We start from the raw sequence: 115343 nt of genomic DNA, 5'->3' as shown, positions 1-115343 counted from the left end.
CGTTTAGATGGATTGGTGTTCACTGGCGGCATTGGTGAAAATTCTGCCTATGTGCGTGAAAAAACGCTCGCTTACCTGCCTCATTTTGGCCTGCAATTCAGCAAGGAAAACAATGATACTTTGGCCCGTGGCACAGAGGGACGTATTGACGCAGGAACTGGCCCACAAATCTGGGTGATTCCAACTGATGAAGAGGGTCGTATCGCCAAAGAGACTCGTCAGGTACTTGCACAAATAGCTTAAACAATCATATTTAGATAATACCAAGGTCATTATGAACACAATTTTACTGATCCCTACAGGCGAGGGTGTTGGTTTAACCTCTGCCTGCTTAGGCATGATTTACGCACTGGACTGTAAAGGGATCAATGCAGGTTTCTTAAAACCATTTTCACAAATTTCAGATGCAACGGTTGACCGCACCACCACCCTGTATCGTCATCTATTCCAGCATCATTCAGTTGAGCCGATTACTTATGAAAGATTGACTCAACTGATTGCATTAGGTGAGACAGATGAATTGCTCGAAGAAGCAGTTGCGTTGCATCGCCAGATTGCGGTTGATCATGATGTAATTATTGTCGAGGGGCTGGTTCCGAATGGACAAGACCATTTTGCCAGTGAAATCAATGCAGCGCTTGCGCAGGCGCTGGATGCCCAGGTAGTTTTGGTTAGTACCGCTGATCTTGCTGATCCACGCAAGACAGCGGAAAGAGTTGATGCCCATCTACGCCAGTTTGGCGGCGCAGCCTCGACGCGGACCACAGGGGTCCTGTTCATGCGAACCAAGGGACTTCCTGACGGCACGGCTGAAATTCCTGTCACACTTGACCCAAGCCTGCGTCTGGATCAGCAAATTACCGAATTTTCATTAGAGCTGCAACGTTATAACCGCTTTATGGGAACAGATGAGTTGCCCATTATCGGTCTGGTTCCATTCAGCAATATCCTCAGTGTGCCACGTAGTTTGGACATTGCAGCAATTGTTGAGGGAACATGGCTGCATCAGGGCGAAGCAAAACAGCGCCGTATTTTACATACCAGCCTGATTGCCTCAAATATTGAATCTGAACTGCACAAGTTTATTGCGGGTGAGCTGATCATCAGTGCCTCACAGCGTACCGATACCCTGCTTGCAGCCAGTCTCGCCAGTAGCAATGGTACGCCATTGGCAGGATTGGTTTTAACTGAACAGGCCCCGCCCTCAGACAATGTTTTAGAATTTTGCCAAAGTGCAATTAAGCAAGGTTTGCCAATTCTGCATACTTCACTTGATACACTGGAAACAGCACAACGCTTAAATCGTTTTGGCAATGAAATTCCAATTGATGATACTGAACGCGCTGAGCAGGTTACCCGTTTTGTTTCAAGCCATATTGACAATAACTGGCTGGATCAACATACCCAGAACAACCTGCATCCCCGCCTTTCTCCATCAGCTTTCCGCTATGAGCTGGTACAGAAGTCAATTGCAGCGAAAAAACGTATCGTGCTTCCAGAGGGTGATGAACCGCGTACCGTACAGGCTGCTGTGATTTGCCAGACCCGTGGTATTGCCCAATGTATCCTGTTGGCAAAACCAGAGTCTGTTGCCGAGGTTGCCAAGGCACGTGGGATTCAACTGCCTGCTGATCTACAGATCATTGACCCAGACAGCATCCGTGATCAATACATTGAGCCAATGGTTGAGTTACGCAGAGGCAAGCTGGATGCGTTGCAGGCCAAAGCACAATTACAGGATACGGTCGTACTGGGCACCATGATGCTAGCACTGAATCAAGTGGATGGTCTGGTTTCAGGGGCGATTCATACCACAGCCAATACTGTAAGACCTGCATTTCAACTCATTAAGACCGCACCGAATTACTCACTGGTCTCATCAATTTTCTTTATGCTGTTGCCTGATGAAGTGTATGTCTATGGTGACTGTGCGATCAACCCTGATCCAAATGCGGAACAGCTTGCCGAAATTGCGATTCAATCCGCAGACTCAGCCAAAGCCTTTGGTCTTGACCCACGTATCGCCATGATTAGTTATTCAACAGGAACGTCTGGTACAGGTGCAGATGTTGAGAAAGTCGCTGAAGCGACCAAGATCGCACAGCAACGCCGACCAGACTTACTGATTGATGGTCCGTTGCAATATGACGCAGCTTCGGTTGAAAGTGTTGGCCGTCAGAAAGCACCTGACTCGCAAGTTGCAGGTCGTGCCAATGTGTTTATTTTTCCTGACCTAAATACAGGGAACACCACCTATAAAGCAGTACAGCGTGCCGCCAATGTCGTCAGTGTTGGCCCAATGCTACAAGGTTTAAACAAGCCAGTGAATGACTTGTCTCGCGGTGCTTTGGTCGATGATATTGTGTTTACCATTGCATTGACGGCAATTCAGGCAAAGCAGCAAGATTAAGCAACTTACGATAGCCCTCTGCTTGAGCTGTAAAATGCACAAGCAGATAAGTTTTACCAGTTGAATCAAATCATTTTTATTTTAAATGAAGCACTCACAGTCTCATAAACCATGAGTCATCATAAGTTTTTTGTATAGACATTTGCCTTACTTTTGACTGGGCAAAAGTAACAAAACCCCTCTGTTAGACTGATGGTACATCCCTGTAAACCACAGTCTAACAAGGTGGCATCCATGCCACCTGTCACGAGAGCAAATGCTCATGAAGCAAAATAAGAAGAATCGAGACCTCTTGTATATCAAACTTCTTTAACATTAAGCTTTTTTCACTTAAACCGACTTAGAAGCTTGAACCATCTTAGAGTGTGGACCTTTGATAAAGAAAATCGCATTGCCACATAAAATCAAAATTACTCCGATCACCGCATTCATTTGCCAATGGTAATCCTCCCATATCGTTGAAATAAGCAAAGCCACCAAAGGAAATAGCAAAGTACTATAAGCTGCCTTACCAGCCCCAATTCGTCCAACCAGATAAAAATAAGCAGTAAACCCAATCACCGAACCAAAGATCGCTAGATAGAGTAAGGCACTGATTGCACTAAACTGCATACTTGGAAAAAAATCATCCTGCCTAAACCATGAAATCAAGGCCATTAAAAGCGAGCCATACAACATGCCATAGGCATTGGTGGTAAAAATATCCAACCCATGTTTTTGATGGCGCGTACTGATCATATTCCCTAAAGAAAAACCATAAGTGCCTAGGATACATAGTCCAATACCTATTAAGGTATTGCGATTTAAAGTGGTGCCCGCCACATCATGCCAGAACAAGGCAATAATCCCCAACACACCGAGTAAAGCAGCAGGATAGAACCGTGAAGAAACCTGCTGAGAGAAAAATAATCGGGCATTGATGGTATTAAAAATCACCGCCATGGAGAAAATCACGGCTTCCAAACCGCTACTGATATATTGCACCGCATAGTAGAAGCAGACGAAGTTAAAACCAAAAATGCAGCAGGCCTGCAACATACAAAACAGATGATCCTGAATCGCCAGTTTCCACAACTTTCGACTTAATACAACGAAAACAAATAACACTATTGCAGAAATAAAAAAACGCCAGAACACCGCAACACTGACCGAAATTCCACTTTGTTGTTGCAGACTAATCGCAATCCATGTTGTTCCCCAGATCACCACAACCAAAGCATATAACAGCGCATTCATCTCTTTTAAACCAAACTCAATGACCACAACTGCTATTTTGCGAGTTTTGGGTCCATGATTTCTTGCATAATCTTGCGATGCCTGTCATCAACTTGCGATTTTTATTCATGCTTTTGCTAGATGACAAGGCGATATGAAAGTCCTACACTAAATACTCTATTTGGCACTGCATATAGAAGATGAAATATCAGATTCTCGATCAATTACAGCAATATAAAGCGCAATTGCTCGACTCGGTAGAACTGGGTTCGGGTATGCAGCTCGCCATGTGGCAAAATAATCAAGATCGTGTCAGCGTGTGTAGCAATCATCACACTTTGAGTATGTATATTCAGGGCGGTTATGAAAGCTATCAAAAGACCGCTCAAGGCTGGCATAATGGGGGCGGGCCAGATCGCATGTGCCTGATGCCACAGGATTTTGAATCGACTTGGGATCTACGCGATCCACTTACCTTTGTACATCTTTACTATACTGAGCAACACCTACAACGGGTGGCAGAACAGGTCTGGGATCGCGAACCCAGCCAGATCATTTTAAATCCGCAAATTTTTGTGGCTGACCCACAAATTTCCATAATCTATCGTCATTTTTTACTGAATGGTGCATGGCAAGATCGTGAAAACCATTTACAGATGAGTACCGCAACAACGCTGTTACTCAATCATCTGATTAAAAATTATAGCCATGCACAGTGGCAAGTGCCCGAAGTTAAAGGTGGCCTCTCCCCATATGTGCTCAAACAACTAATAGAATGGATTGATCAACATCTACATTTGAGTTTGACCTTGTCTGATTTAGCGCAACAGACGCAACTCAGTGAATATCATTTTGCGCATATGTTCAAGCAATCCATGCACATGCCACCGCATCAATATGTCATGCAACGCCGTCTTGAGCGCGCCCATCAAGCACTGGAACAGACCACAGCTAATCTGACAGAGATCGCAGTACAATATGGATTTAGCTCAAGCAGCCATTTTAGCCATCGCTTTAAGAAACAGTTTGGCTATAGTCCATCTCAACTGAGAAAAAACTAAAATCCAAAGCGCACCTTTGGTTGATGCAATTTAGATCAAAGGCTTACTTTAGACCTTTAGCCAAATCTAAGCTAAAACTCCCACATTCATTCCTTTTTGTCATATAATTTAGCCCGCCAGCTAATCGCCCGCTCAAGAGAAATTTGATATGACAACGATCATCAAACAAGATGACTTGATTACATCAATCAAGGATGCCCTGCAGTTTATTTCTTACTATCACCCACAAGACTTCATCCAAGCGATGAGCCGTGCTTATGATCGTGAAGAAAACAAAGCTGCAAAAGATGCAATTGCACAAATCCTTATCAACTCACGTATGTGTGCTGAAGGTCATCGCCCAATCTGTCAGGATACAGGGATTGTCAACGTTTTCCTTGAAGTTGGCTTAGACGTTAAATTTGATTTAAGCATGAGTCTGGATGATGCAGTCAACGAAGGAGTACGCCAAGGTTACCTAGAGAACTCAAACGTACTCCGTGCTTCTGTGTTGGCCGATCCAGCTTTTGGTCGTAAAAATACTAAAGACAATACCCCTGCCGTGATTCACTACAAGCTCGTTCCAGGTAACAAGGTTGATATTACTGTTGCAGCAAAAGGTGGTGGTTCAGAAAATAAATCCAAGCTTGCAATGTTGAACCCATCTGACTCGATTGTGGACTGGGTACTTAAAACTGTTCCAACCATGGGTGCAGGTTGGTGTCCACCAGGTATGCTCGGTATTGGTATCGGTGGTACTGCTGAAAAAGCCATGATGCTTGCCAAAGAAGCACTCATGGAAGAAATCAACATGGACGAATTACTTCGTCGTGGCCCACAAAGCAAAATGGAAGAACTCCGTATCGAGATCTTCGAGAAAGTAAATGCGCTGGGTATTGGCGCACAAGGCCTTGGCGGTTTAACCACAGTGCTTGATATCAAGATCAAGGATTACCCATGTCATGCTGCGGGCAAACCAGTGGGAATGATTCCAAACTGTGCTGCAACTCGTCATGCACATTTCCAGTTAGATGGTACTGGTGTTGCGCATATTCAGGCACCTAAACTTGAAGACTATCCTGCCGTGACTTGGGATTCCTCTCAGTCTAAGCGTGTAAATCTGGATACCATTACTCAGGAAGAAATGAATTCCTGGAAACCAGGTGACACCTTACTTCTCAATGGCACCATTTATACAGGTCGTGATGCTGCACATAAACGCATGGTCGATATGTTAAATAATGGTGAAGAACTTCCTGTAGATCTAAAAGGTAAATTTATTTACTACGTTGGTCCAGTCGATCCAGTTGGCGATGAAGTGGTTGGTCCTGCTGGCCCAACAACTGCAACCCGTATGGACAAGTTTACCCGTCAGGTTCTGGAAGCTACAGGCTTATTTGGTATGATTGGTAAAGCGGATCGTGGCCCTGCTGCGGTTGAGGCAATCAAGAACAACAAGGCAACTTACCTGATGGCCGTTGGTGGTGCAGCTTACCTCGTATCTAAAGCAGTACGTGAAGCCGAAGTGGTTGCATTCGCAGACTTGGGTATGGAAGCGATCTACAAGTTTGTGGTTGAAGACATGCCTGTATCTGTTGCAGTTGATGTCAATGGCACCTCAATCCACGCCATTGCACCAAAAATCTGGCAAGCGAAGATTGGCAAGATTCCAGTGGTTGATGCCGCTGCATCATAATATTTATACAATTCAGGTAGCCGAATCATCGTATTCGGCTATTTTTTTGCCCAGTGCTTCTGTTAGATTATAAAAAACAAAACAACAATAAGGGCAAAGACATGAGTAGAAATATATCGAGGGTGCTGGTCGGTTTATGCCTGATCAGTGCCATACAAAGTGTCTTTGCCACACCAGCGCGAACCCAGTCTGTAAAAGAGCTGATCAAACTGAGTGAGTTTGAAAATATCCTATATACCTCTTTGGATGAAATGCAGCCGACATTGGATTCAGAAGCTGAAAACATCCTGCTAAGGGTATTAAACAAGGATAAATTAACCACCACACAGGAACAATTGGCTGTACTCGAACTCAGCCAATTGTTGAAAGACACCAGTTCAAAAGTGTTCGCCCGACCCGAAACCTTACAGGCCATAGAAAAAATTTATGCCGAGACATTAAGTGAGGAAGAGGTGCAGGCTTATTTAAAATTCCTAAAAACGCCTGAGGGTAGATCCATTAATCAAAAAACATTGAAAATCAGCACCAATGTTTTTCAGTATATGAGTCATTTGAGCCAGCAAAGCCTGAATGATCCAGAGCAAAGCTCACAGCTAAAGGAACAGTTCCTAACCATCATCAAACCACTGGTTCAACCTGATTAGTCCCTGTTCTGTGTCAGTTTACCAGGTTAAAGGATTCCAGATTTTAAATGGCTTGACCAAAAGCACTTCAGACTTTTCATCATATTTAACGGGCTTGAGCTCCTGAGGCTTGGAACGAACCTCTCCCGATTCATCCTGTGCAACGAAGTTATAGCTCGAAGATTTTAGGCGGGTAAACGCAATTTCCTGATGGGCAACCTTGTCAGGCATCACCATCCAGGGGCCCGTATGTTCACTACGGGAAATCTTGTTTTCCTCATCATATTTGATGAAATAGGTTTGCGCGGCATCCACCGTCAGGTCCAGATATTTTGGTTTCTGGAAATGTAATCCTGCCAAGGGACGGCTTGCACTTAAACGATAGGTTCCCGCAGGGAGTTCAACCCAGTAATAATGATTATGTAACAGGCTTGGAATACGATGACCATTGATAAACAGGTTGACCGCCGCAATTTCCTGACGGTTCCAGCGCGAATCTGGTCGATACAGATACACAATGGCCGCCTGTTCATTTTGCGGTTTAACTGGTGTGAAGTATTGACCCAACTTTTGATTGACCCAACCACCTACAGTGAAGCCACCCACATGGTATTGATCAAACAGGCCTGGTTCTTTTTCAGTATCCACTGGTGGTAGCGTTGCAGTCAGTGCTGCTGGTTTTTCCTCAACGGCTTTGTGGCTTTGACAGCCAGCCAATACCCCAGCACAACATAATGACAATATTAAATAACGCATGACATCCCTCAAGGCGTTTTCTTGGATTTATTGTTAACAGCGCAAAACTATGCGGATTTTCCAATTTTTAAGATTAACACCTCACCGACCAATTGCAAATAAAAAAAGCATGAAAAGCTAAACCTTTCATGCTTTTTTAGATGAGTGATAAACCGTTGCCGTTAGGCCGATTTGGAATCAATCACTTTCAAGTCTTTTTTTTCCACCAGTTCAGGCGTGGTCACCTGGGGCAGACGCTCAGCTTTATAGGTTGGTTTTGCGGTGCCATTAATCACCGCCTCATCCACAACCACTGTACCAACATCTGTACGGCTTGGTAAATCGTACATGGTTTCAAGCAAAACATTTTCCAGAATTGAACGTAGACCGCGTGCACCCGTATTGCGTTCCAGCGCTTTCTTCGCCACCGCACGCAATGCAGACTCATCAAACACCAAATCCACATCTTCCATTGTGAACAGGTATTGATATTGGCGTGTCAATGCATTCTTCGGTTCTGTCAGAATCTGCATCAGCGCTTCTTCATCCAGTTCCTCCAAAGTGGCAATCACAGGCAAACGACCAATGAACTCAGGAATCAAGCCAAACTTGACCAGATCAGTTGCCTCAACCTGACGGAACAACTCAGAGATTTTCTTACGATCATCCTTGTTCTTCACATCAGCGGTAAAGCCGATCCCGCCCTTTTCCTGACGCTGCTGGACAATTTTTTCCAGACCAGAGAATGCACCGCCACAAATAAACAGGATATTTGAGGTGTCAATCTGAATAAATTCCTGTTGAGGATGTTTACGTCCACCTTGAGGTGGAATTGAGGCAACAGTGCCCTCAATCATTTTCAACAGTGCCTGTTGCACACCCTCACCTGAAACATCACGGGTAATGGATGGATTCTCAGACTTACGGGTGATCTTGTCGATCTCATCAATATAGATAATGCCTTTCTGGGCTTTCTCTACATCATAGTCCGCTTTCTGCAATAGCTTCTGCACGATGTTTTCAACATCTTCACCCACATAACCTGCTTCCGTGAGTGTAGTCGCATCTGCCATGGCAAATGGAACATCCAGCAAGCGGGCAAGTGTTTGCGCCAGCAAGGTCTTACCTGATCCTGTTGGACCAATCAGTAGAATGTTACTTTTTGCGATTTCAACATCCTGATGTGTGTGGTGGAACTGCCCAACCTTCAACCGTTTGTAGTGGTTATACACAGCAACAGACAGGGTTTTTTTCGCAATATCCTGTCCAATGACATACTGGTCAAGGGCAGCACGTATTTCATGTGGCTTAGGCAATGCCTTGCTTGCCCAATCCCCCGCTTCAACCTGTTGGCTGGTTTGTACCAAGTCCAAGCAGACATCCACACACTCATTACAAATATATGCGTCCTCACCTGCAATCAATTTTCCAACTTCAGATTGCGTCTTACCACAAAATGAACAATGTTTTTGTCCTTGAGGATGTTCGGACATATTTACTCCACAACTTAAATCTTAAACCTAGTTTTTAAAAATCAAGGACGCTTGCTCAGCACCTGATCAACCAAACCATATTCTTTTGCTGCCTGTGCAGTCATAAAGTTGTCACGGTCTGTGTCGCGTGCGACAGTTTCATAGTTCTGACCACTATGCTCAGCCATCAAACGGTTTAAACGCTCTTTGATAAAGAGAATCTCACGTGCGTGAATTTCAATGTCAGAAGCCTGACCACGGAAACCACCCAAGGGCTGGTGAATCATGACACGGGCATTTTCAAGGCAATAACGCTTGCCCTTGGCACCCGCATTCAACAGGAATGCACCCATCGATGCCGCCTGCCCCATACAGTAGGTCACCACATCTGGCTTGATGAACTGCATGGTGTCATAAATCGCCATACCCGCAGTCACTGAACCGCCTGGTGAGTTAATATAAAGATGGATATCTTTCTCTGGATTTTCAGCTTCCAGAAACAACATCTGCGCAACGATTAAATTGGCCATGTTGTCTTCAACTTCACCTGTTAAAAAAATCACACGCTCACGTAACAGGCGTGAATAAATATCAAAAGAACGCTCACCACGAGAGGATTGTTCAACGACAACAGGAACTAAAGCATTTTCAATTGTTGGAACATACATAGGTTTATTTATTCCTAAATTATTCTGACTCGATCTATGCCAACAATATGAGGGATAATCGATGAAATTGCAAAAGGTTCAACCTGAAATATTCGATTATTTATGGCAAAACCGAGTCATTTTTCGACAAATTAACACTTTCATAACACGCATAAAAAAAGGCGCATCAAGCGCCTTTCTTCTAAACTTTTAAAAGATTAGCCACGGCGTGCCTGTTGCTCTTTTAACAAGTCTTCATAGCTTACATTTACATCACTTACTTTAGCAGAAGCCAGGATGTGGTCAACAACCTGATCTTCCAGCACAACAGCTTCAATTTGAGCGCGTTGCTGCTTGTCATTTTTGAAGTATTCAACCACTTCTGTTGGGTCTTCATAAGAAGAAGCCATATCATCGATATAAGCATCAACACGTGCCTGGTCAACTTCAAGTTTAGCGTCAGCCAATACTTTGCTCACCAACACACCAAGTTTCACTGATTTTTCAGCTTGCTCCTTGAACAATTCATCTGGAAGCATGCTGCTGTCAAATGCGCCTGCGCCCTGACCACCAAATTGTTGAGTGAACTGCTGGATCATTTGTTGACGTTGACGGTCAATTTCCTGGGCAACCATAGAAGCTGGAACTTCGATTTCGTTTGCAGCAACAAGGGCATCAAACGCAGCTTGTTTAACCTGGTTACGCAGACCGTTGCGAACTTCACGTTCCATGTTCTTACGAACATCAGCCTTTAACTTGTCCAAGCCTTCTTCTTCAGTCAAGCCAAAGATTTTTAGGAATTCAGCATCAATTTCTGGAAGTTTCTGTTTTTCAACAAGCTTCACAGTGATCTTGAACTGGGCAGCTTTACCCGCCAGATTTTCAGCCTGATAGTCTTCAGGGAAAGTCACATCAATCACTTTCTCTTCGCCTTTCTTCATGCCAACGATACCGTCTTCAAAGCCAGGGATCATACGACCTGAACCAAGAACCAGTTTAAAGTCTTCAGCAGAACCGCCCTCGAACTTCTCACCATCAACAGTACCTTCAAAGTCGAAAGTCACCTGCATGTCTTTCTTCGCCATACCCTTGGTTTCGGCCCAAGAAGCGCGTTGCTTTTGCAGGTTCTCAATCATGGTATCAACGTCTTTGTCGTTGATTTCTGAAGCCTTGCGTTCAACTTCCAAATCTGCAAAAGTCTTCACTTCCACTTCTGGATAAACTTCAACAGTTGCTTCATACACTAAAGCGTCATCTTTGTTTTCAACTTTCTCAATGTTCGGCATACCTACCGCATTGATTTTTTCTTGTTGAATCGCTTCGAACACAGTGTCGCGAATGATGTCATTCACCACTTCCTGATAAATGCCCGCACCATATTCACGGCGAACAACGTTTAAAGGCACCTTACCTGGACGGAAGCCGTTGATCTTCACAGTTTTGGCAGTGCGTTTTAAGCGAGCTTCAAATTGCTCGTTAACACGGCTCGTCGGTACAGAAACATTTAAACGACGGGCAACGCCCGAAACCGCTTCAGTCGTTACTTGCATGGCTTCCTCGATATTTAGTTAGTAGTAACAGTTTTTAAAAGTGCCACATTATATGACAACTTTGCAGATATACAAAACACATGATGAAAAAGCAACTCGCTTTCTTTGATTTTCGTCCATTTCAACACAAATTAATTCAAAAAATAGTTTTCTTAAAACAACCTTAAATAAATGTTAATTTTTGTTGTAAATGATAAAACATATCATTACCATTATGAGTGTCAGTTGTTTTAAATTTTTTTGTTTTGATTTTTCTCCACTTTTGGACTGTTTATCATGCGTAAATTCAATCTGCACCCTTTAACGGCAGCCTTTATTGGTCTCGCCTCCAGTTCACTTTATGCAGCCGAAACGGAAGCTACCCATCAACTTTCCACCATTGTTGTGACAGCATCGGGTTTCGAGCAAAAAATTACAGACGCGCCAGCAAGTATTTCAGTCATCACCAAAGAAGAGCTGGAAAAAAAACCTTACATGACCCTACTGGACGCGGTTCGTGATCTTGAGGGGGTTGATATTGGTGAAACCCGTGACAAAACGGGACAAGGTACGATTTCCATGCGTGGAATGGGGGCCGACTACACCCTGATCCTGGTGGATGGTAAACGTCAGAACAATCACGGCGACATTTATCCAAACAACTTTGGCGGCAACCAGTTCAACCATATTCCACCACTGGATGCGATTGAACGTATTGAAGTGATTCGCGGTCCCGCATCAACACTTTATGGTGCAGACGCAATGGGTGGTGTGATCAACATCATCACCAAAAAAGTCACTGACAAATGGCAGGGATCGCTATCACACAGCCGCACTTATCAGACAGATGACAATTTCGGTGATGACATCACCACTGACTTTAATGTGATGGGACCTTTGATTGCCAATCAATTAGGTCTTACTTTGCGTGGTAGTTTTTATAACCGCATGGCATCGAATCCCACTTATACCCCTGTAACCTATCCGAATGGTGAAACACGTATCCGTGCACTTGGGTTCGGTAGTGGCGGTAAAACTGTCGATAATGAAAACTTATCACTGGGCGCAAAACTTTCATGGACACCAACAGACAACCAAAGCATCTCGTTTGAGATGGATACATCAAAGCAGGAATATGACAATGCGCCTCGCCTGAATGATTCAGGCACACAGGAATATCCTGTTGGTACAGTGGACAACATCGGCTCAGTCTGGTCAGCAGCTAACTTCTGTAAGGGTGCAACGGGCAATAACCAGAATGCCTGTACAGGTAATGGCGGAACTTGGGAGCGTCGTGCCAATCCACAGGTCGGTTATGCGGCAGACCAGAAGTTCACCCGTGACACCTGGTCCCTCACCCATGAGGGTGACTGGAACATCGGGAAGAGTTTTGTTTCCCTTGCTTATGTTGAGACCAATAATGATGGCCGTACCCTGCCATTTACCGTGGCTGAACGTACACAGCTATTGGCAATGATTGATGGAACGGGTGCTTATGCTGGAATGAGTGAGGCTGATCGCAAGAAACTGGCTGAGTCCACTTTCCTGCCCCGCAACAAGCGTGTGATGGAAAGTAACCAATATACCCTGGACGCCAAACTGGATATGCCATTTGACTTTTATGGTTCCCATAACACGATTGTGGGAACACAAATCGTTCGTGGTGAATTAAAAGATGGCGTGTTTGGTATGGAAAAAGGTACGCCAGGTGAAGTGCAGGAACACAATATGTGGTCATTGTTTGCCGAAGACACCTACCGCCTTATCGATCCCTTAGCCATCACCGCTGGCCTGCGTTACGACAATCATGAGATTTTTGGCAGCCAGGTCAGCCCTCGCCTCTATGGTGTGTATACCTTAAATGACCAACTCACCTTTAAGGGTGGAATCAGTACAGGCTATAAAACCCCAAAAACCTCTGACTTATATGATGGAATTAAAGGGTTTGGTGGTCAAGGAACTTCACCTATGTTCGGCAATCCAGACTTAAAGGCTGAAACCAGTCAGAGTTCTGAATTGGCGGTTTACTGGCAACATCCAGCAGGTCACAACCTGAATGCCACCATTTTCCACAATAAATTTGATGATAAAATTGCAGATCAGCCATGTGGAACAAATACAAACCTATCATGCGCACCATCAACTGAATATCGTGATTTAGGATATGACTCTGATTTTTCTGCAAATCCTACTCGTATAACCAACATTGATGAAGTGGTAATCCAGGGTCTTGAACTCGCGGGCCGCTATGAAATTCTGGACAACCTGTCTTTCCGTGCCAACTACACCTATACCGACAGTGAACAGAAAAGTGGTGCCAATAAGGGACGTCCTTTAGGCAACACTGCAAAACATATGGCAAACGCAACAATTGACTGGGCTGCCACCAATAATTTCAGCCTATTCCTAACCACAGAAGCCCGTTCTGACCGTTACCGCTCTTGGGATGCTGTCAACAACAAGCCTTTATATTTCAAAAACTATGAGGTTTTCCATTTAGGCGCATCATATAAAGCCAGTGATACAGTGACATTCAATGGTCGAGTCAACAACCTGTTTGACCGTGACTTTACCACTTATGACCTCAGCTTTACCGAATGTACCAGCGGCAGCACCTGTGTGGGTGGTTTCCAGCCAAGCTATCTAGATCATTACAACAACAAGGATAAGGCACGTAACTACTGGTTAAGTGTCAATGTGAAATTCTAAGTATCCTTAATTCACAAAGCGCTGCCTGAGGGTGGCGTTTTTTATTTATATGGGTTCAAATTGTTTTCCTCATGAGAAGTTTAACAATCTAGCCAGCATGCTACATCGGCATAGCCCAGCTAATTTAAAGGAACTTGATATCTTCAATATTTCTTTAAATTACTTACATAATTATTTGATTTTCATAATAATAAAGGATTTTTATTTTTACCTATCATTTTTTTCGTTTTTTTATAGAATTTGTATCGTTAATATCAATTTAATATAAAAAAATATACAAATCAATTTGTTAAATATATACCAACTTTTCTACGATAAATAAAAGCATTGATGGTGATAATAATTATCATTAGACTTCGCACAGATTGTTACATTGACTAACAATTTATCCACTTTTACTACAGTTTTGTAAAAGTTTTCTCAGGTTGAAAGTTCTGTCATTCGCCACTTCAATTTCAAGGGTTCTCTCAATGGCAAAGATCAAAAGTCGTAAACATCTTGGTACTACACAGTTAGTTGCACTTGCGGCAACCTTACCTTTGGCTGCACATGCCGCACCCGCAGAGGACAATGTTGCAAAACTTCCAACAATTGAAGTGAATGCAGAGAACAACTATAAGGCTGAATCCACTTCAACCAAAAGAACCGAATCACTTCTAAATACCGCAAAAACAACGCAAATCATTACTGCACAATCGTTGAAAGAACAAAACTTACTGTCTTTGCAGGATGCCTTGGCAACTACTCCTGGTATTAGCTTTGGTGCGGGTGAAGGTGGAGGCGGTTATGGAGATAAAATCAATCTACGTGGTTATGATGCCCAATCCAACATCACCATTGATGGTTTACGTGATGCTGCCGTTCAGACACGTTCAGATTTATTCAACTATGAAGCTGTGGAAATCACTAAAGGCGCCAACTCATCAGAAAGTGGTGTTGGACAGGTCAGTGGTGGTATCAACCTTGCTTCCAAGGCACCAAAAAATCGTGACTTTAATGAAGTGACCGTTGGTAAAGGCAGCGATGACTACACACGTATCACAGGAGACTTCAATAAAGTCCTTAGTGATGATGTTGCGGTACGTTTAAATGTGATGAACCATCAGGACACTTATGTTGGTCGTCCAGAAGAACGTAAACGCTGGGGATATGCCCCATCTATTACAGTAGGTATCAATGATACTACCCAGGCAACCTTATCTTACTTCCATCAGGAAGATGATAATGACCCACTATATGGCGTACCTTACTACAATGGTAAAGCCGTACCTGGTATCTCCACAGCAAACAACTATGGCTACCGTAATCTAGACAACCAAACGTCAGATACCGATATTACCACGTTAAAGGTAACTAGCGCTATTAGCGATATGTTTACCTTGAACTCAATCACCCGCTTTAGTGATATTACTCAGGACATGGTGGTTACCGCTCCACAGGGTACATATTGCCTGGCTAACGGTTTGTCACCAACTGGTTTTACTAATGACAACCAAACAGGTTATACAGATGCAAACTGTGGTAAAAAAGGCATTATTGGACAATACATTCCAAGCGGACCTCGTGGCTATCACCGTGAAACCAATACAAAACAGTTTTCCAATGATACCAACCTGATCAGCAAATTTAAGACGGGCATTCTTGAACATGCATTGGTAACGGGTGTGTCGTACAGCACTGAAGATTACGCTTTAAATGTTGGTGGCTATCTATATAACAGCAACGGCACGCCTTTAGCTAAGCCGAATATGGATGTTTATCATCCTGACAATTACTGGCATGGTGAAACCAACTACTTTGCCAACAGCACAGGTCTAGGCAAGCTTGATATTTATTCTGCTTATCTATTTGACACAATCAAGTTGGGTTCACAATTCCTTGTGAATGCTGGTGTACGCTTTGATCGTACCGAGGGTCAGTATGCAACCACATCAAGAGACAGCGTAACTGCTGATGATGTTAAAAAAGATCCTACTCTGGTTCAAGGTACACTGAAAAACACTTGGACAACCAACCCAGCTACCTCACAGGATAATAATCTCGTTTCATATAATCTGGGCCTTACTTATAAGCCTACGGAAAGTACAAGTTTATATGCAACGTATGCCAATGCCCAAAAACCAACGCAGAACTCTGCCAATGCTGGCTGTACAACAGGTACAACCTGTGACACCAAACCAGAAGAAGCTGTAAACTATGAGTTAGGTGCAAAATGGCAAATGAACCCGAACTTCCTGATCAACGCGGCTGTGTTCCGCAATGAGCAAAATAAAGTTCGTGTTGCAAGCGCAATTGCTGGCATGAATAATGTTCTTGATGGTAAAAACCATGTAGACGGCGTAGAAATCGGCGCGGCTGGCAACATCACACCACAATGGGGAATTTCTGCAAGCTTGGCTTATATGAAAGGTGAGTACGACCAGACCATTGCAAGCGCGGCAACGGCAACAGACTTTGCCAAAGGTGCAAAAATGACGAATGTGCCAGAATTATCTGGTGGCCTCTGGACAACTTATCAATTCAATGACCAGTGGCAGGTTGGTTATGGCTTGACATATCAGGGTAAAATGTATTTATCAAGTGTAACTGCAACAACCAACCTGATTCCTCAAGTACAATCAGAGGACTATCTGATCCATAATGCTTCTATAACCTATAGTTATAACAAAGACCTTAGCTTCCAGTTGATTGGTAAAAACTTAAGCGACAAGGAATACTATGCTCGTATCCGTAACAACGGTTGGGCTACTCCAGGTGAAGGTCGTCAAGGCGTATTCAATGTTAACTACAAATTCTAATTTGAGTTAAGCATTACCCAAAAACCCTAATTTCATATTAGGGTTTTTTTATTTGCCTTAAATCTACTGATTTTTATTATTTTAGGAACCCCAACCTCTCCTCATCATTGAATGACAATATCATTTTTAAAAAGCCAGAAACATGAGTAGAATGATTTTTATTCCCATCTAACTCACCTGATATAGAAAAGGTTATCACAATGTTACTACATGTCCCCAATGTTTTGAGTAAGGACCAAGTTCAATCTATTCGTCAGGCAATACAACAAGACAACCAATGGGTCTCTGGGAAAAAAACTGCGGGTAGTCAGGCCATTAAAATTAAAAATAATTTACAGATCGACATTGAAAGCGAGCTATATCAGCAACTCAGCCAATTCGTGATACAAAATATTAAGAAAAGCTTACTGGTTCAGTCGTTTGCCCTACCCAATGAAATACTTTTACCAATGTTTAACTGCTATCAGGATTCGGGGAACTATGGCAACCATGTCGACAACGCCATTCTTTATATGAATGAAAAAGGCAAAAATGTCAGAACCGATGTCTCAATGACAATCTTTTTATCAGAACCAGACGAATATGAAGGTGGTGAGCTGATTATTGAGGACACCTATGGTGCCCATGAAGTCAAGCTAGATGCAGGTGATGCGATTGTCTATCCTGCTACCAGTCTCCATCGGGTTGAACCCGTCACAAACGGCGCAAGAATTGCTGCTTTTACCTGGATTCAAAGTATGGTCAAAGATGACTGGCAACGAACTATGCTGTTTAATTTAGACATGACCATTTTAAAGCTCAGACAGCAGCTCGGAGATTCAGAGGAAGTTGTTGCGCTCACAAGTCATTACCACAATTTAGTAAGACAGTGGGGTGATTTGTAATGTCACAGCGTGTCCCTCTCCCACCTTTAAATGCGATTCCTGCACATCTTCAAACTGTGCTGGATTATCAGCAACAGGCGCCACAACACCTGACTGAAGAGGTCTGGTCATATCTGAATGGCGGTGCGATGCATGAAATCAGTGTGCAACAAAATATGCTGCAATTTCAGGATATTCAGTTAGTACCACGTCATTTAAATGATTTAACGCAAGGGCATACCCAGATCAATTTATTTGGCTGTGATTATCCACATCCCATTTTTCTTGCACCGATTGGTCATCAGGCTTTATTCCATCCACAGGCAGAAAAGGCTTCTGCCCTCGCGGCACAGGTCATGCACAGCAATATCGTGCTGAGCACCTTTAGCAATACCCATATGGGCGAGGCCAATCCTGAACATCCCTATAAATGGTTTCAACTGTATTGGCAGGGTTCACGGGAAAAATCCCTGCCCCTGATTCAACAGGCTGAACAGTATGGTTATCGTGCCCTGGTGATTACAGTTGATGCCCCGCATGTCGGAATACGCGATCGTGAACGGAAAATTGGCTTTCAGTTACCTGAAGACATGGTTCATCCACATACCCCAACCCACCTTGATTTTCCCAATGTATCCCCCTCTAAGCATCCGCTATTTCAGGGTCTAATGCAGGTTGCACCGAAATGGTCAGATATTGCATGGGTGATTGAAAATACGAAACTCCCTGTGATTCTTAAAGGCATTCTCCACCCAGCCGATCCACAAAAGGCACTGGATTATGGCGTTTCAGGCATTATTGTTTCCAATCATGGCGGACGCATTCTTGATACCAGCATTTCACCCCTGACTGCGTTACAGAAAATTCGGGCCGTTGTCCCAGCCAATTATCCAGTCTTACTGGATGGTGGGATTCGTCGTGGAACGGATATTTTTAAGGCGATTGCCTTGGGTGCAAATGCAGTGCTGGTGGGCCGCCCTTATATTTATGGCTTGGCAGTTGCGGGAGCTTTGGGTGCCGCCCATGTCATACGCATATTAAAGGAAGAGTTTGAAATCACCATGGTGCTGATGGGAACGGCAACCGTAAACGAGATCAACCAGGATTATATTTACCAAGATTGATTCATATTTCGGAAAATATTTTCCAATTTTTGCTATATGATGCAAAAAATAGGGAAATATTTTTTATCCATACACATTAAAATAGCAGCATAGACCTTTTGCTAAGGCTTGCATTTTCACCTAGACTGATTCTTGTCAGGTGATTAATATAGCTGCAAAACCGAATAACTCATTCTGTGAATGGTAGATGATGAAAACAAGTGATGACTTTATCCATCCGTCTTATTCAAAAAACCTCGCTGCCCTGCTGATGCTGCGCCTCGCGCGCGTATAAATTTTCTTGCCTGGTTTCAGGTACTTAAAACATATTCTCTTTAAATTAATTGTTATAGACACCATATATATTCGTAGCACGTTGCATTTATTTTGAAGCGGCAACACATGCTACAACAAGGAGTTATCTCATGATGTTGGCTGACCCAAGCAAAAAATACCGCCGTATGTATCAACGCGTGGATTTACCAGATCGTCAATGGCCGAACAATGAAATCAATCAGGCGCCAATCTGGATGAGTACCGATCTTCGTGATGGTAACCAGGCTATTTTTGAACCGATGAACATGGACCAGAAATTAAAAATGTTCCATATGTTGGTCAAAATTGGTTTTAAACATATTGAAATTGGTTTTCCATCGGCTTCACAAATTGATTTTGATTTTACTCAAAAATTAATTCAGGAGAATTTGATTCCTGATGATGTGTATATTGAAGTGTTGGTACAGGCCCGTGACCATTTGATCGAACGTACCTTTGAGTCTTTGGTTGGTGCAAAACGTGCGATTGTGCATATCTACAACTCAAACTCTCCGACTTTCCGTAAGAAAGTATTGAATGTCGATGCCAATGGTTCAAAACAGCTTGCCATCAATGCAGCCAACAAGGTCAAGGAATATGCGGCGCAATATCCTGCAACTGAATGGATATTCCAGTACAGCCCAGAATGTTTCTCTGCAACCGAATTGGAAGTTGCCAAAGATGTCTGTGATGCGGTTACTGAAATTTGGGAAGCGTCTCCAACCAACAAGGTGATCTTGAACTTGCCTGCCACGGTTGAGGTGTCTACACCAAATGTCTATGCCGACCAAATTGAGTGGATGCACCGCAACTTGGCGCGTCGTGATGGCGTGATCATTTCAGTTCACTGTCACAATGACCGTGGTTGTGGTATCGCTGCTTCTGAATTGGCAATCATGGCGGGTGCTGATCGTGTTGAAGGTTGCGTGTTTGGTAATGGTGAGCGTACGGGTAATGTTGACGTTGCCGCAATTGCCTTGAATATGTACACACAGGGTGTCGCACCAAACTTGGATTTCTCCAACATCAATGAAATCATTGCAACCGTTGAGGAATGTACGGGCTTGCCTGTGCACCCACGTCATCCATATGCAGGTGATTTAGTCTTTACCGCATTCTCTGGTTCACATCAGGATGCAATCAAGAAAGGCTTTGAGTTCCAGAAAAATGAAGAAATCTGGGATATGCCATACTTGCCAATCGACCCGAAAGACTTGGGCCGTGACTATGACGCAGTAATTCGTGTCAACAGTCAGTCTGGTAAGGGCGGTATTGCCTATTTGTTGGAGTCAAACTACAACGTGGCTTTACCGCGTCGTGTACAAATCGAGTTTAGCCAGATTGTACAGCAACATACTGATGAAAACGGTACAGAAATCAGCGCGCATCAAATTTGGGAATTATTCCAAAACACTTATGTTGATGTAAAAAATCGTCATTACCAAACCAAGCATTATCAATTGTCTGATATTAATGGTACGCAAATCATTGAACTGGACATTGAGATTGAGGGTGAAATCCAGCGCTTACGTGGTGAAGGCAATGGTCCAATCTCTGCCATGTTGAATGCATTACAGTTGCCAATTGATGTGGTGAACTATGAAGAGCGCAGCATCGGTTCGGGCGCAAATGCCAAGGCCCTTGCCTTGATTGAGCTTCAGGTCAAAGGCACAGGTAAGAGCGCATTTGGTGCAGGTGTACATGACAATATCGTCACCTCGTCCATTGAGGCAATTATTGCCTGTACCAACCGCTTGATTGAACAGGGTGTGTTGACGACGGAGCAAGTGGTTGCCGCAGCTGTTTAACGAAAACAATCATTTAAAAAGGATATCAGAGTTGGTATCCTTTTTATTATTGATAAAAGATTTATAGGACGAACGATTCCAGTGTCTTTTCCATCGGATTCTGTGGGCTTAGTCACTCCACAAAAATTTTCATTTGAAGCACCTTTAGAACTCGAGTGTGGGCGTATATTGCCCCGTTTTGATTTAATGGTTGAAACCTATGGAACACTCAATGCTGACAAATCCAATGCCATTCTCATTTGCCATGCATTGTCAGGACATCATCATGCCGCAGGTTATCATCACCAAGATGATAAAAAGGCGGGCTGGTGGGATGGTTGCATTGGGCCTGGAAAAGCCATTGATACCAACCATTTCTTTGTGGTGTCACTAAATAATATTGGCGGTTGTAACGGCTCTACAGGACCAACTTCTCCTAATCCTGAAAATGAAAACCGTCCTTACGGACCAGACTTTCCATTAGTGACCGTACGTGACTGGGTCAAAACCCAAGCCATGCTGTCTGACCGTTTGGGTATTGAGGTCTGGTTTGCCATTATTGGTGGTTCGCTGGGCGGTATGCAGGCCCTGCAATGGTCTCTGGACTATCCAGACCGCTTAAAGAAATGTGCCATTATCGCCAGCGCACCAAAACTTTCGGCACAAAATATTGCCTTTAATGAGGTTGCCCGTCAGTCAATTCTGTCTGATCCAGATTTCCATCATGGACGTTATCTGGAACATGACAGTTATCCAAAACGTGGCTTGATTCTGGCACGCATGGTGGGCCATATCACCTATCTATCCGAAGAAGCGATGAAACAAAAATTTGGTCGGGACTTAAAATCGGGCAAGTTTATGTACGGTTTTGATGTTGAATTTCAGGTTGAAAGCTATCTGCGTTACCAGGGCGAACAATTTAGCCGTAATTTTGATGCAAATACTTACTTGATTATGACCAAGGCATTGGATTATTTTGACCCCTCCCGTGAATATGAACACTCCCTGACCAAGGCCATGCGTCAACCGAAATGCCAGTTTCTGGTAATTTCATTTACCACCGACTGGCGCTTTAGTCCAAGCCGTTCGCAGGAACTGGTGGATGCCTTGCTTGACAATCATCAGCCTGTCAGCTACCTGGATATTGATGCTGAACAGGGTCATGACTCGTTCCTGTTCCCTATCCCCCTATATGTAAAAACATTACGGGCATTTTTAGGTGGAGCGCAACAGTTGCAATCGACCCGTTTGGAGAATATCTGATGCGTATAGATCAACGACTGGCTGAAAGATGGATTAAACCTGATTCCAGCGTACTGGATTTAGGCTGTGGTGATGGTGAATTACTGGCCCATATGAGCAAACAGCATAATATTCGTGCTTATGGATTAGAAATTGATCAAGAAAAGATTGCAATTGCCATCAGTCGGGGGTTAAATATTATTCAACAGGACTTAAACTTGGGGTTAAGTCGTTTTGCCGACCAGTCTTTTGACTCCGTGGTCATGGCACAGGCATTGCAGGCGGTCGATGCGCCCGATGTACTGCTCCGTGACATGGTGCGTGTTGGCAAGCAGGCAATCATTACTTTTCCAAACTTTGCATATTGGAAGACCCGATCTTTTTTAGCATTAAAAGGGAAAATGCCTGTTTCGGAAGCTTTACCATATATGTGGTATAACACGCCGAATATTCATTTATGTACTTTCCGTGACTTTGAAGCCTTATGTGCTGAGAATCGGATTAAAATTATTAATCGACTTGCCGTTAATGGTGACCAACAAGGTAGTATGCTTAGCAAGCATATGCCGAACCTATTTGGTGAAGTCGCAATTTATCGAGTGAGCGCTCTATGAAAAAGACATTAATCAGCACATTTTTATTTGGTCTGATCGGTATGCAGGCGCACGCTGACTATGTTGCCCAACCACAATCGGTTGCAACGCAGGCAGCACGGTATTCAGTGATGAGTGTCAGTGAATTACAAAGCGCAGCGAAAGCAGGTCAGGCAGGTGCACAGTTTTATTTAGCAACGCGTTACCAGTATGGTAAAGATGTTGCCAAAGATGAGAAACAGGCTTTCACACTGTTTAAGGCTGCGGCTGATCAAGGCTTGTCTGCTGCACAGCTCAATGTTGGGCGTATGTATGCTGATGGGATTGGCACACATAAAGATGAGGCTTTGGCACGCAAGTATTTTGAAAAGGCGGCCAGCAACGGTGACAACCGCGCCAGCTTCAACCTTGCAATGATGGAAGAGCAGAAGAAAAACTATGTGGGTGCTTATCAGTGGTATGAACTTTCAACCCGTGATGGCATGCTCGACACTAAAGTGATTAGCCTGTCTGAAGGCAAGAAAACTGCTTTGGCTGCCAACCTGACTCAGGAACAGATTCGTACAGCGCGTGACCGTGCAGATAAATGGATTCAGGCGCAATAATCTTTTTAGATCTATTGAATGATATAAAAACCGACTTGTGTGAGTCGGTTTTTTATTTAAGGAAATTAAAGTTTGAAAATATTAACATGGAATTGCAACGGGGCTTTTAGAAAGAAAATCGAGTTTCTTCAACAAATTGAAGCAGACATCTACATCATTCAAGAATGTGAAAATCAACAACAGTCCAAAGGTGCTTATGAAGCATGGTTACCAAATTTAATTTGGAAAGGTAATAATAAAAATAAAGGATTAGGAGTCTTTGCTAGAGAAGACTATAAATTAGAGCAATTGTATTGGGAGGATTTCGAATTAGAATTATTTTTACCAATAAGAGTTAATGATAATTTCCAGCTCTTAGCTGCTTGGACTAAATATGCCAATTCCCCTACATTTCAATACATTGGGCAACTTTGGAAATATTTACAATTACATAAAGAGCTAATAAAAGTACAACCTACTCTTATTTGTGGCGATTTAAATAGTAACGCTCAATGGGATGTATGGGATCGCTGGTGGAATCACAGTGATGTAGTAAATCAATTACAAGCAATGAATATTCATAGCCTTTACCATGAGTTATCAAATGAAGAGCAGGGAAAAGAGACACTTCCCACATTTTTTATGAATAGAAATCATGAAAAAAACTATCATATTGACTACTTATTTTGTCATCGTAATTTATTCTCTAAGAATAACTCATCTTTTAAAATTTTCGATAAATATGAATGGCTTAACTACAGTGATCATATTCCTCTACTTTTTGAAATTAATATCTAAACTTGTTGAACATTTACCGAAAATAAATAGTGACTCTCTACTCTATTCTATAAAAACACCCTAAAATTCTACTCAATCTAAGCTAGTCTAAAATGAATATGTCTACTCCTCACTGGTTCAATCAAGGCAGTCTTGTCCTGGCAAGTAATAACAAAGGTAAAGTTGCGGAATTTGAACATCTTTTTCAGCAACTCAATCTGCCTGTTGAAATTATTCCCCAAGGAAAACTCAACATTGAAGATGCCATCGAAGATGGTTTGAGCTTTGTGGAAAATGCCATTATCAAGGCACGTCATGCTTCCAAAATTTCGGGTAAACCTGCAATTGCTGATGATTCAGGTTTATGTGTGCCGATTTTAGGTGGTGCACCTGGCATTTACTCCGCACGTTATGCAGGCGAACATGGCAATGACGCTGCCAATAACCAGAAGCTTTTGGCTGACCTTGTACCATTCCGCAAAGAGAGTGAAGCAATTGAGGGTATGTTTGTCTGTGTTCTGGCGCTGGTGACTCATGCAGAAGACCCACTGCCACAAATCTTTCAGGGCATCTGGAAAGGTGAGATTTTAGAAGTTGCCCGTGGAGAAAATGGTTTTGGCTATGATCCCCTATTTTGGCTGCCTGAACTCAATCTTTCCAGTGCGGAACTCAGCAAGGAAGAGAAAAGTAAAATCAGCCACCGTGGTCAGGCAATGCAATTATTTAAAGCGAGTTTAATCTAATTTCTACAGAAGCCTGAACCGCATATTCAGGCTTCTTTCTCCTCATTCATTCCCTTTCTTATAAAATCATTTTGCATCATTCTTGTCGCAAAACTGCAATATAAGTGTCACATCCCTGTCATGCCAAACTGTTGAGATATATCCAAAGTTTTAGAGGAATATCATTATGGCGGGTTTATCAATTTGGCATGTGCTGATTTTTGCAATTGTGGTCATTTTACTGTTTGGTACATCAAAGCTTAAAAATCTCGGCAAAGATGTGGGCGGTGCAGTCAAGGACTTTAAAAAATCAATGAAAGAAGATGAGGCTGCGGCATCCTTAAATGAACCTCGCACCATTGATGCCCAGGTTAAAAATACTGAAAGCTCAGTTAAAAGCTAAGCGAGCGTCACTATGCTGAATTTGGGAATGACCGAGATATTTTGCTTTGCCGTGATTGCATTGCTGGTGCTCGGTCCTGAAAAACTCCCTGAAGCTGCACGTTTTGTGGCGAAGTGGTATGGAAAAATCAAGAAGTTTATCAACAACATTCAGAATGAGATTGATCGTGAGCTAAAACTTTCCGAGTTTCGGGAAGAAATGCAAAAAGAGATTGAGAAAATTACCGAACTCGAACGCAGAATGCAAAAACAGCTGGATGAGCTAAAAAATACTCAGGCAGCAACTGAACCTGATCAGGCAGAACACAAAGCCAAAAGCCCAGCACAATACACGCCTCACTCCAGGCAGGCTGTTCTCCCTTTCAGTATTCAATATCAAGCATTATTGGCTCAACAGCCTGAGTCAAATCAATCGACCAATACCTTTGAAACAGAATTAAAGATTGCCGTATGAGCCAGTTGCCCTCCACTTCAGTCAGTGCTGAAAACCTCGAACAAATGCCTGTGATGCAGCATTTGATTGTGTTGCGCCAATACCTGTTTAAGATCGTTGGCGTGACGATTTTTCTATTTTTCTGTTTATTGCCATTTAGAAATCAAACCTATCAATGGCTGTCTGAACCGCTAAGGCAGCAATTGCCAGCCACTTCAACCATGATCGCCACAGATGTCACCGCGACATTTATGGCCCCCTTTAAGCTAAACCTGTTTGTCGCTTTTATGCTGGCAATGCCCTACATCATTTATCAGGTTTGGTCATTTATCAGGCCTGCGCTATATGAGAAAGAACGCCACTTAGCCATTCCCCTGTTATTGGGCAGTATTGTGCTGTTCTATTTAGGGGTGGCTTTTGCCTATTTCATTACCTTGCCAGCCATTCTGCATTTCTTTATTAGCGTATCGCCTGAAACTGTAGCACCCATGACAGATATCAATAGTTATTTGAGTTTCTGTCTAAAGCTATTTCTGGTATTTGGTTTCACCTTTGAAATTCCAATTATTACTTTAGTGTTGATTTTAATTGGTGTAGTCAGTACGCAAAGCCTGATTGAAAAAAGACGTTTTATTGTGGTGGGCTGCTTTTTTATTGCCATGTTTGTGACCCCGCCCGATGCCTTGTCGATGATCATGCTGGCTGTACCGATGTGGATGCTGTTCGAGTTAGGACTCCTGTTAGGAAAGTTACTGGAAAAACGCAAACTTGAAAATGAAAATAGCTAAAAGAATAGCTTTTACCTGAGATAAAAATACCACAAGAATCGAGGCCTATCATTGGCCTCATTTTTATTGCAGTTTTATATTATTTTGATTTCACATAGAAAAGTGTCTTTAAACTGCCTTAAAAGTGTCAAAAAAATGTCATCTGTCATTCATAGAATCTATCAGGACTTATTTACCATTAATTAAAGATACGGATTTATTATGACAGCCAATACCAATCAGCCAAGTCGTCGTGATATTTTAAAATGGTTCGCGGGTGTTCCGTTTTTACCATTGGGGGCAATGAGCACAGCAGCCGTGTTAACGGGTTGCAATGATGATGACAATAATGTTGTTACCCCGCCTAAACTGGCCAAATTCAAGAATGCCAAATTCACCCCAATGGCGGCACCATCAACCACAGCGGACATGGCCACCACGTCGGTCAAGTCAGGCCTCACCATTACCTGGGATGACAATACAACCACCGAGTACAAACTGGGTTATCAGGAGTTTTTCCGTACAGGTACGGAAGTTGACAACATTGATGGTGGCAAGATTATTGCGGGTAGTTACTACGATATTAACAACCAGCCAATCAAGGACAGCTCTGTTCCAGCACAGACACGCCAGTTCTTCTCTGACTCTCCTGATGGTTCATCGCTGATTTATCTTGAGGGTGCAAGTGTTTCAGGCGTAACCAATCCTGTATTCCATGTGGTTCAGTTTGAATACACGACTAAAAACCTAGCAAATCAAAGCATGTATGGCAAGTTGCCATCGCCAATTGCGGTGCTTACGCTGGATCAGGACCAAAAGACAGGTCATTTGGCATTGAAAAAATACCACAACGTCGATATGTCTAAAGTGCATGGTCTATGGATTACCTGTGGTGCAAGCCTTTCTCCGTGGAACACCCACCTTTCAAGTGAAGAATATGAACCCGATGCCTTTGACCAGATCGGTTCAGACCTCGCCATGCTCAAAGCCTACAGTAAAAACCTGTATGGCAATGAAACCACGGCGAATGTGTATAACTATGGTCATCTGCCAGAAATCATCCTGGATGGTAAGGGACGTGCAAAGGCGGTTAAACATTACTGTCTGGGCCGTATCTCGCACGAACTGATTCAAGTGATGCCAGACAACCGTACCGTGATCATGGGGGATGACTTTACCAATGGCGGTTTCTTCATGTTCATTGCGGATAAGGAAAAAGACCTATCTGCGGGAACATTGTATGTGGCCAAGTACACCTCTGAGCTAAACGAGAGCTCTACCGCTGCCATCAAGTGGATCAAGCTCGGTCAGACCAACAGCAAGACCATTGAAGATTTGGTCAATGTCCGTGGCATCAAGGCTGAACACATCATGGAAAGCCTGAAAGCTGAGCCTGCTGATGCAACAGGCTATACCAAGATTGTGCTGGATGGAAAATCACTCTGGGTAAAACTCAAGGAAGCCAACAACGGCTTTAGCAAGGCTGAGATTGAACTGGCTGCCGCGTTCCTTGAAACCCACCGTTATGCGGCGTTGAAAGGCGGTAGTATGGCATTTACCAAGATGGAAGGCACCACAGTCAATATCAAGGATAAAGTGGCTTATTCCGCGCTGGCAAATATTCAGGATTCCATGATTGGTGGAAATTCAGCTTGGGTTGAGTCATACAACGTGAAATTCAAGAAAACCATTAAGGCAGGTGGCGTGCTTGCCCATGACCTTAAAGGCAGTCAGGTTGACCAGCAGAATGGCGTGATCAACAGTGAATGGGTGCCTGCCCAAAGCCATATGTTGCTGATTGGTACAGACATTGCGGAAGATGCATTGAAAAACACCGCTGATCCAAACAACATTGCCAGCCCAGACAACCTGAAATTCTCTGAAACATTGCGTACCCTGTTTATTGGTGAAGATAGTGGCAACCATACTAATAACTTCCTATGGGCATACAATGTCGATAACAAGACGCTGGACCGTATTCTTTCCACCCCAGCAGGTGCGGAGTCAACAGGTTTACATGCGGTGGATTCGGTCAACGGCTGGACCTATATCATGAGCAATTTCCAGCATCCAGGCGACAGCTCAAAGATTCCAGCAGATGTAAAAACAGCGGTGCTAAACAACTATAACAATGGTTTTAGTGCATGTGTTGGCTATATCACGGCGGATGTGTTGCCATCAGTTGAGAAAAAGGCTGCAACTACAAAGTAAGCCAGATTGTTCAATGCAAATGCCGACCTTATGTCGGCATTTGTTATTTCAGTAAGTCAATCTTCATTTCCACAGTATTTCCCTGATCTTCACCCTGTTGTGACTTTTCCAGCCACTGCCATTGCTCAGATGTAAGCCTTAAAAAATTTGAACAGCGTGTCCCATAAATCGGGCTTTGGATAAAAGTCGAGGACAGCAACGCTTCCATTTCCTGACTAATACCTGTATCTGGCAATAGGTTTGGGATGATTTTCCGCTCATCCTCCAGAATATCCCAAACCGCAGACTCCAAATCCAATTCTGCGACTTGGGGTTGCTGTAGCATGGGTAAAAACTCTTGGGTAAAGCGTTTACGCAAATGTCTGGTTTTCTGCCAGTCCTCAGACATTAAACCATTTGAGACGACATAGACACCATTGGCCAGAACCTGTGGCGCTTCACCACGATTGCTCATATACACCGCCTGTTCACGATCACCCACAAACAGGTTAAAGCCCGCATAGTCCTGCTGCTTCTGTTCCAGCATTTGCGCAAAACGGATTGGAGCCAAATCACTTTCCAGAAAGTCCTGAATCAGGTGTCCGCGTGAAGTGCTGTACTGGTTCTTGTCCCGACCATTGCGGAAGTTGGTCACAATCGCCCAGCGACCTGATGCGGTCACGCCCATCCATGTTCCACCCGACTGCAAGTCCTGCCCTGCCACAATCGGACAGTTTTCCCATTGATGCAGAGGAGCACTGGGACGATGGTAAAACTCATCACGGTTTGAAATGAGGCAAAGTGGCATCTCATCCAGCACATGCCATGCAAAAGCGACAATACACATTGATCCTGTTTTCACTCATTTAGCGTCTGTTGACTTTCACATTGAATGTACAACATTTTTCACATCATTCCGCTACAATCTGCTCAAAACTTAATTTCAAATTCTAAATTGAGGAACAGCGATGCTGACCTATCCAAATATTGATCCAGTGGCACTGAGTTTAGGGCCAGTCAAGGTACACTGGTACGGATTGATGTATCTCTTGGCATTTCTATGTGCATGGGGCTTGGCATCTTACCGAGCCAAACAGCGTGATGGCTGGACAGCTGACATGGTGTCCGACCTGGTCTTCTACGGCGCTTTGGGTGTGGTGCTGGGTGGTCGGGTGGGCTATGTCCTGTTTTATGAGTTCGGCAAGTTTCTGGAAAACCCACTGTGGTTGTTTCAGGTCTGGACTGGGGGCATGAGCTTCCACGGTGGCTTCCTTGGTGTGATGATCGCCATGCTGTTCTGGTGTCGGAAATACCAAAAAACATGGTTTCAAACACTGGACTTTATTGCACCCTGTGTACCCACAGGCCTGATGTTCGGTCGTATCGGCAACTTTATTGGGGGCGAGCTTTATGGCCGTCAGGTAACCAATCTTGATTATCCTTTTGGCATGATTTTCCCAACAGACCCATTGGGTCTGGTTCGTCACCCTTCACAGATTTATCAGGCACTATGTGAGGGCCTCATCCTGTTTATCGTATTGTGGTGGTTTAGTTCAAAACCACGCCCGCGTATGGCAGTGTCAGCCCTGTTCCTGATCGGTTACGGCGTGGCACGTTTCTTTATGGAGTTTTTCCGCCAGCCCGATGCGGATCAGGGCTTTATCCTGTTTGGCTGGATGACCAAGGGTCAGATTCTAACTGTACCAATGCTGCTGATTGGTCTATGGATGATGTGGTATGCCTACCGTAGAAAAATCTATGACTGGCAAATAACCAAATAAAAATGATGGGAGCTAATGCTCCCATTTTTATTTTTAAAATTGTCATCCATTCAACTGAATTGCCAAGCCTAATCAGAAACTTTTATAGTTTATCTAAAACAATAGGAAATTTATCAAATGGAAACAGCACATGGAAATTCACAGTATTTTAAAACTGATCAACTGTTTCTATCCCTATCACCACTGCAACTCAATCTTGATATGGTTACCCAGATTGAAAAAACCTTAGGCCTGAGCCTTATTTCAGAACAACAGCCACATAGGGTTTGTTTTGCCAACCAGAACGCAGAACTTCAGGATGCCTATAAACAGGTGTTTACCGCAACTAATTTACTGGATTATGTTTATGCAGTGTTGATCTCAGAAAAGGGAAATACAAACAGAATACAACTGCTCAGTCCAAGCTTACCCGCGATTCCCTATCCTACTGACAACCTAAATTTCTGGAAATTGGTAAAATTGGGCCAGCAATATCGACTTTCCCTGAGCTAAAGTTTATCAGCCAAAGCCTGAACCACTTCGCCCAGACGTTTACCCTGCGCCTCACACAGGATTTTTTCATCCTGACTGATGCTCTGGTCATGGCGAGGCCCACTGACATGGCTTGCACCATAGGGGGTGCCGCCTGTTTTGGTATTGGATAATGCAGGAATTGAATTGGGTAAGCCCAGTATCATCATGCCATGATGAAATAACGGCGGTAACATGCTCAGCAAAGTACTTTCCTGCCCACCATGCATTGAACCTGAAGAGGTAAACACACAGGCAGGTTTATTGTGCAATGCGCCATTCAGCCACAAACTGGTGGTTTGATCCCAGAAATACTTCATCTCACTGGCCATGTTGCCAAAACGTGTTGGTGAACCAAGCGCCAAACCTGAACAATGGGTGAGATCATCCAGGGTACAGTAAATGTCCCCCTCAGCAGGAATACTCGGCTCTGCCTCAGTCACCACAGTGGCCAGATTTGGAACGGTACGAATACGGGCAGTGACACCCGCAGCCTCGATTCCATCTGCAATCAGGTGTGCCATCTGTCTGGTTGAACCATATTTACTGTAATAGAGAACAAGAACGTAAGGTTGCATCACTTTCAATAATTTTGTTAAAAAGAACACTATACGATATTTTTTATATTTTTAGCGGTAATAAGTCCTGTGAAACGCACAGGATTTTGATTAAAACAATAGGATGAACCCATGCTCTTCGAACGATATCTAAATAAATTGCCTTTTTTAGAAAAAACATGGTTTCAATTTATTGTATTTGTGTTAAGGCGTTTCAAGGCGGATCGCTGTCAGGAACAGGCAGGCTCACTCACCTATACCACCCTGTTTGCCGTTGTTCCCATGCTGACCGTTTTTCTGGTCATCATTTCCTCCATCAAGGCACTGGAACCTGCCCGACAACAACTGCAACAACTGATCTACAGCAACTTTTTGCCTAAAAGCACCATTGCCTTTGACAAGGCACTGAACGCATTTACCGAAAAATCCAGTAACCTCACCGTGATTGGGGTGCTGTTTCTTTTTGTCACCACCGTACTGATGCTGTCTTCGATTGAAACCGTTTTCAATCGTATCTGGCGGGTCAAGGAAACCCGTACAGGCCTAATTGGCTTTATGCGTTACTGGACCATTATTTCACTGGGCCCAATCATTTTAGGCAGTGCGTTTGTACTTTCCTCAACTGTCGCCTCAATGAACATTCTCAGCAACAACTTTGCAGGCTATCAACTCAATGGTTCATTAATCCTATGGTTGATTTCATTTCTACTTACGATTGCTGGCTTCTTCATTTTATATTGGACCATTCCAAACCGCACTGTCCCGATCTTTTCAGCAGTTATTGCCGCCTGTTTCAGTGCAACGGTTTTCGAAACCCTGAAACGTTTATTTGGCTGGATCATGAGCAACTTCACCAGCTATGAAATTGTCTATGGTGCATTCGCTGCCGTTCCCATTTTCCTGCTCTGGATCTATCTGTCCTGGAACATTATTTTATTGGGAGTGGAAGTCAGCTATGCCCTGACTGCATTCCATTCAGGCAAGGAACAAAAGCGCCATCCAATCCTGATGCTACTGGATATGCTGGAACTGTTTTATAAAAAACAGCAAATCGGTGAAAGTGTCAGTGAAACGGAACTACTGGATATTATTGGTCGTGGTGAATTGGGGCGTTTACCTGCCTATGTCCTGCAACTTGAAAATCAAAATCTTATCAAGCGCACGGATAAGGACGAATATGTTCTGGTACGCAATTTGGCGCAGGTTGATTTCTGGAGTTTCTTTACCGCACTTCCTTATCCCTTGCCTTTACGCCCCGATGTTTTCAATATACATCAGGATGATGAATGGATGGAGAGAATTGGTCCAGCCCTGATTGAAAGCAATGACTATCTGGCAGCCAAACTGTCTATCCCACTTTCAACCATTTTTGAGATGTCAACAGAACCGAAATGAGTGCTTATAGCCAATGACTGACAGGTGAGTCATTGGCTATTTTCCGACTTAATTGCACATGCATGATTATGGTCGAACAAACGTATTCCAGTCGTATTCACCCGACTGAGTAATCAGTTTTAGGGTTAACTGGTCATTGGGCTGTAAGGCACCTACGCCCGCAGGTGTTCCCGTCATGATGACATCGCCTGTTTTCAGGCTAAATGCCTGATTAATATTAATCAGTAAGTCAGCAATATCAAAGATCATATCCCGACTGAAACCATGCTGGCGTTCAGCGCCATTGATGGTCAAGATCAGTTCAAGTTCCTGTAGATCACCAATTTCATCAGTTTCAATCCAATCACCCAGAATACATGAACCATCAAAGGCTTTGGAACGTTCCCACGGATGCCCCTTGGCCTTTAGCTCACCCTGTAAATCACGCAGGGTTAAGTCCAGTCCCAGTGTCAGTGCCCCAACCGCTTCCAGCACTTTTTCCCGATCTGTTTCTCCAGACAGGGGATGTGCGATTTGTAGGCAGATTTCACATTCATAGTGGCATTCACCCAAGGCCTTGTTCCAGGTGATACCCTGTTCTAAAGTGCCTAAACTGCTGGGTGGCTTCATGAATAACATGGGACGTTCAGGCATGGCATTGCCCAGTTCCTTGACGTGCTCTGCATAGTTTCGACCGACACACACAATTTTTGATGGATGAATACTCATGGCATTTCCTTATTTATTCGAAAGATTATTTATTTTTTAAAGCTATTTTCAAATTTACTTTGCGCTGCTGAATCCGTAAACGCCCGCTTTGGCACAATCACCACGGTATGGTTTTTCAGTTCCAGCATATAGGTTAGTTTACCAATGGCGAAAGACTGCACCTCGGCATACTGCGCACTTTGCTTTTTACCTGTGGCATAAAGCTCAAAATGATCCTGATACAGGTCAATACCCTGTTCACTCTTGCCAAACTGATAGCGGACAAACTGGCGTTTAAACAACATCGGCAGCAACCAATAGCGCATCAGCCCCTGCATGATCAGGAAAAAGGCACCCAATGCAACGTAGTAACGCCCCACACCCGAAAAACCAAGATAAGCACCCCATACAATAATGGCGATACTAATCAGTGGGGTTAAAAAACGGGTAAAGGTCTTTTTACCAAAGGTCACTAAAGCAAAACCATCCTGAGACTCTTCTAAATTCAGGTAATAACGCAGGGATAGCGCTGGACGTTGTTCAGACATGCTCGACTTCAATTTGTTTCATCATGGATAGGCGTAAATATTACACCAGTTTAGAGGCTAAGACGTTGTTTTACACAATATGGCTATTCTTTACACACAAAAAAATTTATAACTATTTTCCAATTTACTGGCATTGATCAAGATTGAAATGCTGAATTTCTAACTCAGTCACTTATAAAAAATCAAAGGAATGTGATGTCTTATTTTACCCGCCTGCTATGTACAGGTATTTTATTCGGGATAAGTCAAATTGGTTTTACTCAAATCATTACATGGACAGACAATATCCCAAGTGCCTTGCAGCCTTTTCATAACAATCCACAGCTCTTGGCCAGTTATACCCAGGATACTATTTTCATTTATGGCCACCCTGCGGTCAAAACCTCAGTACCCACCCTGAAAAGCAATCCTCAACCCAGTGTCAGCTTTACTTCCGCCGCCATCATCGTTCCCGCCAATACACAACAGGTGGCGAAAACGCTGACGGACTTTAGCCATTATGTAGGACTATTTCCAACCCTAAAATCGGCCAAGACCATTGAACAGTCGGGCAATATCGTACAGGTGAAATACAAGGTCTCAATTCCAACACCAATTCCCGTACTCAATTTCAATGAGGATGTCACGCTGCAACACCAGATCAAGCCAAACAGCATCGCCAGTCTGGTCATTGACGCTCCCATTCCCTATGGGGTCGGAAAACTGGAATGGTTTGCGCTGGATGAGCATCGGACCCTGGTGACATTAACCCAGTGGGGTGACCTCAACCAACCGAAAGGATTTATTTTAAAGAAAATTTTAAACGCGATTCCTGAGGTCAAGCTTGGAGTTCCCAGCACTGGCAACGCCTTTATTCTAGAGGCTTTAAGAACCCGTTTTATTGGACAAAACACTGCTCCACTTGATGGCGGGCAAATGCCAAGCCCTCAACTCAATGCAGCCCAGCTCACAAAAATCGCCCAGCTCAGCCAGACATCACAGCAACCCGTTAGTTTTCTGCATGCCCCAACCACCATCATGTACACGCATGGACGTGAAGCCATGCGGTTTTCCACCACCTATCAGTTTTATAAACAAACACCACAACAGCTACAGAAATGGCTCACTCCATTGGCCTATAAGGATTTATTCCCTCGGCAAATCAAAAAGGTGGTGACCACCCCCATTCAGAATCAGGGACAGGATGCAGATATTCAGGTCAATGTGGGCTTAGGTGTCATTAATATTCCATTTGCCTTTAAACTGCATTTTAATTATCCCAATGCCACTGAAAATAATTTTTATGCCAATGGCGGTGACTTGCGTTTTATTAAAGGCCAGATGGGATTTACCGAGCTTAATCAGGGTACTTTATTTAAAATGACCACCAGCATGAAAATTGATGAAAAAGCGCCATTTTTACTCAGGGCAATGCGAAGCCTGCCGTATCATGACGTATTGCCAGCAGTTGGCGGTAATGCGGTATTTGTACAGAAAATCAAGGCAAAGGCATAAGGCACAAAAAAACCGCATTTAAGCGGTTTTTTTCAATCTTTATCTTTCGATAAGTCAAATTGGTGCGCTCAGAGAGATTCGAACTCCCGACCCCTTAGTTCGTAGCCAAGTGCTCTATCCAGCTGAGCTATGAGCGCGTATTTGATGGAGGGCATTATACGCATTTTTTTCCAATTGATAAGAACTTTCGCTCAAAACAAGTTTAACTGATTATAGATTCAACACTTTCTGCTTAAAAATCTGCATACATAAACGAAACATTTATTTTCAATTCAAATACAGGCTTATAAATTGTTTATTAGAAACAATAAAAATATCCATTTTCACATTCTTTTCTTATTTAATTTCAACATAATAAAATTATTTTAATTTAACTAAATAGACTGTTAATGGCCTAAAACCCTGTATTTTCCCTGCCTCTTGATGGCCTTTGCATATATCCCGCCTAAATTAAATATATCGTTAATCAAATATAAGCTTTTGATTTATTTAAACTTCAAAATAATATAAAAATATCATGATAAAAATAACCATATTGACAATAAATAGATAACCAATAAATACTATTGATTAAATTATGAGACATGAGTCACATAATTATTTAGAAGTAAATAAAACAAAACTCCAATAATTATAGGTATATCGATATGTTATTTAAAAGTATTTTATCACCAATTACAGGCATCCTCTTTCATTCTAATAGCAATAGCCAAACAACGACTACACCTATAACTCACACGACGAATAACGTGGTGGTCGATAGCAGTACAGTCACTACAAATAGTGGCCTTAACGGCGGGCAAGGCTTATTAAATGGAATTTCAGCAGATAATGGTCAACAGAACTATGGTGCTGGTGTAGGTAACGGTTACGGTCTCACTTTCCCTCTTCCTTTCACAACAGCTTTCCATTCAATCAACAATCCAGCCACAGGCACAACACCAGCCATCAATACAACCTCAACCAGTTCCTCCGTTTTGCTCCACGATAACGACACCACCAATAATGGCAATACAGGTACTGCTGGCAATGGCAGCAGTGGCGGCTTATTGAGTGGCGCGGCGGCAGGTAATGGTGATCACAATTATGGCGTTGGCAATGGTAACGGGGATGATGTCAATCTCACGCCTTCCCTAACCATGCCATTTGATGCCGTAGGCAGTTCAATTTCTGCCGTTGGTGGTGGTACTCATGCGATCAACACTGCACCCACCACTTCTCAGGTCATCATTGAAGACAATGACATAACCAACAACAGCAATAGCGGCGCTGGTGCGGCGGGTAATGGCAATGATGGCGGTTTACTGACGGGCGTTTCAGCAGGCAATGGTGAACATAACTATGGTGTCGGCAATGGCAACGGTGACGATGCCAGCATCACCACACCATGGACCACACCTGTTCAGGCTGTGGGCACCTCAATTTCTGCGATTGGTGCAGGAGATATAAACTCAGTTAATACAGCCACCACAAGCTCTACCACCCATATCCAGGATAATGACAGCACCAATAACAGCAATAACGGTACAGGTGGTGCAGGCAATGGCAATGGTGGTGGCTGGGGTAATGGCCCTGCTGCGGGCAATGGTGAACAAAACTATGGAATCGGCAGTGGCAATGGTGATGATGTAGATGCCACCATGCCAGTCACCGTCCCATTTCAGGCGGTAGGCAATGCCATTACTGGAGTGGGTGGCGGCGATGTCAATTCTGTGAACAACACCTCAACCAGTTCCAGCACACTCATTGAAGACAATGACACGATCAACAACAGCAACAATGGTGTCGGTACAGCGGGTAATGGCAATGGTGGTGGTTTATTAAACGGTGTTTCAGCAGGCAATGATGAACACAACTATGGTATTGGCAATGGCAACGGTGACGATGTTGATATCACAACGCCATGGACGACTCCTGTTCAGGCTGTAGGAAATGCAGCCACCATCATTGGCGGTGGAGATGTTAATTCTGTCAATACATCAGCAACAACCTCCACTACACATATTCAGGACAATGACACCACCAATAACAGCAATAATTCGACAGGTGTTGGAAATACAGGGGTTGGTGGCTTAGGCAATGCTCCTGCGGCAGGCAATGGTGAACAAAACTACGGGATTGGCAATGGCAACGGCGATGATGTTGACGGCACCATGCCTGTAACCGCCCCATTCCAGGCACTTGGTAACTCAATCGCAGGGATTGGTGGTGGTGATGTCAGCTCAGTCAACACTGCACCAACAACCGCAACCACCATTGTTGAAGACAACGATACAACCAACAACAGCAGTAATGGCGTTGGCGCTACAGGCAATGGCGCCGATGGCGGTTTATTAAATGGTGTTTCAGCAGGCAATGAGGAAAACAACTACGGTATCGGCAATGGCAACGGTGACGATGCCAGCATCACCACACCATGGACGACACCTGTTCAGGTACTGGGCAACTCATTTGCAGGCGTAGGCAGCGGTAATGTTGACTCAGTCAATACCGCACCAACCACAACATCAAACCTAGTACTCGACAATGACACCACCAACAACAGCAACAATGGTGCTGGTGGCAACGCAGGCAATGGTATTGATGGCTGGGGCAACGGCCCTGCTGCGGGCAATGGCGAGCAAAACTATGGTATTGGCAACGGAAATGGTGATGATGTTGACATTACGGCACCTGTTACCTCCCCTGTCCATATCTTTGGCAATTCCGTTGGCAATGCCGATAATTGCGATGACAATAGCGTTTCCTCAACCAATATCGCACCAACCACAACCTCAAATGTTGTTTATGACAATGACACCATCAACAACAGCAATAACGGTGTAGGTGGCGATACAGGCAATGGTCTTGGTGGTGGTTTACTCAATGGTGTATCGGCGGGTAATGGTGAACACAATTATGGTATTGGTAATGGTAACGGCGATGATGTTGGCTGGACATCTCCAATCGTAACACCAGTCAATGCAATGGGTAATGGTGTTTCCTGGTTCGGTACAACCAGTGAGGGTGCAGGCAATACCTCACATAATGTGGCCACAACCAACACCACAAATACCGTTCATGACAATGACACCACCAACCAAAGCAATAATGGAACAGGCGATGCGGGTAACGGCATTGGTGGTCTGGTCAATGGCTTTGGTGCGGGCAACGGTGAGCAGAACTACGGTATCGGTAATGGCAACGGCGATGATGCTGATGTTACTGCACCATTTACAGCACCAATGAATGCCCTGGGTAATGAGGTTAGCGCATTTGGCAATGCGCACAATTCATCCCATAACGATGCATCCACCACCACAACCAACAATGTCTATGACAATGACACCACCAATAACAGTAACAACGGTTCTGGGGTTGACGGTACGGCAGCCAATGGCATTGGTGGTTTACTGAATGGTTTTGGTTCAGGCAATGGTGAGCATAACTATGGAATCGGCAACGGCAATGGCGATGACGCAAGTATCGTCATGCCAGTCACCATGCCAGCAAATGCACTGGGCAACTCATTCTCTGGACTAGGAAATGCAACCTCGGATTCAGTCAACAACTCATCCACCACCACCGTAAACCACTTTGAAGATAATGACACCACCAACAATAGTAACAATGGTACAGGGCTTGGTGGAGTTTCTGGGAATGGTATTGGTGGCTGGGGCAATGGTGCAGCGGCAGGCAATGGCGACCATAACTACGGCATTGGCAACGGAATTGGCAACGACACCAGTATTGTCATGCCAATCGCCACCCCACTCAGCGCTTCAGGCAATGCATTCTCTTTCCTGGGGGACGCAACCTCCAACTCAGTCAATGATTCATCAACCACGACCACAAACTACTTCCAGGACAATGACAGCGTCAATAACAGCAATAGTGGTGGTGTTGGCGGCACAGGTAGTGGTTTAGGTGGTCTGCTCAATGGTGTTGGCGCAGGCAATGGTGAACACAATTTCGGTATTGGCAATGGCATTGCTGACGATGCAGGTATTGTCGCGCCGATTACCGCACCTGTGAATGCCTCTGGTAATGCATTCTCCATCTTTGGTGACGCAACATCAAACTCTGTCAACAACTCATCCACCACAACGACAAACTATTATCAGGACAATGACACCACCAACAATAGTGGCAACAATGGCGGCAGTGGTGGTACAGGTGGCGGCGCATTAAACGGTGTATCCGCAGGGAATGGCGAACACAATTATGGTATTGGCAATGGTATTGCCGACGATACCAGTATTGTGATGCCAATCACCACACCAGTTAATGCATCGGGTAATGCATTCTCCATCTTTGGCAATGCAACATCAAATTCTGTCAACAACTCATCAACCACAACCAACAATCACTTCCAGGACAATGACAGCACCAACAACAGTGGCAACAACGGTACTGGTGGAACAGGTGGTTTGGGTGGCGGATTACTGAATGGTGCCGCTGCGGGCAATGGTGAACAAAACTATGGTATTGGCAATGGGATTGCCGATGATGCCAGCATTGTGGCACCAATTGCGATACCAGTGAACTTCTCAGGAAATGCAATTTCGTTATTTGGAACCGCAACTGCAAACTCAACCAATAATGCGGGCACAACCACCCACAATACTTTTGAGGATAACAATACCGAGAACAATACGGGCAGCAATGGCACAGGTGGCGTACTGGGTGGCATTGCGGCAGGTAATGGCGACCATAACTACGGCATCGGTAATGGTGTGGGTGACGGTGCGAGCTTGCTGACACAAATTACCATTCCCATTAATTTCTCAGGCAATGCGATCTCTGTACTTGATTTAAATGCTGTAGGAAATGGTGACCTGATTACGCCAGCAACAAATCTGGTGACTCTCGTTACTGGTGATGCTGACAGTACAGGTGTATTGGGCACAGCAATGGGTGCGGTTGATGGCGCAGCAACCAGTATTGGCAACATTACATATAGCTTGGGTAATGGCAATCCTCTTGATATTCTCACAGGTACAATCGGCGGCGTCATTGGTGGAGATAGTGGTAATCCACTTGAAATCGTTACTGGTACGATTGGCGGTGTAATCGGCGGTGACGGTGGTAATCCTATTCAAATCATTACCGACACCATCAGTGGCATAGTAAATGTTGACTGTGGATGTGATGGCGATGGTGACGGTGGCCCTCTTGGTGCGGTCACTGGAATCATTGATGGCATCACAGGTGGAATTGGTGGTGGTGATGGCGGTCCTCTTGGTGCAGTCACTGGAATCATTGGCGGCATCACTGGTGGAATTGGCGGCGGTGACGGCGGTCCTCTAGGCGCAGTCACTGGCATCATCGGTGGTATCACAGGTGGAATTGGTGGCGGTGATGGCGGTCCTCTAGGCGCAGTCACTGGCATCATCGGTGGTATCACAGGTGGAATTGGTGGCGGTGATGGCGGTCCTCTAGGCACAGTAACTGGCATCATTGGTGGTATTACTGGTGGAATTGGCGGCGGTGACGACGGTCCTCTCGGTGCAGTCACTGGCATCATCGGTGGTATCACAGGTGGAATTGGCGGCGGAGACGGCGGTCCTCTAGGCGCAGTGACTGGCATCATTGGCGGCATCACAGGCGGAATTGGTGGCAGTGACGGCGGTCCTTTGGGCGCGGTCACTGGAATTATCGGTGGCATCACAGGTGGAATTGGTGGCGGTGATGGCGGGCCTCTCGGCGCAGTCACTGACATTATCGGCGGCATTACTGGTGGAATTGGCGGTGGTGACGGTGGTCCTCTTGGTACAGTGACTGGCATCATCGGTGGTATCACAGGCGGCGATCTGAGCAACAACCCTGTTACTGGTGTGGTTCAAACAGGTATTGACGTGCTTCAGGGTGTGGAAAGCCTTAAAACTGAAATCATCAACACAGGTATTGAAACTGTAGGTGGCACCATCGGTGGCATCTTCCCTCAGGTACACCCAGTTGTGGATTTAACCAACCTCGGTACACTTACCTTTGAAACATCTCGTGACACCGTAAACGGTACACTTGAAATCATTTCTGACCTTGCTGGTGCTGACCTGAATGGTGCGGCAGGTTCTGCAACAGGTGTGATTGGCACACTAATTACCAACGGTTCAACAGCCTCTGGCCTTGTTCAGCATATTGCAGGCGACCTCACTGATGTCGGTGGCATTATCGGCGGTGACGGTGGTCCTCTTGGCACAGTGACTGGCATCATTGGTGGTATTACTGGTGGAATCGGTGGCGGTGATGGCGGTCCTATCGGTGCAGTCACTGGCATCATCGGTGGTATCACAGGTGGAATTGGTGGTGGCGACGGTGGTCCTCTCGGTGCGGTGACTGGAATTATTGGTGACATCACGGGTGGCGACCTCGGCAACAACCCTGTCACTGGCGTGATCCAGACAGGCATTGATGTGCTTCAGGGTGTGGAAAGCCTTAAAACTGAAATCATCAACACAGGTATTGAAACTGTAGGTGGCACTATCGGTGGCATCTTCCCTCAGGTACACCCTGTTGTTGATTTAACCAACCTCGGTACGCTTACCTTTGAAACATCTCGTGACACCGTAAACGGTACACTTGAAACCATTTCTGACCTTGCTGGTGCTGACCTGAATGGTGCGGTAGGTTCTGCAACGGGTGTGATTGGCACACTGATTAACAATGGTTCAACAGCTGGCGGTCTTGTTCAGCATATTGCAGGCGACCTCACTGATGTCGGTGGCATCATTGGCGGTGACGGCGGTCCTCTCGGTGCAGTCACTGGAATCATTGGTGGCATTACAGGTGGAATCGGTGGTGGTGATGGTGGTCCTCTCGGTGCGGTCACTGGAATCATCGGTGGCATCACGGGTGGAATCGGTGGTAGTGATGGCGGTCCTCTTGGTGCAGTGACTGGCATCATTGGCGGCATCACAGGTGGAATCGGTGGTGGTGATGGCGGTCCTCTTGGTACAGTGACTGGCATCATCGGTGGTATCACAGGCGGCGATCTGGGCAACAACCCTGTTACTGCTGTGGTTCGAACAGGTATTGACGTGCTTCAGGGCGTGGAAAGCCTTAAAACTGAAATCATCAACACAGGTATTGAAACTGTGGGTGGCGCCATCGGTGGCATCTTCCCTCAGGTACACCCTATTGTTGATCTGACCAACCTCGGTACGCTCACCTTTGAAACATCACGTGACACCGTAAACGGCACACTTGAAACCATTTCTGACCTTGCTGGGGCTGACATTGGCGGTGCAGTCGGTTCTGCAACGGGTGTGATTGGCACACTGATTAACAATGGCTCAACAGCCTCTGGACTTGTTCAGCATATTACGGGCGACCTCACTGATGTCGGTGGCATCATTGGCGGTGATGACGGTGGTCCTTTAGGTGCAGTCACTGGAATCATTGGCGGCATCACAGGTGGAATCGGTGGTGGTGATGGTGGTCCTCTCGGTGCGGTCACTGGAATCATCGGTGGCATCACAGGTGGAATCGGTGGTGGTGACGGTGGCCCCCTTGGTGCGGTCACTGGAATCATTGGCGGCATCACTGGTGGAATCGGCGGTGGTGATGGTGGTCCTCTTGGTGCAGTCACTGGAATTATTGGCGGCATCACAGGTGGAATCGGTGGCGGTGATGGCGGGCCTCTTGGTGCGGTGACTGGAATTATTGGTGGCATCACGGGTGGCGACCTCGGCAACAACCCTGTCACTGGCGTGATCCAGACAGGCATTGATGTGCTTCAGGGCGTGGAAAGCCTCAAAACTGAAATCATCAACACAGGCATCGAGACTGTGGGTGGCACCATCGGTAGCATCTTCCCTCAGGTACACCCTATCGTTGATCTGACCAACCTCGGTACGCTCACTTTCGAAACATCCCGTGACACCGTAAACGGCACACTTGAAACCATTTCTGACCTTGCTGGGGCTGACATTGGCGGTGCAGTTGGTTCTGCAACGGGTGTGATTGGCACACTGATTAACAATGGTTCAACAGCTGGCGGTCTTGTTCAGCATATTGCAGGCGACCTCACTGATGTCGGTGGCATCATTGGCGGTGACGGCGGTCCTCTCGGCGCAGTCAGTGGAATCATTGGCGGTATTACAGGTGGAATCGGCGGTGGTGACGGTGGCCCTCTTGGTGCAGTGACTGGAATCATCAGTGGCATCACAGGTGGAATCGGCGGTGGTGATGGTGGCCCTCTTGGTGCAGTCACTGGAATCATAGGTGGCCTTACAGGTGGTATCGGCGGCGGTGATGGCGGTCCTCTGGGCGCAGTCACTGGAATCATTGGTGGCATCACTGGTGGAATCGGCGGTGGTGACGGTGGCCCTCTTGGTGCAGTGACTGGAATCATCGGTGGCATCACAGGTGGAATCGGCGGTGGTGATGGTGGTCCTCTTGGCGCGGTCACTGGAATCATTAGCGGCATTACTGGTGGAATCGGGGGCGGTGACGGCGGTCCTCTGGGCGCGGTCACTGGAATCATCGGTGGCCTTACAGGTGGAATCGGTGGCGGTGATAGCGGGCCTTTAGGCGCAGTCACTGGAATCATTGGTGGCATCACTGGTGGAATTGGTGGTGGTGATGGCGGGCCTCTCGGTGCAGTCACTGGAATCATTGGCGGCATTACGGGCGGAATCGGTGGTGGTGACGGTGGTCCTCTTAGTGCGGTCACTGACATTATCGGCGGCATTACTGGTGGAATCGGTGGTGGTGACAGCGGGCCTTTAGGCTCAATCACTGACATTATTGGTGGAGATTTACTCACTGGCATTGCCCAGCCAATCCAAAATGTGATTGGTGGCAACCTATCTCTTGACAGCCTACAAGGCACGGTGAATGGTCTGTTCAGTAGTGATGGAGGTTTACTTGGTAATGTGGGTGAGCTTATTTCCATCAACGCAGGAGGAAGCGGTGAAGATTGTGGCTGTGGCACCAATAGTACACCCCATACAGGCGTTGACAGTATTTTAAACTCTGTCCTCGGTCCAGTAACTGGCAATCATGGCATCGCTGTAGGTGAACCAAATCCAAATGGCGGGTCTTTAGCTGATCTGGTTTCATTACCAACATCTTTACATAACGTGACTGACAATCTGTTTGGTTCGTTATTCCATCATTTCTAATAAAAAATGACAAAAAAGCCGCTGTCATCAGCGGCTTTTTTTATAACGATTATTTTTTATAGCCTAGCTTCAAATTACAGGCACAAAAAAACCGCAATTAAGCGGTTAATTTTTTTAAGTTGGTGCGCTCAGAGAGATTCGAACTCCCGACCCCTTAGTTCGTAGCCAAGTGCTCTATCCAGCTGAGCTATGAGCGCATTACTTATGTTGCCAATTCAGGCATGTGTTACTTTTAATCTTTACTTGGTGCGCTCAGAGAGATTCGAACTCCCGACCCCTTAGTTCGTAGCCAAGTGCTCTATCCAGCTGAGCTATGAGCGCCTTAAGTAAAGTGGCGGTGAGAGAGGGATTCGAACCCTCGGTACAGTTACCCGTACGCATCCTTAGCAGGGATGTGGTTTCAGCCACTCACCCATCTCACCGTAACACGAGCGCAATAATACAAACTAAAACTACATTACACAAGCAATGTTCCTGTTTTTTTCTGTTTTTTTATATCAATCAAATATTTTTTAATCAATTTTTGTTTTTTTCAGCATTTTTTAGTCCAACGCTTGTTAATATAGTGTTCTCTCCTTTATTCAGATCGGTGTAACAAACAGAATCTTGCAATCTTTGACGTGCAGTTAAAGTTTGAATGACTTATGCTAAACCGATCTGCCAGATGTGAATTGAAACGATATGACTACAAATTGGGTTGATCCCGAAGCAAAAGCAGAAGCTGAACGTTACGATAATCCTATTCCGAGCCGAACCCTTATTTTAACTACATTAGAACAATTACAAACTGCACAATCCCATGCGGAACTTGTGGACCACTTTAATATCCCAGATCAAAAAAGTATTGATGCACTCAACCACCGCTTAAGCGCAATGGTACGTGACGGTCAACTGATGAAAGACGGATTTAAGTTCCAGCCTGCAACAGACTTACCGAGTCATGAAGCAACGGTCTATATCAACAGCAAAGGACTGGGCACTGCCAATATTGCAGGTCAGGATGATGTGCTTTTACCTGAACGGGAGTTACGCTTGGTGTTTAATGGCGATCGCGTTAAGGTGCGCCAGACCTCTGTTGACCGTAAAGGTAAAGCCTGGGGTTTTATTACCGAAGTGGTGCAACGTCGTGTTAAACAGATTATTGGTAAAGTGGCTGAACATGAGGGTGAATACTTTATTCAACCCAGCAATCCAAACCAACATCAGCCAATTACGCTGGAAAAAGAACTGATTGAACATGCCAATGCCAAAGTGGGCGATATGCTACGCGTTGCCATTGATGACTACCCGACCCGTGAAGAACTGGCAACAGGTCATGTGGTTCAGTCTATGGCAGATAAAGCCGATACCGAGATTATTATTCCGCAGACCATCCTAGAGTTTGGTTTGCCTTATGAATTTCCAGAAGCGGTCATTAAAGAAGCTGAAAGCTTTAAAGAACCGTCTGAACAGGATCGTAAAGGTCGTGTCGATCTACGTGACTTGCCACTGGTCACCATTGATGGTGAAGATGCCCGTGACTTTGATGACGCAGTCTATGCGGAGAAGCGTGCAGGTGGTGGTTATCGCGTGGTGGTGGCAATTGCGGATGTGAGCCATTATGTACGTTTGGACTCACCTTTAAATGAAGAAGCGGAAGATCGTGGTACATCGGTTTATTTCCCCCATTTCGTGCTGCCAATGTTGCCAGAAGCATTGTCGAATGGTTTATGTTCTTTAAATCCTCATGTTGACCGTCTATGTATGGTCTGTGATTTAAAACTTTCACGCGCTGGTAAAGTCACAGGTTATGAATTCTACCCTGCGGTCATGCACTCCAAAGCACGTTTGACCTATAATCAGGTGGCGACTTATTTTGACGGCGCAACCGATGCCATTCCACAAGATAAAAGCGTTCATAAATCGTTAAATACCCTATTCCAGCTTTATCAGACACTAAAAGAATTACGTGCCAAACGTCATGCAATGGAATTTGAAACCATTGAAACCTATATGACCTTTGATGAGTTGGGTGGAATCAAGGAAATCTTGCCACGTAGCCGTAATGATGCACATAAATTGATCGAAGAATGTATGTTGCTGGCCAACGTTGCCGCAGCAGAATATTGTCTGGAACATGACATTCCAATGCTCTATCGTGTGCATGAAGCACCAGAATTCTCACGTATCCAGAAAGTGCGTGATTTTGTCAAATTGCTGGGCTTGCCTTTCCCAGAGCAGCCAACACAGGCCGATTATCAACGGGTCATTGAAGCAACCAAAGATCGTATTGATGCACCAAGTATCCATGCGGTATTGTTACGCTCAATGATGCAAGCCTATTATGGGGCAAAAAATTCAGGGCACTATGGCTTAGCGTATGAAGCCTATACCCATTTCACCTCACCAATTCGTCGTTATCCAGACTTATTGTTGCATCGTGCGATTAAAGCCTATCTTGACAAGAAAGTTTATCCTCTTTCAGGCGCAGCTTTAGATGATGCAGGTGAACATTTCTCTCAAACCGAACGTCGTGCCGATGAAGCCTCACGTAGTGTCACCACATGGTTGAAATGCCATTATATGCAACAGCATTTAGGTGATGAGTTTGTCGGTATCATTAGTGCGGTGACTGAGTTTGGCCTATTCGTGACACTCAAAGATTTATATGTCGATGGTATGATTCATGTCAGCCAGCTCGGTGAAGATTATTTCCTATATGATCAAGCCAGCCAAAGCCTGGTTGGTCAGAATCGCGGTCAATCCTTTAGTCTCGGCGATGAAGTCAAGATTCTGGTTGCAGGCGTCAATCTGGAAGAACGTAAAATTGACTTTCAATTGGTACAACAGTTGACGCATTTGGGGCGTGTGATTCGCCAGAAAGCACCTCGCACCACATCTGTCAAAGCTCCAGCAACTGAAGAGGTTTTTAGTAAACCATCCACAACGTCCCAAGTCAGTGAAGATGGTGAAAAGCCTGTTCGTAAGAAAAAGGATAAGAACAAACCAAGTTCTTATACCAAAAAACCTGCTAAAAAAGCAGCAGCCAAGCCTGAAACCAAAGAGAAAGCCAAGAAGAAAGTGAAAAAGAAAAAGGACAATGCAAAAGCAAAAAGTGAGTAGCCTATAAGTAAGAGAGCTTCGGCTCTCTTACATTTTTAATTCTAAAATAAACTATTTATTGTATCTAAAAATATAAATCATTTTATGTCTAAACATCACATCTCAAAATACAACCATCATTTGTATACTTATATTCCTTTGTTCCTTTTAAGCTGTAGTACCGTCATTTATTTTTTATGGAGTAATTTTTCTCCGACAGTCCCAGTAAAAATTATAGCATTGATGATTGCCAGCTTGCTCTATGTCTTACTTCTGCTTTATTTCCTCCATCTTAAAAAGAATCAAGAATGGATTATTCCTCGCCAATGGAAAAATGTACAAAAGAAACCTAGACTTTATTCACTTGTTGTTTTCCCTATATTTATTATTTCTATACTGTGGTTCAACTTGGCTGGGGTTCTACCGATGATATGGACATATGCTACTGGAAATACTAAGATAACCTGAATCACGGATAAGCCATAGACTTGAAAAAGAGAAGGACTAGAGCCATCAGTTAGTTACCACACAAAACTTACGACTCTAGTCCTTATGTTCGATAGTACCCAATTATTCTGTATAATTGATGATTTCTTTCTAAAATTTGAATCAGTTTACTGGAAATTCTTAAAGCAAAATCTTAAATGCCTAAGAATTCGCCCTGCACAGCTCAGTATTTCTGAAATTGTCTTTATTGCAATTTGGTATAAACATTCACATTTCAATAACTTTAAAGCATTCTTTACGGCACTGAGACATAACTATCTTCATTTATTCAAAAGCCTGCCTTGTTACCAACGTATGATTTACCTGATCAATACTCATCAACTGGCTTTACATGCCTTACATTTCGCCCTGATGAAAGATCAGCAAAGTTCTTATTTATGGATCGATTCAACGACATTGGCTGTCTGTAAAAATCAGCGAATAAAAAGACATAAATCGCTAGCAGCAATTGCAACTCGTGGTAAAAGTTCTATGGGTTGGTTCTTTGGTTGTAAGTTGCATGTACTTATGAATCAGTCAGGTGAAATACTCAGCACAGCTTTATCAAATGGGCATACAGCAGATATAAAAATGGTTGAACAGTTAGTCAAAGGAATGACTGCTAAATTGTATGCTGATCGTGGCTATATTAGTCATGAATTAAAGAGTAAATTAAGAGTACAAGATATTGATTTAATTACCTATCACCGAAAGAACATGAAATCTATACAGTTATCAAAAGCAGATGAATACCATCTGAAACAACGCAATAAAATAGAAACTTTATTCAGTTTGCTGAAGGGGGCGTACAATCTAGTGACGACTAGAGCGAGAAGTGTTGCAGGCTATTTAGCTGGTATTTATGCATCTTTATGTGCTTATCAAATATGTCATCAAAACAAGCCGATGATTCGTATTATGGAAATATCGGCTTAAACAAGATTCGGGTTAAGATAATAGAGACATCTGCTATTATCGAAAAAAAACGTACTAAAAATTCAACTATCTATTTTTTTAAAACGATTTATTCAAATATCCCTCTTTTTATTATCACATCAAAAGAATATGAAGTATACAAAGACCATCAACTGCAATTAAAGCTTTCTACTCGTCAAAGTGCGTTTGGAACTTATATTCTATCCATCGATGAAATTCAAATAGCAACGGAAAGCTCAGCTAATAAATAATGAATTAAGCTTGATTTCTCCCTCTCAAAGCCCTACATCTATAACTATGTTTAAAGATGATATGGCAAAAATACAATGACACTACAGCAAGCGACTCTTCCCGTTCCTCAATTTGATCAAATTCAACTTGCCGACTTAAAACAACAGATTGAACAAAACATTCAAAATGGACAGAACTTTTTAAATCAACTCAATGAAGTCCCACAAGGTACAGAAGCTCAACTCGCCACTTTGACCGAAGTTGATCAGCTTGAAAATAACATGAGTGAGTCATGGGGTATTTTGTCACACCTCAATGCCGTGATGAACAATGCGGAAACCCGTGAAGTCTACCAGGCTCTGTTACCGAGTCTGAGTGAATACTATACTCAGCTTGGGCAACACACGGCGCTATATCAAACCTATCAACAGATTCATGACAGTACCATTTTCCAGACCCTCAGCGAAGCACAACAAAGTGCCATTAAACTAGCATTACGCGACTTTAAACTTTCAGGCGTTGCACTTGAGGGCGAAGCCAAAAAACGCTATGCAGAAATTTCAGCACGTTTATCTCAACTATCTTCTGACTTTTCCAACCATGTACTTGATGCAACCCAAGCCTATTTCAAACCTTTAACAGAAGTGCAACTGAAAGGCTTACCGCAAAGCAGTGTTGAACTTTCAAAGCAATACGGACAACAACGTGAGCTTGATCAAGCAGTTGCGACATTGGACTTTCCTGCATATTTTGCGATCATGACCTATGCCGATGATCGTGAGTTGCGAGAAGAGCTGTACAAAGCCTATGTCACCCGTGCATCAGATCAATCGGATAAAACCGAGTTTGATAACACGCCTGTGATGGAAGAAATCCTGAGCTTACGTCAGGAAATGGCACAACTGCTCGGCTTCAATAATTTTGCTGAATACTCCCTTGCCAGCAAAATGGCACCTGATGTTGAAACCGTCAATCAATTCCTGGTCGATCTGGCAGAACATGCTCGCACCCCTGCACTGGCTGAAATTGCAGAACTAAAAAGCATTGCCCAACAGGATGGGATTGATGAACTTAAACCGTGGGATGCCACCTATTACTCTGAAAAGCTAAAACAGCAACAGTTCAACCTTTCTCAGGAAGCACTCAAACCGTATTTCCCTGCACCGAAAGTGGTTCAAGGTTTATTTCAGATCGTACAGCGCCTTTACGGTATCCAGATCGTTGAACGCCAGGCACCTGTTTGGCAGGATGATGTGCGTTATTTTGAAATTGAAGATCAGGGCCAAGTGGTCGGTGGCTTCTACTTTGATTTATATGCACGCAATGGCAAACGTGGCGGTGCATGGATGAGTGGTTTCCGTTCCCGTGTACAAACTGCTAATGGTCTACAAAAACCCATTTGCTACATGGTCTGCAACTTTACCCCACCAATTGGTAATCAACCTGCCCTGCTGACCCATGATGAAGTGATTACCTTGTTCCATGAGTTTGGTCATGGCTTACACCATATGCTGACCGAAGTGGACAATATCTCAGTTGCAGGGACGCACGGCGTCGCTTGGGATGCAGTGGAGTTACCAAGTCAGTTTATGGAATTCTGGGCATGGGACAATGAAAGTCTTGATGTGCTCAGTGAACATACCGAGACCAAGCAAACATTACCACAGGAACTATTATCGGCCTTGTTGAATGCACGTTTCTTCCAGTCAGGCATGCAAACGCTACGTCAGATTGAATTTGCCTTGTTTGATTTAACAATTCACCGCCAAACACCTGCTTTAAACAGTCAGCAGATTCAGGAAACGCTGAACGATATTCGGGCCAAATTTGCAGTGGTGCCCACAGTTGCCTATAACCGTTTCCAGCATAGTTTTAGCCATATTTTTGCGGGTGGCTATGCTGCGGGCTATTACTCCTATAAATGGGCTGAAGTTTTAGCCAGTGATGCCTTTGACCGCTTTGAAAGCGAAGGTATTTTTAATACCGAGACTGGCAAAGAGTTTAGAAAGTTTATTCTAGCAGTTGGCGGAAAAGATACGGCGCTTGATGCGTTTCGCAATTTCCGCAAAAGAGACCCCAAAATAGATGCATTATTACGCCATCAAGGTTGGACGAACACGGATAAAACCGCTTAAACTACGTCATTATTGTTCACAGGATGGTATTAACTGACATGAAAAGACAGTTCATCGCGGGTGCAAAATGTCCCAAATGCGGAGCGTTAGATCGTGTGGTTAAGATCATCACTGTGGATGACGAGTGGATTGAATGTATCGACTGTGCTTATAGTGAAAAACGTCCGACCCATGTGGAAGAACCGCAACCCGCTGAGCCAGATGAAATTGGGGTGATACAGTTCAAACCTCGTCGTTTTGACTAGAAGGTTAAAAATGATGTCCACATACCAAACAGAAAATTCCAGATTATTATGGATGATAATTGGTGGAATTAGTGTTGTGGTGGTGCTATTTCTTGCTGTGCAATGGTTTTTGGCACAAAAGGATCAGCAGTCAGCCAGCACACCAACACAACCTGTTGCAGCAAAACCAGTTGCGACAGTAAAACAGCAAACCGCTGTTACACCTGAACCAACAGCAGTCAGCAGTGAAGTTGCCGAACCAATCCAGTTGGTTAAGGAATCAATTATTAAAGAGCCGCTTCCAGCAAATGACAGTTTGGCGAAAGAGGAAATTGCCAAACTGGATGATATTCATCAACAGCTTAAGGATCAGCAGCAGGAACTCAAGCAGCAGCATGATGATGTCGATGCACTGCTTAAGCTCAAAGAGGAACAGGTCAAGCTTCTGGAAGCGCAAATTGCGGCACAGAAATAAGTCAAAATAAAATGAGAAAAGCTTTAACCTCAGTTAAAGCTTTTTATTGACGTATGCTTTATTCCACAATTCGATCTGTATCCTGCTTAAATTGAATCGGTTTTTGAATGGTTTGGGCAATCAGGATTCCCAACAATGTTAGACCACCTCCAATATAGTGAAACACCTGTAAATGCTCTCCCAATAGCGCCACTGCAATCAATGCGGTAAATAACGGCAGTAAGTTCATAAAAATACTGTTGCGATTCGGCCCTAAATGTCTGACACCCTCAATCCATAAATAAGATAACAATACAGACGAGAAAATACTGGCATATACAATCAATGGAATGGTGTGCTGATTCAACAACCGTCCCGAAGCAGGTAAAAATACAAAAAAAGGCAGTACATATAAAATGGCAAAACTCGATTGCACAAAATTGGATTGCCATGCGGGAATCGGCATTTTCCAACGTTTCAGCAACACTCCATACAAGGCGTAACCCGCAGCCGCAATCAGCATTAGGCCATCACCCAAATGTACACCCTGTTGCCAAATCTGGGAAATGCTGCCATGACTCAACAAGTAGAGAATCCCATAAAATGACAAGGCACCACCAAACAACATGCCATAACTGATTTTGTCTTTCAGAACCACGCTACTCAACATCATGGTGAGTAAGGGAATCAATGCGGTCACAATCGCCATATTGGTTGCAGTGGTGGTGGATGCAGCCTGATAGGACAAAAATTGGAATAAAGACACCGACAGAAAACCACCCAATGCCAACTGTTTCCAATACTGTTTGATGGTTTGCCTGTTTCTCCAGACAGGAACCAGCACAAAAGTGCTCATCACTGCGAGTGCAAGCACCAAACGATAAAAGGTAATCGCAACAGGAGAAATGGCATGGCTTGCCATTTTGGAAACCACCACATTACCCGCCCAGAACAAAATGGCGAATAAGGGATAAAAATAAGCTTTCTGAAACATGGTCTCAACCTATACATGGGTATGTAGATCATGCTAAAAAATAATCAGTACATCGTTTCTCGATAAAAAGACTAAAACTATCGCAAAACAGACAGATTATTCAGGTCCAGACTAAAAATGGGAAAGAACTTTAAACATGGCTTTCTGGATTATCCAGTCTATGCCTTTTCAGAAAATTATCCACATGGACATATGGAAGACTGGCATAGCCATGACCGCATCCAGTTAATCCATACCTTGACGGGTGTAATCCGCATACAGACCCATGAAGGGATTTGGATCATCCCACCTGGACGTGGTGCCTGGATTCCAGCACAAAAAAAACATGCCCTACTCAGCAGTGGTGATGTCAAGGCACGGGGCGTTTTTATTGAAGCCATTGCTGATACTGACCTCATCAATCAATGTCGTGTGGTGGCGATTCCTGCCTTGTTGCGTGAGTTGATGAGCAGCGCAATGCAGATACAGACGACCATTCAACCCAATACCCGCAATGAAAGACTGCTCCAGCTAATTTTGGATGAAGTCCGAATATTGCCTGCCCTTGCCTTTAACCTCCCCGATCCTCAAAATCCAAGGCTGCAACAGCTGTGTTTAAATATAAAAAGTCATCTGGATTTGAACTGGAATCTGGAAGATACCGCCCAACAGCTACATATCAGTAGCAAGACTCTTGCACGACATTTCCAAAGGGAAACAGGTCTACATTTTTCACATTGGGTTCGACAGGCCAAACTAATGCAGGCCATGATTGATTTAGCCATGAAAAAACCTGTTCTCAATGTGGCGATTGATTTGGGCTATGACAGCCCAAGTGCCTTTAGTGCCATGTTTAAACGTGAACTGGGCATGACCCCAAGTGATTATCTCAACCAGTTTCAGGAAAATGAGTAGTTGGTTCAATCCATTTAAGTGGATGGGAAAATCTCAGTCACTCTAGGCAAACGAAATCCACAGCTCATTTCTTTCTCTTGCAGAGAAGCATACAATACGTTCAGTTTCTTCCAGCCAGCATTCGATATGGACTCTCATCAAGCTGATCGCAACCTGTTTCTGGCGATTGGTTGTCTCACCATTTCCGCACTGCTTTTTTCAGTGATGGGCATTTGTATCCGATATGCCTCCCATAGTGTTGATAACTACACCATTGTGTTTTTCCGTAATGTGGTTGGATTAATCCTGTTTCTTCCCTTTATCTTCAAGCAGGGAATTGGCTTTGTGAAAACGGAAAAACTATGGATGCATACATGGCGTAGTGTGGTTGGGCTTGCTGCAATGTATGGATTTTTCTATGCGATTGCCCACCTGAAATTATCCAATGCCATGGTGTTTACCTACTCTTCCCCTATTTTTATTCCACTGATTGCATGGCTGTTTTTAAAGGAACGGATTACCACGGCAATGCTCTGTGCCGCAGCCTTGGGCTTTATCGGGGTATTTTGTGTGGCAAAGCCTGATCAAGGTTTGCTGAACTGGATTTCAATGGTTGGCATCGCTTCCAGCCTATTGGCCTCCATGGCATTTGTTACCGTTCGGGCACTCACCCAGACCGAACCACCTGAGCGAATCGTATTTTATTTCTGTTTTATTGGTAGCTTACTTTCTATTATTCCGATGTTTTGGGTATGGCGGCCTTATCATCTACAAGAATTATTCTTTTTAATTGCGGCGGGTGTACTGGCAAATGTCAGCCAGATTTTTATGTCACATGCCTACCGTCTTGCTCCTGCTGGGCAGATCGCACCAGTCAACTATATGGCGATTATCTTTGCGGGTATTTGGGGCTTTTTGCTGTGGAATGAAGTGCCAGATTTATACAGTGTGATTGGGTTTGGCTTTATCCTGATTGCAATTACTCTATCCAGCCCATTGATAGAAAGATCAAGAGCTTCAGCACGCTAAACGCCATGCTTTAGATAAGGTGTAAAATATTCTTCCTGACCGTAAGCATGCGCTGAACCCCCATGCTGGCAAATTCGTCCGCCGCATTGGCTTTCATCTGTTCTTGAACTTGTGTCTCAATATCAGGATGTCGATCACAAGATGGGTTTTCAGGTTCAGCCCGTAAAAACGAGTACTGCATCCCTGTTGTTTGATCACCGTAAAGACGCTCCCCCATGCGGAGCATTTGACCGTAAATCATCTCGCCAGTACCAAATAAGCAAAGTCATTAGCAACAAAGCAAGAATGATAAATGTTGATATCCAATCATTCCAGATATAGCCTATTCGCGCTAACCCAGACTTTTCTCTTGATCATTTTGCATATCTATTCCAGTTTATTGTTATCAACACCCATCCAAAGATGTTGAATCATGCGATATCCATGGTTGATAGATAAAAAATTACCCTACCATAACCAATCTCTTTTTAAACCGCCTAAATTCGTAGCAAACTCCCTCAAAAAGAACAATCATTTTTATTATTTATTATAATTTTATCAATGAGTTATTTTTAAAAAACCACTGCATTTACCATATTCTAGAACCGATCATCCATTAGAGTCTGACAGCCTATGCTTAAAAGATAATCCCGAATAAGGCCATTAAGAAAATTTTTAAAAATAACACTGAGAATATAAAAACAGAAAAACAGGTTCTTAAAACAAGCTTAAAAAATATAAAAAAAAGCACTCGAAAGTGCTTTTTTTACTGCTTGTTACTTATTATTGATACCAACCAAATAGTTTAAAAAAGTACGGGACATAGGCAATAATTAAAATTGCAGGCACCATCACTAAGAGCGGGAGTATCCAACGTTCAAAACGATAATAAAAAGACAAATGTCGAACTTCTGCATCAGCCTCAGCAACCTCTGCATCGCCAATTGCTTGTCGAGCCAAGAGGTGATTTAACGCAACAGGCGGTGTGACATATCCTAATTCGAAGCCAATAAGTGCAATCATCCAGAAATGGATAGGATCAATCCCATACTGATATGCCACTGGGGCAACGGTTGCTGTAATTAAAATAACAGCACCAAATGGATCCATGACCATACCCACAAATACCATCAACACAACAATCAGGCTAATCACAACAAAGAGGCTATCAATATTTTGAGGGAAAGCTTCCATGATATGAATTTGCTCAAGGAAACCACCAACACTGACAGAAAGTGCCATCAAAATGACTAACGCACCAATATGTCCAACCGTTTCACTGGTTGAAGCATGTAATGCTTTACCAAAAGATACTTTACGCTCTGGATTACGTGGATCATCTACTGGATTCACGCTAGGTACTGGTTGAGAGCCATCTGGTGGTGCAGTATATATATTTAGCGTACTGTCCCAATGTCCTACAGGCGCTAAAGGTGCAGGCTCTTTGCGTAGCTTATCAAACAAGACCATCAATAATAAAATCACAGGCATCATCACTGGTGCTGTAAATTCATTTAAGTCTGTTGATAATGCATGTTTATAGAATAACCAAATAAGAATAAAGATGACGATGTACGGTGAAACTGGTACAAATGCACGGAGTGATTTTGGTAATGCAACTTTAAATGGTGCAATACGGAATTTCTGCTCAGCAAAAATTAATGCAATGATTAAAAATAAGGTAGATGTCAGTAAGAAAGTATACATACCATATTTATAAAGCAAATCGGTTGTCACTTCTTTATTGAGCGAAGCAACAACAACAATTAATAAACATGGACGAAGTACGACCCCCATTGAACCAGATAATGCCGTTGCTGCTAAAGCAAACTGGCGACGACCACCTGCATTCCATACTTCTTTATAAATAATTGCCCCTGCTGCAATTACAAAAATACCAGAAGCACCTGTATAAGCCGTAGGTAGTGCAGCAGCCAGCAAGATCAACCACGTTAAGGTTTCAGGTGCTAAATTCCACGGACGCAAGATATTGAGGAATAAATCAACAATACGTGTCTGTTTGAGCAACATACCTGCCCAAACAAATAACGCAAGATTCAGGAAAATATTTGAAAATTCAACCAACTGACCAAGATAAATACCTTGCCCCATTGGATAGTCCATAAAGAATGTGAACGCAACGCCTGTCATAATTGCCATATAGGCATACAACGGTACACTCAAGAATGCCAAACCGACACTGCCACCCTCTTGAGTTGGTTGAGGTGCTTTAACCAGTTGGAACAAACTGATTACTGTCAATATCCCAAATAAAGCCATCCACAACCAATAAATCACAGTCATTTCAGGGGTAATTGGAACACCTGAATTCATGACAGATTTATATTGGCTGATTACAGATGCAGTGAGAAAACCATTACCGACCAGCATCGCAATACTGTAGACACGGAAATCAATTTTAGTTGCAGGACTACGCAAACCAATGTGGTGTGTTTTTAGTGCTGCACTGATTGCTGCAAATACAACCATAATGACCAAAAATAAAGCACGGTTCTCTGTACCAAATTTAAAGATACCAAAGAAACTCGTTTCAATTTTTCGATAAGTGCGAACACTAGGATGCGCTTCAATGTGCTTCATCGCCTTATCATAGAATTGATATTTTTCATCACACTGTTGTTGTGCAGCCAATAAAGAAGCTCGCACATCAGATTCAGAGGCCACACCAAACATACTGGCGAACTCGTCCGCAGCATTGATTTTCATCTGCTCTTGCACTTGAGCATCAATGTCTGGGTTTCGGTCACAGGTTGGTTTCTCTGGTTCTGCACGAAGAAATGAATACTGCATTCCAGTATCAGGATCACCATACAAGCGCTCCCCCATACGTAATAACTGACCATGAATCATCTCTCCTGTACCAATAATGAGCGTCATTAATAGCAAGAAGAGGATGACAAATGTCGATATCCATTCTGTCCAGATATGGCTTACTAGACCTAATCCAGACTTTTTCTCTTGATCATTTTGCATGTCTATTCCAGTTTATTGTTATCAACACCCATCCAAAGATGTTGAATCATGCGATGTCCATGGTTGATAGATAAATGAATTTACCCTCGTCTTAACCAATCCCTTTTTAAACCGCCTAAATTTGCAGCAAACTTTTTTAAAAAAGAATGACTACAATCACTTTTTTGTTGGTTGTTTTTATCAATTTGTGTGTTCTCTATGTCGTTTTCTTAACAATGAATAACCTAACCCACAGAACAAACCACCAATCGCACCAATCAAATGCGCTTCAGTTAATACGGGGCTACCAATCAGCTGGGCTGTCCCTGTTTGGCCAAAAGTATTTTCCCAAACGATTTTCATGGCAATCAGCACCAGAACCAGGATTGCAAATTTACGTTCTTTTGGATACTGCAAATACACCAGACTGACTGCGGTATAAAGACCATGTAACACGCCAGAAAGTCCAGCATAAGCCTCTATATAAGGTAGGTAAAAATAAAAGGCCAGACTAATAAATGGAGGGAGTACCAATAACAATGCACATAAATGCCAGTTACGAGCATGAGGGAAGATAAAAGGAAGAAAAGAAAATGCCAACATATTTAGAAAGAAATGCATCCATCCAACATGTACCCAGTGCGCTGTCCATAAACGCCAGAACTCGGTCAGTAAATCTGGTTTCCAATAAATGAAATGATCAGCAAAGACTTGCAGGCATGCTGACACTGAAATACATACAGCGATCAAAATGACTTTCCCTATCCATATTTGATCTTTCATTTATATCTACCTCATGAAAAAACAGACCTTTTACAAGTTGAGATGTTTCTCATGTAAAAGGTCGTTTAATTCAGGTTACTCAGCAGGCTGGTTTTCTGCTGGAGCTTCCGCTCCGCTACCGCCATCAAACAATTCATCTAAAGATGAGTCTTCCTGTTTGTCATCCCAGAACGTGGTTAGCCCCTCATCACCGGCCCTTACACCTGTATTTTCAGTCCAGTAACGGTCTGCAATACCACGTACCATCAAACCAGCCATTTTATCAATCAGGCGGAACTGGGGATTTGCAGGTTTATCTTCAGTGGATGCCGCCGCATAAGAACGGAACGCATCACGGAGTTTGGCATCATCACCACTTGCCTGTGCCGCAACCGCATACAGGGCATGGGCCAGACGTACACCTTTCTTCTCACCAATCTGCATGGATTCTTTCATGGTTGCATAAGGTTCAGGCTTGCCGTCACCCGCGCCTGGCAACAATGTCCAGATCACGGCACGGGTTGCCATCGGTGCACCCCAGAATTTTTCATTGTCCAAACATGCCATACCACGTTCAACAATCCCTGCGATATCTTTTGGCACATTGATTGCACCACCTGAGTTAATATCATTGGTCATGGCTTGCAAACCACTGACCATACCCAATAAATAAACTGTTTGGTCAAGGTCATTGCGCATAGTTGGACATGAGTCGCCTAACTTATACTTATATTTTGCTTCCCAACGGTTTGCAAACAGTTGATAACCCGCATATTGACGTTCAGCAGCAATACCTGCCCAACGTTTCTGTTCAATACGCGCATCCTGAGCCTCTGTCACCTGCCCCATCTTGGCTGCACGTAAATAGCGTAATTCAGCTTCCAGTGCCTGATTTTCAGCACACATACCTGCGCCTGAATACAACAACACTGCCATACGCGTTGGGTCAGCACCCATATCTTTAGTTGACATAATGGCTGGTGTTAAGGCATTGCCCGAATTACACACCATTTCAGCATCATCCATCCCTAAAATTGGGGGTACGATATGATTTTCACTAAAACTTAATGCGACATTAGCCCCTGTTTTAATGATTTGTGAACATCCAGATAATATTGAAGTTGTAAGTAACGCAACCGCCACACCCTGTCCAATTTTATGGAGTTTAGGCATCTTCCTGTCCTCTAATTAATTTGTTTTTTCCTTTTAGGTGTACCTTATCAGATGCAATACCCGAATTAAAGAGTAGTTACTCTAATTTTAACGTGGACATTTTGACACATTTCACAGATAAATTAATTGACAGATGATTGGTAATTCAAAAATTTTAGGCAAAAAAAAGTAGCATTGCGACGGTTCAGCACATGCTACTTATTAACTGGTAAAAACGTGAAACTGTTTATATTTTAGTTGTGTTGCATATAATCCTTAAGTAACGTTCCAGTTCTTCCTACAACAATCGCCATAACGATTGCAATTACCAGAAACATCCACATTGAAATCTCCATAGAGACCTCCTACACTTTGCGTATCCACTTTTGGTGGACACTAGATTGGCGTTCATCATCATTATTCACTGGGAGTGTGTATATTGATGACACTTTCAATCTCTTTCTCTTGTTCACAGCAACCCTGGATTGACGTGATTCAAGAAGTTCCCTGAGTAAAGTTCCTGCTCTTCCTATAACGATTGCGAAAACCACTGCAATCACCAGAAACGACCATGTTGGAATTTCCATCATTTTGGACCTCCACCATACTTTACGTTGGTGTTTGTACTTTAACGAAAAGAAGTATGAGTTCAGGTCTGGATTGTCTGACAATCATAATTTTCATGAATTTTTAGAGAACTTAATCTAACAATTTTACAAAATCTTATTCAAAAAAAATTAAGATATTGATATATTTATGTTTATTAATTTTATACAGTTATAGAATTGTCAAACAATTAGCATAGTTTTACCAGTGTTTTTAGGTTTTTCCACTGTGTAACGGGCAATTGATCCCACCAAATGATGCAGGTTTTGTCATGAGAAGCAGAAAAATAGAGGACAACATAGCAGTGGTGGTCGATCATTTTCACAATTTGCCGACGCTGTATCGGCAGATCTGAAACGGCAAACTCAAATGACCAGTCTTGATCTTCCAGATGTTCAAAACGCTTGACTTGAGGTTGCTGCAAAAACCTGAACCAGGCAATGACCATGATCCCCAGACACAGCAGCCAAATCCCCAAAGCTAATAGCTGATAGAGTAAAATCATCAGGAAAATAAAAATTAACAGTTGCAAAACAATCATAAAGCGACTGGCTTGCAACTCAAAAACACGATTAGCCGTGGACATACTGTTTTAATTTTAGGATAAATTCCTTGATTTCAGCTCTTGGCGCTTCACCCACTTCCATAAACCAGTCCAGCAAGTCAGGGTCTTCCTGATCAACCAGTTCGGCAAACAAGGCCTTTTCTGCTGGGTCTGCACTGAGATAATAGTTTTTGACGTAGGGATCAAAATACACATCAATTTCTTTTAAACCACGACGTGAACGATAAATCACCTTACGTTCTTCAAGTGTCATTTCATCGGACATCATTTATTCCACTATGCAACTATTTGGGCCTAGTTTACCCGATCCCCTCAAGAATTTCGCTGGGATTTTTCCCAAGTGACCAAATACATCAGTCAAATTGAGCATTGATCACATTGTCCACTATTTTCAATTTCTTGTATCGTGGCAATGAATGTTTAAATCCAACACTCTAGGGAAAAAATAACAAATGCAATCAGGTGCAATTCGTCCAATTCCAAATATGTTACCGCGTAAGCTATTTACTTCTGAGCATGAAGCATTCCGCGAAACAGTCCGTAAATTTTATGAAAAAGAAGTTGTTCCCAATATTGAGAAATATGAGAAACAACAGCATGTTGACCGTGACTTATGGAACAAGGCGGGCGAGCTGGGCCTGCTCTGCACCACCATGCCTGAAGAATATGGTGGTTCAGGTGTGGATCGTCTATACAGCATGATCCTGATTGAAGAGCAGGCCTATGCCATGGACTCAAGTACAGGCTTTTCCCTACACTCAGACATCGTTGCCAACTATATCAACAACTTTGGTAATGAAGAGCAAAAACAAAAATGGCTGCCTAAAATGGCGACAGGTGAAACTGTTACTGCCATTGCAATGACTGAACCAGGTACAGGTTCAGATTTACAGGCCGTACGCACCACTGCGGTACTGGATGGTGATGAATATGTGATTAATGGTTCTAAAATCTTCATCACCAATGGCTATCTCTGCGATATGGCGATTGTGGTCTGCAAAACAGGCAACAATGAAAAAGGTTCTGCTAACTTATCCCTCATTATCGTTGAAGCTGATCGCGCAGGCTTTAGTAAAGGCAAGCCTTTAAATAAAATCGGTATGAAAGGTCAGGACACCTGTGAACTGTTCTTTGACAATGTCCGTGTACCCAAAGAAAACTTACTGGGCATGGAAGGCATGGGCTTTATCATGCTGATGAAAGAGCTGGCTTGGGAACGTATGCTGGTGGCGATTATCTGTCAGGCAGGTGCTGAAGCAGCGTTTGCACATACAGTACAATACACCAAAGACCGTAAGGCATTCGGTAAGCCAATCGGCACTTTCCAGAACACTCGTTTTAAGCTGGCAGAATTGCGTACAGAAATTGATTTCTGCCGTACTTATCTGGATCGTTGCATGGAACTCCAGCTGGAAGAAAGCTTGGGCGTGGATGCAGCGGCAGCAGCAAAATATAAACTCTCGGATATGTTCTCAAAAGTTGTGGATGACTGCCTACAATTACATGGTGGTTATGGCTATATGCTGGAATACCCAATTGCCCGTGCCTATATCGACAACCGTGCCAACCGTATTTATGCAGGTACCAACGAAATCATGAAAGAGTTGATTTCCCGTACCCTATAAGCTTAAAAATTCAAAAGGGGAATAGTGTTGATTCACTATTCCCTTTTTTATTTATTTCTGTTCAGTTTTTTCAGGTTGCTGAACAGGTGCTGGATTCATGCGGGCCATCAACTGTTTAACTGTTGGGTTTTCCACATGCTGCTGCATGGTGGTGTTGAGTGCGGTACGCGCATTTTGAGTGGTGTAATGTGCCACTTCACTGCCAATTTCACTGGCTTTCTTGGCCCAGGCTTTGCCTTCCGCAGACTGATAGAATGAGAGTGCAGCCTGTAGCTCTTTCTGGCTAAATGTTTCTACATAACGTTGCACAATGAACTGTTTTCTTTGTTCAGAATTGAGATTCTTGGTTAAATCTGTATAAAACTCTGCTGGGATATCTTTGGGTAAGCGCATTTTAATTTGATCCAGGATCAACTTGTCTGTCGCTTCCAGCCCCTGCTCCGTTCCATCTACCTCAACAAGCTTCTGTGCAATCAATTCCTTTTGTTTTACATCATCTGCCAAAACAGCGGTACTGAACAATAATGCCCCTAAAACCACCCATTGCTTCATCACTCTTTCCCTGATTTTCAATTTTTTAATGTCATCAAATATACGCGATATTCTTCTGATTGAAAGAATATCCAAAGCCATATCAATAAAAAAACCCCATGTATTTACATGAGGTTCTCAATTTCACCTATGTCAGATTATGACACTAGCTTTGGCTTACGATCTGCCTGTTCACCACGTTTGTGGAACTGTAAAACATCATCATTAAATTTAGCGTCTTTCAATTCCTTGCGGTCAGCAAGATAGTTGTTGGTGATCTTCCACGGTGCCTGTTTACCTTGTTTTGGCATCACATCCGCTGCACGGGCAATATAACCCGAAGACATTTTACCCATAATGGTGTCTTGCTCAAGTTGTAACGGATCTGCATGAGCAATCACTTCATCATAACCATTCTTGTCCATATGGTTGATTAAACGGCAGATATAATCCGCAGCAATATCAACCTTGAGTGTCCATGAAGCATTGATATAACCAATGATCATTGCCATATTCGGCACATCACTCACCATCACACCCTGATACAGCATATGTTGTGAAGTATTCATTGGCTTGCCATCAATCGAACCTTTCACACCACCTAAAATCTGAATCTCCAAACCAGTTGCAGAAATAACGATATCTGCTTCCAAATGTTTACCTGATTTTAACTGGATACCATTCGCAGTGAACTTCTCAATTTGATCCGTTTCAACACTTGCCTTACCTTCACGTAATGCCTTGAATAAATCACCATCTGGTACAACACATAAACGCTGGTCCCAAGGGTTGTAGCTTGGCGTAAAGTGCTTCATGTCCACTTTACCTTTCAACTGCAACTCAATACCTTTCAACAATAAACGACGTACTGTTTTTGGATATTTTTGCGCCAGCGCATAGATACCACGTTGCATACCAATATTACGTGCACGGGTAAACTTATAGGCTGTTTCCTCAGACATAAATTTACGTGTTTTTTCATAAATAAAGTCGATTGAAGGAATTGTTGCAATATATGTTGGTGAACGCTGCAACATGGTGACATGCCCTGCTCCACCTTTCACCATTGACGGTACCAAGGTAATTGCTGTTGCGCCACTACCAATAATGACCACTTTCTTGCCTGTATAATCTAGGTTTTCAGGCCAGTGTTGTGGATGAATGAATTGGCCTTTAAAGTCTTCCTGTTTCGGAAATTTCGGTGCATAACCTTGGTCATAGTTATAGTAACCAGTACACCCCATAACAAAGTTAGCCGACCAAGTCTGCTTCTTGTTGTTATTGTCTTCAATTTCTACAAACCATTTTTTCTTAGCTGAATCATAGTTAGCTGAAAGGACACGATGACCAAAATGAATCTTATCTTTCAGATTGTTTTCGCTGATGACGTCACTTAAATAGCCTTTAATTTCAGCACCACTTGCAAGAACTTTCTCTTTGGCCCAAGGTTTAAAATTAAAACCAAAAGTTGACATATCAGAATCAGAACGAATACCAGGATAACGGAACAGATCCCAAGTTCCACCAAAGCTTTCACGACGCTCTAGAATTTCAAAATTACGTTGTGGACAGTTTTTAGAAAGGTGCACGGCTAACCCAATCCCAGAGATACCAGCACCAATAATTAATACATCAACTTGCTTTTCCATTGTTTTTATACCCTGTATAAATCATGTCTTTATTAAAGCACAAATTTGACAATACACAATGTCAAGTTTAGTCATTCATCGGTTTTTTTATATCAGTTCGGGACATTTTAAAGAAATATGGGTGAAAAAAATCTTGAGATTTTTGCTTGGATTTCTTTCATTAGAAGATTTAGCTTTAGTAAAAGGATAAGATTACTACACTCATAGAATGCTTAGAGACAAACTTTATTCAAGATCGGAAAGCAAGTAGACTCTAAGAAACAGGCATGAAACGAGAAAGTTTTGTAAAAAGCCGTTCGAGTACACAACCCTTTAAAACGGCCTAAGATAAAATCAAATGTGAAAAAGAAAATTTCAATAATTTTATACAGTTATATTGTGAAGTTATAAGTATTAATATCAGTTCCATGTGAATATATCCATACTTACTACTTTAAAATATGAAAAAGCTTTGCGTTATATCAATCCTTTTTCATGTATCCGTTGTAAATTATTTTGTGCATCTGTATTTCCTTGGGTCGCTGCCTTGCTAAACCATTCAAATGCTTTTTCTAAATCTTGTACTACACCATGACCATTTTCATATAATACTCCCAGATTATTTTGTGCCCCAATATCACCTTGAATCGCTGCCTTGCTAAACAATTCAAATGCTTTTTCATAACTTTGACTTACGCCAAGCCCCTGATAATACATTGAACCGAGGTTATTTTGCGCTTCTTTACTTCCTTGGGCTGCTGCTTTTCCAAACCATTCAAATGCTTTTTTATCATTTTGGGCTATGCCTTGGCCAACAATATACATCACTCCAAGATTATTTTGTGCTCCAATATCACCTTGAATCGCTGCCTTGCTAAATAATTCAAACGCTTTTTCATAATTTTGTACTATTCCAATGCCATTGTAATACATTGATCCAAGATTATATTGTGCTTCTCTATATTCTTGCGCGACTGCCTTACTATACCATTTAAATGCTTTGGTATAATTTTGTGCTATAGCTTGACCATACTGATACATCACTCCAAGATTATTTTGAGCACTTGCATTACCTTGTACAGCTAGCTTGGTGTACAACTCGAACGCTTTCTCATAATTTTGTAGTGCGCCTTTACTGTTTTGATACACTGTTGCAAGATTATTTTCTGCATCCTTACATCCTAAAGCGACTGCTTTACTATAGCATTCCAATGCTTTGTCATTATTTTGGGCTACACCTTGACCATGTTGATACATCCATCCAAGGTTACTCAACGCTAAAGCATATTCCTGAGCAGCAGACTTGCTATACCATTCAAATGCTTTTTCATAATCTTGTATGACGCCTTGCCCCCTCTGGTACATCACGCCAAGGTTAAATTGTGCATCTGAATTATCTTGAGCCACTGCCTTATTATACCATTTCAATGCTTCTTCATAATCTTGCACAACACCTTCACCATGCTGATATAACGTACCAAGGTTAAATTGTGCATTTACACATTCCTGAGCAGCAGCTTTCTTAAACCATACTAGTGCTTTTTCATAATCTTGAACTACACCCTCACCTTGCCGATATAACACACCAAGGTCATTTTGTGCATCCACATTTCCTTGATTAGCCAATCTTAGCGTATATTTAAATCTAAGATATTTTGCAAAAGTTGGCGTAATAAAAAACAATATAAGGATGATTATGCGGAATATTTGATCTTTAATATTCATATTTCTAGTCTAAAAAATATTAATTTAATATATTTCAAATAGGATTAAAATAAATATATTCAATTTAAGTTTATTAAAATACTACCTATTTCAATTTTATTTTAAATAAAGATTATTACTTAAACAAAAAGTTAAGAGTTAAAATTATTTAAAATAAGCAATAAAAAAGGTCGGAATAAACCGACCTTTTTTGAACAACTGAGCTGCTCTTGTACGTGAAAGTATTATTTTACTTCACGGTCTACAAGTTCAACGTAAGCCATCGGTGCAGCATCACCTGCACGGAAGCCCGCTTTAAGAACACGTAGATAACCGCCGTTACGCTCTTTGTAACGAGGGCCAAGAACGGTAAATAATTTACCAACAGTTGCTGCAGAACGAGTACGAGCAAACGCTAAACGACGGTTTGCTACTGTATCGTTTTTAGCTAAAGTGATTAAAGGCTCAGCAACGCGGCGAAGTTCTTTCGCTTTAGGCAAAGTTGTTTTAATTAACTCATGCTCAACCAAAGCATTTGTTAAATTTTGGAACAACGCCTTACGATGGCTGCTTGTACGGCCTAATTTCACACCACTATTACGATGACGCATGGTGATAGTCCTACTTAATTAACGGCTACGATAGGCAAAACGGTCATCCATACGGAGGCTAGCTGGTGGCCAGTTCTCCAAACGCATGCCGAGTTGTAAACCTTTCGATGCCAAAACATCTTTGATCTCTGTTAACGATTTTTTGCCTAGGTTTGGAGTTTTCAACAACTCAACCTCAGTACGTTGAACAAGATCACCAATGTAGTAAATATTTTCTGCCTTCAAACAGTTAGCAGAACGAACAGTTAGCTCGAGATCATCTACTGGACGAAGCAAGATTGGGTCAACTTCTTCGCGCGGTTCCTGAGCCACAGGAGTTTGGTCTTTCTGAAGATCAACAAAGATTGCAATTTGTTGTTGCAAGATTGTTGCCGCTTTGCGGATCGCTTCCTCAGGATCAACCGTTCCGTTGGTTTCAAGATCGATTACGAGTTTATCAAGATCGGTACGTTGTTCTACACGCGCATTTTCTACGGTATAAGACACACGCTTAATCGGGCTATAAGACGCATCTAACTGTAAACGGCCTACTGGACGTGTTTCACCTTCAGGGAAACGTGAGTCAGATGTTTCATAACCACGACCTTGAGCAACTTTAAGGCGCATTTTCAATGAACCAGAAGAACTCAAAGTACCGATTAAATGATCAGGGTTAACCACTTCAACATTGTGAGGCAAACGGAGGTCAGCTGCTGTTACGTCACCTGCACCCTGCTTTTCCAATGTTAAATATGCTTCGTTTTGATCGAACAGCTTAATAGACAATCCTTTTAGGTTCAGCAAGAGCTCGACGATGTCCTGCTGCAAGCCTTCTAAAGTACTGTACTCGTGCTCGACGCCTTCTATTTCTACTTCAACCACAGCAGCGCCAGGCAAAGAAGACAATAGAATGCGACGTAAAGCATTACCTAGAGTATGACCAAAGCCACGCTCCAAAGGTTCCAGAATCACTTTTGCCGAGGTCCCGCTCACCGCTTCGACCTTGATCGCTTGCGGAGTTAGAAACTCGTTTGCAGTACGCGTCATTTATTGCTACCTCAAGGATTATTTAGAATACAATTCTACAATCAAGCTTTCGTTGATTTCAGCAGGTAGATCAGAACGATCAGGTGCAGCTTTGAACGTACCTTCCAACTTAGAATGATCAACTTCCATCCAAGCAGGGATACCACGTTGAGCAGCTAATTCAATTGCATTTTTGATACGCAATTGTTGTTTAGCGCCTTCATGAACCGCAATTACATCACCCGCTTTTACTTGAATAGACGCAATGTTTACACGACGGCCATTTAAAGTAATAGAACGGTGACTAACTAACTGACGAGCTTCTGCACGTGTAGAACCAAAACCCATGCGATAAACAACGTTATCCAGACGGCTTTCAAGCAGTTTCAACAAGTTTTCACCTGTTGCGCCTTTAACACGAGCTGCTTCTTTATAGTAGTTACTAAATTGACGCTCTAACACACCGTACATACGACGTACTTTTTGTTTTTCACGTAATTGTAGTGAATACTCAGATTGTTTACCACCACGAGCCGCACCATGTTGACCAGGTGCTTTGTTCGCTTTTTTAGTTTTTACATCAAACGGTTTAACGCCTGATTTAAGTTGCAGGTCTGTCCCTTCGCGACGAGAGAGTTTGCATTTTGGACCAATATAACGAGCCATGAATGTTTCTCCTTACACGCGACGTTTTTTAGGTGGACGGCAACCGTTGTGAGGAATTGGAGTCACATCGGTAATGCTGTTAATCTTATAACCCACTGCGCCTAATGCACGAACCGCAGACTCACGACCTGGACCAGGACCTTTCACAAGGACATCCAGATTTTTCAAACCGTAATCCAAAGCTGCCTTACCAGCAACTTCAGCAGCTACCTGAGCAGCAAACGGAGTTGATTTACGTGAACCACGGAAGCCTTGTCCACCTGAGGTGGCCCAAGCCAATGCATTACCTTGACGATCGGTAATCGTTACAATGGTGTTATTAAAAGACGCGTGAATGTGTGCAACACCTTCAGAGACGGTACGAGTGACCTTCTTGCGTGTGCGAGTATCTTTAGCCATCTTTTAGCTTCCAGAAATCTTACTTTTTAATCGGTTTGCGCGGACCTTTACGGGTACGTGCGTTAGTTTTGGTGCGTTGTCCGCGAACAGGCAAGCTGCGACGATGACGAAGACCGCGGTAGCAGCCTAAATCCATTAAACGTTTGATGTTCATGGAAATTTCGCGACGTAAATCACCTTCGGTCGGAACCTTGGCAACTTCTGCACGAATCGCATCAAGCTGAGCATCATCTAATTCACGAATTTTCGTGGTTTCAGTGATACCTACAGCAGCTAAGATATTCTTAGCAGTGTGGCGACCGATACCAAAAATATACGTGAGAGAGATAACAGCATGCTTGTTATCCGGAATGTTTACACCGGCAATACGAGCCATTCAATTTTCTCCAAAAAGGCAGTCAAGATAATCAACCGCCCCACAAAAATCTTGAGGGGCGGATAATAACCTAATTAGCCTACTGAAATCAACAGGTCTTAATTAAATTAACCTTGACGCTGCTTATGACGAGGTTCTGCGCTACAAATCACGCGAATAACCCCATTACGACGGATAACTTTGCAGCTACCACAAATTTTCTTTACAGAAGCTTGTACTTTCATGATGAAACCTCTAAGTGCGCTTATCCCTTAGGATGAGCAGTCGTTTTTCTCATTAACGTTTGGTCATCATATTGATGCGAAGTAAGGTGCGCCTGAAGTTGCGCCATAAAGTCCATTACCACAACCACCACAATCAGCAACGATGTTCCACCTAAATGGAATGGAATACCAAATGAACTTTGCAGTACCATCGGCATCAAGCATACGACTGTAATGTAAATTGCACCAATAAATGTCAAACGGTTAAGAATATGATCTAAATAACGAGCCGTTTGCTCACCTGGGCGGATACCAGGCACATATGCTCCGCTACGCTTTAAGTTTTCTGAAACTTCTTTCGGGCTGAACACCAGCGCAGTATAGAAATAACAGAAGAAAATAATTAATGCGCCAAAGAGCATTAAATATAACGGCTGTCCAGGCGATAACACCAATGCCAGATCTTGCAGACTACGTTTTACAATCCCTGCATTTGGATCAGCACTTCCCAACCATTGTCCCAAGCTCGCTGGAAATAATAACAATGAACTTGCAAAAATTGCTGGAATCACACCCGCCATGTTAATTTTTAATGGCAAATGCGTTTGCTGTGCAGTAAATACACGACGACCCTGTTGTTTTTGAGCATAGTTTACTGGAATACGACGCTGTGCCTTTTCAATAAACACAATCGCAGCGAGGACTGCCAACGATAATAAACCGAATACAGCCAAACCAATTAAACTACCTTGACCATTCTGAACAGACGAAAACGACTGAATCACGAGATTTGGCAAACCTGCCACAATACCCGCGAAAATGATCATGGAGATACCATTACCAACACCACGCTCGGTAATCTGCTCCCCCAGCCACATCAAAAACATTGTTCCCGCAACCAACGAAGTGACTGCTGGAACATAGAATGCCAGACCTGAGGTCAGGGTAATTCCCTGACTGATCAGGCCAGCACACATACCCACCCCTTGCACAAGTGCAAGCAGCAGGGTGCCGTAACGCGTATATTGATTGATCTTACGCTTGCCCTGTTCGCCTTCTTTTTTCAAAGCTTCCAGCGAAGGAACCACCGTTGACATCAACTGCACGATAATCGATGCAGAGATATACGGCATGATTCCCAACGCCAGAATTGACATGCGTTCCAACGCACCGCCAGAGAACATGTTAAATAAACCTAAGAAAGTACCTTCATTAGCTTTAAAAAACCGTGCTAGCGCTACGTTATCAATACCTGGCAACGGAATATGCGCTCCTAGTCGAAAGACCAATAACGCGCCAATCAAAAACATTAATCGACGAATAATTTCACGGTATTTCACATGAAATGGTTGGCCTTTCATCATGTTTACATGACCAGTAGAACTAGGAGTCATAGACACTCGAGATTACTCCTCGACTTTACCGCCAGCAGCTTCAACAGCAGCTTTAGCGCCTTTAGTCAACGCAACACCTTGTACAGTGAACGCGCGAGTGATTTCACCAGAAAGCACGATGCGAGCACGAGTTTGGTCACGACGAACAACATTCGCAGCTTTTAAGGTTTCAAGGCTAACAACATCACCTTCAACCTTATTCAACTCAGACAAGCGTACTTCAGCAGTTTTCAAAGCGATTTGGCTAGTGAAACCGAATTTAGGCAAACGACGGTAAAGTGCTGTTTGACCACCTTCAAAGCCTGGACGAGTACCACCACTTTTACGTGAGTTTTGACCCTTGATACCACGACCACCAGTCTTACCAACGCCAGAACCGATACCACGGCCCAGACGACGGTGTTCACGCTTAGCACCTTCTGCAGGTGCAAGTTCATTTAAACGCAGAGTCATGGCTTATTCCTCTACACTAACCATATAGTAGACTTTGTTGATCATACCGCGGTTAGAAGGCGTGTCCTGCACTTCTACAGTATGACCAATACGACGCAGACCTAAACCCTGTAGGCAAAGTTTATGATTTTTTAAACGATGCGAAGAAGATTTGGTCTGGGTAACTTTAATCGTTTTCATGATTGATTACCCTTGAATTTCTTCTACTGACTTACCACGTTTCGCAGCGACTTTCTCAGGAGAAGTCATATCACGCAAACCTTTGAAAGTTGCGTTTACCACGTTGGCAGCATTAGTAGAACCATAACATTTAGCAAGTACGTTATGCACACCTGCAGCTTCAAGAACGGCACGCATAGCACCACCAGCGATTACGCCAGTACCCTCTGAAGCAGGTTGCATGTATACACGGCTTGCACCATGACGAGCATTCACAGGGTGTTGTAAAGTAGTCCCCGCGAGGTCTACAGTGATCATGTTGCGACGAGCAGCTTCAAGCGCCTTAGAAATAGCAGCTGGAACTTCACGTGCCTTACCACGACCAAAACCTACACGACCATTACCATCACCCACAACAGTTAATGCTGTGAAAGAGAAGATACGACCACCCTTAACAACCTTGGCTACACGATCAACGGCAACCAGCTTTTCAACGAGACCTTCGTTTTGTTCAACTTTCGCCATGATTAGAACTCCAAGCCGCCTTCACGGGCAGCATCAGCCAAGGCTTTGATACGACCATGATATTTAAAACCAGAACGGTCAAATGCAACTTTCGTTACACCTGCTGCTTTCGCACGTTCTGCGATTAAAGCACCAACTTTTGTTGCTGCATCGATGTTACCAGTCGCACCGCTACGCAATGATGCATCCAAAGTTGAAGCTTGCGCTAAAACTTTGCCACCATCTGCTGAGATAACTTGTGCATAGATGTGACGCGGCGTGCGGTTGACACACAAACGAGTCGCACCCAATGCACGAATGTGCAAGCGTGTGCTTTTCGCACGACGCAAACGGGATTGTTTCTTTTCGTTCATAAGAACCTCGCGCCTTATTTCTTCTTAGCTTCTTTACGAAGAATAACTTCATCCGAATAACGAACACCTTTACCTTTATATGGTTCAGGAGAACGGTACGCACGGATTTCCGCTGCCACTTGACCTAACAACTGCTTGTTTGCTGATTTCAGGATGATTTCAGTAGCAGTTGGAGTTTCCGCTGTTACCCCTTGAGGTAAAGCGTAGTCAATTGGGTGTGAGTAACCGAGTGCCAGGTTAACAACGTCACCTTTCACCGCAGCTTTATAACCAACACCAACGAGCTGTAACTTACGTTCGAAGCCTTCGCTAACACCTTTTACAAGGTTATTCAATACAGCGCGAGCAGTACCAGCCTGCATCCAGGCATCTTTCGACTCTTTCACTGGAGCAAGTTGAAGTTTACCTTCTTCCTGTTTAAGCTCGACCAGCGCATGCAGGTTGAAAGACAATGTACCTTTGCTGCCTTTCACTTCGACCTGCCGGCCGTTCTGAGTAACTGTTACACCATTAGGTACAGTTACTGGGGCTTTAGCCACACGAGACATGAGGAATCACCTATTAAGAAACAAAAGCAATAACTTCACCACCAACGCCCGCAGCACGTGCAGCGCGATCAGTCATGATGCCTTTGCTTGTAGAAACAATTGCAATACCTAAACCTTGCTTAACGCTTGGAAGTTTATCTTTACCACGGTATTGGCGAAGACCTGGACGGCTTACGCGCTTAACCATTTCGATAACTGGTTTGCCTTCGAAATATTTTAACGTAATAGTCAAAGTAGATTTTGTCTCTTCTTGAGCCACTTCTACATTTGAAATATAACCTTCTTGTTGAAGTACGTTTGCAATAGCAACCTTCAACTTAGAAGAAGGCATAGAAACAGTTTGTTTCTTTGCCATTTGTGCGTTACGAACACGGGTTAGCATGTCGGCAACGGTATCTTGCATACTCATTTAGTCGCTCCTTACCAGCTTGCCTTAACTACGCCTGGTACATCACCCTGCATTACTGTGTCACGTAATTTGTTACGGCTTAGACCGAACTTACGGAAGTAACCATGAGGACGACCAGTTAAACCACAGCGGTTACGAAGACGTACTGGAGATGCATTACGTGGCAATGCTTGTAACTTTAACATCGCTTCGAAACGTTCTTCGTCACTTGCGTTTACATTTGCAATCGTTGCTTTTAATTCAGCACGTTTTGCAGCGTATTTAGCAACTGTCTTTTCGCGTTTCAATTCGCGATTAATCATACCTTTCTTAGCCATATCGACCTCTTATTTGAACGGGAAGCCGAATGCACGCATAAGCGCACGGCCTTCGTCATCGCTACGAGCAGTGGTCGTAATAGTGATGTCTAAACCACGGATACGATCAATTTTGTCAAAATCGATTTCTGGGAAAACGATCTGCTCTTTTAAGCCCATTGAGTAGTTGCCACGACCATCAAATGATTTTGAAGAAAAACCACGGAAGTCACGGATACGAGGGATTGCGATCGAGATCAAACGATCCAGGAATTCGTACATCTGGTCGCCACGTAAAGTAACTTTACAACCAATTGGCCAACCATCACGGATTTTGAAACCAGCGATTGATTTACGCGCAAGGGTCACAACTGGCTTTTGACCAGCAATGAGTTGCATGTCAGCTACAGCGCCTTCCAATAATTTCTTATCAGTTGCAGCTGCGCCTACACCCATGTTCAGGGTGATTTTAGTGATGCGAGGAATCTCCATCACATTCTTAATGCCAAGTTCTTCTTTTAACTTCGCTTTAAGTTCGTCATTGTAACGTGCTTTAAGTCTGGCCATTGCCTTTTCAACCTATTACTTCGCTGCCGCCACTGATTCACCATTTGATTTATAAACGCGAGTTTTCACGCCATCAATCGTTTGGTAACCAACACGGTCAGCCTTTTGGGTTGTAGCATTAAAAATTGCCACGTTTGAAATATGAAGCGTCGCCTCTTGTGTTACGATGCCGCCTTCAGCGCCAGTAGCACGGTTTGGTTTTTGATGCTTCTTCACTAAGTTAAGGCCTTCAACCTTAACTCGGTCTTCAGAAACAGACAAAACAGTACCCTGTTTGCCTTTTTCTTTACCTGCGATCACAATTACTTGATCGCCTTTTTTAATCTTAGCCATGATTGCCTCTTATAGAACTTCAGGAGCCAATGAAATGATTTTCATGAACTGTTCAGTACGAAGTTCACGAGTCACTGGTCCGAAGATACGAGTCGCAATCGGAGCTTTGTTGTTGTTCAAAATAACAGCAGCGTTATCGTCAAAACGAATCACTGAACCATCTGGACGACGGATGCCAAATTTTGTACGAACAACTACAGCATTCATCACGTCACCTTTTTTAACACGTGCGCGTGGAATTGCTTCTTTTACAGTAACTTTAATAATGTCGCCAACAGAAGCATAACGACGATGTGAACCACCTAGTACTTTGATACATTGTACGCGGCGTGCACCACTGTTGTCTGCTACGTCGAGCATACTTTCGGTTTGAATCATTGCCCTACTCCAAAACCGAGCATCACCGGTCGCAATTTCGAAAGGCTCAAAGAGTACTCGAAATTGTCCGATGATGCAACAAGAACGTCTAATTACTCAGCAGCTGCTTCAACGACTTCCACTAAAGTCCAAGCTTTAGTTTTAGAAATTGGGCGGCTTTCTTTGATGGTCACCAAGTCGCCAGTTTTAGCAACATTGTTCTCATCATGAGCGTGTAGTTTAGTTGAACGGCGGATTGATTTGCCATACAACGGGTGTTGAACACGGCGTTCAATAAGCACAACAATAGACTTGTCCATTTTGTCGCTTACAACACGGCCTGTTAACGTGCGGACTGTTTTTTCACTCATTGTCCGTTCCCCTGTTTTTCGGTAAGGAGTGTCTTGATACGAGCAATTGTTTTACGAGCAATTTGCACTTCGTGCGATTTGCCTAGTTGACCAGTTGCTTTCGCCATACGAAGACGGAATTGGTTAAGCTGTTGCTCATCAAGCAACGCTTTCAACTCTTCTACCGACTTTTCACGTAGATCTTTAGTTTTCATTACATCACCGTCCGAGTCACGATAGTGGTTTTAAACGGGAGTTTAGCGGCAGCCAATTCAAAAGCTTCACGCGCCAACTCGTCGCTCACACCTTCAATTTCGTACAGGATCTTACCTGGCTGAATCTGACACACCCAGTATTCCACGCTACCCTTACCTTTACCCATACGAACTTCTAATGGCTTTTCGGTAATTGGTTTGTCTGGGAATACGCGGATGAAGATTTTACCACCACGCTTAATACGACGGCTAATGGTACGACGGCAAGCTTCAATCTGACGCGCAGTCATGCGACCACGTTCAGTTGCTTTAATTGCAATCGAACCAAATGATACTGTACTACCACGATGCGCTAGACCAGTGTTACGGCCTTTGTGCACTTTACGGAATTTGGTACGTTTAGGTTGCAACATGGATTATTCTCCCTTGTCAGCAGCACGGTCATTACGACGTCCACGACGTTGTTCCTGACCTTCACCACGACCACGACCACGTTTAGCTGGACGTTCTTCAGCAGGAGCAGGGTTCATGACTTGTTTCATGCCACCCAAGATCTCACCACGGAAAATCCATACTTTAACGCCGATCGTACCGTAAGTTGTTTCTGCACGCATAGTTGCATAGTCGATGTCCGCACGAAGCGTATGCAAAGGTACACGACCTTCACGATACCATTCAGTACGAGCGATCTCTGCACCACCTAAACGACCAGAAACTTCAACTTTGATACCTTTTGCGCCAGCACGCATGGTGTTTTGAACCGCACGCTTCATAGCACGACGGAACATTACACGCTTTTCCAATTGAGAAGCGATTGCTTCAGCAACTAGACGTGCGTCCAAGTCTGGGCGATCGATTTCATTGATGCTGACTTGCGCTGGAACACCCATGATGTTGGTGAGTTCGCGCTGTAATTTTTCAATATCTTCGCCTTTTTTACCGATCACGATACCAGGACGAGCAGTGCTAATTGTTACCTTAGCAGCGCCTGTAGGACGTTCGATAAGAATGTTGCTTACCATCGCGTTCTTAAGTTTTTTAGTTAAAAACTCACGAACCTGAAGATCTTTAAGCAAGTATTCAGCGTATTGTTTCGGACTCGCATACCAGTTAGCGTTATGGCGTTTCACAACACCCAGGCGGATACCGATTGGATGAACCTTCTGACCCATATCAAACCCCTACCTTAACGGTGATGTGACAAGTACGCTTAGTAATACGGTCTGCACGGCCTTTGGCACGTGGCAGGATACGTTTAAGGCTCATGCCTTCATCAACGTAGATCGTAGTTACTTTAAGGTCATCAACATCTAAGCTGTTGTTGTGTTCAGCATTGGCGATTGCAGACTCAAGTGCCTTTTTAACAAGCACAGCCGCTTTCTTGTTGCTGAAGTTTAAAATGTCTAGCGCGCGCGCAACCGATTTACCACGGATCAAATCAGCAACTAAACGTGCTTTCTGTGCCGAGATAGCGGCACCGCGTAATTTTGCAGTTACTTCCATCATAGCACCTATTAACGTTTAGACTTCTTATCAACACCGTGACCACGATAGGTACGAGTTGGCGCGAATTCACCTAGTTTATGACCAACCATGTGTTCAGTGATAATCACTGGAACGTGGTTACGGCCATTGTGAACAGAAATTGTTAAACCAACAAAGTCTGGCAGGATCATTGAACGACGTGACCAAGTTTTGATCGGCTTACGGTTGTTTGCAGCAATTGCCGCTTCAACTTTAGCGAACAGGTGCGCGTCGACGAATGGACCTTTTTTTAATGAACGAGGCATTAGTCAGATTCCTTTACTTGACGCGACGGTCGCGAATAATCATCTTAGTCGTACGCTTGTTGGTACGTGTCTTGTACCCTTTCGCTTTTTGACCCCATGGGCTTACAGGTTGAATACCCTTGCTACGCCCTTCACCACCACCGTGCGGGTGGTCAACTGGGTTCATTGCCATACCACGTACGGTAGGACGAACACCGCGCCAGCGTGAAGCACCAGCTTTACCCAATGAACGCAGGTTGCTTTCCTGGTTAGAAACTTCACCAATGACAGCGCGACATTCAACGTGGATTTTACGCATTTCACCAGAACGTAAACGAACGATGGCGTAAGAACCATCACGACCCAACAATTGAACCGAAGTACCAGCAGAACGTGCTAACTGAGCACCTTTACCGATTTTAAGTTCAAGGTTATGAAGGGTAGAACCGATTGGCATGTTGCGAAGTGGCAAGCAGTTACCTGGACGAATTGGAGCATCGTTACCAGATTGAACTTTATCACCAGCACGCAGGCCTTTAGGTGCAATGATGTAACGACGTTCGCCGTCAGCATATTTCAACAAAGCAATATGCGCTGTACGGTTAGGATCGTATTCGATGCGCTCTACAGTCGCTGGAATACCATCTTTGTTACGTTTAAAGTCAACAATACGGTAGTTTTGTTTATGACCACCACCCACGTGACGTGTAGTGATGTGACCATTGTTATTACGACCACCAGTACGTTTTTTAGCTTCTACCAACGGTGCATAAGGCGCGCCTTTGTGAAGATGGTCATGAACCACTTTCTCTACAAAGCGACGTCCTGGAGACGTTGGCTTACATTTTTGAATTGGCATAATTTTCGTCCTTATTCCGCTGCGTTGTCAGCGGTATCGCCCAAGTCAGCCATTTCAACATCTTGGCCAGCTTTCAGGGTGACGTATGCTTTTTTAACATCAGAACGGCGTCCCAATGTCTTACCAAAGCGTTTTGTTTTACCCTTGGTGATTGTTGTGTTTACTTTAACAACTTCAACACCAAAGAGTTGTTCAACTGCTTTCTTGATTTCAAGCTTGTTTGCATTTAATGCAACCTTAAACACCTGAACACCAGCAGTATCACCTAAAACTTGTGCTTTTTCTGAGAATACTGGTCCTTGTAGGACTTGATATAGACGTTCGTTGTTCATCCGAGTTCTACCTCAATTTTCTTAGCAGCAGCTACAGACATGACAACTTTATCGAATGCGATCAAGCTAACAGGATCAATTGCAGTTGCATCCACCACATCAACGTGTGGAAGGTTGCGCGCTGCAAGATATAAGTTCTCATCTACAGCATCTGTAACGATCAATGCACGAGTTGCATTCAAGTCGTTCAATTTAGCAAGCAAGTCTTTGGTTTTAGGAGCAGCAACAGCAAACTCTTCAACCAATACAAGACGATCCTGGCGAACAAGTTCAGCCAAAATACATTGCATTGCACCGCGATACATCTTACGGTTTACTTTTTGAGACCAATCCTGTGGGCGAGCAGCAAAAGTTTTACCACCACCAACCCAGATTGGGCTACGAATAGAACCCGCACGAGCGCGACCAGTACCTTTTTGACGGAATGGCTTTTTACCACCACCAGAAACATCTGCACGTGATTTGTGAGCACGAGTACCTTGACGGCCACCAGCTAGATAAGCTGTAACAACCTGGTGTACAAGAGCTTCGTTAAATTCACGACCAAAAGCAACTTCTGATAATTCAACCGCAGCGCCAGAAACAGTTTTTAAATTCATTCTATTTCACCTTACGCTTTGATGGTAGGACGTACAATCACGTCACCATTCGTTGCACCAGGGATTGCACCTTTAACAACTAAAACAGAACGTTCAGCGTCAATAGATACGATTTCAAGACCTTGAACCGTTACGCGTTCATCACCTAGGTGACCAGCCATTTTCTTGCCTTTGAACACGCGACCAGGTGTCTGGTTTTGACCTGTAGAACCTAATACACGGTGAGATACAGAGTTACCATGTGTAGCGTCTTGCGTACGGAAGTTCCAACGCTTAACACCACCCTGGAAGCCTTTACCTTTAGACTGACCAGTTACGTCAACAATTTGACCCACTGTGAACAGATCAACACCGATAGAACCACCAACTTCACGGCCTTCAAGCTCAGCTTCAGTAACACGGAACTCTTTAACCAGACGACCAGCAGCAACACCCGCTTTCGCGAAGTGGCCTTTCTGAGCGTTAGTTACGCGCGATTCGCGACGTTCACCAGTAGTTACTTGAATTGCTTGATAACCATCAGTTTCAAGTGTTTTGATTTGCGTAATGCGGTTTGGATCGACTTCGATCACTGTTACTGGAACAGAAACACCTGCTTCAGTAAAGATGCGAGTCATACCACATTTGCGACCGACTAAACCAATAGCCATGTGCATAAACCTCTAAAAAAGCGGCCTAATTAACTTAGAGTTAATTAACCGAAAGCCTTAACCCAAAGCGATCTGAACATCAACACCAGCAGCAAGATCCAACTTCATCAATGCATCAACAGTTTTATCTGTTGGTTGAACAATGTCGATCAGGCGTTTATAAGTGCGGATTTCATACTGGTCACGAGCGTCTTTGTTGACGTGTGGTGAAGTAAGAACGTTGAAGCGTTCGATGCGAGTAGGCATCGGGATTGGACCACACACCTGTGCGCCAGTACGCTTAGCGGTTTCTACGATCTCTTGAGCAGATTGATCAATCAGGCGATGATCAAAAGACTTCAAACGGATACGAATTCTCTGGTTAGACATACCAGTAAACTCCAAGCCAAATATATAAAGAATCACCCATGACGCACCTCACCTTTTGGCAAGTGTCAAGGGCAGTGAAATTCACTAAGGTCGTGATCGATGCCACGACTGTAATGCGTTGACTACTTTCTTCGTAGAAAACGCCCTCCATTTGAGGGTCGCCCATTATAGCGATTGTTTAAGTCTTATGCAATTCTTCTTTTCTTTTTTTGGCCTTAAAGCCCGCCTATGCGCTCACCACATAGTCAATCGCCTGATTCAGCAGGGTATTACCCTGTTCAAATCTGCTTTGATTGGATTTTTTCAACTCTGCAATGGATTGTACATATTCCCCATTAAATACCGCCATATCCTCCTCATTTTCAATCAATAGCTGCAAGGCATGCGGTGTCATTTCTGGATGGAACTGAAAACCCAGAACATTCCGCCCTATTTGATAAAGCTGGTTACGACACACCCTGTTTTCAGCTAGACGCACACCTCCTTTGGGGATTTCAAAGGTTTCACTATGCCATTGCATAATGTTAATTTTCTCGGGAATTTGAAAGCAATGTTCTGGAACGGAAGATGCCCGTCCCACATCCATCCAGCCCAATTCCTGCTGAGGATTGCGACTCACCGCCGCGCCCAGAGCATTGGCAATGAGCTGTCCACCCAGACACAATCCTATCGCGGGCTTACCTGCGGCTAGATAGCGACGCAACCAGCGTTTCTCCAGTCTGAGCCACGGATAGTTTGCCTCGTCGTTGACACTCATGGTTCCACCCATAATGATCAACAGGTCAACCTCATCCACACGGGGCAATGCCTCCAACTCAAGGGGTAAATCAACGGGCAAGGCAAAGAATTCTGTAGCGGTAATTTTTGCTTTATGTGCTTTCAGGAAGCTATAGCAACTTCCAAAACCCTCGCCTGCAATGTGCTGAAAATAATGCACTCTTAAATGCGACTTCATGCGCCAAAACCTGTTGTCGTTAGAATGATAATTAGTCTTAGCAAGAATAAAGCCAGTTTTGTGCTGACTCCCTACTCTGTACCGATTCTGTACAAAATATGCAAACCACTGGCAGGATTGTGTATTTTCTCTTAACCTAAACCATTATATTACCTAGATTTTGCCCCATGACGACACACAATCATGCCCAAACTGATCTCATCCATGCACCACGCCAAGCCCCTCAATATATAGAAACCATCCAGCCTCCCCTATTTCGTGCATCCACCATTATTTTTAAAACCACGGCGCACCTTTTTGACCGTCACTGGACCAATCTCTACGACTATAGTTATGGCACCCATGGCACTCCAACCACTTTCACCTTGGCAGACAATATTGCCCAGATTGAGGGTGGAAAATATTGCCTACTTGCTCCGAGTGGTTTATCTGCAATTAATTTGGTAAACAGTGCTTTTTTAAGCTCAGGTGATGAGGTTTGGGTGGCAGACAATATTTATGGGCCAAACCTTGAGCATTTAAAGAACCTGCAAGACCGCTATGCTATTCAGGTCAAGATTTACAACCCAATTGATGCGGAAAGCTTTCAGCCAACAGAAAAAAGTAAACTGATCTGGCTTGAAGCGGCAGGTTCAGTCACTTTAGAATTTCCCGATTTAAAAAATCTGGTTAAAAAAGCGCAACAAGCCAATGTTTTGACTGCTTTGGATAACACATGGGGCGCTGGGCTGGCCTTTAATGCCTTTGATTTCTCTGATGAGCATCTTGCTGTTGATATGACGGTTCATGCATTGACCAAATACCCAAGCGGTGGTGGCGACATGCTGATGGGTTCAGTAGTCACGCGTGACCAACATCTGCATCATAAACTCTATCGTATGCACGCCATTCAAGGAATTTCAATCTCGGGAGATGATGCTGCACAAATCCAGCGTAGTCTGGCGCATATGTCACTGCGTTATGAACAGCAGTCAAAAAGTGCCTTGACATTATTAGGCTGGTTAAAGCAATACCCCCAATTCAGTCAGGTGCTGCATCCAGCAGACCCAGATTCCGCAGGTCATCCATTCTGGACAGAGGTTTGCACCACAGGCAAAAGTGCAGGGTTGGTCAGTGTTATTTTTAAGCCTGAATTTGATATTACAGCGATCCGTAAATTTTGCGACGGCCTCAAGCTGTTTAAACTTGGATTTAGCTGGGGTGGCCCTGTCAGCCTTGTCATGCTTTATGATTTAAAACAGATGCGTACGCTTGAAAATACACATTTACTACAAGGTTTATTGGTTCGCTTCTGTATAGGACTAGAACATCCACAAGATTTAATCCAAGATATTCAAAACGCATTAAAACAGCTCGAATGACATCAAGAATAGGTGAAGCATGGGTACACCAATCGTTATTGCTAAAAAAACCACAGACACAACACAAGATATTGTTTTACATTCGCAATTTGCCAATCGGCACGGTTTGATTGCAGGGGCGACAGGAACGGGTAAAACCGTAACGCTCAAGGTGTTTGCTGAAAGTTTCTCACATCTCGGTGTGCCTGTGTTTTTGGCTGATGCCAAAGGAGATGTATCAAGCTTAGCCAAGGCAGGTTCAAGCAGTCCCAAGTTTGATGAACGCCTAAAAACGCTGAATATTGAATCGGTGCCGTTTGCAGCATCTCCTGTGATGTTCTGGGATTTGTTTGGTCAGCAGGGTCATCCAATTCGCACCACCATTTCGGAAATTGGTCCGTTATTGTTGGCGCAGATGCTGAATCTGAATGACACTCAGGAAGGTGTGCTCTCCGCAGTTTTCCGTATTGCCGATGATCAGGGCCTATTGCTGATTGACTTTAAAGACCTAAAGGCAATGTTGAGTTATGTCAGTGAAAATACGGCTGAACTGAAAGCCGAGTATGGCAACCTTTCCCCAGCCAGTCTTGGGGCCATTCAACGTAATTTACTGGCTTTAGGTGATCAAGGCGGTGAGCAATTCTTTGGCGAACCTAGCCTGAATATTCTGGATTTTATCCAGACAGACAGCAATGGTCAGGGCTATATCAATATCCTCGCTGCGGATAAATTGATGAATACCCCCAAACTCTACGCCACATTCCTATTATGGATGCTTTCTGAGCTATTTGAGCAACTTCCAGAAGTTGGTGATATGGATAAGCCGAAACTGGTGTTCTTCTTCGATGAGGCTCATTTGTTATTTGACAATGCCAGTCCAGCCTTGCAACAGAAAATCGAACAGGTGGTTCGCCTGATTCGCTCCAAAGGTGTGGGGATTTACTTTATTACCCAAAACCCACTGGATTTGCCTGAAAGTGTATTAGGACAATTAGGCAATCGAGTACAACATGCTTTACGCGCCTTTACCCCTAAAGATCAGAAAGCGGTTAAAACGGCAGCCGATACATTCCGTGCTAATCCAGAATTTAAAGTTGATCAAGCCATTACCGAACTGGCTGTCGGTGAAGCGCTGATTAGCTGTCTGGATGAACAGGGCACACCACAGATTGTGGAACGTGGCTGGGTCATGCCACCCTACTCTGCATTTAGTCCAATTAGCGCTGAAGAGCGTCAGGTGATTATTGGTCAGAGCATTGTCGCAGGTGTTTATGATCAGGCTGTTGATCGGGATAGCGCCTATGAACGATTACAACAAAAAGTATTGCAGCAGTCCCAACAAAAGCAGGCGGATGAGTTGGCAAAACAGCAGACCAAGGAACAGGAGGCTTTAGCTAAACAACAAGCCAAGGAACAGGAACGTTTTGCAAAAGAACAGCAAAAGGCCGCTGAAAAAGCCCAGCGTGACCGAGAGAAACTGACGCAGGATATTGTTGGAACCTTTGCCAAAAGTGCTGCACGTAGTCTGGGTGGTTCGACTGGTCAAAAAATTGTACGGGGTTTGCTGGGGTCATTATTTGGTAAACGCTAAATAAGAAAAACCACGTCAAAAATCTATCATCAATTTGTTAGTGGTATTTAAAAAGTGAATGCCAGCATGATGAAGTAAAATGTTTATTGCAAAAGCATAACCAATGGTCAAGTAGCCTGTATCGATATGGGGTGGGCTATTTACTATTCATCATTTAATAATTAAAGTATTTATCATTCAAATAAATAGATGATAAATAAAAGATGAATAGTAATTTGATATTACAACCTGCGATGGCACTGGCACTTTTCACCCTCACTGTTTTATTGCTGATTCTAATGAAAAGAATTAGGGCAGCAGTGAACAAACAGGTAAAAATAGATGATTTTAAATATGGTGAATCGGATACAGTTCCCGTATGGGTATGCTTGCCAAATCGAAATTTTATGAATCTTTTGGAAGTTCCTATTTTGTTTTATGTGGTGAGTATATTTATATTTATCACTCAACATGTAGATATGCTGTTTGTTTATCTAGCATGGGCTTATGTGGTTTTGCGTATTATACATAGTGCGATACATCTTGGTTATAACAATGTTGTCCATCGCGCCCTGATTTTTGGTTTGAGTAATGCAGTTCTTGTCATCATGTGGCTGCGTATAGCATTTATATCTTACGTTTAGAGAAATAGAAAAATTGACTGAATGACTTAAGCAAACTCGCCTTTCATCTTGATGATCAAACACTTTTTTTAGCAATGCAAATAGGCTGTTATTCATCCGTTGACCATTGATTTCAATCAGACCAACCAAGCAACTTAATTCCAAGCAAAACAATATTACAAATATATTCCATAAAAAATTTATGGTTTTTATTTAAATATATATTGCAAATCCATATTTAAAAATGTATTTTAAATACATCTTATAAATGATAGCCAAGAGAGATCAAAAATGACTCCACAGCAAATTGACCTTGTAAAAGCAACTGTACCTGTACTTCGTGAAAACGGTGTGGCACTGACTGGTTATTTCTATAACCGCATGTTGGGCAATAATCCTGATTTAAAGGAAACCTTTAACATGGGACACCAACGCAGTGGTGCCCAGGCTCAGGCTCTTGCAGGCGCTGTGTTGGCATACGCGGAAAACATCGAGGACCCATCTGTGCTGTTGCCTGTGGTTGAACTCATTGCTCACAAGCATGTCAGCCTGAATATTCAGTCACCTGACTACGGTATTGTGGGTGAAAACCTGCTGCATTCAATCAGTGAAGTGCTAAGCATTTCAATGAAAGATCCATTGATTGCGGCATGGGCTGCGGCTTATGGTCAATTGGCTGAATTGTTCATCAATACTGAAAAAGCCATTTATGATCAACATCAGCAAACCAAAGGTAGCTGGTTGGGCTGGCGTACCTTTAAAATCGCCAAGAAAGTGGTTGAAAGTGATGAAATCACCTCTTTCTACCTTGCACCTGTCGATGGTGGTGAGTTGCCAAAATATGAAGCGGGTCAATACATTTCAGTACGTGTATTTGTTGAGGAACTGGGTTTAAGACAGCCACGTCAATATACCTTGTCAACCAGTCCACAAGCAGACTATCTACGTATTTCAGTCAAGCGTGAAGATGAAAAGGGTGATTTGGCAGGTGGCTGGGTATCAAGCACTTTACATGGCTTGGCTGAGGGTTCAGAAATTGAGGTGTCTGCACCTACAGGCAATTTCTACCTGATTGATAGCAAAAAACGTAATATATTTATCAGTGGTGGTGTTGGCTTAACTCCAATGATTGCCATGCTGAATCAATTGGTGACAGAAGATATGCCTCAGCCTGTCAGCTTTATTCATGCCTGCCGTAGCAGTCAGGTGCATGCCATGAAACAGCATATTCATGAGTTAAAGGCAAAATATCCACGCCTGAGCACATTTACCGCCTATGAGTTCCCACATGAAGGTGATGTGCTAGGTGAAGATTATGATGTTGCTGGCCGTCTGGATTTAGCAGCGATGGATGCCGCTTTACTGCCAGTCAATGCAGATTATTATCTCTGTGGTCCAATGCCGTTTATGGCGGAACAGCATAAGGCGTTGGTTGCCCGTGGTATTCCTGCCGAAAACATTCATAGCGAGGCATTTGGTACAGGTGGGGTTCGATTGAGCTAATCTGTCCTGCGTTTTGTATAAGGCTAGCCTGTGATAGACTAGCCTTTTCTATTTCAAGCAATCGATTGAGTGAAACCATGCAACTCAATAAATTTACTGATTATGCGCTCAGAATTTTGATGTATATCGCTCGCCCGAGTGATGTACCGTACACGATTGCCGATATTGCGCAAGACCTGCATGTGTCACAAAACCATCTGGTTAAAATCGTTCACTTTATGGGCAAACAGCAGTGGATTGTCACCACGCGTGGCAAGGGCGGCGGTATCCGTCTTAATCCAACAGCCAGACAGCTTAAACTAGGTGAAATCGTTCGTATCTTGCAGGGGAACCATCAAATTGTAGAATGTAACACTCCTCCTTGTGTGCTACGTTCGCACTGTGGTCTGAAAGGTATACTGGATCAGGCACTGGAATGTTTTTATCAGAGTCTTGACCAGTACACGCTGGATGAAGTCCTGCAACACAGTATCCTGCCCTCCTCGCCAAGCTCAAACATTGATTTTTTACAGCTGATTCAAAAAGCCTAGCCACAATCTGGCGATGAGATTCGCACCAATCGCTGACATCCTCTATAATAGTCATTGCTATTTCAATTCAAAAGTAAGCTTCTATGCGTCGTAGTGAAAAATCGAAAGATACCAAAGCCAGACTCGCACCTAAGCAAAAAATCAGTTATGAAAAAAAGATGGACCCTGCTATCACCGAATATGCAGTCCAGTCTTTAAATTGGTTACGCCAAGCTGAATTTTTAATGAGTGCGCCAAAACTGGCTTTATGCGTAGAAGATACAGGCTACGAAATTGCATTTGCTGGCCGTTCAAACGCTGGAAAATCGAGTGCAATCAATGCACTGACCAATCAAAAGCAGTTGGCGCGTGCCTCTAAAAGACCTGGCCGTACCCAGATGATCAACTTTTTTAGCTTGGGCAATCCAGAGCAGCGTCTGGTTGACTTACCTGGTTATGGTTATGCGGCTGTACCTGAAGCGATGAAGATCGTTTGGCAGAAAGAATTAGAAAATTACTTGATCCATCGTAAAAGTTTACAAGGTCTGGTGTTATTGATGGATATCCGCCATCCATTGCAGCATTTCGACCTGATGATGCTGGAATGGGCACACTCACGTCATTTATTCGTGCATATTCTTTTAACCAAGGCCGATAAACTGAATCGTGGCCCTGCCAATAAAACCCTGCTGGAAGTCAAACAACAATTAAAGAAAATGAAACTGGACTTCTCGATTCAATTGTTCTCATCCCTCAACAGAATTGGCTTGGAAGAGTTGGCTAGCGTGATGGCAGGTCGTTTGAATTACACCCTTGATCAAGCCGTTGAATTTGACCTCAGCCAGATTCCCGAAGCATCAGAAACGGACATTCAAGCGTAAAAAATGCATTTCATGCAACTTGATGCATAAAATAATTTTTAATTGTCCTGAATTGCTAAACACAACTACATGGATGTTTTCATATACTGCTAGTGTTGGTTCATTGCACTATCGATTAGGACTAAACGATGAAATTACTATCATTTGTGAAGAACAAAGTTCTTGGTTCTTCGATTGACTATAAAATTCTCCCACGCAAGGTAAAGTTTGACTGGGAAAACACGCCAGTAGACTGGATTCCTAACCAGCCTTTTGCCAGTTATTTTATTAATGAGATTAATAACATTCTACCTGCTGGTGAGTTCTGGTTTTGCCGCCTGTACAACAAGGTGCTTCCGCAAATCACTGATGAAAAATTAAAGGAAGATGTTCAGGCTTTTATTCGTCAGGAAGCTATGCACGCTGTAGCGCACACCTCTGCGAACAAGGAATATCTCAGCCAGCGCAATATTGATATTCAGCGCAACCTCGACATTATGGACTTCCTGTTCACCAAGGCTTTGGCAGACAAACCATTTGGCAAGGAAATTCCAAAGGCACTTGACCATCAATGGGACTTGTTTCGTCTGGGTGTGATCGCCACTGTTGAACACATGACCTGTGTACTGGGTAAATATGCGCTTTACAACAAGCGCTGGTCGGAACTTGGTGCAGACCCTGAAATGCTGGATTTAATCAAGTGGCATGGTTCTGAAGAAATCGAGCACCGTACCGTTGCATTTGACCTTTACCGTCATTTGGGTGGTGGTTATGTCGCACGCTATTACCTCAGTGTTGCCGTGATTATTGGTGTACTGGGCTTGTGGGTGGATGGCGCAGCGCACATTATGAGCCAGGACCCACGTTTTGCAGATAAAAAACCAAGCCTGTTCAAACCGTGGATCTGGATCGAATGGTCAAAGATTGCGCTTCAGGATTCCAAAATTCTGCCAGGTCCAGCCTGGTTGGTCGCCCAGCAGCTTGATTACCTCATGCCATGGTACGACCCTGTAAAAGAGGGCAATACACAGGATGCCGTGAATTATCTCAATAACTCACCAGCGGCAAAACGTGCCTTACAGCCAGCAGCATAATTGATTCAAATAAAAAAGCAGGACATTAATTCTGCTTTTTTATTGTCAAAATTTAGCCTGATTCAGCCTCTGCCTGTTTGGCATAGCGGTCAACCACCACACTGATCATCATGTCGCCCTGCACATTGACCACGGTACGCACTGTATCCAGCACACGGTCAATCGGCAGTAAAATCGCAATGGCTTCCGCAGGTAGTCCAACCGACTGCAACACCATAATCATGGTGACCATGCCTGCGCTTGGAATGCCTGGTGCGCCCAAAGATGCGATCATGGCGGTTAGACAGACAATAATTTGCTGGGTCAAACTCAAGTCCAAGCCCATCAGGTTCGCAATAAACAAGGCAGCAGCGGCTTCATACAGCGCCGTACCATCCATGTTGAGCTGTGTGCCCAAGGGAATGACAAAACCCGCAGTTTGTGGTCGTACACCTAAATTTTCCTGGGCACATTGCATACTCAGTGGCATGGTTGCGGAACTTGAGCTGGTTGCAAATGCTGTGACCAAGGCGGTACGGGTTCCGCGAAAAAAGGTAATCGGGTTCATCTTTCCAAAAATCCACAGCAAAGCAGGCAATACCACCGCGCCGTGAAAAATTGTGGTGCCCGTCACCACCACCGCAAACTCAGCCAGACGACTCAGCACGGAAAGGTCTTCGGTTGCAATCAGCTTGGCAAGCAGGGCAAAAATCCCAATTGGCGCAAGTCTCATCACCCAGCTCACCAGCAGCATCATGATGTTGAAGAATTGCTGACTGAGCTTCCGCACCAAGGCAAAACTTTCCCCACCCTTGACCAACGCCGCGCCAATGAACAGTGCAAACAGCACCACTGCCAGTACATTACCCTCACTAAATGCCTTAAAAGGATTAATCAGGGTATTCTGAATAAAGTTGGTGAAAAAGCTGGAGGGGGTCAGGGTATCGGGGGTTTGGTGGTTCTGGATTTCTGCCTGAAAAAGGCTGATGTCAATGCCCTTGCCCACCTCAAACAGATGCGCACAGCCAATCCCTAAAATCAGTGCCAGTGTGGTTGTGGTAAAACAGCACAGTACAGTGATTTTCCAGACTCGTCCAAATTGCCCACCTGCCTGTAAATTGGAAACGCCAACCACAATTGAGCTAAAGATCAGGGGAATCAGTAGCATTTTCAACAAGCCAATGAAAATGCTGCTTAATATACCCAAACCGTACAGACTGTAATCGAAGAAAAGTGTTTGTGGATAGGCAATCAACAGGAAACCAAATGCCACACCCAGTATTGCGGCAATTAAAATTTGCGTATTTAGATTCATTGTGATGGATAAGGCATTTTTAACTTATTGGTACTATGGCACGCCCATGTTGAAGAATCGAGCAATTTTTTGTCACATGCTTATCATTAAAAAAACCATCAAAATGATGGTCTTCTTTTATCAATTCATATGTTACTGGGTTTCAATTTCCCTGAGCCGAATCAAGCCTTCCTGCACTGTGCTACAGACCAACTGGCCATTTTGCCACATCCGTCCAAAATTGAGCCCACGCGAACTGGCACTGATGGTTGCCTCCATATCGTAGAGCATCCAGTCATCTGCACGCAGTGGACGATGGAAATAAATGGTGTGGTCAATACTGGCACACTGTAGATTTGGAGAAATCCATGAAAGACCATGTGGACGCAACGCCGTGGTCATCAAGGTAAAATCTGAATAGAACGCAACGATGGCCTGATGTAACGAAATTTCGTCAATATTCTGAGGAATTTGATCATGGGTACGAATGTAATGTGCGTAATACGGTGCCTCTGGTTGTGGAGCAAATGGATTGACCAATTGAGTTGGTCGAATTTCCACATGACGCTCACGCATAAAACTGGCACGGACATTTTCAGGCACAAAATTGATCATGCTCTCTTTTAGTTCTTTTTCAGACTTTAACTCTTCTGGCGCAGGGTACTCTGGCTCTTTATGCTGATAGTTCAATCCCTCTTCTGGATTGGCAAAAGATACCATTGCAGAAAAAATCGTACGTCCATGCTGGATTGCCTTGACTTGTCGGCTGGCGAAACTCTTTCCATCACGCAGGGGATCAACCTCATAAATGATAGGTGCATTCACATCCCCGCCATAAAGAAAATAGGCATGCAGTGAATGTGCTGGACGATCTGTGGTGTAGGATGCGGCCCTTAACGCCTGCCCTAGCACCTGCCCGCCAAATACCCGTTTACCGACCAGATTGCGGCTGTTGCCCCGAAAGATATGTTCTTCAATCCGTTCCAGCGTCAATAATTCAACGAGTTCTTGAGTCAAAGCATTCATGTAACCACCTTCCAACACCAATGAGGAGAAATCAACCCAGGCATGAGGACAGTTATAGTGCCACAATAAAACACTGTTTTTAGCTCATGCACAGGGCGAAGTCAGGACAATTCAGATCAACCGTCATGAGCAGCCTGACTTGATTGTGCCATAAATTCCAATAAATATGCTCAGGATAAAATGATTTGTCCGTCACGTTATTCTTATTTATAACCGCTAAAAATACGATTTTTAACGATAAAATCTACCAAATACGCTATATTTTGTCAGAAAATAACATATCGTTTTATGTCAGAATAACGCAGAATGTCGTGCTCATCATGACTTACTGTCAGGATTATGATTTAGGAGTTTGTAATGTCCAAGACTGGATTTGGTCAAATGTATCGCCAACTTTCGAGTAAGTTGCTTGACCTTGTGGTAACCCCGCATGTTCTTGGTGAAGTTCCTACAGAATCCACCGCAGTAGAGCAAAAAAACCAGGATTCAAACAAGCTGGTCTGCTATGTCCTACAAAACTATTCACGTAGCAACGCACTGGTTGTGGATGGTGAAACCCGCCGTCTTCATCTCAAGCCCGCGCTGGATGCCCTGAATTTTGGGACTTACCACGAAAAAAACTCAATCCTGTTTTTGCATCAGAATGAAAATAATTTATTTAACACCCAGACTTTCCCTCCGCGTCTTTTACAATTGATTGAGGCCCTGGAACAGCATCCTGAAATTGAAGTGCAGCTTATTCCTGTGACCGTACTTTGGGGACGTTCGCCAGATAAAGAGGATTCATGGTTCAAGTTGTTGTTCTCCGATACCTGGGCGACACCAGGCACGGTCAAACAGTTGGTCAATATTGGCCTGCATGGTCGCCAGTCTTATTTAGAGTTCCATGAACCACAATCCTTGCGTGAATTGGTAGATTATGCCAAAGCACATCACCCAAATATCTCTCCCGCCACCTATATTGCAAGCTCATTGGACACCTATCTTGACCAGCAACGCGAGGTGGTGCTTGGTCCTGACCTGTCTGACCGCCGTAATGTCATGCAATCTGTCATCAAGGCACCAGATGTACAGGATGCCATTCGCCGTGAAAGTATTCAGCACAAAATCAGCATGCTGGAGGCTGAACGCCGTGCCATTGGCTATGTCAATGAAATTGTTTCTGACTATTCCGCATCAGCGGTACGTTTTGCCGACATGGCCTTGACACGTTTATGGACACAGCTTTATGACGGCGTTGAGGTGCATAACTTCAGCACCGTGCGTGAGCTGGCAAAAGACTACGAAATTATCTATACGCCATGTCACCGCAGCCATATCGACTACCTGTTGCTGTCCTATGTGATCTATAAACGTGGTTTGATGATTCCGTATATTGCTGCGGGTGACAACCTGAACCTACCTTTTGTAGGCCAGTTACTACGTGGTGGTGGCGCATTCTTTATCCGCCGTTCTTTCCGTGGCAATGCATTGTATACCACGGTATTTAAAGAATATTTGTACAGCATCCTGTCGCGTAACACACCGATTGAATACTTTATCGAGGGTGGACGCTCGCGTACAGGTCGCCTGCTACCACCAAAAACAGGGATGCTGGCGATGACCATTCATGGTCATCTACGTGGTCGGGCCAAGCCAATTGTTTTTGTTCCAACCTACATTGGCTATGAACGCCTAATGGAAGGCTCAACCTATGTGGGTGAGATGCAGGGCAAGCCAAAAGAAGCTGAGTCAATCTTTGGTATTGTGAAAACACTGCGTAAAATCGAGCGTATTTTCGGTAAGGTGCATGTCAACTTTGGTGAACCTGTTTTTCTTGATGACATCCTGAAACAGCACAATGCAGACCATATCCAGATTGAAAAGAATGATGCACCGACTCCAGCAGAAATTTCCAGTGTGGTGTCAAGCTCAGCCAACCTGATTCTGGAAAACATCAACCGTGCGGTGGTGGTCAACCCTGTTTCCCTGCTTTCGCTGATCTTGTTGGCAACGCCAAAACATACGCTGGATGAAGAGATTTGTGCAAAACAGCTCGACATTTACCGTGATCTGGCCACCCAGCAACCGTATGACGAGCGCACTCAGGTCACCTCATTATCAGGCAAGGAAATCATTGCTTATGGCATGAAGCTCAAACTGATCAAGCGCGTACAGCATGTGTTGGGCGATATTATTGCGATTGAGGAGAATCAGGCGGTCCTGCTCACCTATTTCCGCAACAATATCCTGCATGCCTTTGTACTGCCATCACTGGTTGCGTCACTGGTTGAGCACAACGGTAAAATTAACAAGACCGATTTAAGCAACGTCATCCGTACCCTGTATCCGTTCCTAAAAGCTGAACTGTTCATGAAATGGCAGCCAGCTGAACTGCAACAGCATATTGATAGCTACATCAATGCTCTGGTACAGATTGGCCTGATCTTTCAGGACCATGATGGCAACCTGTTCAGCCCAACACCAAATAGCGAAGAACACCAGAAACTTGTGACCTTGGCATTGCCTGTGAAACAAAGCCTGGAACGTTACTACATGACGCTTGCGCTGATTACCCAGCGTGGTTCTGGCAATATCTCCACCAAACAGGTTGAGGAACTGAGCCACTTATTGGGTCAACGTCTGTCTGTGTTGTACGAGTTCAACTCACCAGAGTTCTTTGACAAGGCACTGTTCCAAAGCTTTATTAAGGTACTGACCCAGCAGAATTATATTCGCAACAATGAACAGGGCTTCATTGAATATGATGACAACTTTAGTGAGATGGCGGCAGGTGCCCAGTTGGTGCTTGACGAGGCGACCTTGCAGATGTTGCAGCACATCACCACATTCAGTGATGAGGAACTGGCGACAGCGCTGGAGGCAATGGCTTCACAACAGGCCAAACGCCGCTTGAAACGTAAAAAAGCTTAATATTGCAATTAAAACCTCAAAGCAACTTCGCTTTGAGGTTTTTTTATTTCCGACACTCCAGATATTGCGGATCATCCAGACAACGCAGTCGTCTGATCAGGTCAACAAAATAGGCATCGTAGTAACCAGAATCGACATAGCGGTTACGGATTTTCGCCACCAATGCCTCATAACCCTGTTTCTCAAAACTTGAAATATCCGCCCAGTAATAGGCGGGCAAATGGTTCTCCCACTGCATTGCCTGCGCCGCCAGCACATTGCTATTCTTCACAAACCAGCTTCGGATGTGATGGCCAAAACCTGTGGGATAGCTTTGGGGCCGAATCACGATGTTGATTGCAAAATAGGCAACAGGAAAGTTGACCACCTGTGTTGAAGCACCAAATTCCTTTTTCATGTTATAAGGCAATACGCCATAAGCGGGTGCGGCCAAGATATCAATCTTCTTTTGCTTGAATAAATCCACCGCATTGGAAAAGTCCACATAGACGGGCTGGGCCGATACACTCTGCACCAATGCCTGTTGTGGCGGATTGTTTTCAAGAATCCCGATTCTCTTGTTCTTTAACTGGGAGACCTTGCTGATCTGCTGGGTATTCATCATCATGTAGGCTGTACCAATCGGAATCATACCAAGCACTTCGTAATCCTGCCCCACCATGCGCCTTTCCACATTGGGATGGTTGAACAGTTGCAGTAGCATCCGCGCCACACGATTATTTGAAATTAGGCCAATTCCGCCTGTACTTCCCATAAAACGGTTATAACGGTAAGTATTGAAGTTTGAGGCAACCAGACCCGAGCACTTGCCTTGATCAAATGTCTGAATCGCCTCACTTTCATTGTTAAAGGTTTTAAATTTCAACTGGACCTGACTTTGCTGGGCATACAGGCGAATATCCTGCAACCTGCGACTAATATCCCCCTGAGTCCCCACAGGATCAAACACACACCAGGTCTGTTCACCTGCCCAACTGTTTGTCGCAATCAATCCGAGAAGCATTGTATATATTATTTTTTTCATCGCTGACCTTTGCTCATTTTCCTGCAATCCATGTGCATAATCCAAGCCATCTGGAAGATACACTGACATCTAATGGCAATAAAAGCCATACCCCGAATCAAAACGCTTGCAGTTTAATCGAATTATTCTGGATTGCCATGTGCCGACAAGGCCGCCGCATAGTCATTAAAGCAAATCAAATGGTCAAATTTAAAATCCATTTCCATCAGTCTGGTGGCATAAATGCGTTTCCCTGTAAGCTGTTCAGATAGGAGTCTCAAGGCAGGCAGGCCAAGCTGCTGCTGGAACCAGAGCAGGATTTCATGCATGGGTAAAGGCATGTTATTGGTGACGATATAGCTGGGTTGTGCATTCTCCATATCCACCAGTTGAGCCAAAAACCTTGCCAAATCATCAATGTGAATACGGTTACTCAAGTGAATGGCTGGGTAGGTTGACATTTGCTCAGCCATTCTTTGCAGACGGGCAACCGATGTTCCATAAATCCCTGTTGGACGAACGATGATGCTCTGCTGGGGATAATGCATCTGCCACAACAACTCCATTTTCCGTAATAGCTTGCCCTGCTCATCGGCAGGCTGGATCAATGACTCATCATTAACCATCTCCCCTGCATTTTCACCATACACACGGGTGGATGAAACAATGATGATGCGCTGAACAGGGTGTGACTTTAATGCCTGAACAATCGGTTCAACACTGTCCACGTAGGTATGCTGGTAGGCCTCAGTCCCAGCTTGTGAGGGCGCAAGCAGCACATAGACCACATCAATCGGAGCAAATGCGGTCAGGTCGAGCTGGTGAATATCCTGTATCTCATGTGTCGCGTAACAATCTGTTTTTGCACTGCGACTAATTGTGCTAATGTGGTGACCTTGCTCAAATAAGTGTTTAGCAACACGTTGAGATGTTTTACCATAACCAATAAATAAAATATGCATACATATCCCTGACCAAAGATGAACTCAGTCCAGCAATTACAAGGCGTTGGTGCTGCCGCAGCGACCCTGCTAGAAAAGCTCCACATTTTTAGCACGGATGACCTGCTGTTTCATCTTCCGCGTGACTATGAAGATCGTAGCACGATTATTCCAATGAATCAGTTGGTGGTTGGGCGCAGTTACCTGCTTGAAGGTGAAGTCAGGTCAGTTGATTTTCCGCCTGGCAAAAAGAAGTCGCTTGCAGCATTGCTACAGGATGATTTTGGCAAGGTCACTTTACGTTTTTATCATATTTACAAGGGTCTGACTGACCGTATCAAGATTGGGCAACGCCTGCGGATTTTTGGCGAGGTTCGGGTCGGTGCACGCGGTCTGGAACTTTACCATCCTGAAATTCAGGTGATCCAGCAACATACCGCCTTACCCAAAACCCAGCTTACCGCAATCTACCCAAGTACCGAGGGCCTGACCCAACCCAAACTACGGGAATATGTACGTCAGGCTTTACAACACCATAGTGATGACCTGCCTGAACTACTGCCTAAAAAATACAGTAACGGCTATGAGTTGAAAGAGGCTCTGCATTACATCCATGAGCCGCCAACCGATGCCAATATGTTGCAGCTTAATCAAGGTTCCCATCCTGCACAGCAACGCCTGATTTTTGAGGAGTTGGTTGCCCATCAGGTCAGTTTGTTGACGCGCCGTGCCTATATCCGCCAGATTGCCGCCCCGCGTTTTAACAGTAGCAAGGTTTTGGCAAAGCAATTACTGAATGGCCTGCCATTCCAGATGACCAATGCCCAGAAACGGGTTTCCAAGGAAATATTGCACGACCTCAAACACGATCAGCCAATGTTGCGTCTGGTACAGGGTGATGTAGGGGCAGGTAAAACGCTGGTTGCCGCGGTCGCTGCCTGTCATGCGCTGGAAGCGGACTGGCAGGTGGCCTTAATGGCACCGACGGAGATTCTTGCCGAGCAGCACTACTTAAACTTTAAACGCTGGTTTGAACCGTTGGGCATTGAGGTGGCATGGCTATCAGGCAAGCAGAAAGGCAAGGCACGCGCCCAGGCAGAACAACAGGTCAAGCAGGGTCATGCCCAGTTGATTGTGGGCACCCATGCACTGTTTCAGGACAATGTCGAGTTTTCCAAACTCGGTCTGGTGATTATCGATGAACAACACCGTTTTGGGGTTGATCAACGGCTTGCCTTACGCAACAAAGGTGCAGACCAGTTCACACCCCATCAGTTGGTGATGACTGCAACCCCAATCCCCCGCACGCTGGCCATGAGTGCCTATGGTGATCTGGACACCTCCATGATTGATGAACTTCCACCAGGACGTACCCCCATCCAAACCGTGACCATTCCACTGGATCGGCGTGAGGAGGTTCTGCAACGTATTGCAAAAAATTGTCGTGAAGGCAAGCAGGCCTACTGGGTCTGCACGCTGGTTGAACAATCTGAAACGCTGGATGCCCAGGCGGCCGAGGCCACCTATCAGGAATTTAAGCAACGTTTTCCTGAGCTCAATATTGGGCTGGTGCATGGCAAAATGAAAGCGGATGAAAAACAGTCCGTTATGCAGGCCTTTAAGGACAATGAATTGCAACTGCTGATTGCCACCACAGTGATTGAGGTCGGCGTGGATGTACCCAATGCATCCATCATGGTGATTGAAAATGCAGAACGGCTGGGGCTGTCTCAACTGCATCAGCTCCGCGGTCGGGTGGGTCGTGGCGCAACTGCAAGTTTCTGCGCCCTACTCTATAAAACCCCGTTGTCACAGAATGGACAGGAACGCCTTTCCATTCTACGGGAAAGCAATGACGGCTTTGTGATTGCTGAAAAGGACCTGGAAATTCGTGGCCCAGGTGAATTGCTGGGTACTAAACAGACAGGCGAGATGGGCTTTCGCGTGGCCCGTTTAGAACGTGATGACCATTTGCTCAGCCAGGCGCATTATGTGGCGGCACAAATCCTCAAGGATTACCCACAACATGCTGACGGCCTGCTCAAACGCTGGCTGCCTGAAGCACCAAGATACGCTTATGTTTAAATTACTTGGCAGATCAGCCCAACAGGTTTTTGATTATTTCACTCCATGCAGCCTGTGTGACATTGGCGTAAAACAGCATTTCGGCGTGTGCCAAAGTTGCTGGCAACAACTGCCGTGGTTGAGACAGCACATTACCCGTAACCAGCAACAGGTGTTTGTTGCCTGCCATTATCAATATCCGATTGACCGCATCATTCAACAGTTTAAATATGAGCAAAAACTGCATCATCAACGTTTATTGAATGGCCTGTTGCTACAGCTCAAGCTTCCCAAAGTCCAGGCCATTATACCAATGCCAATTTCCACAGATCGCTTGGCAGAACGCGGTTTTAACCAGAGCCTACTATTGGCTAAAGTGCTGGGGCATAACCTGAATGTTCCTGTCTGGCAGCCTGTACAACGTCTGGCACAACACTCACAAAAAGGCTTTTCACGTCTAGAGAGATTGGAAGATATTGAGCAGCAATTTATTGCCGACCCATCAGGAAAAGTCCGCTATCGAAAGGTGCTGATTGTGGATGATGTGGTGACTACAGGAAGTTCGATTACCGCCTTGTCGAAAGTGCTGGAACAGCTCGGCTGCCAACAGATCCATAGTGTATGTTTGGCAGCCGCACAACATCGCGAGTCTAGCTTACAAGGTTTTGCTGACACCATGGAATCACCACCTCTTTAGTCAGTGGTGCCAATACTGTGGATTGATCATCCAAATTGATCCACTTCATCTCAGCAATTTCAGCCGCAATGTGTGGAACCTGCTTTAATTCAACTGAATAAACATAGCTCACCAGAACATGATCTGGTTCATTTGCCGCCGCGGTTTCAAACTGTCCAATAAACTGTTTAATCTCACATTCACAGCCAATCTCCTCCAAAATCTCACGCTGGATGGTCAATTCAGGTGCTTCGTTCAGTTCCAGTTTTCCACCCACCTGCATAAATGCCTGCGTATTCTGTTTACGCACTAAAAGCAACTGATTCTGCTCATTTAAAATGACAGCGGCAGCCACAGTAATCGTTTTCAATACCCTTTCCTCACACTTAAATTTCAACCAATACATCCATTACACTTAAACTGAAACAACCATAGATTCGGTATTGTCCTGCCCAGCCATGACTCATCTGGACAACGATAATTCTTTAGATCAATAGGACCGTAATCTGGCAGCCTCACACAGAAAACATATATAGAATTCATACAATTAAAGCCGTTTTATATAACTGTCATGCTGCTAAAGTAGACTATGTAACAAGATTTTTAACAAAATAACGTTTAGGCAAGTGTTTTTCAGCCGATCCTTGTCTAAAATACACGCTGACTTTCTATGAAAGCAGAAAGTCTGATATTGACTGCGCGAGGAAAAAAGACATGCTTGAAGCCTTTTATGCCACAGAGCGCGGTAGTCTAGAAGATGCAACCATCAACGGCAGCTTTGATCTGCACCCTGAACTGGTGTGGATTGACCTCATCGCCCCCTCGCAGGAAGAACAACAATGGGTGCTGGATGCCTATGACCGTAACCTGCCCACCTTAAAGTCACTTGAAGACATTTCCTCATCGGCGCGATTTTACCGCGATGACGATGGTATTTTACATATCAGCACCTATTTTTTAACAAAGAATAAAAATTATCAGGTGGATGGAGATGCGGAAGAATCATCCCACATGCTGGCAATGGTGCAAACGGTTGCGTTCATTCTGCATAAAGACCGCCTGTTTACCCTGCGTGGTGAAAAGCTGGTGGCGTTCCGTGCGTTCCGTGCGCGTGCGCGGCGCAATGACTATGACATGGACTATAAAGATCCGACCTGGATTTTATTGGGCCTGCTTGAGGCAAAGCTGGATGAACTTGCGGATATCCTCGAAGATATCCACAAAGACTTGGAAAGATACTCAACCGAAGTGTTGAATAACCATCACCGTGAAAAGGTGCTGGATCTGGATGACATGATTACACGCCTGGCACAGCAGGAAGACATGCTCGGAAAAGCCCAGCTGTGTTTGATTGATCTACGTCGGGTACTGACCTTTTTATCTCGTCCACGCGCTTTAGGCAGCCATATTTATGATGCTGACATTCGTGAGTTAAGTGAGGATGTTCGCTCGCTGGTCGAACATGATGCTTTCCTGTTCCAAAAAGTACGCTTCTTGCTGGATACCACCTCTGGATTCATTAACACCGAACAGAACGACACGATTCGTCGATTCTCGATCTTGCCAAGTATGCTTGCGCCGCCGATGCTGATCGCCAGTATTTATGGCATGAACACTGACGTGCTTCCCTTTGCACATGGCAATCTCAGTTTCTGGATAGTCACAGGTATTCTGATGGCATTTCTGGTGTTGCCGATGGTGTATTTCCGCTGGAAAAAATGGATTTAATAAAAAAGCACCTGACGGTGCTTTTTTATTTCTACAAGATTTTGATCAAATTAACTTCAAGTCATCCTGTAGATGGCTGGCCTGGATGATTTTCAGCATCTTCTCAGACACATTTTTAAAATGCAGGCCTTTGTTCTCAGGTGTTTGGCGCAACCATTGCACCAATACAGCCAAAGACAAGGTATTACCATTTTCAAGCTGAGCCAAATCAACAATCAAGGGGAAACCCTTGTGCTGTTGAATATGTTTTAATCCAGCCTGATAAACCTGTTCCGCATTTTCAAAGTTAATCGTCCTGGAAACGACTAACTGCTGGTCAATATACTGAATCACCCGTCACCACCTTATTTTTTGCTTACGGCAGCATCTGCATCTGGTTTAAAGGTTGCAATCGCTTTATTGATATCACCACCATTACGCTGAACAGTTGCCGCAAACTGGTTACGGAACTGTAAACCAAGGTCAATGCCAGACACATTGATATTACGTACTTTCCACTGATCGCCCTTATCGGTTAACTGGAATGACACAGGAATCTTTTCACCATTGTGCAGGAAGTCCAGCGTCACCACAGGGTTTTTACTGTTTGACGCTTTATAAGGGCGCATGGTGTAGCTTTCGTTGGTGTATTTCGCGAAAGCACCACCATAGTTTTCGATGATCACCTCACGGAAGTTTTTCTCAAACTGGGCACGCTGTGCAGCATTGGTATATTGGTTATTGGCATAAGTACCTAACACAATACGTGTAAACGCCTGTGAGTCTACATATGGGTCAAGATTTTGACGAATAATCGTTCTTACCAAAGCTGGGTTATTCTGTAATTTCGCATTATCTGCCTTTAAACGGGTAATCAGCCCATCAGCAACACGCTTGACAAAATCAGGTGGAGTTTCTGTTGGTGCTGCAAATGCTGTGGTTGCAAGCATAGCCGATAATACGCTTGCTGTTAGCGTTTGTTTCAATAATGTGTTCACGGACAATCTCCTAACCTAAATTACTCAGCGAAAGATGGTTCTGCTTCAGCGGCGGCTGGCTGCGAAGTTGAACCCTCTGTTGCGGTTGAGCCAGTTGTGGCTTTACCAGCACCACCTGTAATAAATTTGCTAATTAAATCTTCTAAATCCATTGTACCCTGGGTATTTGAAACCACGTCACCACGTTTAAGGTAGTTCACACCACCACCAGGCACCACTTTCAAATATTTCTCACCCAGAAGACCATTGGTTGCAACCATAATATAAGCATCCTCATCCAGACTGGTGATGGAGGTCATGTTGCGGATGAGTTGCTGTTCCATTTCTTTTTGTTTCGTGGCATCGGCCTGCTCATAGTCAGCGCTGTAGCGCAATTCTTCAAGTGCGTTCTTCTGCACTTCCTTGAGTTGCTCTGGACTAAAGCTGGTCAACTTACCATCAAGGTCAAACTTGACTGTTGCCAGACGCGACACTGGATCAAGGGTAATGGATTCTACACGGCCAATGGTGACACCACTCATGGTTACCTTGGCGCGTGGTTTTAAACCATTCACATTATCAAACTGCGCTGTCATGCTGTAGCTGTCACGTAAATTGGTACCAACTAGGCCACTGACCTTCATCGCAAGAAAAAATAGAGCGATACCGAAGATAATGACAAAAATACCTACGGCCAGCTCACTAGTACGTGATTTCATTAAATCCCTCCGAACATGACCGCAGTCAACACGAAATCAAAACCTAATACACAAAGTGAAGAATATACGACCGTTCTGGTCATGGCAGTCGCGATACCTTCAGGTGTCGGGTCACAGGCATAGCCCTGATAGACCGCTACCCATGTACAAATCAGGGCAAATACAATGCTTTTAATAATGGTGCCATTGAAAATGTCATGCCAGAACTGCACGCTGCTTTGCATGCCACTCCAGAATGAACCTTCATCAGCACCCAAGAAATCAACACCCACCATCTTGCCACCAATAATGCCAATGGTTGCAAAAATCACGGTGAGCATTGGCAAGCTGACAATCCCTGCCCATAAACGTGGAGAAACAATTTGCCGAAGTGGATCAACCCCGATCATTTCCATACTGGCAAGCTGTTCACTCTGCTTCATGGAACCAATTTCAGCGGTCAATGCTGAACCTGCACGGCCTGCGAACAGCAAGGCAGCTACCACAGATGCCAGTTCACGCAGTAATGTCAGTGAAATTGCTGTACCCAGCATCGCCTCACTGCCAAAGGTGACCAGAATGCTATACATCTGCAAGCCAAGAACAGCGCCAATAAACAAGCCTGAAACTGCGATAATCAGCAGGGACATCACCCCAACACGATACATCTGGTACACAAAACGCTGAAAGCCACCTTTGGATGGCATGGAAAATAAAACTTGCAGGAGCATCAGTGCCGCAGCACCAATTCCCTTTATTCGCTCAATAACGAGTCTACCTAGCCAGGCAATCGCATTCATGGACGAACCTCGTTATCTAAATATGCTTGGTGAGTAAATTGATATTCGACAGGTCCCTCAACCGAACCTGTTAAAAACTGGCGCACAAATGGCGATGCGTGATTTTTTAATTGTTCAGGTGAACCTTCACCCTGAATTTTGCCTTCCGCCACCACATAAATATAATCGGCAATCGACAGTGTCTCTGAGACATCATGTGAGACAACAATGGTCGTTAAATCCAACGCTTCGCGCAGGGAACGGATTAAACGGGTAAGCACCCCCATCACAATCGGGTCCTGTCCTGCAAACGGTTCATCATACATGATCAGTTCAGGATCAAGTGCAATGGCACGTGCCAAAGCCACACGTCGGTTCATACCACCCGAAAGCTCAGTTGGCATCAACTGCTCAGCACCACGTAAACCGACTGATTCAAGTTTTAATGCCACCAGTTCTGCAATGAGGTGTTCTGGCAATTTGGTATGTGCACGAATCGGGAATGCCACATTTTCATACACTGACATATCAGTAAACAGCGCACCACTCTGGAATAACATACCCATACGGGCACGCGCAGCAAACAACTCATTGCGTGACATGGATGCAATATTTTTACCATCCAGTAAAACTTCGCCCTGATCAGGACTCAGTTGTCCGCCAATCAAACGCAATAGAGTGGTTTTACCTGTACCTGATGGTCCCATAATGGCAGTAATTTGACCACGTCGAATTTTAAGGCTGATATCGTCATAAATGACGCGTTCTCCTCGATTAAAGCTCAGGTTTTTAACTTCAATTAGGGCTTCGCTATCGAGAGGAGATTTGTTATTCATAATGGCATTCATTCCTGCACTTTTTATGCACGCATACTATACACTGAAAGATTAAATCGTTGTTTTTATTTTGATAAGCGACGTATGAAGATTATTAATTTATGTAGTTATTTTTTGAGACGACCTGACTGGTAGTTTGGCTGGAATTGACATTTAGGGAATCGGCGTGATTGGCATCAAAAAGTGCATAGGCGAAAAACAGGCCATTACACAGCATCAAAATGACAAAAAGGCATGGCAGTCCATCATTGCATATGAAAGACCACATTTGACTCAAAAGACTTTTGTTTTGATTAACCCTTTTCATTTCTTATACAAAATTTGAATTAGCACACATTTTAACAATTTTACCTGACTAATCCCAAATAAAAAAGCCAGTTTTACAACTGGCTTAGTTTTTTCATCGGTTTTTATCGATTAAAAGTCATTTTTGCGACGACGGTCGCCACCGAAAGTTTCCTCACGAGTGCCGCGCGCTGGACGATCTTCACCGCCGAACTTACGTTTTGGACGGTCATCGCCAAAACTGCGCTTTGGACGGTCATCACCGAAACTACGTTTTGGACGGTCACCGAAACCACCCTCGCGTTGTGGACGATCACCAAAATCGCGCTTTGGACGGTCACCGAAGCCACCCTCACGTTGTGGACGATCACCAAAATCACGTTTTGGACGGTCGCCGAAGCCACCCTCACGACGTGGTTTATAGTCTACGCGATTGCCACGGTTGTCATCATTCGCATCAAAACGTGGCTTATCATTGAAACCACCCTCACGACGTGGGCGATCAGAATTGAACTCACGACGTGGATGGTCTTCACCACCAAAGCTACGCTTTGGACGATCATCAAAACCACCCTCACGGCGTGGGCGATCAGAATTGAACTCGCGACGTGGACGGTCTTCAAAACCACCCTCACGACGTGGGCGATCTGAATTGAATTCGCGACGTGGACGGTCTTCACCACCAAACGCTGGACGCTCACCACGAGGTTTGTCATCAAAGCTACGACGTGGACGATCATCACCGCCTTCACGACGCTTGAAGTTACCTTCACCTTCAAAACGACGACCACCGCCGAAACCACCACGGCCACGACCGCCACCATCACGGCCACCGCCATTACCACCGCGGCCACGACCACCACCATCACGACCTGAACGTGCAGGAGGTGGAGATGGCTCTAGACCTTCGATTTCAGATACATTTAAACGCGCATCTAAATAATCTTCCAAGGCACGAATTTTGCCGCGTTCACGGTAAGTCGCCAAGGTAATCGCCTGACCTGAACGGCCCGCACGGCCTGTACGGCCAATACGGTGTACATAGTCTTCATTTTTCATCGGTAAACCGAAGTTAATTACGTGAGAAATGGTTGGTACGTCTAAACCACGCGCCGCAACGTCAGTTGCCACCAGAATTTTTGCACGACCTTCACGAATGCTACGTAAACGACGGTTACGAACGGTTTGTGGCATCGCACCATGTAGCGCAACAACCGAGTGACCTGCTTCAGCCAATTCTTCAGCCAGCATGTCGGTATCTTCTTGCGTGCTTGCAAAAACAACCGCCTGATCAACTGATTCGTCAGACAACCAGTGAGTCAGTAATTTTTTCTTGTGCTCAAAACCATCTGTCCAATGCAATGTTTGAGTTACATCAGTATTAGTACTATGGCCTGTCTCAATCGCAATACGCTCAGGATCGTTCATCATGCGTTCTGCTAAACGGATAATACGGTCCGCAAATGTTGCAGAGAACATGAGTGTTTGATTACGGTTTGCAGCCAGATCACTGATCGCTTCCAAATCTTCAGAGAAGCCAAGGTCTAACATACGGTCAGCTTCGTCAACGATCAATGATTCAACTTTATCAAGTTTCAACTGACGACGATTAACCAAGTCAAGTAAACGGCCTGGGGTTGCAACAATGACTTGTGCACCTTTAAGCTGTTGAATTTGCTTACCAAAAGGCATACCACCCATGATTGCGGCAATACGAACACCTTTCATGTGACGTACAAATGCAATCGCGTCCTGGCTAACCTGTTGAGCCAATTCACGTGTCGGGCATAAAACCAAGATGCTTGGTTGAGTCACTGCTTTCATGCGCTCTTTAAATGGCACAAAAGTTTCCTGACCCGCTAAAGCATTTAATGTCGGGAGTAGGAATGCGGCTGTTTTACCAGAACCAGTCTGGCTTGAAACTAATAAATCTTTACCTGCTAAAGCAGCTGGAATCGCTTGTTCCTGTACAGGTGTCGGGCTAGTAAAGCCTAAACCTTCAAGTGCTTGTTGTAGGGTTTCATGTAAGGAAAATTCGGCAAAAGTTTTGCTCATAGAGAGTTTCACCCTAATGGGTGCTCCATTTTAATAAATACAAAAAATAGACATCGGCAACAAGCGGCAAAGCGACTCAAGCTGAATATAAGTACAATTCAGTGGCAATCCGAATAACGACGATGTGGACTAAACGCACGCTTGATTACTGCCTCAACCTGAAGAATCGCTAAGCGATTTGGGCGCAAGATGTGGTCCTCTCTATGGACAGCGTGCGCATAATATGAATAGAACTGAATGTTCAGGTAATGAACTGGAATTTAAGTGCGTGCGCGGATTATAGCAGAATAATTTTAAAAGTCACCTTTTTTAATAGGTTTTCGTAATTCGATAACAATTCTTTGCTAAAGCCATTCTTCCAGTTCCCTACTATTTTTTTAAATTATACTTATATAACAATAGGTAGCAAGCCATCTGAGAATATATAGCCTGCGATTATTTCCCTTATTTCAGACACAATAATATCTGGCACCTCATTCGTTAAAACAATTTGACAATCCAATCTGACATACAGTTGAAATCGTGTTCTGATCTTCAACTCTTCCTTTTTCCAAGAAGCATTCAAATACGTCCGAGTCATCTGCCTTGTAAGAATTTCCTGAACACATTTTTCCAGTTCCAATGAGGGTAACAATAAAAAGGTGAATTTATGCTTCTCTATTTCATTCTTTATTTTTATATAGTCTTGATGAGTATCCTCTGAATAAGTCATAAATCCTGAAGAGCATACAATAATTATTATTTCTTGATTTTCAGATTTTTGTTGTAATTCTAAAAATAATTGCACATTTCGAGCCGCATATTGCGGATAGCCATATTCTGCAATGTACTGTGCGATATTGCTTTCGACCTGCATAAAATATTCGTCTAAATCATAGCATCCACATCCTAATTGCGATGCCAACAACTTTGCCGTGGTTGTTTTTCCCGCACCGCCTGGACCAATAAAATAGATCAACAATTCATTTAACCTTGTTTTTATCATTTCATATAAAAAGGCCCTCAAAATATTGAGGGCTTTTTTAGAAATCTACAAATTATTTTGCAGCTTCGCCCCAAGCTGGAACGACCGCCTGCATCAAAGGTTTTAACATTTTAAGCGAACAGGCAAGCACCTGACCATTGTCCAATGAATCATTGCCACCACGTGCATCGACTACGACACCACCCGCTTCCTTAATAATCAACTCACCCGCGGCAATATCCCATGGCTTCAAGCCAAGCTCGAAGAAACCATCAAAACGACCCGCAGCCACATAAGCTAAGTCCAGTGCGGCAGAACCACCACGACGGATTTGCGCACCTGATTTGGTTACAGCCAATAATGAAGCGAAATGCTGTTCTGCATAAGAAACAATTTCACCATTACGTTTTGCACGGTAAGGATGACCAACAGCAAGGAAAGTATTTTCCAAAGAATCTTTTACATTGACACGAATACGGCGCTGGTTCATCACTGCGCCACGGCCACGGCTGGCAGAGAACAATTCATCACGCACTGGATCATAGATCACACCGTGTTGAGTTACGCCTTTATGTTGTACCGCAATTGAGATACAGAAATGTGGAAAACCATGAATAAAGTTTTGTGTGCCATCTAGGGGATCAATCACCCAGCACCAGTCTGCATCGTGACCTTTACCTTCCTGCATACCAAACTCTTCACCAAGGAAGCTGTGGTTTTTATAGCTTTTACGGAGGGTATCAATGGTAAGTTGTTCGATGTAACGGTCAACACGCGTTACTGGACCATCAATGCCTTTTTCTTCAACTTGTAAATCGAGTTTATGACGATTTTGATGTGCCTTTAAAAGCTCTTGACCAACTGTTTGAGCCGCACGCGCAGCCATAACCACCATAGGTTCCATTGAACACCCACTACAAATTTGAAGATTTTGACAAAGAATAATGCATAAAAGCGCTCATATTCTATCAAATATAAGCGCTTTTAGGGAAAAAATGTTGCGAAAAATTATTTCCACATTCACATGGTTTGTTGATTAAAACCATGCCTTTTGAATTGAGGCTAAAATACCCTGACTATCCAGACCACAGTCCGCCAGCATTTGCTGGTGTGTCGCCTGATGTAAAAATGCATCTGGCAAACCAAGGTTCAAGATAGGTTTCACAATTCTCGCCTGCGCCAGAAATTCATTCACCGCACTGCCCGCACCCGCCATCACTGCATGTTCTTCCACCGTAACAAAAAGGTTGGTCTTTTCAGCAAGCTCACGAATGATTTGTTCATCCAGTGGTTTCACAAAACGCATGTTCACCACACGCACACCAACTGCATATTGATTGGCAAACTGCGCTGCGGCATCAACTGAAGCTGCCACACGGCTACCAAAGGCGAGAATACTGATCTGTTGTTCAACATCCTGATTAAATTCAGCAACGATTTCAGCTTTACCAATCTCCAAAGCAGTCATCTGTTGTTGAATTTCAACACCTGTTCCTACACCTCTTGGATAGCGTACTGCTGTTGGCCCTTTGTAGTGGTAGGCAGTATGCAGCATTTGACGGCATTCATTTTCGTCTTTCGGTGCCATGATCACCATATTTGGAATTGTACGCATATAGGCATAGTCATAGGCACCCGCATGGGTTGGGCCATCCTCGCCAACCAAGCCTGCACGGTCAATACCGAAAGTCACATCCAGATTCTGTAACGCAACATCATGGATCAACTGGTCATAGCCACGCTGCAAAAAGGTTGAGTAAATCGCTACAACAGGCTTTAAACCCTCGCAGGCCATACCTGCTGCCAGCGTAACCGCATGTTGCTCCGCAATCGCCACATCAAAGAAGCGTTCAGGATATTGCTGTGCGAATTGCACCATGCCTGAACCTTCGCACATGGCTGGGGTAATCGCCAGTAAAAGATCATCCTGCGCTGCTTCATCACAGAGCCATTGCCCAAACACATCCGAATATTTTGGCGCTGCTTTTGAAGAAGAAGTTTTCGCTGGCGCACAAGCTACGGGCGCAATTTTGGTAATGGCATGATAGGTAATTGGGTCTGCTTCTGCAGGGGCAAAGCCCTTGCCTTTTTTGGTATAGACATGCACCAGACGTGGACCCTTACGTTTTTTCAGGGCATGGAAAACCTGTACCAACTGCTCCACATCATGACCATCAAACGGCCCAAAATAATCGAAACCAATCGCTTTAAACAGATTATCCGCAGCATCTGTTGCCGACTGGTGCAGACGTGAGTTATAGGTCCATTTTGGATGTGGCTGAACATAGGCTTCACCCTGTTCATTGACATTAATCAACTGACCTGTTTCCCAAATCGCCGCCAAGTGCTTGGCAAAGCCGCCTGTACTGCACGAGATCGACATATCATTGTCATTCAGTACCACGATCAGGTCGGCATCATGGGCAACCGCATCATTCATGGCTTCAAAGGCCATACCTGCGGTCATTGCACCATCACCTACAATGGCAACCACATCACATAGGTCTTTTTGGTAGCGACGCGCAAGTGCCATACCAAGACCAGCAGAAATTGCTGTTGATGAATGGCCTACCCCAAAGGTATCAAACTCGGATTCTTCACGGGCAGGAAATGCAGCCAAACCATCTTTGGCACGAATCGTGGTGATTCTGTCACGGCGACCTGTCAACACCTTATGTGGATAAGCCTGATGCCCCACATCCCAAACCAGACGATCCTGGGGTGTGTTAAAGCAATAATGCAGGGCAACCGTCAGTTCAACCACTCCCAGATTTGCACCAAAATGGCCACCGCTTTGTCCTGCCGCATACAGAATATATTGACGCAACTCATCCGCCACTTGTGGGAGCAGGCCTTGTTCGAGCTGACGTAACTGTTGTGGATGATCAATTCCATCTAACAATGGCGTAACAGGACGTTGAGTTGGAATTTCGGTATACAACATAATGTGGCGAAGCCTTTTTAAGCCTGGCAAATCCGAAGCTGGGTTAAATGGGGGCAATCATACAATTAAATATGATCTACCTTCAATCAGCCACATGGGCGAATGATGTCGTGCTAAACATTCTCATGCCAGTCTCAGGGACTGGCTGGCAGATTATCCTGAATTATGTCACTGTTTATCAACCATTATTGTGTGCTTTGTATGAAAAAGAAAAACTTATGTGAAAAATCAGAAATTCCAATTCACGCAATCTTCACACATTAAGCTATACTTTGACTGTTTTTTATTATCATAGTGAGCGTTCTGTGCCAATTGAATTTGTTGCAACATCAAGGCTACCAACCGCTTTTGGTGACTTCAATATTTCCGTGTTTCAAGACCCAGCAACTGGCGAAGAGCATGTGGCGCTTTCCAAAGGACTAGAAACTGCACCAAATCAGCCCGTACTCGTGCGTATCCATTCTGAATGTTTGACTGGTGATGCCTTTGCCTCATTGAAGTGCGACTGTGGACCTCAACTGCAAGCCACACAACGACTGATCAATGAAGCGGGTCAGGGTGTGATTTTATATTTGCGTCAGGAAGGCCGTGGGATTGGCCTGACCAATAAAATTCGTGCCTATGCCCTACAGGATCAGGGACACGATACGGTCGATGCCAACCTGCTGTTGAACTTGCCTGCCGATGCCCGCCGTTACGATATGTGCAGCATTATGCTGGATCATTTGCAAGTCAAAGAAGTGAAGTTGATCACCAACAATCCTTTAAAATTAAAGGCATTGACTGATCTTGGCATTAATGTAGTGGAGCGTGTTCCACTTACAGTGGGTCGTAATCCATTCAATGAACATTATTTAAAAACCAAACGTGAACGGATGGATCACCTATATAAAAAAGATGACTTTTAACATAACCACAGGGACTCTGAGCAATGAAATTTATAAGAGTTTTATTACTCACTGCTATACCATTACTCAGTACATCTTATATCCAAGCGACAAATCATCCATTGGACAAGAATATGCTTCCAACTACAGCAAATATCATTCAGCAATTAGAACAATTCAAAAAACAAGATCACTTTATTGGTGATAACATTTTATATACGGGTGTTCAAGATCAGCAGCTTAAAGATCAGCTCAATCAACAAATTGCTGATACAGCACAACAGTTTATAAAACATTATGAAAATTCAGCGCCACCAACAAAAGCACAACTACTCCAAACACTCTCTGCAGGAATTCATCAGATTAACCCTGATCATTTAGATACCGAAGATAGAGAGCAAGTTGCGACAACTTTTGAACAATTTTTAGATATTCTAGGTCTAGAAAGTTCTGAAGGGATTCTCAATACTTGGATGTATGGTGAAGAGGTTAATGATTTGATTGAACAAAATAGCAAACCATTCAATACGCCTTAATTCAAAACCAAACGTGAACGGATGGATCACCTATATAAAAAAGATGACTTCTGATTCATTTTTTCAAAATGTTTAAAAATAAGGCAATTAAGGGATTTTTATGTTAAAAGGTAAAAATCCCTTACTTTTTTTATGGATTTTATGTTTTGATATAAGCAATTCCTAGATCACTTTAAGAGGATCATCATGCAGCATCCAACTTCAGTTGATATTCAACGTGTTCGTGAGTTTTTACTCGACCTACAGGCACGGATTTGTGCAGGACTAGAACAGCAGGAACGTGCAGGCGGTGGAACCGCTGAGTTTATCATTGATGATTGGCAACGAACTGAAGGCGGCGGTGGCCGCTCCCGTGTTCTGCAAAATGGTGAAGTGATTGAAAAAGGTGGGGTCATGTTCTCCCACATCAATATCAGCAAGCTGCCTGCTTCCGCAACTGAACGCCATCCGCAGATTGCGGGCGCAAAGGCTCAGGCTTTGGGTGTGTCGCTGGTGATTCACCCTAAAAACCCGAATATTCCAACTTCACATGCCAATGTCCGTTTATTTGTGGCTGAACCTGAGGGACAGGACCCAGTGTGGTGGTTTGGTGGCGGTTTTGACTTAACCCCGTTCTATCCAGATGATCAGGATATTTTAGACTGGCATCAAACTGCCTATGACTTATGTCAGCCATTTGGTGAAACTGTTTATGCCGAGCATAAACAATGGTGTGATGATTATTTCTACTTAAAACACCGTGATGAACAGCGTGGCGTGGGTGGTTTGTTCTTTGATGATCTCAATCAATGGGATTTTGAAACCTGTTTTCAATATATGCAAGCCGTAGGTAATGGTTATTTAGCAGCAATCCTGCCAATTTTTGAAAAGCATCGTGAGCAGCTATATACCGAAGCTCAGCGCGAGTTCCAGTTGTATCGTCGTGGCCGTTATGTTGAATATAACTTGGTGTATGACCGTGGCACCTTGTTTGGCTTACAGACAGGTGGACGTATTGAATCCATTTTAGTGAGTTTACCGAATCTCGCAGGCTGGTCGTATCGTCCTGAATGGGATGAAAACTCACCTGAAAAACGACTCACTGATTATTATTTAAAACCAAGAGACTGGTTGGGTTTAGAGAAATAAAAATAAAGAATTAAAGCCAAAGCAATGATCAGCTTTGGCTTTTTTACTTAATTTAAACACATCCGATACTCAATAATCCCAGGCTTTTCGGCAATCCAGTCATAGAGTTTTTGTGCGGTATAGTTGGTTTCCTGTGTATGCCAATATAGGCGGTCACACTGCTGTAAAATGGACTGCTGCTGAACATATTCAATTAAATGCTTGCCAACATGCTGCCCCCGCACCTCTGGTGAAACAAATAAATCCTCTAAATAACAATAGTTTTGCTCAGCCCAAGTTGAACGGTGAATGACATAATGTACAAAACCCAACACCTGTTCACCTCGTTTGGCAACGGCGCAATAAACTGGCTCAGCTTCATCAAAAAAGCGTTGCCATGTGGTTTGTGTGGTGGAACTGGCAAGTGCCACTTTATAAAAATTCTGATACGCCAGCCAATAGGGTATCCACTGCTGATAATCCTGTTGCTGGACAGGGATAACCTGTATTTCCTGAGTCTGCATCCTGACACTCCGTCATCTTTCGTTATGGAAGATCAAAGTGTAGTGTTGAGAGTGGTATCATCATAAGATACAGTTATTATAATTTTTAAAGTACCAGTTGATTATGGCGATTTCGTCCTCTGCCTATTTTCCCCACTTGATTTTACCAAAAGGTTCCATCAGGGATGGATTATATGAGGTGCTCAGGGATGCCATTTTAGATGGTCGTTTATCTGCTGGCACAAAACTGCCCTCAAGCCGAGTTTTGGCAGAAATGATGTCCATTTCCCGTAATTCCGTATTGTCAGCTTTAGACCGACTACTGGATGAGGGTTATTTATTTACCAAACCAAGCTCAGGAACCTATGTGTCAGAAACCATTCCTGACCAGTTGATCCAAGCGCAAACCCAACAGCATCTTCATCTATCAACCAAAACTGAAACGCTGAATGTAAATCCCCACCTTGCCCAACATTTAGCTTGCTGGCAAAAACAGCAGTTACCACAAGGTAAACGCACCTTTCATGTTGGCGTGGGTTGCGTGGATTTATTTCCACATCAACTTTGGGGAAAACTGCTTGGGCGGGCATGGCGGCAATCCTATCATCAGATTGGACAGGCCCATGATTCAAAAGGCTACCTGCCTTTAAGACAGGCTATATGCCAATATGTACGCTCTACACGTGGACTCAATTGTACTGAACAACAAATTTTGATTGTGAACGGGACACAACAGGCCATTCATTTAACCGCTTATGCGCTATTACAGGCACAGGATCAGGTATGTCTGGATGAGCCAGGCTATGATGCCGCATTAGCCGTTTTTCGTAGTTTCGGAACAACAGTTCATCCAGTTTGTAGTGATGAGGAGGGAATGAAAGTTCCCGACATCACCCAGCATTATGCCCAAGCCAAACTGGTTTACACCGCACCCTCACATCAATTTCCACTGGGTGGCACACTCAGTTTAACTCGGCGTTTGGCATTGTTGGATTGGGCGGCCCAGCAACAAAAATGGATTTTTGAAGATGACTACAACAGTGAGTTTCGTTATGGCACTCGACCTATTCAAGCCTTACAGGGTCTGGACCAACAGCAACGTGTAATTTATTCAGGCACATTTTCCAAAATGATGTTTCCTGAATTTCGCTTAGGTTTTATGGTGATTCCCGAGTCTCTCATTGACCTATTCAGTTTGGCAAAAAGTCATATTGATACTCGCAGTTCTTATCTGGAACAGGTTGTTTTGAGCTTGTTTATTCAAGAGGGACATTATGCGCGGCATGTGCGAAAGGTTCGTAAAGCCTGTTATGAGCGTCAGCAAGCGCTGATTCACGCAATTGAAACCCACCTCTCAGAAGTCCTAACCATTGAGGTAACAGATTCAGGGATTCATTTGGTCTGTTGGCTGAAAGATTCATGGACAGAGCAGGATTTCACTGCTCAATGTAGCAAACTAGGACTGGCTGTCCAGCCTTTATCCCGCTACTGTCAAACTTCATTTCAAAGGGCAGGTGTGCTATTTGGATATGCCGCACATACGGTTGATGAAATTATGGAAAATATCCAAAAGTTAGCAACTGAGATTAAAAATCACTCATGCTAATTGCGATCATTTCCACAACTTTATACACTGCCCCTATTTTCTTTATTTATCATTTTCGCCATGACCAAACAATTTGCTGTAATTGGAAATCCAATTGAACAATCCCGCTCACCAGAATTACATCATGCATTCGCAGCAAAAACGGGCGTTGATTTAAATTATAAAAAAATTCTTGCACCGCTGGATGGCTTTGAAAATACGGCAAAGGATTTTTTTGCGCAAGGCGGTGCTGGAATGAATGTGACTGTTCCCTTTAAAGAGCAGGCATTTGCCTTATGTGATCAACTGACTGAACGCGCTAAAATTGCCAAAGCTGTGAATACCTTATGGATGCAGGATGGTAAACTTTATGGTGACAATACCGACGGACAAGGTTTGGTTGCCGCCATTCAGGCTCTGGGCTGGGATCTTGCAAATAGCCGTATTTTAATTTTAGGTGCAGGCGGTGCAACTCGTGGTGTGATCTATCCACTGGTGCAGGCAGGTGCAAAACAAATCGTGATTGCCAACCGTACCCTCGCCCGTGCAGAACAACTGGTTGAAGATTTAAAAGAGGCTGTACCACAGGCAGAATTACAGGCGATAGGGCTGGATCAACTTTCTGGTGAGTTTG

Annotated in this window: 110 protein-coding genes, 4 tRNA genes and 3 pseudogenes (2 of these 117 running past the window's edge); 49 read left to right on the top strand and 68 right to left on the bottom strand. The window is 44.0% G+C overall.

Translation table 11 applies throughout. The features are described from left to right. Both QLH32_RS13475 and pta read left to right on the top strand, forming a co-directional pair. A protein-coding gene (locus tag QLH32_RS13475; RefSeq protein ID WP_283266608.1) for an acetate/propionate family kinase crosses the window boundary here: on the top strand, nucleotides 1–243 show its 3' portion. It extends 933 nt beyond the left edge of the window; only the last 243 of its 1176 coding nucleotides appear in the window; its start codon lies beyond the left edge, outside the window; it ends in the stop codon at nucleotides 241–243. A gap of 31 nt (nucleotides 244–274) precedes the next feature. Further along, the gene (pta, locus tag QLH32_RS13470) at nucleotides 275–2410 is read left to right on the top strand and encodes a phosphate acetyltransferase (protein ID WP_283266607.1); all 2136 of its coding nucleotides are present in this window, start codon (nucleotides 275–277) and stop codon (nucleotides 2408–2410) included. A gap of 330 nt (nucleotides 2411–2740) precedes the next feature. Here pta and QLH32_RS13465 read toward each other — a convergent pair whose 3' ends face one another. After that, the gene (locus tag QLH32_RS13465) at nucleotides 2741–3646 is read right to left on the bottom strand and encodes a DMT family transporter (RefSeq protein ID WP_283266606.1); all 906 of its coding nucleotides are present in this window, start codon (nucleotides 3644–3646) and stop codon (nucleotides 2741–2743) included. 179 nt (nucleotides 3647–3825) lie between these two features. Here QLH32_RS13465 and QLH32_RS13460 point away from each other — a divergent pair, with 179 nt between their 5' ends. The 3 genes from QLH32_RS13460 (at nucleotide 3826) to QLH32_RS13450 (ending at nucleotide 7005) form a co-directional block, all read left to right on the top strand. Further along, the gene (locus QLH32_RS13460) at nucleotides 3826–4686 is read left to right on the top strand and encodes a helix-turn-helix domain-containing protein (protein ID WP_283266605.1); all 861 of its coding nucleotides are present in this window, start codon (nucleotides 3826–3828) and stop codon (nucleotides 4684–4686) included. Between the two features lie 148 nt (nucleotides 4687–4834). Beyond that, nucleotides 4835–6361: a fumarate hydratase gene (locus tag QLH32_RS13455; RefSeq protein ID WP_283266604.1), complete on the top strand. Its 1527-nt coding sequence runs from the start codon at nucleotides 4835–4837 to the stop codon at nucleotides 6359–6361. A gap of 101 nt (nucleotides 6362–6462) precedes the next feature. Continuing rightward, entirely contained in the window at nucleotides 6463–7005 is a 543-nt protein-coding gene (locus tag QLH32_RS13450) for a DUF2059 domain-containing protein (protein WP_283266603.1), read from the top strand. An 18-nt stretch (nucleotides 7006–7023) separates the two neighbouring features. Here the strand turns inward: QLH32_RS13450 and QLH32_RS13445 are convergent, their stop codons facing one another. The 4 genes from QLH32_RS13445 to tig form a co-directional block, all read right to left on the bottom strand. After that, entirely contained in the window at nucleotides 7024–7740 is a 717-nt protein-coding gene (locus tag QLH32_RS13445) for a DUF2846 domain-containing protein (RefSeq protein WP_283266602.1), read from the bottom strand. Between the two features lie 161 nt (nucleotides 7741–7901). Then, nucleotides 7902–9212 (bottom strand): ATP-dependent Clp protease ATP-binding subunit ClpX, encoded by a 1311-nt coding sequence (clpX, locus tag QLH32_RS13440; RefSeq protein ID WP_283266601.1) that lies wholly within the window; start codon nucleotides 9210–9212, stop codon nucleotides 7902–7904. A gap of 41 nt (nucleotides 9213–9253) precedes the next feature. Next, complete coding sequence (clpP, locus tag QLH32_RS13435) at nucleotides 9254–9859, bottom strand: ATP-dependent Clp endopeptidase proteolytic subunit ClpP (RefSeq protein ID WP_004678498.1); 606 nt, start codon at nucleotides 9857–9859, stop codon at nucleotides 9254–9256. Between the two features lie 197 nt (nucleotides 9860–10056). Continuing rightward, on the bottom strand, nucleotides 10057–11388 hold the full coding sequence (tig, locus tag QLH32_RS13430; protein WP_283266600.1) for a trigger factor: 1332 nt from the start codon (nucleotides 11386–11388) through the stop codon (nucleotides 10057–10059). 276 nt (nucleotides 11389–11664) lie between these two features. On the opposite strand from tig, the gene QLH32_RS13425 reads away from it, so the two are divergent. From QLH32_RS13425 to QLH32_RS13360, 14 genes are all read left to right on the top strand, one after another. Further along, nucleotides 11665–14076 (top strand): TonB-dependent receptor domain-containing protein, encoded by a 2412-nt coding sequence (locus tag QLH32_RS13425; protein WP_283266599.1) that lies wholly within the window; start codon nucleotides 11665–11667, stop codon nucleotides 14074–14076. Between the two features lie 470 nt (nucleotides 14077–14546). Next, nucleotides 14547–16874, top strand: a complete 2328-nt coding sequence (locus QLH32_RS13420; RefSeq protein ID WP_283266598.1) for a TonB-dependent receptor — start codon at nucleotides 14547–14549, stop codon at nucleotides 16872–16874. Nucleotides 16875–17074: 200 nt separating this feature from the next. After that, nucleotides 17075–17758 (top strand): Fe2+-dependent dioxygenase, encoded by a 684-nt coding sequence (locus tag QLH32_RS13415; protein ID WP_283266597.1) that lies wholly within the window; start codon nucleotides 17075–17077, stop codon nucleotides 17756–17758. Beyond that, nucleotides 17758–18861 carry an alpha-hydroxy acid oxidase gene (locus QLH32_RS13410; RefSeq protein ID WP_283266596.1) on the top strand — a complete coding sequence of 368 codons (1104 nt, stop codon included), beginning with the start codon at nucleotides 17758–17760 and terminating at the stop codon, nucleotides 18859–18861. Before QLH32_RS13415 ends, QLH32_RS13410 begins: the two co-directional genes overlap by 1 nt. 404 nt (nucleotides 18862–19265) lie before the next feature. Continuing rightward, nucleotides 19266–20963: a 2-isopropylmalate synthase gene (leuA, locus tag QLH32_RS13405; RefSeq protein ID WP_279958568.1), complete on the top strand. Its 1698-nt coding sequence runs from the start codon at nucleotides 19266–19268 to the stop codon at nucleotides 20961–20963. Between the two features lie 81 nt (nucleotides 20964–21044). Then, nucleotides 21045–22205, top strand: a complete 1161-nt coding sequence (gene metX, locus QLH32_RS13400; protein WP_283266595.1) for a homoserine O-succinyltransferase MetX — start codon at nucleotides 21045–21047, stop codon at nucleotides 22203–22205. After that, nucleotides 22205–22798 (top strand): methionine biosynthesis protein MetW, encoded by a 594-nt coding sequence (gene metW, locus QLH32_RS13395; protein WP_267980634.1) that lies wholly within the window; start codon nucleotides 22205–22207, stop codon nucleotides 22796–22798. The genes metX and metW overlap by 1 nt, the downstream gene beginning before the upstream one ends. Beyond that, nucleotides 22795–23382 carry a tetratricopeptide repeat protein gene (locus QLH32_RS13390; protein ID WP_279958570.1) on the top strand — a complete coding sequence of 196 codons (588 nt, stop codon included), beginning with the start codon at nucleotides 22795–22797 and terminating at the stop codon, nucleotides 23380–23382. Before metW ends, QLH32_RS13390 begins: the two co-directional genes overlap by 4 nt. A 72-nt stretch (nucleotides 23383–23454) precedes the next feature. Next, complete coding sequence (locus QLH32_RS13385; protein ID WP_283266594.1) at nucleotides 23455–24159, top strand: endonuclease/exonuclease/phosphatase family protein; 705 nt, start codon at nucleotides 23455–23457, stop codon at nucleotides 24157–24159. A gap of 98 nt (nucleotides 24160–24257) precedes the next feature. After that, on the top strand, nucleotides 24258–24881 hold the full coding sequence (rdgB, locus tag QLH32_RS13380) for an RdgB/HAM1 family non-canonical purine NTP pyrophosphatase (protein ID WP_283269343.1): 624 nt from the start codon (nucleotides 24258–24260) through the stop codon (nucleotides 24879–24881). Nucleotides 24882–25047: 166 nt separating this feature from the next. Next, on the top strand, nucleotides 25048–25263 hold the full coding sequence (tatA, locus tag QLH32_RS13375; protein WP_151974925.1) for a Sec-independent protein translocase subunit TatA: 216 nt from the start codon (nucleotides 25048–25050) through the stop codon (nucleotides 25261–25263). Between the two features lie 12 nt (nucleotides 25264–25275). After that, complete coding sequence (gene tatB / locus QLH32_RS13370) at nucleotides 25276–25716, top strand: Sec-independent protein translocase protein TatB (RefSeq protein ID WP_283266593.1); 441 nt, start codon at nucleotides 25276–25278, stop codon at nucleotides 25714–25716. After that, on the top strand, nucleotides 25713–26483 hold the full coding sequence (tatC, locus tag QLH32_RS13365; RefSeq protein WP_267980640.1) for a twin-arginine translocase subunit TatC: 771 nt from the start codon (nucleotides 25713–25715) through the stop codon (nucleotides 26481–26483). Before tatB ends, tatC begins: the two co-directional genes overlap by 4 nt. A 201-nt stretch (nucleotides 26484–26684) precedes the next feature. Beyond that, on the top strand, nucleotides 26685–28673 hold the full coding sequence (locus QLH32_RS13360) for a PhoX family protein (RefSeq protein WP_283266592.1): 1989 nt from the start codon (nucleotides 26685–26687) through the stop codon (nucleotides 28671–28673). A gap of 43 nt (nucleotides 28674–28716) precedes the next feature. Here QLH32_RS13360 and QLH32_RS13355 read toward each other — a convergent pair whose 3' ends face one another. Next, entirely contained in the window at nucleotides 28717–29499 is a 783-nt protein-coding gene (locus QLH32_RS13355; RefSeq protein ID WP_283266591.1) for an NRDE family protein, read from the bottom strand. 121 nt (nucleotides 29500–29620) lie between these two features. Here QLH32_RS13355 and lgt point away from each other — a divergent pair, with 121 nt between their 5' ends. Then, on the top strand, nucleotides 29621–30433 hold the full coding sequence (lgt, locus tag QLH32_RS13350; RefSeq protein WP_283266590.1) for a prolipoprotein diacylglyceryl transferase: 813 nt from the start codon (nucleotides 29621–29623) through the stop codon (nucleotides 30431–30433). A 117-nt stretch (nucleotides 30434–30550) separates the two neighbouring features. Beyond that, nucleotides 30551–30925: a type ISP restriction/modification enzyme gene (locus QLH32_RS13345; protein ID WP_283266589.1), complete on the top strand. Its 375-nt coding sequence runs from the start codon at nucleotides 30551–30553 to the stop codon at nucleotides 30923–30925. Here QLH32_RS13345 and wrbA read toward each other — a convergent pair. Next, nucleotides 30922–31521: an NAD(P)H:quinone oxidoreductase gene (gene wrbA / locus QLH32_RS13340; protein ID WP_283266588.1), complete on the bottom strand. Its 600-nt coding sequence runs from the start codon at nucleotides 31519–31521 to the stop codon at nucleotides 30922–30924. The genes QLH32_RS13345 and wrbA overlap by 4 nt on opposite strands. Nucleotides 31522–31632: 111 nt before the next feature. Here wrbA and QLH32_RS13335 point away from each other — a divergent pair, with 111 nt between their 5' ends. Further along, on the top strand, nucleotides 31633–32895 hold the full coding sequence (locus QLH32_RS13335; RefSeq protein ID WP_283266587.1) for a YihY family inner membrane protein: 1263 nt from the start codon (nucleotides 31633–31635) through the stop codon (nucleotides 32893–32895). A gap of 66 nt (nucleotides 32896–32961) precedes the next feature. On the opposite strand, the gene QLH32_RS13330 is transcribed toward QLH32_RS13335, so the two are convergent. Further along, nucleotides 32962–33603: a fumarylacetoacetate hydrolase family protein gene (locus tag QLH32_RS13330; protein WP_283266586.1), complete on the bottom strand. Its 642-nt coding sequence runs from the start codon at nucleotides 33601–33603 to the stop codon at nucleotides 32962–32964. A 29-nt stretch (nucleotides 33604–33632) separates the two neighbouring features. Further along, the gene (locus QLH32_RS13325; protein ID WP_283266585.1) at nucleotides 33633–34130 is read right to left on the bottom strand and encodes a YcxB family protein; all 498 of its coding nucleotides are present in this window, start codon (nucleotides 34128–34130) and stop codon (nucleotides 33633–33635) included. 195 nt (nucleotides 34131–34325) lie between these two features. Here QLH32_RS13325 and QLH32_RS13320 point away from each other — a divergent pair, with 195 nt between their 5' ends. Further along, on the top strand, nucleotides 34326–35624 hold the full coding sequence (locus tag QLH32_RS13320) for an SRPBCC family protein (protein WP_283266584.1): 1299 nt from the start codon (nucleotides 34326–34328) through the stop codon (nucleotides 35622–35624). Nucleotides 35625–35684: 60 nt separating this feature from the next. Here the strand turns inward: QLH32_RS13320 and QLH32_RS13315 are convergent. Further along, nucleotides 35685–35761 (bottom strand) — tRNA-Arg (locus QLH32_RS13315). A 510-nt stretch (nucleotides 35762–36271) separates the two neighbouring features. On the opposite strand from QLH32_RS13315, the gene QLH32_RS13310 reads away from it, so the two are divergent. After that, entirely contained in the window at nucleotides 36272–44731 is an 8460-nt protein-coding gene (locus QLH32_RS13310) for a beta strand repeat-containing protein (protein ID WP_283266583.1), read from the top strand. A gap of 120 nt (nucleotides 44732–44851) precedes the next feature. Here QLH32_RS13310 and QLH32_RS13305 read toward each other — a convergent pair. The 3 genes from QLH32_RS13305 to QLH32_RS13295 form a co-directional block, all read right to left on the bottom strand. After that, nucleotides 44852–44928 (bottom strand) — tRNA-Arg (locus QLH32_RS13305). A gap of 47 nt (nucleotides 44929–44975) precedes the next feature. Next, a tRNA-Arg gene (locus QLH32_RS13300) sits at nucleotides 44976–45052 on the bottom strand. An 11-nt stretch (nucleotides 45053–45063) separates the two neighbouring features. Next, nucleotides 45064–45153, bottom strand: a tRNA-Ser gene (locus QLH32_RS13295). 259 nt (nucleotides 45154–45412) lie between these two features. On the opposite strand from QLH32_RS13295, the gene rnr reads away from it, so the two are divergent. The 6 genes and pseudogenes from rnr (at nucleotide 45413) to QLH32_RS13265 (ending at nucleotide 52299) form a co-directional block, all read left to right on the top strand. Further along, complete coding sequence (gene rnr / locus QLH32_RS13290; RefSeq protein WP_283266582.1) at nucleotides 45413–47833, top strand: ribonuclease R; 2421 nt, start codon at nucleotides 45413–45415, stop codon at nucleotides 47831–47833. Nucleotides 47834–48364: 531 nt separating this feature from the next. After that, nucleotides 48365–49234, top strand: a complete 870-nt coding sequence (locus QLH32_RS13285; RefSeq protein WP_283266581.1) for an IS982 family transposase — start codon at nucleotides 48365–48367, stop codon at nucleotides 49232–49234. A gap of 14 nt (nucleotides 49235–49248) precedes the next feature. Next, nucleotides 49249–49485: pseudogene (locus tag QLH32_RS13280) on the top strand (hypothetical protein); the annotation flags it as partial. A gap of 75 nt (nucleotides 49486–49560) precedes the next feature. Continuing rightward, nucleotides 49561–51600 carry a M3 family metallopeptidase gene (locus tag QLH32_RS13275; RefSeq protein WP_283266580.1) on the top strand — a complete coding sequence of 680 codons (2040 nt, stop codon included), beginning with the start codon at nucleotides 49561–49563 and terminating at the stop codon, nucleotides 51598–51600. Between the two features lie 38 nt (nucleotides 51601–51638). Next, nucleotides 51639–51845 (top strand): YheV family putative metal-binding protein, encoded by a 207-nt coding sequence (locus tag QLH32_RS13270; protein ID WP_283266579.1) that lies wholly within the window; start codon nucleotides 51639–51641, stop codon nucleotides 51843–51845. Nucleotides 51846–51855: 10 nt separating this feature from the next. Continuing rightward, a complete protein-coding gene (locus tag QLH32_RS13265) occupies nucleotides 51856–52299 on the top strand; it encodes a hypothetical protein (RefSeq protein WP_283266578.1) in 444 nt (147 codons plus the stop codon). A gap of 58 nt (nucleotides 52300–52357) precedes the next feature. Here the strand turns inward: QLH32_RS13265 and QLH32_RS13260 are convergent, their stop codons facing one another. After that, nucleotides 52358–53272: a DMT family transporter gene (locus QLH32_RS13260; protein WP_283266577.1), complete on the bottom strand. Its 915-nt coding sequence runs from the start codon at nucleotides 53270–53272 to the stop codon at nucleotides 52358–52360. 117 nt (nucleotides 53273–53389) lie between these two features. Between QLH32_RS13260 and QLH32_RS13255 the strand changes: the two genes are divergently transcribed. Continuing rightward, nucleotides 53390–54166 carry an AraC family transcriptional regulator gene (locus QLH32_RS13255; RefSeq protein WP_283266576.1) on the top strand — a complete coding sequence of 259 codons (777 nt, stop codon included), beginning with the start codon at nucleotides 53390–53392 and terminating at the stop codon, nucleotides 54164–54166. A 126-nt stretch (nucleotides 54167–54292) separates the two neighbouring features. Then, on the top strand, nucleotides 54293–55174 hold the full coding sequence (locus tag QLH32_RS13250) for a DMT family transporter (protein ID WP_283266575.1): 882 nt from the start codon (nucleotides 54293–54295) through the stop codon (nucleotides 55172–55174). 22 nt (nucleotides 55175–55196) lie between these two features. On the opposite strand, the pseudogene QLH32_RS13245 reads toward QLH32_RS13250, so the two are convergent. The 7 genes and pseudogenes from QLH32_RS13245 to QLH32_RS13215 all read right to left on the bottom strand — a co-directional run. Then, nucleotides 55197–55538: pseudogene (locus QLH32_RS13245) on the bottom strand (TRAP transporter large permease subunit); the annotation flags it as partial. 398 nt (nucleotides 55539–55936) lie between these two features. Next, complete coding sequence (locus tag QLH32_RS13240) at nucleotides 55937–58147, bottom strand: TRAP transporter large permease subunit (RefSeq protein WP_283266574.1); 2211 nt, start codon at nucleotides 58145–58147, stop codon at nucleotides 55937–55939. A gap of 180 nt (nucleotides 58148–58327) precedes the next feature. Further along, nucleotides 58328–58909: a rhombosortase gene (gene rrtA, locus QLH32_RS13235; RefSeq protein ID WP_283266573.1), complete on the bottom strand. Its 582-nt coding sequence runs from the start codon at nucleotides 58907–58909 to the stop codon at nucleotides 58328–58330. A gap of 75 nt (nucleotides 58910–58984) precedes the next feature. Continuing rightward, nucleotides 58985–60061 carry a hypothetical protein gene (locus tag QLH32_RS13230; protein ID WP_283266572.1) on the bottom strand — a complete coding sequence of 359 codons (1077 nt, stop codon included), beginning with the start codon at nucleotides 60059–60061 and terminating at the stop codon, nucleotides 58985–58987. 344 nt (nucleotides 60062–60405) lie between these two features. Beyond that, nucleotides 60406–60630: a hypothetical protein gene (locus QLH32_RS13225; RefSeq protein WP_279958598.1), complete on the bottom strand. Its 225-nt coding sequence runs from the start codon at nucleotides 60628–60630 to the stop codon at nucleotides 60406–60408. Nucleotides 60631–60836: 206 nt separating this feature from the next. Further along, nucleotides 60837–61232 (bottom strand): hypothetical protein, encoded by a 396-nt coding sequence (locus QLH32_RS13220; RefSeq protein WP_283266571.1) that lies wholly within the window; start codon nucleotides 61230–61232, stop codon nucleotides 60837–60839. Beyond that, nucleotides 61219–61476: an FAD assembly factor SdhE gene (locus QLH32_RS13215; protein WP_279958600.1), complete on the bottom strand. Its 258-nt coding sequence runs from the start codon at nucleotides 61474–61476 to the stop codon at nucleotides 61219–61221. The genes QLH32_RS13220 and QLH32_RS13215 overlap by 14 nt, the downstream gene beginning before the upstream one ends. Before the next feature lie 187 nt (nucleotides 61477–61663). On the opposite strand from QLH32_RS13215, the gene QLH32_RS13210 reads away from it, so the two are divergent. Beyond that, nucleotides 61664–62836, top strand: a complete 1173-nt coding sequence (locus QLH32_RS13210) for an acyl-CoA dehydrogenase family protein (RefSeq protein ID WP_279958601.1) — start codon at nucleotides 61664–61666, stop codon at nucleotides 62834–62836. Nucleotides 62837–62887: 51 nt separating this feature from the next. On the opposite strand, the gene QLH32_RS13205 is transcribed toward QLH32_RS13210, so the two are convergent. From QLH32_RS13205 to QLH32_RS13050, 32 genes and pseudogenes are all read right to left on the bottom strand, one after another. Continuing rightward, nucleotides 62888–63388, bottom strand: a complete 501-nt coding sequence (locus QLH32_RS13205) for a DUF2059 domain-containing protein (RefSeq protein WP_279958602.1) — start codon at nucleotides 63386–63388, stop codon at nucleotides 62888–62890. 137 nt (nucleotides 63389–63525) lie between these two features. Next, a complete protein-coding gene (locus QLH32_RS13200; protein ID WP_283266570.1) occupies nucleotides 63526–65016 on the bottom strand; it encodes a flavin-containing monooxygenase in 1491 nt (496 codons plus the stop codon). 456 nt (nucleotides 65017–65472) lie between these two features. Continuing rightward, nucleotides 65473–66720: a tetratricopeptide repeat protein gene (locus QLH32_RS13195; RefSeq protein WP_283266569.1), complete on the bottom strand. Its 1248-nt coding sequence runs from the start codon at nucleotides 66718–66720 to the stop codon at nucleotides 65473–65475. 224 nt (nucleotides 66721–66944) lie between these two features. After that, the gene (gene rplQ / locus QLH32_RS13190) at nucleotides 66945–67310 is read right to left on the bottom strand and encodes a 50S ribosomal protein L17 (protein WP_004641032.1); all 366 of its coding nucleotides are present in this window, start codon (nucleotides 67308–67310) and stop codon (nucleotides 66945–66947) included. Nucleotides 67311–67328: 18 nt separating this feature from the next. Continuing rightward, on the bottom strand, nucleotides 67329–68336 hold the full coding sequence (locus tag QLH32_RS13185; RefSeq protein WP_004660372.1) for a DNA-directed RNA polymerase subunit alpha: 1008 nt from the start codon (nucleotides 68334–68336) through the stop codon (nucleotides 67329–67331). Between the two features lie 18 nt (nucleotides 68337–68354). After that, the gene (gene rpsD / locus QLH32_RS13180; protein WP_267980667.1) at nucleotides 68355–68981 is read right to left on the bottom strand and encodes a 30S ribosomal protein S4; all 627 of its coding nucleotides are present in this window, start codon (nucleotides 68979–68981) and stop codon (nucleotides 68355–68357) included. Nucleotides 68982–68993: 12 nt separating this feature from the next. Then, a complete protein-coding gene (rpsK, locus tag QLH32_RS13175; RefSeq protein WP_001040166.1) occupies nucleotides 68994–69380 on the bottom strand; it encodes a 30S ribosomal protein S11 in 387 nt (128 codons plus the stop codon). A 19-nt stretch (nucleotides 69381–69399) separates the two neighbouring features. Continuing rightward, nucleotides 69400–69756 carry a 30S ribosomal protein S13 gene (rpsM, locus tag QLH32_RS13170; RefSeq protein ID WP_000090815.1) on the bottom strand — a complete coding sequence of 119 codons (357 nt, stop codon included), beginning with the start codon at nucleotides 69754–69756 and terminating at the stop codon, nucleotides 69400–69402. 107 nt (nucleotides 69757–69863) lie between these two features. Further along, complete coding sequence (rpmJ, locus tag QLH32_RS13165; protein WP_000867907.1) at nucleotides 69864–69980, bottom strand: 50S ribosomal protein L36; 117 nt, start codon at nucleotides 69978–69980, stop codon at nucleotides 69864–69866. A 20-nt stretch (nucleotides 69981–70000) separates the two neighbouring features. Continuing rightward, the gene (secY, locus tag QLH32_RS13160; RefSeq protein ID WP_267980872.1) at nucleotides 70001–71320 is read right to left on the bottom strand and encodes a preprotein translocase subunit SecY; all 1320 of its coding nucleotides are present in this window, start codon (nucleotides 71318–71320) and stop codon (nucleotides 70001–70003) included. A 45-nt stretch (nucleotides 71321–71365) separates the two neighbouring features. Then, nucleotides 71366–71806: a 50S ribosomal protein L15 gene (gene rplO, locus QLH32_RS13155; protein ID WP_267980668.1), complete on the bottom strand. Its 441-nt coding sequence runs from the start codon at nucleotides 71804–71806 to the stop codon at nucleotides 71366–71368. Nucleotides 71807–71809: 3 nt separating this feature from the next. Beyond that, complete coding sequence (rpmD, locus tag QLH32_RS13150; protein ID WP_000849088.1) at nucleotides 71810–71986, bottom strand: 50S ribosomal protein L30; 177 nt, start codon at nucleotides 71984–71986, stop codon at nucleotides 71810–71812. A 6-nt stretch (nucleotides 71987–71992) separates the two neighbouring features. Beyond that, complete coding sequence (gene rpsE, locus QLH32_RS13145; RefSeq protein ID WP_001141025.1) at nucleotides 71993–72490, bottom strand: 30S ribosomal protein S5; 498 nt, start codon at nucleotides 72488–72490, stop codon at nucleotides 71993–71995. A 2-nt stretch (nucleotides 72491–72492) separates the two neighbouring features. Continuing rightward, nucleotides 72493–72843 carry a 50S ribosomal protein L18 gene (gene rplR / locus QLH32_RS13140; protein ID WP_004678578.1) on the bottom strand — a complete coding sequence of 117 codons (351 nt, stop codon included), beginning with the start codon at nucleotides 72841–72843 and terminating at the stop codon, nucleotides 72493–72495. Between the two features lie 14 nt (nucleotides 72844–72857). Next, nucleotides 72858–73391: a 50S ribosomal protein L6 gene (gene rplF / locus QLH32_RS13135; protein WP_267980670.1), complete on the bottom strand. Its 534-nt coding sequence runs from the start codon at nucleotides 73389–73391 to the stop codon at nucleotides 72858–72860. A gap of 13 nt (nucleotides 73392–73404) precedes the next feature. Further along, on the bottom strand, nucleotides 73405–73800 hold the full coding sequence (gene rpsH / locus QLH32_RS13130) for a 30S ribosomal protein S8 (RefSeq protein ID WP_002049732.1): 396 nt from the start codon (nucleotides 73798–73800) through the stop codon (nucleotides 73405–73407). An 11-nt stretch (nucleotides 73801–73811) separates the two neighbouring features. Next, nucleotides 73812–74117 carry a 30S ribosomal protein S14 gene (gene rpsN / locus QLH32_RS13125; protein ID WP_001074624.1) on the bottom strand — a complete coding sequence of 102 codons (306 nt, stop codon included), beginning with the start codon at nucleotides 74115–74117 and terminating at the stop codon, nucleotides 73812–73814. A 9-nt stretch (nucleotides 74118–74126) separates the two neighbouring features. Further along, the gene (rplE, locus tag QLH32_RS13120; protein WP_004678582.1) at nucleotides 74127–74663 is read right to left on the bottom strand and encodes a 50S ribosomal protein L5; all 537 of its coding nucleotides are present in this window, start codon (nucleotides 74661–74663) and stop codon (nucleotides 74127–74129) included. A 15-nt stretch (nucleotides 74664–74678) separates the two neighbouring features. Continuing rightward, nucleotides 74679–74996: a 50S ribosomal protein L24 gene (rplX, locus tag QLH32_RS13115; RefSeq protein WP_004760650.1), complete on the bottom strand. Its 318-nt coding sequence runs from the start codon at nucleotides 74994–74996 to the stop codon at nucleotides 74679–74681. Between the two features lie 9 nt (nucleotides 74997–75005). Next, entirely contained in the window at nucleotides 75006–75374 is a 369-nt protein-coding gene (gene rplN, locus QLH32_RS13110; protein ID WP_004657680.1) for a 50S ribosomal protein L14, read from the bottom strand. 92 nt (nucleotides 75375–75466) lie between these two features. Beyond that, entirely contained in the window at nucleotides 75467–75724 is a 258-nt protein-coding gene (gene rpsQ, locus QLH32_RS13105) for a 30S ribosomal protein S17 (protein WP_004760649.1), read from the bottom strand. Beyond that, nucleotides 75721–75918 carry a 50S ribosomal protein L29 gene (gene rpmC, locus QLH32_RS13100; RefSeq protein ID WP_000849927.1) on the bottom strand — a complete coding sequence of 66 codons (198 nt, stop codon included), beginning with the start codon at nucleotides 75916–75918 and terminating at the stop codon, nucleotides 75721–75723. The genes rpsQ and rpmC overlap by 4 nt, the downstream gene beginning before the upstream one ends. Continuing rightward, nucleotides 75918–76331 (bottom strand): 50S ribosomal protein L16, encoded by a 414-nt coding sequence (gene rplP / locus QLH32_RS13095; RefSeq protein ID WP_004678587.1) that lies wholly within the window; start codon nucleotides 76329–76331, stop codon nucleotides 75918–75920. Before rplP ends, rpmC begins: the two co-directional genes overlap by 1 nt. After that, nucleotides 76271–77090: pseudogene (gene rpsC, locus QLH32_RS13090) on the bottom strand (30S ribosomal protein S3). The gene rplP and the pseudogene rpsC overlap by 61 nt, the downstream one beginning before the upstream one ends. Nucleotide 77091: 1 nt before the next feature. Beyond that, nucleotides 77092–77421 carry a 50S ribosomal protein L22 gene (gene rplV / locus QLH32_RS13085; protein WP_004683272.1) on the bottom strand — a complete coding sequence of 110 codons (330 nt, stop codon included), beginning with the start codon at nucleotides 77419–77421 and terminating at the stop codon, nucleotides 77092–77094. 11 nt (nucleotides 77422–77432) lie between these two features. Next, on the bottom strand, nucleotides 77433–77708 hold the full coding sequence (gene rpsS, locus QLH32_RS13080; protein ID WP_004678590.1) for a 30S ribosomal protein S19: 276 nt from the start codon (nucleotides 77706–77708) through the stop codon (nucleotides 77433–77435). A 13-nt stretch (nucleotides 77709–77721) separates the two neighbouring features. After that, nucleotides 77722–78546: a 50S ribosomal protein L2 gene (gene rplB / locus QLH32_RS13075; protein ID WP_004678591.1), complete on the bottom strand. Its 825-nt coding sequence runs from the start codon at nucleotides 78544–78546 to the stop codon at nucleotides 77722–77724. A gap of 11 nt (nucleotides 78547–78557) precedes the next feature. Further along, nucleotides 78558–78878: a 50S ribosomal protein L23 gene (rplW, locus tag QLH32_RS13070; RefSeq protein ID WP_004777441.1), complete on the bottom strand. Its 321-nt coding sequence runs from the start codon at nucleotides 78876–78878 to the stop codon at nucleotides 78558–78560. Continuing rightward, entirely contained in the window at nucleotides 78875–79477 is a 603-nt protein-coding gene (gene rplD / locus QLH32_RS13065; protein ID WP_004683274.1) for a 50S ribosomal protein L4, read from the bottom strand. Before rplD ends, rplW begins: the two co-directional genes overlap by 4 nt. 11 nt (nucleotides 79478–79488) lie before the next feature. Beyond that, nucleotides 79489–80127, bottom strand: coding sequence for a 50S ribosomal protein L3 (gene rplC, locus QLH32_RS13060; RefSeq protein ID WP_267980873.1), 639 nt, complete (start codon nucleotides 80125–80127; stop codon nucleotides 79489–79491). A gap of 57 nt (nucleotides 80128–80184) precedes the next feature. Beyond that, nucleotides 80185–80496 carry a 30S ribosomal protein S10 gene (gene rpsJ, locus QLH32_RS13055; protein WP_000070912.1) on the bottom strand — a complete coding sequence of 104 codons (312 nt, stop codon included), beginning with the start codon at nucleotides 80494–80496 and terminating at the stop codon, nucleotides 80185–80187. A 226-nt stretch (nucleotides 80497–80722) separates the two neighbouring features. Then, nucleotides 80723–81451: a type 1 glutamine amidotransferase gene (locus QLH32_RS13050; RefSeq protein WP_283266567.1), complete on the bottom strand. Its 729-nt coding sequence runs from the start codon at nucleotides 81449–81451 to the stop codon at nucleotides 80723–80725. Between the two features lie 167 nt (nucleotides 81452–81618). On the opposite strand from QLH32_RS13050, the gene QLH32_RS13045 reads away from it, so the two are divergent. The 7 genes from QLH32_RS13045 to QLH32_RS13015 all read left to right on the top strand — a co-directional run bounded on the left by QLH32_RS13045 (nucleotide 81619) and on the right by QLH32_RS13015 (nucleotide 88950). Further along, nucleotides 81619–82812: a PLP-dependent transferase gene (locus tag QLH32_RS13045; RefSeq protein WP_283266566.1), complete on the top strand. Its 1194-nt coding sequence runs from the start codon at nucleotides 81619–81621 to the stop codon at nucleotides 82810–82812. Between the two features lie 19 nt (nucleotides 82813–82831). Next, nucleotides 82832–84382 carry a helicase HerA-like domain-containing protein gene (locus QLH32_RS13040; protein ID WP_283266565.1) on the top strand — a complete coding sequence of 517 codons (1551 nt, stop codon included), beginning with the start codon at nucleotides 82832–82834 and terminating at the stop codon, nucleotides 84380–84382. 203 nt (nucleotides 84383–84585) lie between these two features. Next, a complete protein-coding gene (locus tag QLH32_RS13035) occupies nucleotides 84586–85005 on the top strand; it encodes an MAPEG family protein (protein ID WP_283266564.1) in 420 nt (139 codons plus the stop codon). Between the two features lie 270 nt (nucleotides 85006–85275). Then, nucleotides 85276–86487: an NO-inducible flavohemoprotein gene (gene hmpA, locus QLH32_RS13030; RefSeq protein WP_283266563.1), complete on the top strand. Its 1212-nt coding sequence runs from the start codon at nucleotides 85276–85278 to the stop codon at nucleotides 86485–86487. A gap of 77 nt (nucleotides 86488–86564) precedes the next feature. Then, the gene (locus QLH32_RS13025) at nucleotides 86565–87017 is read left to right on the top strand and encodes an RrF2 family transcriptional regulator (RefSeq protein WP_267980674.1); all 453 of its coding nucleotides are present in this window, start codon (nucleotides 86565–86567) and stop codon (nucleotides 87015–87017) included. Between the two features lie 83 nt (nucleotides 87018–87100). Then, nucleotides 87101–87877, top strand: a complete 777-nt coding sequence (gene yihA, locus QLH32_RS13020) for a ribosome biogenesis GTP-binding protein YihA/YsxC (protein ID WP_267980675.1) — start codon at nucleotides 87101–87103, stop codon at nucleotides 87875–87877. Nucleotides 87878–88005: 128 nt separating this feature from the next. Beyond that, nucleotides 88006–88950: a metal-dependent hydrolase gene (locus QLH32_RS13015; protein WP_283266562.1), complete on the top strand. Its 945-nt coding sequence runs from the start codon at nucleotides 88006–88008 to the stop codon at nucleotides 88948–88950. Between the two features lie 52 nt (nucleotides 88951–89002). Here QLH32_RS13015 and QLH32_RS13010 read toward each other — a convergent pair whose 3' ends face one another. Together QLH32_RS13010 and QLH32_RS13005 are read right to left on the bottom strand one after the other, a co-directional pair. Next, nucleotides 89003–90244 carry a dicarboxylate/amino acid:cation symporter gene (locus tag QLH32_RS13010; RefSeq protein WP_283266561.1) on the bottom strand — a complete coding sequence of 414 codons (1242 nt, stop codon included), beginning with the start codon at nucleotides 90242–90244 and terminating at the stop codon, nucleotides 89003–89005. Between the two features lie 132 nt (nucleotides 90245–90376). Then, a complete protein-coding gene (locus QLH32_RS13005) occupies nucleotides 90377–91249 on the bottom strand; it encodes an acyl-CoA thioesterase (RefSeq protein ID WP_283266560.1) in 873 nt (290 codons plus the stop codon). A 357-nt stretch (nucleotides 91250–91606) separates the two neighbouring features. On the opposite strand from QLH32_RS13005, the gene plsB reads away from it, so the two are divergent. Continuing rightward, nucleotides 91607–94162, top strand: a complete 2556-nt coding sequence (gene plsB / locus QLH32_RS13000; protein WP_283266559.1) for a glycerol-3-phosphate 1-O-acyltransferase PlsB — start codon at nucleotides 91607–91609, stop codon at nucleotides 94160–94162. A 43-nt stretch (nucleotides 94163–94205) separates the two neighbouring features. Here the strand turns inward: plsB and QLH32_RS12995 are convergent, their stop codons facing one another. After that, entirely contained in the window at nucleotides 94206–95186 is a 981-nt protein-coding gene (locus tag QLH32_RS12995; RefSeq protein WP_283266558.1) for a putative solute-binding protein, read from the bottom strand. A 122-nt stretch (nucleotides 95187–95308) separates the two neighbouring features. Beyond that, the gene (locus tag QLH32_RS12990; RefSeq protein ID WP_283266557.1) at nucleotides 95309–96127 is read right to left on the bottom strand and encodes an NAD(P)H-binding protein; all 819 of its coding nucleotides are present in this window, start codon (nucleotides 96125–96127) and stop codon (nucleotides 95309–95311) included. Nucleotides 96128–96145: 18 nt separating this feature from the next. On the opposite strand from QLH32_RS12990, the gene recG reads away from it, so the two are divergent. Both recG and QLH32_RS12980 read left to right on the top strand, forming a co-directional pair. Then, the gene (recG, locus tag QLH32_RS12985; protein WP_283266556.1) at nucleotides 96146–98191 is read left to right on the top strand and encodes an ATP-dependent DNA helicase RecG; all 2046 of its coding nucleotides are present in this window, start codon (nucleotides 96146–96148) and stop codon (nucleotides 98189–98191) included. Further along, complete coding sequence (locus tag QLH32_RS12980; RefSeq protein ID WP_283266555.1) at nucleotides 98184–98867, top strand: ComF family protein; 684 nt, start codon at nucleotides 98184–98186, stop codon at nucleotides 98865–98867. Before recG ends, QLH32_RS12980 begins: the two co-directional genes overlap by 8 nt. Here the strand turns inward: QLH32_RS12980 and QLH32_RS12975 are convergent. Further along, nucleotides 98821–99216 carry an NUDIX hydrolase gene (locus QLH32_RS12975; RefSeq protein WP_283266554.1) on the bottom strand — a complete coding sequence of 132 codons (396 nt, stop codon included), beginning with the start codon at nucleotides 99214–99216 and terminating at the stop codon, nucleotides 98821–98823. The two genes, QLH32_RS12980 and QLH32_RS12975, sit on opposite strands and share 47 nt — an antisense overlap. A 344-nt stretch (nucleotides 99217–99560) precedes the next feature. Between QLH32_RS12975 and QLH32_RS12970 the strand changes: the two genes are divergently transcribed. Beyond that, a complete protein-coding gene (locus tag QLH32_RS12970) occupies nucleotides 99561–100574 on the top strand; it encodes a CorA family divalent cation transporter (RefSeq protein ID WP_267980685.1) in 1014 nt (337 codons plus the stop codon). Between the two features lie 45 nt (nucleotides 100575–100619). Here QLH32_RS12970 and QLH32_RS12965 read toward each other — a convergent pair whose 3' ends face one another. The 9 genes from QLH32_RS12965 to dxs all read right to left on the bottom strand — a co-directional run bounded on the left by QLH32_RS12965 (nucleotide 100620) and on the right by dxs (nucleotide 110091). Then, nucleotides 100620–100907, bottom strand: a complete 288-nt coding sequence (locus tag QLH32_RS12965) for an STAS domain-containing protein (RefSeq protein ID WP_283266553.1) — start codon at nucleotides 100905–100907, stop codon at nucleotides 100620–100622. A gap of 11 nt (nucleotides 100908–100918) precedes the next feature. Continuing rightward, a complete protein-coding gene (locus QLH32_RS12960; RefSeq protein WP_279958618.1) occupies nucleotides 100919–101551 on the bottom strand; it encodes an MlaC/ttg2D family ABC transporter substrate-binding protein in 633 nt (210 codons plus the stop codon). 20 nt (nucleotides 101552–101571) lie between these two features. Further along, nucleotides 101572–102249 (bottom strand): outer membrane lipid asymmetry maintenance protein MlaD, encoded by a 678-nt coding sequence (mlaD, locus tag QLH32_RS12955; protein ID WP_283266552.1) that lies wholly within the window; start codon nucleotides 102247–102249, stop codon nucleotides 101572–101574. Beyond that, complete coding sequence (gene mlaE / locus QLH32_RS12950) at nucleotides 102249–103028, bottom strand: lipid asymmetry maintenance ABC transporter permease subunit MlaE (protein ID WP_004678635.1); 780 nt, start codon at nucleotides 103026–103028, stop codon at nucleotides 102249–102251. Before mlaE ends, mlaD begins: the two co-directional genes overlap by 1 nt. Further along, on the bottom strand, nucleotides 103025–103843 hold the full coding sequence (locus QLH32_RS12945) for an ABC transporter ATP-binding protein (RefSeq protein WP_279958620.1): 819 nt from the start codon (nucleotides 103841–103843) through the stop codon (nucleotides 103025–103027). The genes mlaE and QLH32_RS12945 overlap by 4 nt, the downstream gene beginning before the upstream one ends. A gap of 417 nt (nucleotides 103844–104260) precedes the next feature. After that, nucleotides 104261–106183 carry a DEAD/DEAH box helicase gene (locus QLH32_RS12940; RefSeq protein ID WP_283266551.1) on the bottom strand — a complete coding sequence of 641 codons (1923 nt, stop codon included), beginning with the start codon at nucleotides 106181–106183 and terminating at the stop codon, nucleotides 104261–104263. Between the two features lie 388 nt (nucleotides 106184–106571). Continuing rightward, the gene (locus QLH32_RS12935; RefSeq protein WP_283266550.1) at nucleotides 106572–107144 is read right to left on the bottom strand and encodes a shikimate kinase; all 573 of its coding nucleotides are present in this window, start codon (nucleotides 107142–107144) and stop codon (nucleotides 106572–106574) included. A gap of 76 nt (nucleotides 107145–107220) precedes the next feature. After that, nucleotides 107221–108051, bottom strand: coding sequence for an inositol monophosphatase family protein (locus tag QLH32_RS12930; RefSeq protein ID WP_283266549.1), 831 nt, complete (start codon nucleotides 108049–108051; stop codon nucleotides 107221–107223). Between the two features lie 132 nt (nucleotides 108052–108183). Further along, entirely contained in the window at nucleotides 108184–110091 is a 1908-nt protein-coding gene (gene dxs / locus QLH32_RS12925; RefSeq protein WP_283266548.1) for a 1-deoxy-D-xylulose-5-phosphate synthase, read from the bottom strand. Between the two features lie 305 nt (nucleotides 110092–110396). On the opposite strand from dxs, the gene ribA reads away from it, so the two are divergent. The 3 genes from ribA to hemF all read left to right on the top strand — a co-directional run bounded on the left by ribA (nucleotide 110397) and on the right by hemF (nucleotide 112642). After that, nucleotides 110397–110999: a GTP cyclohydrolase II gene (ribA, locus tag QLH32_RS12920; RefSeq protein ID WP_283266547.1), complete on the top strand. Its 603-nt coding sequence runs from the start codon at nucleotides 110397–110399 to the stop codon at nucleotides 110997–110999. A gap of 23 nt (nucleotides 111000–111022) precedes the next feature. Then, on the top strand, nucleotides 111023–111514 hold the full coding sequence (locus QLH32_RS12915; protein WP_283266546.1) for a DUF4844 domain-containing protein: 492 nt from the start codon (nucleotides 111023–111025) through the stop codon (nucleotides 111512–111514). 186 nt (nucleotides 111515–111700) lie between these two features. Beyond that, nucleotides 111701–112642, top strand: coding sequence for an oxygen-dependent coproporphyrinogen oxidase (hemF, locus tag QLH32_RS12910; protein ID WP_283266545.1), 942 nt, complete (start codon nucleotides 111701–111703; stop codon nucleotides 112640–112642). Nucleotides 112643–112689: 47 nt separating this feature from the next. Here the strand turns inward: hemF and QLH32_RS12905 are convergent, their stop codons facing one another. Beyond that, nucleotides 112690–113145, bottom strand: coding sequence for a GNAT family N-acetyltransferase (locus tag QLH32_RS12905; protein ID WP_283266544.1), 456 nt, complete (start codon nucleotides 113143–113145; stop codon nucleotides 112690–112692). Between the two features lie 103 nt (nucleotides 113146–113248). Between QLH32_RS12905 and pdxR the strand changes: the two genes are divergently transcribed. Both pdxR and aroE read left to right on the top strand, forming a co-directional pair. Next, nucleotides 113249–114730 (top strand): MocR-like pyridoxine biosynthesis transcription factor PdxR, encoded by a 1482-nt coding sequence (gene pdxR / locus QLH32_RS12900; protein ID WP_283266543.1) that lies wholly within the window; start codon nucleotides 113249–113251, stop codon nucleotides 114728–114730. 60 nt (nucleotides 114731–114790) lie between these two features. Next, a protein-coding gene (gene aroE, locus QLH32_RS12895) for a shikimate dehydrogenase (RefSeq protein ID WP_283266542.1) crosses the window boundary here: on the top strand, nucleotides 114791–115343 show its 5' portion. Its footprint extends 236 nt past the window's final position; 553 of the gene's 789 nt are visible here — the first part of the coding sequence; the start codon lies at nucleotides 114791–114793; the stop codon falls past the right edge of the window.

It is taken from the genome of Acinetobacter corruptisaponis (assembly GCF_030053775.1).
Classification (GTDB): Bacteria; Pseudomonadota; Gammaproteobacteria; order Pseudomonadales; family Moraxellaceae; genus Acinetobacter; species Acinetobacter corruptisaponis.
Note: the sequence above shows the minus strand (reverse complement) of the source record. Positions and strands in the feature narration are given on the sequence as shown.

Excerpts from the sequence above, each read along its gene's own strand:
- QLH32_RS12930 (WP_283266549.1), bottom strand. The coding sequence starts at position 108,051 with ATGGAACCTATGGTGGTTATGGCTGCGCGTGCGGCTCAAACAGTTGGT.
- rplO (WP_267980668.1), bottom strand. The coding sequence starts at position 71,806 with ATGACTCTGCGTTTAAATGAACTTGCACCTGCAGAAGGTGCTAAGCGT.
- QLH32_RS13260 (WP_283266577.1), bottom strand. The coding sequence starts at position 53,272 with ATGTTTCAGAAAGCTTATTTTTATCCCTTATTCGCCATTTTGTTCTGG.
- QLH32_RS13325 (WP_283266585.1), bottom strand. The coding sequence starts at position 34,130 with ATGTCTGAACAACGTCCAGCGCTATCCCTGCGTTATTACCTGAATTTA.
- QLH32_RS13275 (WP_283266580.1), top strand. The coding sequence starts at position 49,561 with ATGACACTACAGCAAGCGACTCTTCCCGTTCCTCAATTTGATCAAATT.
- tatA (WP_151974925.1), top strand. The coding sequence starts at position 25,048 with ATGGCGGGTTTATCAATTTGGCATGTGCTGATTTTTGCAATTGTGGTC.
- QLH32_RS13330 (WP_283266586.1), bottom strand. The coding sequence starts at position 33,603 with ATGAGTATTCATCCATCAAAAATTGTGTGTGTCGGTCGAAACTATGCA.
- yihA (WP_267980675.1), top strand. The coding sequence starts at position 87,101 with ATGCGTCGTAGTGAAAAATCGAAAGATACCAAAGCCAGACTCGCACCT.
- QLH32_RS13360 (WP_283266592.1), top strand. The coding sequence starts at position 26,685 with ATGACAGCCAATACCAATCAGCCAAGTCGTCGTGATATTTTAAAATGG.
- mlaD (WP_283266552.1), bottom strand. The coding sequence starts at position 102,249 with ATGAAATCACGTACTAGTGAGCTGGCCGTAGGTATTTTTGTCATTATC.
- mlaE (WP_004678635.1), bottom strand. The coding sequence starts at position 103,028 with ATGAATGCGATTGCCTGGCTAGGTAGACTCGTTATTGAGCGAATAAAG.
- QLH32_RS13410 (WP_283266596.1), top strand. The coding sequence starts at position 17,758 with ATGTCACAGCGTGTCCCTCTCCCACCTTTAAATGCGATTCCTGCACAT.
- QLH32_RS13025 (WP_267980674.1), top strand. The coding sequence starts at position 86,565 with ATGCAACTCAATAAATTTACTGATTATGCGCTCAGAATTTTGATGTAT.
- QLH32_RS12905 (WP_283266544.1), bottom strand. The coding sequence starts at position 113,145 with ATGCAGACTCAGGAAATACAGGTTATCCCTGTCCAGCAACAGGATTAT.
- leuA (WP_279958568.1), top strand. The coding sequence starts at position 19,266 with ATGATGTTGGCTGACCCAAGCAAAAAATACCGCCGTATGTATCAACGC.
- QLH32_RS12945 (WP_279958620.1), bottom strand. The coding sequence starts at position 103,843 with ATGAATAACAAATCTCCTCTCGATAGCGAAGCCCTAATTGAAGTTAAA.
- QLH32_RS13225 (WP_279958598.1), bottom strand. The coding sequence starts at position 60,630 with ATGATGGAAATTCCAACATGGTCGTTTCTGGTGATTGCAGTGGTTTTC.
- QLH32_RS12940 (WP_283266551.1), bottom strand. The coding sequence starts at position 106,183 with ATGAGCAAAACTTTTGCCGAATTTTCCTTACATGAAACCCTACAACAA.
- QLH32_RS13040 (WP_283266565.1), top strand. The coding sequence starts at position 82,832 with ATGGGTACACCAATCGTTATTGCTAAAAAAACCACAGACACAACACAA.
- wrbA (WP_283266588.1), bottom strand. The coding sequence starts at position 31,521 with ATGCAACCTTACGTTCTTGTTCTCTATTACAGTAAATATGGTTCAACC.
- clpX (WP_283266601.1), bottom strand. The coding sequence starts at position 9,212 with ATGTCCGAACATCCTCAAGGACAAAAACATTGTTCATTTTGTGGTAAG.
- metW (WP_267980634.1), top strand. The coding sequence starts at position 22,205 with ATGCGTATAGATCAACGACTGGCTGAAAGATGGATTAAACCTGATTCC.
- QLH32_RS13425 (WP_283266599.1), top strand. The coding sequence starts at position 11,665 with ATGCGTAAATTCAATCTGCACCCTTTAACGGCAGCCTTTATTGGTCTC.
- plsB (WP_283266559.1), top strand. The coding sequence starts at position 91,607 with ATGTCCAAGACTGGATTTGGTCAAATGTATCGCCAACTTTCGAGTAAG.
- QLH32_RS13310 (WP_283266583.1), top strand. The coding sequence starts at position 36,272 with ATGTTATTTAAAAGTATTTTATCACCAATTACAGGCATCCTCTTTCAT.
- secY (WP_267980872.1), bottom strand. The coding sequence starts at position 71,320 with ATGAAAGGCCAACCATTTCATGTGAAATACCGTGAAATTATTCGTCGA.
- rplQ (WP_004641032.1), bottom strand. The coding sequence starts at position 67,310 with ATGCGTCATCGTAATAGTGGTGTGAAATTAGGCCGTACAAGCAGCCAT.
- QLH32_RS13445 (WP_283266602.1), bottom strand. The coding sequence starts at position 7,740 with ATGCGTTATTTAATATTGTCATTATGTTGTGCTGGGGTATTGGCTGGC.
- QLH32_RS13250 (WP_283266575.1), top strand. The coding sequence starts at position 54,293 with ATGGACTCTCATCAAGCTGATCGCAACCTGTTTCTGGCGATTGGTTGT.
- rnr (WP_283266582.1), top strand. The coding sequence starts at position 45,413 with ATGACTACAAATTGGGTTGATCCCGAAGCAAAAGCAGAAGCTGAACGT.
- QLH32_RS13200 (WP_283266570.1), bottom strand. The coding sequence starts at position 65,016 with ATGGAAAAGCAAGTTGATGTATTAATTATTGGTGCTGGTATCTCTGGG.
- QLH32_RS13215 (WP_279958600.1), bottom strand. The coding sequence starts at position 61,476 with ATGTCCGATGAAATGACACTTGAAGAACGTAAGGTGATTTATCGTTCA.
- QLH32_RS13465 (WP_283266606.1), bottom strand. The coding sequence starts at position 3,646 with ATGAATGCGCTGTTATATGCTTTGGTTGTGGTGATCTGGGGAACAACA.
- rplN (WP_004657680.1), bottom strand. The coding sequence starts at position 75,374 with ATGATTCAAACCGAAAGTATGCTCGACGTAGCAGACAACAGTGGTGCA.
- rplF (WP_267980670.1), bottom strand. The coding sequence starts at position 73,391 with ATGTCTCGTGTGGCTAAAGCCCCAGTAACTGTACCTAATGGTGTAACA.
- QLH32_RS13195 (WP_283266569.1), bottom strand. The coding sequence starts at position 66,720 with ATGAATATTAAAGATCAAATATTCCGCATAATCATCCTTATATTGTTT.
- QLH32_RS13210 (WP_279958601.1), top strand. The coding sequence starts at position 61,664 with ATGCAATCAGGTGCAATTCGTCCAATTCCAAATATGTTACCGCGTAAG.
- QLH32_RS13185 (WP_004660372.1), bottom strand. The coding sequence starts at position 68,336 with ATGACGCGTACTGCAAACGAGTTTCTAACTCCGCAAGCGATCAAGGTC.
- hmpA (WP_283266563.1), top strand. The coding sequence starts at position 85,276 with ATGACTCCACAGCAAATTGACCTTGTAAAAGCAACTGTACCTGTACTT.
- clpP (WP_004678498.1), bottom strand. The coding sequence starts at position 9,859 with ATGTATGTTCCAACAATTGAAAATGCTTTAGTTCCTGTTGTCGTTGAA.
- rplC (WP_267980873.1), bottom strand. The coding sequence starts at position 80,127 with ATGGCTATTGGTTTAGTCGGTCGCAAATGTGGTATGACTCGCATCTTT.
- QLH32_RS13230 (WP_283266572.1), bottom strand. The coding sequence starts at position 60,061 with ATGCCTAAACTCCATAAAATTGGACAGGGTGTGGCGGTTGCGTTACTT.
- QLH32_RS12970 (WP_267980685.1), top strand. The coding sequence starts at position 99,561 with ATGCTTGAAGCCTTTTATGCCACAGAGCGCGGTAGTCTAGAAGATGCA.
- QLH32_RS12995 (WP_283266558.1), bottom strand. The coding sequence starts at position 95,186 with ATGAAAAAAATAATATATACAATGCTTCTCGGATTGATTGCGACAAAC.
- QLH32_RS13205 (WP_279958602.1), bottom strand. The coding sequence starts at position 63,388 with ATGAAGCAATGGGTGGTTTTAGGGGCATTATTGTTCAGTACCGCTGTT.
- tatC (WP_267980640.1), top strand. The coding sequence starts at position 25,713 with ATGAGCCAGTTGCCCTCCACTTCAGTCAGTGCTGAAAACCTCGAACAA.
- rpsS (WP_004678590.1), bottom strand. The coding sequence starts at position 77,708 with ATGCCTCGTTCATTAAAAAAAGGTCCATTCGTCGACGCGCACCTGTTC.
- QLH32_RS13415 (WP_283266597.1), top strand. The coding sequence starts at position 17,075 with ATGTTACTACATGTCCCCAATGTTTTGAGTAAGGACCAAGTTCAATCT.
- QLH32_RS13015 (WP_283266562.1), top strand. The coding sequence starts at position 88,006 with ATGAAATTACTATCATTTGTGAAGAACAAAGTTCTTGGTTCTTCGATT.
- QLH32_RS13390 (WP_279958570.1), top strand. The coding sequence starts at position 22,795 with ATGAAAAAGACATTAATCAGCACATTTTTATTTGGTCTGATCGGTATG.
- QLH32_RS13010 (WP_283266561.1), bottom strand. The coding sequence starts at position 90,244 with ATGAATCTAAATACGCAAATTTTAATTGCCGCAATACTGGGTGTGGCA.
- rpsE (WP_001141025.1), bottom strand. The coding sequence starts at position 72,490 with ATGGCGAAAGTTGAACAAAACGAAGGTCTCGTTGAAAAGCTGGTTGCC.
- rplR (WP_004678578.1), bottom strand. The coding sequence starts at position 72,843 with ATGAACGAAAAGAAACAATCCCGTTTGCGTCGTGCGAAAAGCACACGC.
- QLH32_RS13005 (WP_283266560.1), bottom strand. The coding sequence starts at position 91,249 with ATGAATGCTTTGACTCAAGAACTCGTTGAATTATTGACGCTGGAACGG.
- QLH32_RS13320 (WP_283266584.1), top strand. The coding sequence starts at position 34,326 with ATGTCTTATTTTACCCGCCTGCTATGTACAGGTATTTTATTCGGGATA.
- QLH32_RS13240 (WP_283266574.1), bottom strand. The coding sequence starts at position 58,147 with ATGCAAAATGATCAAGAGAAAAAGTCTGGATTAGGTCTAGTAAGCCAT.
- rrtA (WP_283266573.1), bottom strand. The coding sequence starts at position 58,909 with ATGAAAGATCAAATATGGATAGGGAAAGTCATTTTGATCGCTGTATGT.
- QLH32_RS13265 (WP_283266578.1), top strand. The coding sequence starts at position 51,856 with ATGATGTCCACATACCAAACAGAAAATTCCAGATTATTATGGATGATA.
- QLH32_RS13420 (WP_283266598.1), top strand. The coding sequence starts at position 14,547 with ATGGCAAAGATCAAAAGTCGTAAACATCTTGGTACTACACAGTTAGTT.
- QLH32_RS13050 (WP_283266567.1), bottom strand. The coding sequence starts at position 81,451 with ATGAAGTCGCATTTAAGAGTGCATTATTTTCAGCACATTGCAGGCGAG.
- tatB (WP_283266593.1), top strand. The coding sequence starts at position 25,276 with ATGCTGAATTTGGGAATGACCGAGATATTTTGCTTTGCCGTGATTGCA.
- rpsH (WP_002049732.1), bottom strand. The coding sequence starts at position 73,800 with ATGAGTATGCAAGATACCGTTGCCGACATGCTAACCCGTGTTCGTAAC.
- QLH32_RS13460 (WP_283266605.1), top strand. The coding sequence starts at position 3,826 with ATGAAATATCAGATTCTCGATCAATTACAGCAATATAAAGCGCAATTG.
- rpsM (WP_000090815.1), bottom strand. The coding sequence starts at position 69,756 with ATGGCTCGTATTGCCGGTGTAAACATTCCGGATAACAAGCATGCTGTT.
- QLH32_RS13045 (WP_283266566.1), top strand. The coding sequence starts at position 81,619 with ATGACGACACACAATCATGCCCAAACTGATCTCATCCATGCACCACGC.
- QLH32_RS13450 (WP_283266603.1), top strand. The coding sequence starts at position 6,463 with ATGAGTAGAAATATATCGAGGGTGCTGGTCGGTTTATGCCTGATCAGT.
- recG (WP_283266556.1), top strand. The coding sequence starts at position 96,146 with ATGAACTCAGTCCAGCAATTACAAGGCGTTGGTGCTGCCGCAGCGACC.
- QLH32_RS13035 (WP_283266564.1), top strand. The coding sequence starts at position 84,586 with ATGAATAGTAATTTGATATTACAACCTGCGATGGCACTGGCACTTTTC.
- QLH32_RS13455 (WP_283266604.1), top strand. The coding sequence starts at position 4,835 with ATGACAACGATCATCAAACAAGATGACTTGATTACATCAATCAAGGAT.
- rplE (WP_004678582.1), bottom strand. The coding sequence starts at position 74,663 with ATGGCCAGACTTAAAGCACGTTACAATGACGAACTTAAAGCGAAGTTA.
- QLH32_RS12990 (WP_283266557.1), bottom strand. The coding sequence starts at position 96,127 with ATGCATATTTTATTTATTGGTTATGGTAAAACATCTCAACGTGTTGCT.
- QLH32_RS12980 (WP_283266555.1), top strand. The coding sequence starts at position 98,184 with ATGTTTAAATTACTTGGCAGATCAGCCCAACAGGTTTTTGATTATTTC.
- QLH32_RS12915 (WP_283266546.1), top strand. The coding sequence starts at position 111,023 with ATGAAATTTATAAGAGTTTTATTACTCACTGCTATACCATTACTCAGT.
- rpmJ (WP_000867907.1), bottom strand. The coding sequence starts at position 69,980 with ATGAAAGTACAAGCTTCTGTAAAGAAAATTTGTGGTAGCTGCAAAGTT.
- hemF (WP_283266545.1), top strand. The coding sequence starts at position 111,701 with ATGCAGCATCCAACTTCAGTTGATATTCAACGTGTTCGTGAGTTTTTA.
- QLH32_RS13335 (WP_283266587.1), top strand. The coding sequence starts at position 31,633 with ATGCTCTTCGAACGATATCTAAATAAATTGCCTTTTTTAGAAAAAACA.
- pdxR (WP_283266543.1), top strand. The coding sequence starts at position 113,249 with ATGGCGATTTCGTCCTCTGCCTATTTTCCCCACTTGATTTTACCAAAA.
- tig (WP_283266600.1), bottom strand. The coding sequence starts at position 11,388 with ATGCAAGTAACGACTGAAGCGGTTTCGGGCGTTGCCCGTCGTTTAAAT.
- rpmD (WP_000849088.1), bottom strand. The coding sequence starts at position 71,986 with ATGAAAACGATTAAAGTTACCCAGACCAAATCTTCTTCGCATCGTTTA.
- rpsQ (WP_004760649.1), bottom strand. The coding sequence starts at position 75,724 with ATGAGTGAAAAAACAGTCCGCACGTTAACAGGCCGTGTTGTAAGCGAC.
- rdgB (WP_283269343.1), top strand. The coding sequence starts at position 24,258 with ATGTCTACTCCTCACTGGTTCAATCAAGGCAGTCTTGTCCTGGCAAGT.
- QLH32_RS13285 (WP_283266581.1), top strand. The coding sequence starts at position 48,365 with ATGTTCGATAGTACCCAATTATTCTGTATAATTGATGATTTCTTTCTA.
- rpsK (WP_001040166.1), bottom strand. The coding sequence starts at position 69,380 with ATGGCTAAAGATACTCGCACACGCAAGAAGGTCACTCGTACCGTCTCT.
- rplP (WP_004678587.1), bottom strand. The coding sequence starts at position 76,331 with ATGTTGCAACCTAAACGTACCAAATTCCGTAAAGTGCACAAAGGCCGT.
- rpmC (WP_000849927.1), bottom strand. The coding sequence starts at position 75,918 with ATGAAAACTAAAGATCTACGTGAAAAGTCGGTAGAAGAGTTGAAAGCG.
- rplW (WP_004777441.1), bottom strand. The coding sequence starts at position 78,878 with ATGAACAACGAACGTCTATATCAAGTCCTACAAGGACCAGTATTCTCA.
- rpsN (WP_001074624.1), bottom strand. The coding sequence starts at position 74,117 with ATGGCTAAGAAAGGTATGATTAATCGCGAATTGAAACGCGAAAAGACA.
- rplD (WP_004683274.1), bottom strand. The coding sequence starts at position 79,477 with ATGAATTTAAAAACTGTTTCTGGCGCTGCGGTTGAATTATCAGAAGTT.
- QLH32_RS13345 (WP_283266589.1), top strand. The coding sequence starts at position 30,551 with ATGGAAACAGCACATGGAAATTCACAGTATTTTAAAACTGATCAACTG.
- rpsJ (WP_000070912.1), bottom strand. The coding sequence starts at position 80,496 with ATGTCTAACCAGAGAATTCGTATCCGTTTGAAGTCTTTTGATCATCGC.
- rplX (WP_004760650.1), bottom strand. The coding sequence starts at position 74,996 with ATGGCTAAGATTAAAAAAGGCGATCAAGTAATTGTGATCGCAGGTAAA.
- rplB (WP_004678591.1), bottom strand. The coding sequence starts at position 78,546 with ATGCCAATTCAAAAATGTAAGCCAACGTCTCCAGGACGTCGCTTTGTA.
- QLH32_RS13355 (WP_283266591.1), bottom strand. The coding sequence starts at position 29,499 with ATGTGTATTGTCGCTTTTGCATGGCATGTGCTGGATGAGATGCCACTT.
- rplV (WP_004683272.1), bottom strand. The coding sequence starts at position 77,421 with ATGGAAGTAACTGCAAAATTACGCGGTGCCGCTATCTCGGCACAGAAA.
- QLH32_RS13220 (WP_283266571.1), bottom strand. The coding sequence starts at position 61,232 with ATGTCCACGGCTAATCGTGTTTTTGAGTTGCAAGCCAGTCGCTTTATG.
- lgt (WP_283266590.1), top strand. The coding sequence starts at position 29,621 with ATGCTGACCTATCCAAATATTGATCCAGTGGCACTGAGTTTAGGGCCA.
- dxs (WP_283266548.1), bottom strand. The coding sequence starts at position 110,091 with ATGTTGTATACCGAAATTCCAACTCAACGTCCTGTTACGCCATTGTTA.
- QLH32_RS13255 (WP_283266576.1), top strand. The coding sequence starts at position 53,390 with ATGGGAAAGAACTTTAAACATGGCTTTCTGGATTATCCAGTCTATGCC.
- pta (WP_283266607.1), top strand. The coding sequence starts at position 275 with ATGAACACAATTTTACTGATCCCTACAGGCGAGGGTGTTGGTTTAACC.
- QLH32_RS13270 (WP_283266579.1), top strand. The coding sequence starts at position 51,639 with ATGAAAAGACAGTTCATCGCGGGTGCAAAATGTCCCAAATGCGGAGCG.
- rpsD (WP_267980667.1), bottom strand. The coding sequence starts at position 68,981 with ATGGCTCGTTATATTGGTCCAAAATGCAAACTCTCTCGTCGCGAAGGG.